Origin of the sequence: Kitasatospora purpeofusca, from assembly GCF_042691725.1 — a bacterium.
GTDB classification, from domain to species: domain Bacteria; phylum Actinomycetota; class Actinomycetes; order Streptomycetales; family Streptomycetaceae; genus Kitasatospora; species Kitasatospora purpeofusca_B.
The window spans coordinates 7,015,933-7,128,534 of sequence record NZ_CP170483.1; the positions used below are offsets into that span (position 1 = coordinate 7,015,933).

100 protein-coding genes, 6 pseudogenes and 2 CRISPR repeat arrays (2 of these 108 cut by a window edge) are annotated in these 112,602 nt (G+C 75.0%); of the genes and pseudogenes, 44 read left to right on the top strand and 62 right to left on the bottom strand.

The features are described 5' to 3' along the window. The 3 genes in view from ACFCLZ_RS30210 to ACFCLZ_RS30220 are tightly spaced (each overlapping or abutting the next) and all read left to right on the top strand, a layout consistent with a single transcriptional unit that may run on beyond the window. Window positions 1–227, top strand: the 3' portion of a protein-coding gene (locus ACFCLZ_RS30210) for an SDR family oxidoreductase (protein WP_380281061.1). 643 nt of this gene lie to the left of the window's left edge; only the last 227 of its 870 coding nucleotides appear in the window; its start codon lies off the left edge, out of view; its stop codon occupies window positions 225–227. Continuing rightward, window positions 224–802: a VOC family protein gene (locus tag ACFCLZ_RS30215; RefSeq protein ID WP_380281062.1), complete on the top strand. Its 579-nt coding sequence runs from the start codon at window positions 224–226 to the stop codon at window positions 800–802. Before ACFCLZ_RS30210 ends, ACFCLZ_RS30215 begins: the two co-directional genes overlap by 4 nt. Then, window positions 799–1,923 carry an NAD(P)-dependent alcohol dehydrogenase gene (locus ACFCLZ_RS30220; RefSeq protein ID WP_380281063.1) on the top strand — a complete coding sequence of 375 codons (1,125 nt, stop codon included), beginning with the start codon at window positions 799–801 and terminating at the stop codon, window positions 1,921–1,923. Before ACFCLZ_RS30215 ends, ACFCLZ_RS30220 begins: the two co-directional genes overlap by 4 nt. Window positions 1,924–2,156: 233 nt before the next feature. On the opposite strand, the gene ACFCLZ_RS30225 is transcribed toward ACFCLZ_RS30220, so the two are convergent. After that, window positions 2,157–4,340, bottom strand: a complete 2,184-nt coding sequence (locus tag ACFCLZ_RS30225; protein WP_380281064.1) for a sensor histidine kinase — start codon at window positions 4,338–4,340, stop codon at window positions 2,157–2,159. Window positions 4,341–4,624: 284 nt separating this feature from the next. Here ACFCLZ_RS30225 and ACFCLZ_RS30230 point away from each other — a divergent pair, with 284 nt between their 5' ends. The 3 genes from ACFCLZ_RS30230 (at window position 4,625) to ACFCLZ_RS30240 (ending at window position 9,207) form a co-directional block, all read left to right on the top strand. After that, entirely contained in the window at window positions 4,625–5,266 is a 642-nt protein-coding gene (locus ACFCLZ_RS30230) for a response regulator (RefSeq protein ID WP_380286326.1), read from the top strand. 114 nt (window positions 5,267–5,380) lie between these two features. After that, window positions 5,381–7,615 carry an ATP-binding protein gene (locus ACFCLZ_RS30235; RefSeq protein WP_380281065.1) on the top strand — a complete coding sequence of 745 codons (2,235 nt, stop codon included), beginning with the start codon at window positions 5,381–5,383 and terminating at the stop codon, window positions 7,613–7,615. Window positions 7,616–7,890: 275 nt separating this feature from the next. After that, complete coding sequence (locus ACFCLZ_RS30240; protein ID WP_380286327.1) at window positions 7,891–9,207, top strand: M28 family metallopeptidase; 1,317 nt, start codon at window positions 7,891–7,893, stop codon at window positions 9,205–9,207. Window positions 9,208–9,268: 61 nt separating this feature from the next. Here the strand turns inward: ACFCLZ_RS30240 and ACFCLZ_RS30245 are convergent, their stop codons facing one another. Further along, the gene (locus ACFCLZ_RS30245) at window positions 9,269–10,969 is read right to left on the bottom strand and encodes an acyl-CoA dehydrogenase family protein (RefSeq protein WP_380281066.1); all 1,701 of its coding nucleotides are present in this window, start codon (window positions 10,967–10,969) and stop codon (window positions 9,269–9,271) included. Between the two features lie 61 nt (window positions 10,970–11,030). Continuing rightward, complete coding sequence (locus ACFCLZ_RS30250; RefSeq protein WP_380281067.1) at window positions 11,031–11,609, bottom strand: PadR family transcriptional regulator; 579 nt, start codon at window positions 11,607–11,609, stop codon at window positions 11,031–11,033. Between the two features lie 235 nt (window positions 11,610–11,844). Here ACFCLZ_RS30250 and ACFCLZ_RS30255 point away from each other — a divergent pair, with 235 nt between their 5' ends. After that, a complete protein-coding gene (locus ACFCLZ_RS30255) occupies window positions 11,845–12,315 on the top strand; it encodes an SPW repeat protein (protein WP_380281068.1) in 471 nt (156 codons plus the stop codon). Window positions 12,316–12,419: 104 nt separating this feature from the next. On the opposite strand, the gene ACFCLZ_RS30260 is transcribed toward ACFCLZ_RS30255, so the two are convergent. After that, on the bottom strand, window positions 12,420–13,808 hold the full coding sequence (locus tag ACFCLZ_RS30260) for a class II fumarate hydratase (protein WP_380286328.1): 1,389 nt from the start codon (window positions 13,806–13,808) through the stop codon (window positions 12,420–12,422). A 184-nt stretch (window positions 13,809–13,992) separates the two neighbouring features. Next, window positions 13,993–14,721 (bottom strand): carbon-nitrogen hydrolase family protein, encoded by a 729-nt coding sequence (locus ACFCLZ_RS30265; protein ID WP_380281069.1) that lies wholly within the window; start codon window positions 14,719–14,721, stop codon window positions 13,993–13,995. Between the two features lie 363 nt (window positions 14,722–15,084). Between ACFCLZ_RS30265 and ACFCLZ_RS30270 the strand changes: the two genes are divergently transcribed. Continuing rightward, window positions 15,085–16,839, top strand: a complete 1,755-nt coding sequence (locus tag ACFCLZ_RS30270; protein ID WP_380286329.1) for a cholesterol oxidase substrate-binding domain-containing protein — start codon at window positions 15,085–15,087, stop codon at window positions 16,837–16,839. On the opposite strand, the gene ACFCLZ_RS30275 is transcribed toward ACFCLZ_RS30270, so the two are convergent. Then, window positions 16,836–17,483 carry a hypothetical protein gene (locus ACFCLZ_RS30275; RefSeq protein ID WP_380281070.1) on the bottom strand — a complete coding sequence of 216 codons (648 nt, stop codon included), beginning with the start codon at window positions 17,481–17,483 and terminating at the stop codon, window positions 16,836–16,838. The genes ACFCLZ_RS30270 and ACFCLZ_RS30275 overlap by 4 nt on opposite strands. 75 nt (window positions 17,484–17,558) lie before the next feature. After that, the gene (locus ACFCLZ_RS30280) at window positions 17,559–18,137 is read right to left on the bottom strand and encodes a helix-turn-helix domain-containing protein (protein WP_380281071.1); all 579 of its coding nucleotides are present in this window, start codon (window positions 18,135–18,137) and stop codon (window positions 17,559–17,561) included. 69 nt (window positions 18,138–18,206) lie between these two features. Between ACFCLZ_RS30280 and ACFCLZ_RS30285 the strand changes: the two genes are divergently transcribed. Both ACFCLZ_RS30285 and ACFCLZ_RS30290 read left to right on the top strand, forming a co-directional pair. Next, a complete protein-coding gene (locus ACFCLZ_RS30285) occupies window positions 18,207–18,968 on the top strand; it encodes an AzlC family ABC transporter permease (protein WP_380281072.1) in 762 nt (253 codons plus the stop codon). Further along, window positions 18,959–19,267, top strand: a complete 309-nt coding sequence (locus ACFCLZ_RS30290) for an AzlD domain-containing protein (protein ID WP_380281073.1) — start codon at window positions 18,959–18,961, stop codon at window positions 19,265–19,267. Before ACFCLZ_RS30285 ends, ACFCLZ_RS30290 begins: the two co-directional genes overlap by 10 nt. A gap of 41 nt (window positions 19,268–19,308) precedes the next feature. On the opposite strand, the gene ACFCLZ_RS30295 is transcribed toward ACFCLZ_RS30290, so the two are convergent. Continuing rightward, a complete protein-coding gene (locus tag ACFCLZ_RS30295) occupies window positions 19,309–19,653 on the bottom strand; it encodes a hypothetical protein (protein WP_380281074.1) in 345 nt (114 codons plus the stop codon). Window positions 19,654–19,710: 57 nt separating this feature from the next. Beyond that, window positions 19,711–20,328 (bottom strand): GNAT family N-acetyltransferase, encoded by a 618-nt coding sequence (locus ACFCLZ_RS30300; protein WP_380281075.1) that lies wholly within the window; start codon window positions 20,326–20,328, stop codon window positions 19,711–19,713. Between the two features lie 133 nt (window positions 20,329–20,461). On the opposite strand from ACFCLZ_RS30300, the gene ACFCLZ_RS30305 reads away from it, so the two are divergent. From ACFCLZ_RS30305 to ACFCLZ_RS30315, 3 genes are all read left to right on the top strand, one after another. Next, a complete protein-coding gene (locus tag ACFCLZ_RS30305) occupies window positions 20,462–21,652 on the top strand; it encodes an acyl-CoA dehydrogenase family protein (RefSeq protein WP_380281076.1) in 1,191 nt (396 codons plus the stop codon). 71 nt (window positions 21,653–21,723) lie between these two features. Then, window positions 21,724–22,137 carry an ADP-ribosylation/crystallin J1 gene (locus ACFCLZ_RS30310; RefSeq protein WP_380281077.1) on the top strand — a complete coding sequence of 138 codons (414 nt, stop codon included), beginning with the start codon at window positions 21,724–21,726 and terminating at the stop codon, window positions 22,135–22,137. Between the two features lie 145 nt (window positions 22,138–22,282). Then, the gene (locus tag ACFCLZ_RS30315; protein WP_380281078.1) at window positions 22,283–23,620 is read left to right on the top strand and encodes an alpha/beta hydrolase family protein; all 1,338 of its coding nucleotides are present in this window, start codon (window positions 22,283–22,285) and stop codon (window positions 23,618–23,620) included. 70 nt (window positions 23,621–23,690) lie between these two features. Here ACFCLZ_RS30315 and ACFCLZ_RS30320 read toward each other — a convergent pair whose 3' ends face one another. Both ACFCLZ_RS30320 and ACFCLZ_RS30325 read right to left on the bottom strand, forming a co-directional pair. Further along, the gene (locus ACFCLZ_RS30320) at window positions 23,691–24,185 is read right to left on the bottom strand and encodes a hypothetical protein (protein ID WP_380281079.1); all 495 of its coding nucleotides are present in this window, start codon (window positions 24,183–24,185) and stop codon (window positions 23,691–23,693) included. Continuing rightward, complete coding sequence (locus ACFCLZ_RS30325) at window positions 24,182–24,616, bottom strand: MarR family winged helix-turn-helix transcriptional regulator (protein ID WP_380281080.1); 435 nt, start codon at window positions 24,614–24,616, stop codon at window positions 24,182–24,184. The genes ACFCLZ_RS30320 and ACFCLZ_RS30325 overlap by 4 nt, the downstream gene beginning before the upstream one ends. Before the next feature lie 192 nt (window positions 24,617–24,808). Here ACFCLZ_RS30325 and ACFCLZ_RS30330 point away from each other — a divergent pair, with 192 nt between their 5' ends. The 3 genes from ACFCLZ_RS30330 (at window position 24,809) to ACFCLZ_RS30340 (ending at window position 28,000) form a co-directional block, all read left to right on the top strand. After that, on the top strand, window positions 24,809–25,687 hold the full coding sequence (locus ACFCLZ_RS30330) for an alkaline phosphatase family protein (RefSeq protein WP_380281081.1): 879 nt from the start codon (window positions 24,809–24,811) through the stop codon (window positions 25,685–25,687). A gap of 319 nt (window positions 25,688–26,006) precedes the next feature. Continuing rightward, a complete protein-coding gene (locus ACFCLZ_RS30335) occupies window positions 26,007–26,486 on the top strand; it encodes a hypothetical protein (protein WP_380281082.1) in 480 nt (159 codons plus the stop codon). Between the two features lie 131 nt (window positions 26,487–26,617). Continuing rightward, window positions 26,618–28,000, top strand: a complete 1,383-nt coding sequence (locus ACFCLZ_RS30340; protein WP_380281083.1) for a multidrug effflux MFS transporter — start codon at window positions 26,618–26,620, stop codon at window positions 27,998–28,000. 177 nt (window positions 28,001–28,177) lie between these two features. Here the strand turns inward: ACFCLZ_RS30340 and ACFCLZ_RS30345 are convergent, their stop codons facing one another. The 10 genes from ACFCLZ_RS30345 to ACFCLZ_RS30390 all read right to left on the bottom strand — a co-directional run bounded on the left by ACFCLZ_RS30345 (window position 28,178) and on the right by ACFCLZ_RS30390 (window position 40,317). Then, window positions 28,178–30,301 carry a glycosyl hydrolase family 18 protein gene (locus tag ACFCLZ_RS30345; protein WP_380281084.1) on the bottom strand — a complete coding sequence of 708 codons (2,124 nt, stop codon included), beginning with the start codon at window positions 30,299–30,301 and terminating at the stop codon, window positions 28,178–28,180. A gap of 981 nt (window positions 30,302–31,282) precedes the next feature. After that, entirely contained in the window at window positions 31,283–31,930 is a 648-nt protein-coding gene (locus ACFCLZ_RS30350; protein WP_380281085.1) for a hypothetical protein, read from the bottom strand. A gap of 83 nt (window positions 31,931–32,013) precedes the next feature. Continuing rightward, window positions 32,014–32,997, bottom strand: coding sequence for an ABC transporter substrate-binding protein (locus ACFCLZ_RS30355; protein ID WP_380281086.1), 984 nt, complete (start codon window positions 32,995–32,997; stop codon window positions 32,014–32,016). 89 nt (window positions 32,998–33,086) lie between these two features. Beyond that, window positions 33,087–33,779, bottom strand: coding sequence for an ABC transporter permease (locus ACFCLZ_RS30360; RefSeq protein WP_380281087.1), 693 nt, complete (start codon window positions 33,777–33,779; stop codon window positions 33,087–33,089). Continuing rightward, a complete protein-coding gene (locus ACFCLZ_RS30365; protein WP_380281088.1) occupies window positions 33,776–34,444 on the bottom strand; it encodes an ABC transporter permease in 669 nt (222 codons plus the stop codon). The genes ACFCLZ_RS30360 and ACFCLZ_RS30365 overlap by 4 nt, the downstream gene beginning before the upstream one ends. Next, window positions 34,434–35,630: an ABC transporter ATP-binding protein gene (locus ACFCLZ_RS30370; RefSeq protein WP_380281089.1), complete on the bottom strand. Its 1,197-nt coding sequence runs from the start codon at window positions 35,628–35,630 to the stop codon at window positions 34,434–34,436. Before ACFCLZ_RS30370 ends, ACFCLZ_RS30365 begins: the two co-directional genes overlap by 11 nt. Before the next feature lie 280 nt (window positions 35,631–35,910). Further along, complete coding sequence (locus tag ACFCLZ_RS30375) at window positions 35,911–36,297, bottom strand: rhodanese-like domain-containing protein (protein WP_380281090.1); 387 nt, start codon at window positions 36,295–36,297, stop codon at window positions 35,911–35,913. Continuing rightward, window positions 36,291–36,827 (bottom strand): cysteine dioxygenase, encoded by a 537-nt coding sequence (locus ACFCLZ_RS30380; RefSeq protein ID WP_380281091.1) that lies wholly within the window; start codon window positions 36,825–36,827, stop codon window positions 36,291–36,293. The genes ACFCLZ_RS30375 and ACFCLZ_RS30380 overlap by 7 nt, the downstream gene beginning before the upstream one ends. 197 nt (window positions 36,828–37,024) lie before the next feature. Next, window positions 37,025–37,105, bottom strand: a complete 81-nt coding sequence (locus tag ACFCLZ_RS30385) for a putative leader peptide (protein WP_350561156.1) — start codon at window positions 37,103–37,105, stop codon at window positions 37,025–37,027. A gap of 47 nt (window positions 37,106–37,152) precedes the next feature. Then, a complete protein-coding gene (locus ACFCLZ_RS30390; RefSeq protein ID WP_380281092.1) occupies window positions 37,153–40,317 on the bottom strand; it encodes a hypothetical protein in 3,165 nt (1,054 codons plus the stop codon). Between the two features lie 434 nt (window positions 40,318–40,751). On the opposite strand from ACFCLZ_RS30390, the gene ACFCLZ_RS30395 reads away from it, so the two are divergent. From ACFCLZ_RS30395 to ACFCLZ_RS30405, 3 genes are all read left to right on the top strand, one after another. Beyond that, the gene (locus tag ACFCLZ_RS30395) at window positions 40,752–41,594 is read left to right on the top strand and encodes a nitrilase-related carbon-nitrogen hydrolase (protein WP_380281093.1); all 843 of its coding nucleotides are present in this window, start codon (window positions 40,752–40,754) and stop codon (window positions 41,592–41,594) included. Window positions 41,595–41,620: 26 nt separating this feature from the next. Beyond that, window positions 41,621–43,084, top strand: a complete 1,464-nt coding sequence (gene hydA, locus ACFCLZ_RS30400; protein ID WP_380281094.1) for a dihydropyrimidinase — start codon at window positions 41,621–41,623, stop codon at window positions 43,082–43,084. Between the two features lie 70 nt (window positions 43,085–43,154). Further along, window positions 43,155–44,183: a TIGR03842 family LLM class F420-dependent oxidoreductase gene (locus tag ACFCLZ_RS30405; protein WP_380281095.1), complete on the top strand. Its 1,029-nt coding sequence runs from the start codon at window positions 43,155–43,157 to the stop codon at window positions 44,181–44,183. A gap of 20 nt (window positions 44,184–44,203) precedes the next feature. Here ACFCLZ_RS30405 and cas2e read toward each other — a convergent pair whose 3' ends face one another. The 11 genes and pseudogenes from cas2e to ACFCLZ_RS30460 form a co-directional block, all read right to left on the bottom strand. After that, the gene (cas2e, locus tag ACFCLZ_RS30410) at window positions 44,204–44,572 is read right to left on the bottom strand and encodes a type I-E CRISPR-associated endoribonuclease Cas2e (RefSeq protein ID WP_380281096.1); all 369 of its coding nucleotides are present in this window, start codon (window positions 44,570–44,572) and stop codon (window positions 44,204–44,206) included. Further along, complete coding sequence (cas1e, locus tag ACFCLZ_RS30415; protein WP_380281097.1) at window positions 44,569–45,549, bottom strand: type I-E CRISPR-associated endonuclease Cas1e; 981 nt, start codon at window positions 45,547–45,549, stop codon at window positions 44,569–44,571. The genes cas2e and cas1e overlap by 4 nt, the downstream gene beginning before the upstream one ends. A gap of 5 nt (window positions 45,550–45,554) precedes the next feature. Then, window positions 45,555–46,277: a type I-E CRISPR-associated protein Cas6/Cse3/CasE gene (cas6e, locus tag ACFCLZ_RS30420; RefSeq protein ID WP_380281098.1), complete on the bottom strand. Its 723-nt coding sequence runs from the start codon at window positions 46,275–46,277 to the stop codon at window positions 45,555–45,557. A gap of 1 nt (window position 46,278) precedes the next feature. Then, on the bottom strand, window positions 46,279–46,983 hold the full coding sequence (gene cas5e / locus ACFCLZ_RS30425) for a type I-E CRISPR-associated protein Cas5/CasD (protein WP_380281099.1): 705 nt from the start codon (window positions 46,981–46,983) through the stop codon (window positions 46,279–46,281). Then, entirely contained in the window at window positions 46,980–48,188 is a 1,209-nt protein-coding gene (gene cas7e / locus ACFCLZ_RS30430; RefSeq protein WP_380286330.1) for a type I-E CRISPR-associated protein Cas7/Cse4/CasC, read from the bottom strand. Before cas7e ends, cas5e begins: the two co-directional genes overlap by 4 nt. Then, window positions 48,182–48,862, bottom strand: coding sequence for a type I-E CRISPR-associated protein Cse2/CasB (gene casB / locus ACFCLZ_RS30435; RefSeq protein ID WP_380281100.1), 681 nt, complete (start codon window positions 48,860–48,862; stop codon window positions 48,182–48,184). Before casB ends, cas7e begins: the two co-directional genes overlap by 7 nt. After that, window positions 48,859–53,448 carry a type I-E CRISPR-associated protein Cse1/CasA gene (gene casA / locus ACFCLZ_RS30440; RefSeq protein WP_380281101.1) on the bottom strand — a complete coding sequence of 1,530 codons (4,590 nt, stop codon included), beginning with the start codon at window positions 53,446–53,448 and terminating at the stop codon, window positions 48,859–48,861. Before casA ends, casB begins: the two co-directional genes overlap by 4 nt. A 145-nt stretch (window positions 53,449–53,593) precedes the next feature. Continuing rightward, a complete protein-coding gene (locus ACFCLZ_RS30445) occupies window positions 53,594–53,821 on the bottom strand; it encodes a hypothetical protein (RefSeq protein WP_380281102.1) in 228 nt (75 codons plus the stop codon). 368 nt (window positions 53,822–54,189) lie between these two features. Next, window positions 54,190–55,560: direct repeats of the CRISPR family, unit length 29 nt; unit sequence GGGACCATCCCCGCATGCGCGGGGAGCAG. A 353-nt stretch (window positions 55,561–55,913) separates the two neighbouring features. Continuing rightward, entirely contained in the window at window positions 55,914–56,834 is a 921-nt protein-coding gene (bla, locus tag ACFCLZ_RS30450; protein ID WP_380281103.1) for a class A beta-lactamase, read from the bottom strand. Window positions 56,835–57,063: 229 nt separating this feature from the next. After that, window positions 57,064–57,825: direct repeats of the CRISPR family, unit length 29 nt; unit sequence GGGACCATCCCCGCACGCGCGGGGAGCAG. Window positions 57,826–58,038: 213 nt separating this feature from the next. Then, window positions 58,039–58,485, bottom strand: a complete 447-nt coding sequence (locus ACFCLZ_RS30455) for a hypothetical protein (RefSeq protein ID WP_380281104.1) — start codon at window positions 58,483–58,485, stop codon at window positions 58,039–58,041. Between the two features lie 77 nt (window positions 58,486–58,562). Further along, window positions 58,563–58,868 (bottom strand): annotated as a pseudogene (locus ACFCLZ_RS30460) (glycosyltransferase); the annotation flags it as partial. Here ACFCLZ_RS30460 and ACFCLZ_RS30465 point away from each other — a divergent pair. Further along, a complete protein-coding gene (locus tag ACFCLZ_RS30465; RefSeq protein ID WP_380281105.1) occupies window positions 58,853–59,119 on the top strand; it encodes a GlsB/YeaQ/YmgE family stress response membrane protein in 267 nt (88 codons plus the stop codon). The pseudogene ACFCLZ_RS30460 and the gene ACFCLZ_RS30465 overlap by 16 nt on opposite strands. A 49-nt stretch (window positions 59,120–59,168) precedes the next feature. Here ACFCLZ_RS30465 and ACFCLZ_RS30470 read toward each other — a convergent pair. From ACFCLZ_RS30470 to ACFCLZ_RS30490, 5 genes and pseudogenes are all read right to left on the bottom strand, one after another. Further along, window positions 59,169–59,270, bottom strand: a pseudogene (locus tag ACFCLZ_RS30470) (hydrolase); the annotation flags it as partial. Between the two features lie 18 nt (window positions 59,271–59,288). Next, complete coding sequence (locus tag ACFCLZ_RS30475) at window positions 59,289–59,879, bottom strand: TetR family transcriptional regulator (RefSeq protein ID WP_380281106.1); 591 nt, start codon at window positions 59,877–59,879, stop codon at window positions 59,289–59,291. Between the two features lie 143 nt (window positions 59,880–60,022). After that, complete coding sequence (locus ACFCLZ_RS30480) at window positions 60,023–61,045, bottom strand: aldo/keto reductase (protein WP_380281107.1); 1,023 nt, start codon at window positions 61,043–61,045, stop codon at window positions 60,023–60,025. A 112-nt stretch (window positions 61,046–61,157) separates the two neighbouring features. Further along, on the bottom strand, window positions 61,158–61,460 hold the full coding sequence (locus ACFCLZ_RS30485; RefSeq protein ID WP_380281108.1) for a GNAT family N-acetyltransferase: 303 nt from the start codon (window positions 61,458–61,460) through the stop codon (window positions 61,158–61,160). A gap of 51 nt (window positions 61,461–61,511) precedes the next feature. Beyond that, window positions 61,512–62,435, bottom strand: a complete 924-nt coding sequence (locus ACFCLZ_RS30490) for a hypothetical protein (protein ID WP_380281109.1) — start codon at window positions 62,433–62,435, stop codon at window positions 61,512–61,514. 161 nt (window positions 62,436–62,596) lie between these two features. Here ACFCLZ_RS30490 and ACFCLZ_RS30495 point away from each other — a divergent pair, with 161 nt between their 5' ends. The 3 genes from ACFCLZ_RS30495 to ACFCLZ_RS30505 all read left to right on the top strand — a co-directional run bounded on the left by ACFCLZ_RS30495 (window position 62,597) and on the right by ACFCLZ_RS30505 (window position 67,263). Then, window positions 62,597–64,240, top strand: coding sequence for a sensor histidine kinase (locus ACFCLZ_RS30495; RefSeq protein ID WP_380281110.1), 1,644 nt, complete (start codon window positions 62,597–62,599; stop codon window positions 64,238–64,240). Window positions 64,241–64,246: 6 nt separating this feature from the next. Further along, complete coding sequence (locus ACFCLZ_RS30500; RefSeq protein ID WP_380281111.1) at window positions 64,247–64,906, top strand: response regulator; 660 nt, start codon at window positions 64,247–64,249, stop codon at window positions 64,904–64,906. 758 nt (window positions 64,907–65,664) lie between these two features. Continuing rightward, window positions 65,665–67,263, top strand: a complete 1,599-nt coding sequence (locus tag ACFCLZ_RS30505; protein WP_380281112.1) for a M20/M25/M40 family metallo-hydrolase — start codon at window positions 65,665–65,667, stop codon at window positions 67,261–67,263. A gap of 200 nt (window positions 67,264–67,463) precedes the next feature. Here ACFCLZ_RS30505 and ACFCLZ_RS30510 read toward each other — a convergent pair whose 3' ends face one another. Continuing rightward, the gene (locus tag ACFCLZ_RS30510) at window positions 67,464–68,060 is read right to left on the bottom strand and encodes a winged helix-turn-helix domain-containing protein (protein WP_380281113.1); all 597 of its coding nucleotides are present in this window, start codon (window positions 68,058–68,060) and stop codon (window positions 67,464–67,466) included. A gap of 297 nt (window positions 68,061–68,357) precedes the next feature. On the opposite strand from ACFCLZ_RS30510, the gene def reads away from it, so the two are divergent. Both def and ACFCLZ_RS30520 read left to right on the top strand, forming a co-directional pair. After that, window positions 68,358–68,984, top strand: coding sequence for a peptide deformylase (def, locus tag ACFCLZ_RS30515; RefSeq protein WP_380286331.1), 627 nt, complete (start codon window positions 68,358–68,360; stop codon window positions 68,982–68,984). Window positions 68,985–69,143: 159 nt separating this feature from the next. Continuing rightward, window positions 69,144–71,138 carry a LamG-like jellyroll fold domain-containing protein gene (locus tag ACFCLZ_RS30520; RefSeq protein ID WP_380281114.1) on the top strand — a complete coding sequence of 665 codons (1,995 nt, stop codon included), beginning with the start codon at window positions 69,144–69,146 and terminating at the stop codon, window positions 71,136–71,138. Here ACFCLZ_RS30520 and ACFCLZ_RS30525 read toward each other — a convergent pair. Further along, window positions 71,125–72,135 carry an aminoglycoside phosphotransferase family protein gene (locus ACFCLZ_RS30525; protein WP_380281115.1) on the bottom strand — a complete coding sequence of 337 codons (1,011 nt, stop codon included), beginning with the start codon at window positions 72,133–72,135 and terminating at the stop codon, window positions 71,125–71,127. The genes ACFCLZ_RS30520 and ACFCLZ_RS30525 overlap by 14 nt on opposite strands. Window positions 72,136–72,327: 192 nt before the next feature. Between ACFCLZ_RS30525 and paaA the strand changes: the two genes are divergently transcribed. The 5 genes from paaA to paaE are packed head-to-tail and all read left to right on the top strand — an operon-like array spanning window position 72,328 to window position 76,422. Further along, the gene (gene paaA, locus ACFCLZ_RS30530) at window positions 72,328–73,419 is read left to right on the top strand and encodes a 1,2-phenylacetyl-CoA epoxidase subunit PaaA (protein WP_380281116.1); all 1,092 of its coding nucleotides are present in this window, start codon (window positions 72,328–72,330) and stop codon (window positions 73,417–73,419) included. Further along, window positions 73,416–73,709 (top strand): 1,2-phenylacetyl-CoA epoxidase subunit PaaB, encoded by a 294-nt coding sequence (paaB, locus tag ACFCLZ_RS30535; protein WP_344330439.1) that lies wholly within the window; start codon window positions 73,416–73,418, stop codon window positions 73,707–73,709. The genes paaA and paaB overlap by 4 nt, the downstream gene beginning before the upstream one ends. A gap of 17 nt (window positions 73,710–73,726) precedes the next feature. Continuing rightward, window positions 73,727–74,608, top strand: a complete 882-nt coding sequence (gene paaC, locus ACFCLZ_RS30540) for a 1,2-phenylacetyl-CoA epoxidase subunit PaaC (protein WP_380281117.1) — start codon at window positions 73,727–73,729, stop codon at window positions 74,606–74,608. 5 nt (window positions 74,609–74,613) lie between these two features. After that, complete coding sequence (gene paaD / locus ACFCLZ_RS30545) at window positions 74,614–75,213, top strand: 1,2-phenylacetyl-CoA epoxidase subunit PaaD (RefSeq protein WP_380281118.1); 600 nt, start codon at window positions 74,614–74,616, stop codon at window positions 75,211–75,213. Then, window positions 75,214–76,422: a 1,2-phenylacetyl-CoA epoxidase subunit PaaE gene (gene paaE, locus ACFCLZ_RS30550; RefSeq protein ID WP_380281119.1), complete on the top strand. Its 1,209-nt coding sequence runs from the start codon at window positions 75,214–75,216 to the stop codon at window positions 76,420–76,422. 70 nt (window positions 76,423–76,492) lie between these two features. Here paaE and ACFCLZ_RS30555 read toward each other — a convergent pair whose 3' ends face one another. After that, the gene (locus ACFCLZ_RS30555) at window positions 76,493–77,578 is read right to left on the bottom strand and encodes an NAD(P)-binding domain-containing protein (RefSeq protein ID WP_380286332.1); all 1,086 of its coding nucleotides are present in this window, start codon (window positions 77,576–77,578) and stop codon (window positions 76,493–76,495) included. Between the two features lie 148 nt (window positions 77,579–77,726). Continuing rightward, window positions 77,727–78,101, bottom strand: coding sequence for a YbjQ family protein (locus ACFCLZ_RS30560; RefSeq protein WP_045938048.1), 375 nt, complete (start codon window positions 78,099–78,101; stop codon window positions 77,727–77,729). Between the two features lie 147 nt (window positions 78,102–78,248). Between ACFCLZ_RS30560 and ACFCLZ_RS30565 the strand changes: the two genes are divergently transcribed. Both ACFCLZ_RS30565 and ACFCLZ_RS30570 read left to right on the top strand, forming a co-directional pair. Then, on the top strand, window positions 78,249–79,181 hold the full coding sequence (locus ACFCLZ_RS30565; protein ID WP_380281120.1) for a hypothetical protein: 933 nt from the start codon (window positions 78,249–78,251) through the stop codon (window positions 79,179–79,181). A gap of 58 nt (window positions 79,182–79,239) precedes the next feature. Next, window positions 79,240–79,968, top strand: coding sequence for an aminoacyl-tRNA hydrolase (locus ACFCLZ_RS30570; RefSeq protein ID WP_380281121.1), 729 nt, complete (start codon window positions 79,240–79,242; stop codon window positions 79,966–79,968). A gap of 65 nt (window positions 79,969–80,033) precedes the next feature. Here ACFCLZ_RS30570 and ACFCLZ_RS30575 read toward each other — a convergent pair whose 3' ends face one another. The 4 genes from ACFCLZ_RS30575 to modA form a co-directional block, all read right to left on the bottom strand. Beyond that, window positions 80,034–80,495 (bottom strand): SRPBCC domain-containing protein, encoded by a 462-nt coding sequence (locus ACFCLZ_RS30575; protein WP_380281122.1) that lies wholly within the window; start codon window positions 80,493–80,495, stop codon window positions 80,034–80,036. Window positions 80,496–80,626: 131 nt separating this feature from the next. Then, entirely contained in the window at window positions 80,627–81,730 is a 1,104-nt protein-coding gene (locus tag ACFCLZ_RS30580; protein WP_380281123.1) for an ABC transporter ATP-binding protein, read from the bottom strand. Window positions 81,731–81,785: 55 nt separating this feature from the next. Next, window positions 81,786–82,658 carry an ABC transporter permease gene (locus tag ACFCLZ_RS30585; protein ID WP_380286333.1) on the bottom strand — a complete coding sequence of 291 codons (873 nt, stop codon included), beginning with the start codon at window positions 82,656–82,658 and terminating at the stop codon, window positions 81,786–81,788. Then, window positions 82,658–83,497 (bottom strand): molybdate ABC transporter substrate-binding protein, encoded by an 840-nt coding sequence (modA, locus tag ACFCLZ_RS30590; protein WP_380281124.1) that lies wholly within the window; start codon window positions 83,495–83,497, stop codon window positions 82,658–82,660. Before modA ends, ACFCLZ_RS30585 begins: the two co-directional genes overlap by 1 nt. A 346-nt stretch (window positions 83,498–83,843) precedes the next feature. Between modA and ACFCLZ_RS30595 the strand changes: the two are divergent. The 4 genes and pseudogenes from ACFCLZ_RS30595 to ACFCLZ_RS30610 all read left to right on the top strand — a co-directional run. Further along, window positions 83,844–83,987: pseudogene (locus ACFCLZ_RS30595) on the top strand (RNA ligase (ATP)); the annotation flags it as partial. A gap of 123 nt (window positions 83,988–84,110) precedes the next feature. Beyond that, window positions 84,111–85,586, top strand: a complete 1,476-nt coding sequence (locus ACFCLZ_RS30600; RefSeq protein ID WP_380281125.1) for a cytochrome P450 — start codon at window positions 84,111–84,113, stop codon at window positions 85,584–85,586. A gap of 292 nt (window positions 85,587–85,878) precedes the next feature. Next, window positions 85,879–86,448, top strand: coding sequence for an RNA polymerase sigma factor (locus tag ACFCLZ_RS30605; protein ID WP_380281126.1), 570 nt, complete (start codon window positions 85,879–85,881; stop codon window positions 86,446–86,448). Window positions 86,449–86,648: 200 nt separating this feature from the next. After that, on the top strand, window positions 86,649–87,521 hold the full coding sequence (locus tag ACFCLZ_RS30610) for a hypothetical protein (RefSeq protein WP_380281127.1): 873 nt from the start codon (window positions 86,649–86,651) through the stop codon (window positions 87,519–87,521). Between the two features lie 144 nt (window positions 87,522–87,665). Here ACFCLZ_RS30610 and ACFCLZ_RS30615 read toward each other — a convergent pair whose 3' ends face one another. Beyond that, window positions 87,666–89,150 carry a cation:dicarboxylate symporter family transporter gene (locus ACFCLZ_RS30615; protein ID WP_380281128.1) on the bottom strand — a complete coding sequence of 495 codons (1,485 nt, stop codon included), beginning with the start codon at window positions 89,148–89,150 and terminating at the stop codon, window positions 87,666–87,668. Window positions 89,151–89,402: 252 nt separating this feature from the next. On the opposite strand from ACFCLZ_RS30615, the gene ACFCLZ_RS30620 reads away from it, so the two are divergent. From ACFCLZ_RS30620 to ACFCLZ_RS30630, 3 genes are all read left to right on the top strand, one after another. After that, window positions 89,403–91,163 (top strand): ATP-binding protein, encoded by a 1,761-nt coding sequence (locus tag ACFCLZ_RS30620; protein ID WP_380281129.1) that lies wholly within the window; start codon window positions 89,403–89,405, stop codon window positions 91,161–91,163. Continuing rightward, entirely contained in the window at window positions 91,160–91,906 is a 747-nt protein-coding gene (locus tag ACFCLZ_RS30625; protein ID WP_380281130.1) for a response regulator, read from the top strand. Before ACFCLZ_RS30620 ends, ACFCLZ_RS30625 begins: the two co-directional genes overlap by 4 nt. Window positions 91,907–92,098: 192 nt before the next feature. Further along, window positions 92,099–92,365, top strand: coding sequence for a zinc-binding dehydrogenase (locus ACFCLZ_RS30630; protein WP_380281131.1), 267 nt, complete (start codon window positions 92,099–92,101; stop codon window positions 92,363–92,365). Window positions 92,366–92,381: 16 nt separating this feature from the next. On the opposite strand, the gene ACFCLZ_RS30635 is transcribed toward ACFCLZ_RS30630, so the two are convergent. Together ACFCLZ_RS30635 and ACFCLZ_RS30640 are read right to left on the bottom strand one after the other, a co-directional pair. After that, window positions 92,382–92,747 (bottom strand): PH domain-containing protein, encoded by a 366-nt coding sequence (locus tag ACFCLZ_RS30635; protein WP_380281132.1) that lies wholly within the window; start codon window positions 92,745–92,747, stop codon window positions 92,382–92,384. A gap of 85 nt (window positions 92,748–92,832) precedes the next feature. Next, a pseudogene (locus ACFCLZ_RS30640) lies at window positions 92,833–92,940 on the bottom strand (SAM-dependent methyltransferase); the annotation flags it as partial. A gap of 224 nt (window positions 92,941–93,164) precedes the next feature. Here ACFCLZ_RS30640 and ACFCLZ_RS30645 point away from each other — a divergent pair. After that, entirely contained in the window at window positions 93,165–94,541 is a 1,377-nt protein-coding gene (locus tag ACFCLZ_RS30645; protein ID WP_380281133.1) for a diaminobutyrate--2-oxoglutarate transaminase, read from the top strand. A 47-nt stretch (window positions 94,542–94,588) separates the two neighbouring features. After that, a complete protein-coding gene (locus ACFCLZ_RS30650; RefSeq protein WP_380281134.1) occupies window positions 94,589–96,091 on the top strand; it encodes a pyridoxal phosphate-dependent decarboxylase family protein in 1,503 nt (500 codons plus the stop codon). Window position 96,092: 1 nt separating this feature from the next. Here ACFCLZ_RS30650 and ACFCLZ_RS30655 read toward each other — a convergent pair whose 3' ends face one another. The 7 genes from ACFCLZ_RS30655 to ACFCLZ_RS30685 all read right to left on the bottom strand — a co-directional run bounded on the left by ACFCLZ_RS30655 (window position 96,093) and on the right by ACFCLZ_RS30685 (window position 104,588). Further along, window positions 96,093–96,776 (bottom strand): signal protein, encoded by a 684-nt coding sequence (locus ACFCLZ_RS30655; RefSeq protein WP_380281135.1) that lies wholly within the window; start codon window positions 96,774–96,776, stop codon window positions 96,093–96,095. Between the two features lie 45 nt (window positions 96,777–96,821). Beyond that, the gene (locus ACFCLZ_RS30660) at window positions 96,822–97,619 is read right to left on the bottom strand and encodes an inositol monophosphatase family protein (protein WP_380286334.1); all 798 of its coding nucleotides are present in this window, start codon (window positions 97,617–97,619) and stop codon (window positions 96,822–96,824) included. Between the two features lie 159 nt (window positions 97,620–97,778). After that, window positions 97,779–99,020, bottom strand: coding sequence for a type III PLP-dependent enzyme (locus tag ACFCLZ_RS30665; protein ID WP_380281136.1), 1,242 nt, complete (start codon window positions 99,018–99,020; stop codon window positions 97,779–97,781). Further along, complete coding sequence (locus tag ACFCLZ_RS30670) at window positions 99,017–100,792, bottom strand: IucA/IucC family protein (protein WP_380286335.1); 1,776 nt, start codon at window positions 100,790–100,792, stop codon at window positions 99,017–99,019. The genes ACFCLZ_RS30665 and ACFCLZ_RS30670 overlap by 4 nt, the downstream gene beginning before the upstream one ends. Before the next feature lie 299 nt (window positions 100,793–101,091). After that, on the bottom strand, window positions 101,092–102,852 hold the full coding sequence (locus ACFCLZ_RS30675) for an IucA/IucC family protein (RefSeq protein ID WP_380286336.1): 1,761 nt from the start codon (window positions 102,850–102,852) through the stop codon (window positions 101,092–101,094). After that, a complete protein-coding gene (locus ACFCLZ_RS30680; protein WP_380281137.1) occupies window positions 102,834–104,081 on the bottom strand; it encodes an acetyl-CoA carboxylase biotin carboxylase subunit family protein in 1,248 nt (415 codons plus the stop codon). The genes ACFCLZ_RS30675 and ACFCLZ_RS30680 overlap by 19 nt, the downstream gene beginning before the upstream one ends. Before the next feature lie 204 nt (window positions 104,082–104,285). Beyond that, window positions 104,286–104,588 carry a hypothetical protein gene (locus ACFCLZ_RS30685; RefSeq protein WP_380281138.1) on the bottom strand — a complete coding sequence of 101 codons (303 nt, stop codon included), beginning with the start codon at window positions 104,586–104,588 and terminating at the stop codon, window positions 104,286–104,288. A 154-nt stretch (window positions 104,589–104,742) separates the two neighbouring features. Between ACFCLZ_RS30685 and ACFCLZ_RS30690 the strand changes: the two genes are divergently transcribed. After that, the gene (locus ACFCLZ_RS30690) at window positions 104,743–105,597 is read left to right on the top strand and encodes a (2Fe-2S)-binding protein (protein WP_380286337.1); all 855 of its coding nucleotides are present in this window, start codon (window positions 104,743–104,745) and stop codon (window positions 105,595–105,597) included. Between the two features lie 63 nt (window positions 105,598–105,660). After that, window positions 105,661–106,062, top strand: coding sequence for a VOC family protein (locus ACFCLZ_RS30695; RefSeq protein ID WP_380281139.1), 402 nt, complete (start codon window positions 105,661–105,663; stop codon window positions 106,060–106,062). Window positions 106,063–106,186: 124 nt separating this feature from the next. On the opposite strand, the gene ACFCLZ_RS30700 is transcribed toward ACFCLZ_RS30695, so the two are convergent. The 5 genes and pseudogenes from ACFCLZ_RS30700 to ACFCLZ_RS30720 all read right to left on the bottom strand — a co-directional run. Beyond that, window positions 106,187–106,894, bottom strand: coding sequence for a bleomycin resistance protein (locus ACFCLZ_RS30700; RefSeq protein WP_380281140.1), 708 nt, complete (start codon window positions 106,892–106,894; stop codon window positions 106,187–106,189). 46 nt (window positions 106,895–106,940) lie between these two features. Next, window positions 106,941–107,555, bottom strand: a complete 615-nt coding sequence (locus ACFCLZ_RS30705) for a maleylpyruvate isomerase family mycothiol-dependent enzyme (protein WP_380281141.1) — start codon at window positions 107,553–107,555, stop codon at window positions 106,941–106,943. Between the two features lie 207 nt (window positions 107,556–107,762). Further along, window positions 107,763–108,287 carry a GNAT family N-acetyltransferase gene (locus ACFCLZ_RS30710; protein WP_380281142.1) on the bottom strand — a complete coding sequence of 175 codons (525 nt, stop codon included), beginning with the start codon at window positions 108,285–108,287 and terminating at the stop codon, window positions 107,763–107,765. Next, complete coding sequence (locus ACFCLZ_RS30715; protein WP_380281143.1) at window positions 108,284–108,754, bottom strand: NUDIX domain-containing protein; 471 nt, start codon at window positions 108,752–108,754, stop codon at window positions 108,284–108,286. Before ACFCLZ_RS30715 ends, ACFCLZ_RS30710 begins: the two co-directional genes overlap by 4 nt. Beyond that, window positions 108,741–108,893, bottom strand: a pseudogene (locus ACFCLZ_RS30720) (XRE family transcriptional regulator); the annotation flags it as partial. The pseudogene ACFCLZ_RS30720 and the gene ACFCLZ_RS30715, both read right to left, overlap by 14 nt. 141 nt (window positions 108,894–109,034) lie before the next feature. On the opposite strand from ACFCLZ_RS30720, the gene ACFCLZ_RS30725 reads away from it, so the two are divergent. Beyond that, entirely contained in the window at window positions 109,035–111,020 is a 1,986-nt protein-coding gene (locus tag ACFCLZ_RS30725) for an SMI1/KNR4 family protein (RefSeq protein ID WP_380281144.1), read from the top strand. Between the two features lie 74 nt (window positions 111,021–111,094). On the opposite strand, the pseudogene ACFCLZ_RS30730 reads toward ACFCLZ_RS30725, so the two are convergent. Together ACFCLZ_RS30730 and ACFCLZ_RS30735 are read right to left on the bottom strand one after the other, a co-directional pair. Beyond that, a pseudogene (locus ACFCLZ_RS30730) lies at window positions 111,095–111,589 on the bottom strand (GNAT family N-acetyltransferase); the annotation flags it as partial. A gap of 26 nt (window positions 111,590–111,615) precedes the next feature. Beyond that, a protein-coding gene (locus tag ACFCLZ_RS30735) for an ABC transporter substrate-binding protein (RefSeq protein ID WP_380281145.1) crosses the window boundary here: on the bottom strand, window positions 111,616–112,602 show its 3' portion. It continues 3 nt past the right edge of the window; the window shows 987 of its 990 coding nt (coding positions 4–990); its start codon lies off the right edge, out of view — the gene reads right to left on this strand; its stop codon occupies window positions 111,616–111,618.

Here is a 112,602-nt window from a genome sequence, read left to right on the forward strand (position 1 = left end):
ACCTCAGCGGCCACGCCCGCCCCGCCATCCCGGTGGGCCGGCCCGGGCGGGCGGCCGAGGTCGCCGCGGCCATCGTCCACCTGACCGGCCCGGACGCCGCCTACACCACCGGGGTATCGCTCACCGTGGACGGCGGCCTGAGCCTGATGAGCGCGGTCGCCAACCAGCGCGACGCCGCCCACGAACAGCCCTTCCCCGCCGAGGCCCCCGCAAGGAGAGCCCGATGACCGGCATCCCCGGCGCGCGCGCCGTGCACCACGTCGCCTACACCGTCCCCGACCTCGACCAGGCGGTCGCGTTCTTCACCGACGTGCTCGGCGCGCGCCTGCTCTACCGCCTCGGGCCGGTCGCCGCACCACCCGGCGACGGCGACTGGATGGCCCGCCAACTCGGCGTCCACCGCTCGGCGGTGGCGCACATCGCGATGCTGCGCCTCGGCCCGGTCGGCAACCTGGAGCTGTTCCAGTACACCGCCCCGGACCAGCGCCGCGAGCAGCCCGCCAACAGCGACTGGGGCGGACACCACCTCGCGATCGCGGTCGACGACGTGGACCGCGCCGTCGCCTACCTGCGCGGGCAGCCGGGCGTCGAGGTGCTGGGCGAACCGCAGACCGTCGCCGACGGCGGGCCGATCGACGGCGACCGCTGGGTGTACTTCCGCACGCCCTGGGGCCTCCAGCTGGAGGTGCTCGCGATGCCGCCCGGCATGCCCTACGAACGGTCCACCCCCGACCGGCTGTTCACGCCCCCGGACCCGTGGGACACCGCCGACGCGCGGCCGGACGGGACGGGTGCGCCGTGATCGAGACCACTGCCGCCGTGGTGCGGGAGACCGGCGGCCCGTTCCGCCCGGAGACCGTCCGGCTGGACGGGCCGCGCGCGGACGAGGTGCTGGTGCGGATCCGCGCCGTCGGGATCTGCCACACCGACCTGAGCGTGCGGGCCGGCCGCACGCCCGCGCCGCTGCCCGCCGTCCTCGGCCACGAGGGCGCGGGCACCGTCGCGGCGGTCGGCGAGGCCGTCACCCGGGTGCGGCCCGGCGACCGCGTCGTGCTGACCTTCGACTCCTGCGGGGCCTGCCCGCCCTGCCGGGCCGGCCTGCCGGTGCGCTGCGACCACTGGGCCGCGCTCAACCTGTTCGGCGGCTTCCGGCTGGACGGCAGCGCCACCGTGCACGGGACGGGCCGCCATCGCGGGAGCGTGCTGCACGGCCACTTCTTCGGACAGTCCTCCTTCGCGGGGTACGCGCTGGCCGACGAGCGCAACACCGTGCCCGTCACCGGCCCGCCGGTGCCGTTCGAGGTGCTGGCGCCGCTCGGCTGCGGCGTGCAGACCGGCGCGGGCGCGGTGTTCAACGTGCTGCGGCCCGAACCCGGCGACACGCTGGCGGTGTTCGGCGCGGGCGCGGTGGGGCTGGCCGCCGTCCTGGCGGCCCGGTCGACGCCGGCGGTGCGGATCGTCGCCGTCGACCTGCGCCCGGACCGGCTCGCCCTGGCCCGGCGGCTCGGGGCCACCGACGTCGTGGACGCGGCCGCCAGGGACCCGGTGGCGGCGGTCCGCGACCTCACCGGCGGGCGCGGCGCGCAGCACACGCTGGAGACCAGCGGCAGCGTCCGCGCGCTGCGGCAGGCGGTGGAGGCGCTGGCCGTCGCCGGGACCTGCGGGGTGGTGGGCGCACCGCCGGCCGGCAGCGAGGTGGGCCTGGACGTCCCCGGGCTGCTCGCCCGGGCGCCCCGGATCGTCGGGGTGAACCAGGGGGCGAGCGTGCCGGAGCGGTTCCTGCCGGTGCTGGTGGACCTGTTCCGGGCGGGACGGCTGCCGGTGGACCGGCTGGTGCGGACCTTCCCGTTCGCGGCGGTCGAGGAGGCGGCCGAGGCGGCGGCGTCGGGGGAGGTGGTGAAGCCGGTGCTGATGCTGCCCTGAGCGGCCTGAGCGGCCCTGGGCTGCACCGACGGGAGTGGTGGGCAGAGCGGTTGATCGGCTGGACCGCTCGGAGCCCCTCGTCCCTCACCCGCCCGCCCCCGGAGCCGGAACCACCGGCGCCGGGGGCGGGCGGCCGTGTGGGACGGATGACAGCTGACAGAATCTGTCATCTGTCATCTGAAATCTGTCAGCTGTCAGTTGTCAGCCTTCGGTCCTCGGCTCTTCGTCCCGTCCTACTCCTGCGAGGGATGCCGGGGAAGGACCGCCAGCACCCGCGTCCCGCTCTCCTGCGGGAGCCGGTCGATGGTGCAGCGCCCGCCGATCTCGGCCGCCCGGTCCGCCATCGACCGCAGGCCGACCCCAACCACCGGATCCGCGTCCGCCGCATTCGCCACTCCCGCTCCCGCTCCCGCGTTCGGATCCGCGGTGAGAGCGGGGGCGGGCCGGAGGAGGCGGAGGCCGACCCCGTCGTCCTGGACGGTCAGCGTCAGGTTCGCCTCGTCCACCCGGAGCGCCACCTGGGCGTGCCGGGCGCGGGCATGCCGCAGCACGTTGTTCAGCGCCTCGGCGGTGATCCGGTACGCGGCGACCTCGACGGCGGCCGGCAGCTCCGGAAGCGGGTCCGGTTGCAGCGCGGCGCTGACGACGAGCCCGTCGCTGCTGAACGAGGCCGCCAGGTGCTGGACGGCGCGGGTGAGGCCGAACTCGCCGAGCGGTGCGGGGCCGAGGCGGTCGGTGATCCGCCGTACCGCCTTGATCGTCCGCGCCAGGTCCCCCGAGACGCCCTGCAGCGTCCGCGCGATCGCCTCGGTCCTCGCCGCCGCCCCGGCGGCCCCGGCCGCTGAGGCCGCGTTGTCGACCCGCAGCCGCAGCCCGGCCAGCGCCGGACCGAGCCCGTCGTGGATGTCCCGCCGGAGCCACCGCCGTTCCTCCTCGCGCGCCGCGACGATCTGCTCCCGGCTGGCCTGAAGGTCCTCCTGCAGCCGCAGCGAGGCGACGGCGGGCGCGGTCTGGTCGGCGAGCGAGCGCAGGATGTCGGCATCGCTGGGATCCAGCCGCTCCTCGCCCGCCCGCAGCCCGACCGTCAACTCCCCGATCACCGCCCCGTTGTGGACCAGCCCGAAGCCCTGCACCCGCCCGCCCAGCCGTCCCACCGCGGCCAGCGACCGGCGCCCGGCCCGGGTGGTGACGGCCAGCGCCGCACCCGGCAGCCGCAGTTCCTTGGCGACGGCGGTGCACAGCGCCGACGGCAGCCGCTCCGGCTCGACCGCCTGCTGGAACTGCCCGGCCAGCGTCCGCAGCGCCTGGTAGGGCGGGGCGCGGTCGCCGTAGTAGAGCCGGTCCACCATGCCCACGGCCCACCGGGCGGCCCACGGCAGGCCCGCGCCCAGCGCGAAGACCAGCGCGATCAGCACCAGCGCGGCGGCGCCCCGGCCGGGCACCAGCCACCCCGACAGCATCGCCGCGCACACCACGAACACCACGGTCAGCCCGGTGGCGAGCAGCAGCCCGGTCAGCACGGACCGGGCCGCCCGGTCCAGCCGCCACCCCCCGTCGCGCACCACCAGGAACCCCACGGCCACGGCCCACACCGCCCCGGCCGCCGCGAACAGCGAGTAACTGAGCCAGTACTCGTACTGGAACCGGCGCGTGTAGTAGTCCTGCATGCCCGCCCAGAGCAGGTAGGCGCCCAGCATGCCGGCGAGGTGCGCGCGCCGCCGGGGCGCGGTGCGCCGCAGCAGCCGCACCAGCAGCACGGCGGAGGCGATGCCGATCAGCAGGTAGTCGACCGGGGCGTAGAGGCTGTCCAAGTGGTCGGAGACGGAGCCGAAGAAGTTCGCGACCGCGCTGTCGGCGAGCGGGTTGGGGTGTCCGAAGACGGTCGCGTGGTCCAGGAAGGACATCCCGTCCGGGAGCACCCACAGCGTGACGGCGCCGATGTACCACCACCACCGGCGGGTGGTGAGCCGGCCGGCCGGCAGCCAGAGCGGCAGCACGTAGAACAGGGTCTGGCTGACGGTGTCGCACACCCCGCGCACCACCGCCGCCGCGCCCACGATCCGGGGGTCGGAGACCTCCACCCAGACGGGTGCGGCCGCCGCGCTCGGCAGCATCGACGTCAGCGCGTAGGCGAGCATCACCCAACCGAGCGGATTTCCCGGCCGGTGGGCGTGCAGCAGCATCCCCGCGCCCGCCGTCGGCAGCGCGTAGAGCAGGATCGCCAACTGGTCCCGGGGCGCCTCGATGCCCGGGGCGCCGAGGTGGACCAGGACGTAGCAGATCCACAGGGTGGCGACCGCCAGGCAGAGCACGGTGACCGCCGCGGCGGCGGTGAGCCGGCGCTGCGCGGCGGTGCGGCGCGGCGGGGAGCCGGCAGGCGTGCGCGGCCGGGGGCGGAAGGGGATCACCGTGGTCATGGCACCGCCTAGGGACGGGTGGGAGGGGCGCACCGACGACCGGTCGCCGGGCCGGGCGCGCTGTCTTCAGTCTCGGTCTCCCGCAGTCCCGGGCGCATGGGGCAGCGGTCTTGCTCGGCCCAGGCCGCCCGGTGCACGGAGCGTCACGTCCCCCGGCCGCGAGGCCTGTCACGGAAAGTCACACCTGTATCGCTGGTAGTGTCGGCCAGGTGGATGAAGAACAGCCCGCCGAAGACCCGCGGGGACCGGAGGGCCGCCGGGACGAGGAGTCGGCCGCCGGTCCCGTGCGGGTCCTGATCGTCGACGACCACCCGCTGTTCCGGGAGGGCCTGAAGGCCGCCCTCGAAAGCGCCGAGGGCATCGTCGTCGTCGCCGAGGCCGAGCGCGTCGGGGACGTGCCGGAGGCGGTCGCCCGCAGCCGCCCGAACGTCGTCGTGATGGACCTCTCGCTGCCGGACGGCTCCGGGCTGGAGGCCACCCGCCGGCTCTCCGCCGACCAGCCCGCCCCGCCGGTGCTGATGCTCACCATGGCGGACGACGACGGCAGCCTGCTCGCCGCCCTCCAGGCCGGGGCCCGCGGCTACCTGGTGAAGGGCGCGGGCCGCGAGGAGGTGCTGCACGCGGTGCGCACCGTCGCGGCCGGCGGCGCGGTGTTCGGCGCGGACGTCGCCGAGCGGATCACCACCCTGCTCGCCGGGGCCCGGGTGCGGGATGCCGGCCAGCTCTTCCCGGCGCTCACCGCCCGCGAGGCGGAGGTCCTCGACCTGGTGGCGCGCGGACTGGACAACCGCCGGATCGCCCGGGAGCTGGTGGTCGCGGAGAAGACGGTCCGCAACCACGTCACCCACATCTTCGAGAAGCTGCACGTCGCGACCCGCGCGGAGGCCGTCGCCCGGGCCCGGGACATGGGACTCGGCGACGGCTGACCCGCACCCGCGGACACCCCGCCGCCACCCCGATCCGGGCCGGGGCCGGAACCGGACCGCCGTCCCGCGCCGCCGGGACGGCAGGACCCGCAGGATGCGGGTGAGGAGGCCCTCATGAGCGAACCGGCCGCGACCCCGGCCACCACCACCCCGGCCCGGGCCACCGCCGGGCCGGCCGTCCGGCCCGTCCGCGCGCACGGCCCGGCGGGCCCACCCGCGCCGTCGGTGTCCCCGCCGGCCCCGGCCACGCCCCGGCGCACCGTCCTCGGCCCGGCGGCCTGGGCCTGCGTCGCGACCCTGCTGAGCGGGCTCGGCTGGGTCCTGCTCGCCGTCACCCACCCGGACGCCCCCTGGGCGGCGCCGTACTACCTCCACGACGGCGAGACCGTCCTCCTCGGCTTCGCCTTCGCGCTCTCCGGGCTGCTCATCCTCGCCCACCGCGCCGCACCCGCCCTCGACGGGACCGTCCCGGGCCCCGCCGCCGGACCGCCGGCCGGCCGCAGCCTCGGCCGCTGCCTGCTCGCCGCCGGGCTCCTCGGCTGCCTCTCCCGCTTCGCCCTCCTCGCCGGCGCGGTCGCCGACGCCGGCCCGGCGGTGCAGGCCCTCGGCACGGCCCTGCTGCTCGTCTCCGTCGCCCTGTTCATCTTCGTCTCCCTCGCGCTGCCGCTCTGGCTGCCCGAGGGCCGGCTGCCCGGCGGACCGGGCCGCGCGTACATCGCGGCCATCGCCCTCTGGAGCACCGCGCACGCGTGCACCGTCCGCCTGCGCAGCCCGCTCCCGTACCACGGCGACATCCTGGTGCCGCCCGGGAGCGGCCTGCCGCTGGACGAGTGGCGCGCCACCCTGGTCGCCTGGGCCCTGGTCGTCACCAGCCTCGCCGTCGCCGCCGTCCGCTGGCGGCGCTCCGCCCGCCCGCACCGCAGCGTCACCGCCGTCCTGGTGCCCTACCTGGTCTGGCTGGTCACCACCAACATCGCGTTGCGGCTCGGCAGTGCGGAGAGCGTCGCGGCGGTCGCCTACTTCGCCGGCTCCGCCCTGTGGATGCTCGGCGCGGTCGGCTACGCCTTCACCCGCGACCGCTCCCGCTACCTCGACCGGGCGACCCGCCGGATGCTCAGCGTCCTCGCCCTCACCGCCCTGCTGATCGCCGGCTACCTCGGCATCGCGCTGCTGCTGCGCCGCGCCCTGCCGCAGGCCAGCAGCACGCCCGCGCAACTGCTCGCCGCCGGGGCGCTGGCCATCGGCGGACTGCTCGGACCCACCACCCGGTGGGTGGTGCGGGCCGTCGACCGCTTCTACTACGGCGACCGGGCCCGCCCCTACCAGGTGGTGCGGGCACTCGCCGAGCGGCTGAGCCGCGCCGTCAGCCCCGCCGACGCGCCGCCCCTGCTCTGCGACACCGTGGTCAACGCCCTCGGCCTGCCCGGCGCGCGGGTCGTCCTGCACACCCGCACCGGACCGCACGAACTCGCCGCCGTCGGCACCCTCGGGCCCGCCAGCCAGGTGTTCCCGCTCAGCTACGAGGGCGCGGTGATCGGCGACCTGTACGCGCCGCCGCGCACCGGGCAGCCCGAGCTGGACGCGCAGGACCACGAGGTGCTGCGCTTCCTCGCCGACCAGGCCGCGCCCGCGATCGCCTCGCTGCGCATGTACGAGGAACTGCAGCGCGGACGGCGGCAGATCGTGCTCGCCCGCGAGGAGGAGCGCCGGCGCCTGCGGCACGACCTGCACGACGGCCTCGGGCCCACCCTCTCGGGCCTGCGGCTCGGGGTCGACACCGCGCGTGCCGTCGTGCCCGAGGACTCCCCGGCGGCCCGCTCGCTGGTCGCGGTGTCGGCCGGGATCGGGCAGGCGATCGACGAACTGCGCCGGATCACCGAGGGGCTGGCGCCGGCCGCGCTGGCGGGGGAGGGGCTCGCGGTGGCGCTGCGGCGGCTGGTCGCGGAGCTGGACGGGCCGCGGGTGCGGATCTCGCTGGTACTGGACCCGGACCCGCCGCCCGCGCTGCCGGCCGCCGTCGAGGTGGCGGCGCTGCGGATCAGCGGCGAGGCGCTGCACAACGTGCTGCGCCACTCGGGGGCGGGCCGGGCCCGGCTGACGCTGCGGGTGCGGCCGGAGGCGGTGGTGGTGGAGATCTGGGACGACGGCTGCGGCTTCCCGGCCGATCCGACGGAGAGCCGGGACGGGAGCGCGGCGGTGCGGGGTGCCGGTTCGGGGGTGGGGCTGCGCTCGATGGCCGAGCGGGCCGAGGAGCTGGGCGGCCGGTTCGCGACGGGCAACCACGACGGCGGCGCCGTCGTCCGGGCCGTACTGCCCCGCAGCCCCGAGCTGCCCCCGGTCGACGGCTGACGGCTGACAGCTGACGACTGACAGATAACAGCTGACAGATAACAGCTGACAGATAACAGCTGACAGATTTCAGATTCTGTCAGCTGTCACTCGCCCGCCGCCCCTTGACGGACACCCGGCTTCGCCCAATCATCATGGTCGCGTCAACTTTTCGGCGCGGCCGGCGCCCGCACCCCCTCAACACCCCTGTGCCGCCCGTGAAGTGACGCGCTTCCGTTCTGCCCCACCGGATACCGGAGCCCCCCTTGACCGAGCGCGCCCCGCGGCGATCCCGCCTGCGCCGATCCGCCCTGTCCGCCGCTGCCGCCGTCACCCTCGCGGCCGCCTTCCTCGCCCCCGCCGCCTCGGCGGCCCCCGCCCGCCCTGCCGCCTCCGCCGCACCGGCGGCCGTCGCCGCCCCCGACATCCCGGTCGCCAACGTCAAGGCGCACCTGGCCCAACTCCAGTCCATAGCCACCGCCAACGGCGGCAACCGGGCCCACGGCCGCACCGGCTACAAGGCCTCGATCGACTACGTGAAGAGCAAGCTGGACGCGGCCGGCTACACCACCACCCTGCAGACGTTCAGCTACAACGGCTCGACCGGCTACAACCTCATCGCCGACTGGCCCGGCGGCGACACCTCGCACGTCGTCATGGCCGGCGCCCACCTCGACTCCGTCACCGGCGGACCGGGCATCAACGACAACGGCTCCGGCTCGGCCGGCGTCCTGGAGACCGCGCTCGCCGTCTCGCGGGCCGGCCTCCAGCCCACCAAGCACCTGCGGTTCGGCTGGTGGGGCGCCGAGGAGTACGGCATGGTCGGCTCCAAGAACTACGTCAACGGCCTTGCCGCCACCGAGCGTTCGAAGATCGAGACCTACCTCAACTTCGACATGATCGGCTCGCCCAACCCCGGCTACTTCACCTACCGCTACGACAGCGCGCTCGACGCCCTGTTCCGCGACTACTTCGCCGGCCTCGGCATCGGCACCGAGCAGGACTTCGAGGGCGACGGCCGCTCCGACCACGCCCCGTTCCAGAACGCCGGCATCCGGGTCGGCGGGCTGTTCAGCGGCGCCGACTACACCAAGACCAGCGCCCAGGCGGCGAAGTGGGGCGGAACGGCGGGCCAGCCGTTCGACCGCTGCTACCACGCCTCCTGCGACACCAGCGCCAACATCAACGACACCGCGCTGGACCGGATGAGCGACGCCATCGCCTACGCCGTCTGGACCCTCGCCGCCGGCGGCACCACCCCGCCCACCGGCACGGTCTTCGAGAACACCGCCGACGTCCAGATCCCCGACTACGGCTCGGCCGTGACCTCCGACGTCACCGTCACCGGCCGCGCCGGAAACGCCCCGGCGGCGCTCCAGGTCGGCGTGGACATCAAGCACACCTATCGCGGTGACCTCGTCATCGACCTGGTCGCGCCGAACGGCACCGCCTTCCGCCTGAAGTCCTCCAGCAGCGACTCCGGGGCGAACGTGCAGACCACGTACACCGTGAACGCCTCCGCCGTGCCGGCCAACGGCACCTGGAAGCTCAAGGTCCAGGACGTCGGCCCCCAGGACACCGGCTACATCGACAGCTGGAAGCTCACCTTCTGACGCCCGGCCGGTGACGTGCCCCGGGGGTGCCGGTCCGCCGGCCGGCACCCCCGGAGGCCGCCTACGGGGCCATCTCGTACGCGCCCGAGAGCGCCTCGACCATGTCCCACACCTTCGCCGCCCGCGCCGCGTCCGCGACCGGGCGGCGCACGTGCGCCAGCGCCCACGCCGCCTGCGCCTCGCTGGCGGACGCCTTGCCGTGCAGCTCGGTGGCGTGCGCGGAGAAGTCCCGCACCAGCGCGTCGAAGACCTGGTCCAGCAGGTCCGCGTCCAGCCCGGTGAGCGCCGCCTGCTCCAGTACCAGCTGGCCGTAGACGATCAGCGCGAACAGCTGGCCGATCTCCAGCAGGAAGTCCAGGTCCGCCTGCTGCTCGGCGGTCGGCGCGTGAGTGAGCAGCAACTCGCAGAAGCCGTCGGCCTGTTCGCGGAACCGGGCGACGTTCGGCAGGTGCCCGTGCGCGTCGTAGGCGGCCCGCCAGTCGTGGAAGCGGATCGCGCCGAGGCCGCGGGCCGGGCCCTGGCGGAACAGGAACGCGTCGTCGGCGGCGTCCTGCCGGGTCGGCACCGGGGCGTACTCGGCCGGGTCGAACAGGTAGTTGGCCATGAACTTGAGGATCAGCGCCAGGTTGACGTGGACGGTGCCCTCCAGCTTCGGCAGGCCGCGGATGTCCTTGGCGGCCTTGTCGAAGTAGGTGTCCGCCTCGAAGCCCTTGGCCGCGATGACGTCCCACATCAGGTCGATGACCTTCTCGCCCTCGGTGGTGACCTTCATCTTGGTCATCGGGTTGAAGAGCAGGTAGCGGCGGTCCTCGGGGGAGGCGGTGCGGAAGTAGTCCACCGAGCGGGCGGAGAACAGCTTCATCGCCACCAGCCGCGCGTAGGCGTCGGTCAACTCCCGGCGCACGTGCGGGAAGTCGGTGACCCGCCTGCCGTACAGCACCCGGTTGTGGGCGTGCGTCACGGCCTCGTACATCGCGTGCTCGCAGATGCCGACGGAGGCCGTGCACAGGTTGAACTTGCCGACGTTGACGGTGTTCAGGGCGGCGTCGAAGGCGGCCTTGCCGGTGTGCAGCACGTCCTCGGCGCGGACCGGGTAGTCCTCCAGCCGGAACTCGCTGACGTACATCTGGGCGTTCACCACATTCTTCACCAGGTGGTACGCCTCGTGGCGGCTGTCGGCGGCGAAGAAGACGTAGCCCTCGGGGCCCTCGACGTCCGAGCGGCGGCCGAACACCGAGACCAGGCCGGCGACGTTGCCGTTGCCGATGTAGTACTTGGAGCCGGTGGCGGTGAAGCCGCCCTCGCCGTCCGGGGTGAGGATCATGTCGGTCGAGTAGATGTCGGCGCCGTGGCCGCGCTCGGAGAGGGCGAAAGCCATCACATGACCCTCCGTCAGAAGGCGGGCCGCGCGCGCCCGGACGGCCTCGTTCTCGCTCTGCCACACCGGGCCCAGGCCCAGGACGGTGACCTGCCAGGTGTACCAGTAGCCGAGGCCGTAGAAGCCGAGGATCTCGTTCAGCTCGGCGATCCGGGAGGTGTCCCAGCGCTTGGCCGGGTCGGCTGCGGAGGGCGTCAGGAACTCGGCGAACAGGCCTTCCCCGGCGGCGAATTCGAGGAAGTCGGCGTACCAGGCGCGGTCGATGTAGGTGTCGATCAGCGCCTTCTTGCCGCGCGATTCGAACCAGTCCACGGTCGCGCGCAGCAGCCGGCGGGTCGGCTCGTCGTACTGCGCGGGGTCGTAGGTGCGCGGGTTGAAGAGCATCGCGGGCTCCCGGGGGTCGAGGGTGAGGGTGGGGAGGAGGGAGGGGAAGGGAAGCGGGAGGTCAGTGGTCGGCGCCGGGGGCGGTCCGGCCGTCGGCCAGCTCGCGCAGGGTGGCCAGCACCTCGTCGAGCCAGGCGAGCGTCATCCGCTCGTACTCGATGCCGCCGCGCAGCACCACGTGCTGGAGCCGCTCCCGGGCGTCGAGCGCGTCCGGGGCCGCGGCGCCCGGGAAGTCGCGCCGCTCGCCGTGCAGGTAGCGGGCGAGCAGGGCGGCGTGGCCCTCCCGGTGGCGCTCGACCTCGGGGATCAGCGCGGCCGGGTCGTCGAAGGCCGCCGCCCGGATCCGGACGGCCAGCTCGTGGCGGACGGTCTCCGGTTCGACGGGCTCGCGCAGCCAGGCGGCGAGCGCCTCGCGTCCGGGCGGCGCCGCCGAGTACACCTTCTTGTCCGGCCGGCCGTCCTGGGCGACCTCCTCGGCGCGGACCCAGCCGTCCGCCTCCATCCGCCGCAGCACCCGGTAGATCTGCTGGTGGGTGGCGGTCCAGAAGCGGCCGATGGACCGGTCGAAGCGCCGGGCCAGTTCGTAGCCGGAGCCGGGCCGTTCCAGCAGCGAGACGAGGATCGCGTGCTCCAGTGCCATGACCGGCATCCTGCTATGCAACGAGTTGCATAGGCAAGGGAGGCGGGCGGCGGTGAGACGGAGGTCACCCGCGCCGTGGCAACGGGGGCGCCGGTGCGGGCGCCGGTGCGGGCGTGGGCGCCGGCGCGGCCGCGGAAGAGTAGCCGTCCGGAAGAAAAGGTGCAAAACGGTCGAACAGCGCCAGAATGGTACTGGGCTAGAGCCCTCCATGTTCGCAACCTAGGAGGTGGTATCGGTGTCGACCCAAGCGCCGATGGGCATGGAGCACCATCCGGACATCGTCGAACTCCGGGAGCACTACGAGCGGGTCACCCTGACCCCGCGGGCCCAGGCCGTCGAGGCCATGGCCGTTCTGGCCGGTCTGTTCCTGGCGGCCTCGCCGTGGATCGTCGGCTTCACCGCGTTCAACACGCTGACCGTCACCTGCCTGATCGTCGGCATCGCCTACTGCGTGCTGATGGCCGGCTACGGCTCGGCGTACGAGCGCACCCACGCACGGGCCTGGGCGGCCACCCTGCTCGGCGTGTGGACGATCATCTCCCCGTGGGCCGTCTCGGGTGGGGCCGCCCGGGGCAAGAACATCGTCACCTGCCTGATCGCGGGCGCCGTCATGTTCCTGCTGGGACTGGCCGCCATCTCGATGGCCACGATGACGTCGAACGGAGCAGCGATGCGGCGCGGCCGGGCCGGTCGGGCCAAGGGCTGACGGTCACCGGAAGGCCGACACCCGGGGCGCGGAGGGCGGCAGCGCCGCTCCGCGCCCCGGGCGCGCGCCAGTGACCGCACACCGGACCGCACACCGGCCGGTGACTACGGCCGGGTCATCCGCAGCACGTCCAGCGCCTCGTCCAGCTGCTCCACGGTGAGCCGCCCCTGCTCGACGTACCCGCGATCCAGCACCACCTGACGGATGGTCCTGCGCTCGGCGAGCGCCTGCTTGGCGACCTTGGCCGCCTCCTCGTAGCCGAGGTAGCGGTTCAGCGGCGTCACCACCGACGGCGAGGACTCCGCGTACTCCCGGGCCCGCTCGGCGTTGGCCGTGATGCCGTCCACCGCGCGGTCGGCCAGCAGCCGGGCGCTGTTGGCGAGCAGCCGGACCGACTCCAGGACGTTGCGGGCGATCACCGGCAGCATCACATTGAGCTCGAAGTTGCCGCTCGCCCCGGCCACCGTGACGGTGGCGTCGTTGCCGATCACCTGGGCCGCGACCATCAGCACCACCTCGGGCAGGACCGGGTTCACCTTGCCCGGCATGATCGAGGAGCCGGGCTGGAGGTCCGGCAGGTTCAGCTCGCCGAGGCCGGTGCGCGGGCCCGAGCCCATCCACCGCAGGTCGTTCGCGATCTTGGTGAAGCCGACGGCGACGGTCCGCAGCTGGCCGCTCAGCTCGACCAGGCCGTCCCGCGCGCCCTGCGCCTCGAAGTGGTCGCGGGCCTCGGTCAGCGGCAGCCCGGTGGCGCGCGCGACCTCCTCGATCACCGCCGCCGCGAACCCGGGCGGGGTGTTGATGCCGGTGCCGACGGCGGTGCCGCCGAGGGGCAGTTCGGCGACCCGGGGGAGGGTGGCCAGCAGCCGCTCGCGCCCGTGCCGGACCTGCGCCGCGTAGCCGCCGAACTCCTGGCCGAGGGTGACCGGCGTGGCGTCCATCAGGTGCGTGCGGCCCGCCTTGACGACGTCCGCGAACTCCGTCGCCTTGCGCTCCAGCGCCTCCGCCAGGTGCTCCAGCGCCGGGACCAGATCGTGGCTGACGGCGGCGGTGGCGGCGATGTGGATCGAGGACGGGAAGACGTCGTTGGACGACTGGCTGGCGTTGACGTGGTCGTTGGGGTGGACCGGCCGGCCGAGGCGCTCGCCGGCCAGGGTGGCGATCACCTCGTTGGCGTTCATGTTGGACGAGGTGCCCGAGCCGGTCTGGAAGACGTCCACCGGGAACTCGGCGTCCCAGCGGCCCGCCGCCACCTCCTCGGCGGCGGAGGCGATCGCGCCGGCGGTCTCCTCGTCGAGCACGCCGAGCCGGGCGTTGACCCGCGCGGCGGCGGCCTTGATCCGGGCCAGCGCGGCGATGTGCGCCCGCTCCAGGCGCTGGCCGGACACCGGGAAGTTCTCCACCGCCCGCTGCGTCTGCGCCTGCCACTTCGCCCCGGCGGGCACCCGGACCTCGCCCATCGAGTCGTGCTCGATCCGGTGGTCGCCGGACATCTGCTCGTCACCCATCGTGCGCTGCACCTCCTGAACGGTCCCGGCCGGGGCGGGGCCCCTTCGGGCCCGGGACCCCGTCCGGGCCGGGAATGGCTTTCGCACACCACAGCCGTGCGCGGGCCCCGGGTATTTCCGGGCCGGGGGAGCGGCCCCCCGCGCGCGGGTACCGGCGCGGCGCCCGCGCCTACCCCAGCACCGCGGTCACGACCTCGCCCGGTACCGTGCCCGCCTTGACGACCTCGGTGCCGTCCGGCGCCCAGACGCCCGAGCCGCCCGAGGTCGCGGCGAACTCGCCGCTCGGCCCGGCGGCGGTGGACAGCACCACCCAGAGGCCGTTGTCCGCCGCGCGCGCCGGGTACCGGGCCTCCTTGGTGGCCAGCGCCTCGGCGCCCGCCCCGTAGAGCGTCGAGGCGACGTAGGCGTCGGCGCCGAGCGCGACCAGCCGCTTCGCGTGCTCCGGGTCGGCGGCGTCCGCGCAGATCGCCAGGCCCAGCCGCCGGCCGTCCAGTTCCAGGACGGCGGGCCGGTCGGCGGGGGTGAAGCGCTCGGCCTCCCTGCCGTAGAGGTTCGTCTTGCGGCAGACCACCGAGGCGCCGGCGCCGGTGACGGCGAGCGTGGCGATGTACTCGCGGCCGTCCGCCCCGGCGACCGGCGCGCCGACCAGGGCCGTGGCGCCGGTCTCGGCGCAGGCCCCGACGAGCGGCGCGAGGCGCTCGTCGGACGGGTCGACGGCGGGCGCGGACAGGTCGTAGCCGGTGAGCGAGAACTCCGGGAACACCACCAGGCGCACCGCCCCGGCCGCCCGGACCGCGGCGGCGTGCCGTTCGACGTTGACCGCGACGGTCCCGGGCCGCCCCGACGGGTGGCAGGCGGGCTGGGCGACGGCGACGGCCAGGGGCGCGGGCGCGGACACGGTGGGGCCTCCGAGGGTGACGAGGGCCGGCGATGCGGCCCGGTGATCACGATCAACCTATGAGCGCACCGGGAAATCCGGCAAGGTTCATTCCTTCGAGTGAAGATCGCGGGCGCCGCCGCAGGACCCGGCCGACCGCTTCGTACATTCACCCGGATCGGGGGAGACCACGGACACCAGGGGGCGGGGCATGAGTACGGAACACCACCACCGGCACGAGCACGACGGCCACGGCCACGGCAACGGCCACGGCCACGGCCACGAGAACGACGCCCAAAACCACGACCGCGACCGCGACGAGGCGCACCGGGGCCTCAGCCGGCGCCGCCTGCTCGGCGCCTCCGCCGCCCTCGGCGCAGGCGCCTGGCTGCTGCGCGGCACCGTCGGCCCGGACAGCGCCCGGGCCGACGCCCCGCCCCGCCAGGGCTCCCGGCCGGTACCGAGCTGTTCCGGCGCGTCTACCGGAACTGGTCCGGCGAGGTCCGCACCGACCAGCTGTGGACCTGCGCCCCGCGCACCCCCGAGGAGGTCCCCGCGCTCGCCGACTGGGCCCGCGCCCACGGCTGGCGCCTGCGCGCCCAGGGCCACCGGCACACCTGGGCGCCGCTCACCGTCGCCGACGGCACCCCGGAGGCGGCCCGCGTGCTGCTGCTCGACACCACCCGCCACCTCACCGCGATCACCGCCGACTCGCCCACCACCGTCCGCGCCCAGAGCGGCGCGACCATGGAGGCGCTGCTCGCCCACCTCGCCGAGCGCGGCCTCGGCCTCACCGCCGTCCCCGCCCCCGGCGAGCTCACCGTCGGCGGCGTGCTCGCGATCGGCGGCCACGGCACCGCCGTCCCCGCGGCCGGCGAGGTCCGCCCCGACGGACACGGCTACGGCTCCGTCAGCAACCAGGTCACCCGGCTGACCGCCGTGGTCCTCGACCCGGCCACCGACCGCTACACGCTGCGGACCTTCGACCGCGCCGAGGCCGACAGCGCCGCCTTCCTGGTCCACCTCGGCCGGGCGTTCGTCACCGAGGTGGTGCTCCGGGCCGGCGCCGACCGGCCGCTGCGCTGCGTCAGCCGGCTGGACATCCCGGCCGCCGAACTCTTCGCCCGCCCCGACGCGTCGCCGCCCTCGACCCCCTCGCGCCCGCGCACCCTCGCCGACTTCGTCGAACGCGACGGCCGCGTCGAGGCGATCTGGTTCGCCTACACCGAGCGGCCCTGGCTGAAGACCTGGAGCGTCGCCCCGAACCGCCCCTTCGCCTCCCGCGCCGTCGACGAGCCCTACAACTACCCCTTCTCCGACTCCGTCCCCGAGCCGGTCGCCCGGCTGGCCGGCGACCTCGTCGCCGGCACCTGGGCATCGGCCCCGCTCTTCGGCCAACTCCAGTACCTCGTCGCCAAGATCGGCCTCACCGGGGACCTCACCGACGTCCTCCTGTCCGGCGGGCTGCTCCGCGAACTGCTCACCGGCGAGGTCCTCACCCACCTGCTCGCCGGCGGCCTGCGCTCCGACCTCTGGGGCCCCTCGCGCACCCTGCTCCAGTACGTGCGCCCCACCACCCTGCGGGTCACCGCGAACGGCTACGCGATCCTCGCCCGGCGCGCCGACCTGCAGTGGGTGGTGGCCGAATTCGCCGACCGCTACCGGGCGTTGCTCGACACCTACCGCGACCGCGGCGAGTTCCCGGTGAACGGCGCGGTGGAGATCCGGGTCACCGGCGTGGACGACCCGGCCTGGTCCGGAGTGCCCGGCGCCCGGCCGCCGCTGCTCTCCGCGCTGCGCCCGCGCCCCGACCGCCCCGACTGGGACACCGCCGTCTGGCTCGACGTGCTCGGCTTCCCCGGCACGCCCGGGCTGCACCGCTTCGGCCGCGACCTCGAACAGGCCCTGCTGCGCTCCTTCGACGGCACCCGGGCGGGCCTGCGGGTCGAGTGGTCCAAGGGCTGGGCCTACACCGAGGACGCCGCCTGGGCCGACGCGGACGTGCTGGACCGGGTGATCCCGGCCGGCCTCCGCGACGGCGGCGGGCCCGGCTGGGACGAGGCCGTCACCACCCTGGACCGCCACGACCCGCACCGGGTCTTCGGCAACCCGTTCCTGGACCGGCTCCTGAAGCTCTAGCTGTGCGGTGTCGGGAAGCGCGGGCCCGTCGGGCCGCCCGGCTGGGCGGCGCCGTGGCCCGGTCGTGGCCCGGTCGTGGCCCGGTCGGCGGGTGCGCTCCGCCCGGGCGGCCACCGGCGGCCCGCCGCGCCCGGCGCCGCGAAGAACGCGCCGGGCAGCAGCCGGCCCGTGTGTCCGAGGCGCAGGACCGCCGTCGTGAGGACCACCGGGGCCGGCGCCTGCCCGGCGTCGAAGCCGACGCCGAGGCCCCGGTACGGCCCCTGGGCGTGGTCGGGTGCGAGGCCGGAGCCGAGCGCGTAGCCGCCCGGGGACTCCCGCACCTCCCCGAGGCTGTGCACGGCGACGGCGAGCACGGCGAGCCCCGGCGCGACCCAGACCGGACCATCGGCGGTCGGGGCCATCGGCGGGCAGCTGACCGGGAAGAACAGTCCCGCGAGGCGGAACGCCCGGCCGCCCTGGCGCGCGGTCTCCGCCCGGGAGCCGATCCTGCTCCGGAGCAGGACGCACACCCCGCTGTTCGCCGCGTACACCGCCGCCACCGTCCAGCGGGGCGCGTCGGTGTGGGCGGAGAGCCGGATCGCCGGCGGCAGGGAGACGGTCCGGTACGGCGGGCCGATCGCGCTGTGGAGAGCGACGAAGGACACGTACGGCCGTCGGGGGCCCTCCGGGTCGTCGGCCGGCCCGGGGGCGCCGCGGGCGTGGAGCCGTCGTGCCGGGGGTCAGACGTGCTCCATCACGATCACCGCGAGGGTGCCCGACGCCAGGGCCCGGAACACGTGCGGGGCGTCGCCGGGGTAGCTGACGTAGTCGCCCGGGCCCAGTTCGACGGGCGCCTGCGTCGGCCCGGCCAGTGCCCGGCCGGCGCCCAGCAGCACGTGCTCGACGGTGCCCGGCATGTGCGGGTCGGAGGCCCGGGTCTCGCCCGGCTCGGCGTCGATCCGGTAGATGTCGCGCCGGGCGCCGGGCGGGCAGGAGGCGAGCAGGGTCGCCGCGTAGTCGGCCCGCTCGGAGTGGGTGACCGGGCCCTCGCCGGCCCGCACCACCCGGACCACCGGGCGCGGCGGGTCGACCAGTCGGCTGAACGGCACGTCCAGGGCGACGCCGAGCGCCCAGAGCGTCTCGACGCTCGGGTTGCCGGCGCCCGACTCCAGTTGCGAGAGCGTCGATTTGGCGATCCCCGCCCGGCGGGCCAGCTCGGCCATCGACAGCCCGGCGCGTTCGCGCTCGCGCCGGATCGAGGCCGCGATCAGCTCGATCAGCTCGCTCCCGGCGGGACCGCCGCCGCTGTTTCCACTCATCCGCGTTCGCTCCACACGTCCAGGCGTTCGGCTTGACGAACGACCCCCGTGGCGTTCACTCTACTGGACATGCGTTCGCTCCTCCGAACCCTCGAATGTGCCACCCTCCGCGACATCGCCCTGGTCTGCTGCGCGGACGCCCTGGTCGGCGCCTCGTTCGGGGCGATCTCCGTCTCCGGCGGCCTCCCGCTCTGGGTGCCCGTCGCCATGTCCGTGCTGGTCTTCGCCGGGGGCTCGCAGTTCGCCGCCGTCGGCATCGTGCTCTCCGGCGGCGGCGCGCTCGCCGCCGTCGTCACCGGCCTGGTCCTCAACGCCCGCCTGCTGCCCTTCGGCTTCACCGTCGCCGACGCGCTCGACGGCCCTCGATGGCGCCGGCTGCTCGGCGCCCAACTGCTGACCGACGAGTCCGCCGCGTTCACCCTGCTGGAGTCCGACCCGCGACGGCGCCGGGCGGCGTACTGGGTCTGCGGCCTCGCGCTGTTCGCCGTCTGGAACGTCGCCGTCGTGGTCGGAGCGGCGGCCGGCGGGCTGATCGGCGACACGGACGCCCTGGGCCTGGACGCCGCGTTCCCCGCCGTGCTGCTCGCCCTCGTCCTGCCCGCGCTCGGCGACCGCCGCACCCGCACCGCCGCCCTGGCCGGCGCCGCCGTCGCCGTGGCCGCCACACCGTACGTCCCGGCGGGCCTGCCGGTCCTGCTCGCCCTGGCCGGACTGCTGTTCGCCGGCCGCCCGGCGGCGACGGCGGCGTCCGAAGTCGTCTGCGAACCGGCGTCCGGCCCCGTGCCGCAGGAGACCGTGCCGCTCACCGAGGAGGTCCGCCGATGCCCCTGACCGCCATCCTGCTGCTGGCCGCCGGCACCTACGCGTTCCGGCTCGCCGGGCCGCTGCTCGGTGACCGGCTCACCGTCTCCGAGCGCCTGCGCCACCTGCTGGCCGTCGCCGCCGCCGTGCTGCTGGTCGCCCTGGTGGCCACCGGCGCGCTGACCCAGGGCCACGGCTTCGCCGGGTGGGCCCGGCCGGCCGGCGTCCTGGTCGCCGGAGCGCTCGCGCTGCGCCGCGCGCCGTTCCCGCTGGTGGTGGTCGCGGCCGCCGCGACCACGGCGGTCCTGCGCCTGTGCGGCGTCTCCTGACCGCGCGCCGGGCGCCCCCCGGCCGGGACCGGCACCGTCCGTCAGACCGCGTCGCCCGCGTCGCTCGCGCCGTCCCTGGCCGCCGCGAGCCGCTCCTGCTGCACCTCGGGCCGCTCGCTGTCCCACAGCAGCTCCCACACCTTGAAGACGCAGTGGTAGTCCCGCATGCTCCCCTGGGTGATCAGCAGATAGCCGTCGCCGTCCCGGTACAGGCGGCGCCGCCTACCGTTGAACGGGTGCTGCGGGGTGTACGTCGGGACGATCCGCCGCAGCTCGTCGAGCGCCTCCTCCCGGCTGCCCTCGACCTCGGCGAGCACCTTGGGGCCCCAGATCCGGTTCTCCCCGAGGCCCTCGGTCTCCTGCACGACCACGGCCCAACGTCCCACGGTCCGCCCTCCCTCACGCTCACGTCTCGTCCCGCGCCCCGCCCGGGTGCGGAGGCGTCATCGTAGCGACGCGGCCGCCGGGGCCGTCGGCGCCTTGTAGAAGATGGTGGTCGCGTGCGACACCCCCGCCGGATCGGTCGCGAAGTCCGGTACCGCGCCGACCCTGGTCCAGCCCGCCGCCGCGTACATCCGCTCGGCGGGGCTGCCCGTCTCGGTGTCCAGCACCAGGGTCCGCAGCCCGCGCTCGGCGGCCGTCGCCTCCAGGGCCGCGAGCAGCCGGCCGGCCAGCCCCCGCCCCCGGTCCGCCCGGTGGACCATCAGCTTGGCGACGTCCGCCCGGTGCCGGCCGTTGGCCGTCGTCGCCGGACGCAGCTGCACCGTCCCGGCGATCCGGCCGCGCGCCGCGCCGTCGGTGCCGTCCGCGCTCTCCGTATCCTTCGCGTCCTTCGCGCTCTGCGCGTCCTGCGCGCCGTCCGCCTCGGCGACCCACAGCAGCAGCCGCCCGTCCTCGACGTCCGGGGCCAGCGCCCGCCACCAGCCGGCCGCGGCGGCGCGCTCGAGCGGGGCGAGGAAGCCGAGCGAGGCGCCGCCGTCGACGGCGTCCGCCAGCAACGCGCCCAGCTGCTCCGCCGACCCGCGCAGCTCCTCCGCCGTCACCAGCCGGATTGTGTACATGCTCACTCCCTCGTCCGCGGCGGTCCCGGCAGCGGCCCGGTGCGCGATACTCGCCGGTACCCGGGGCCGCGACGGGACCGGCGAGTTCCGTCACCCCGCCGCCCGCACCCCGCCGAGCGTACAAGGAGCCCCCATGGCGAAGCCGCCCAGGATCGACCCCGCCGACCTGCTGGCCGTCGGCGACCTGCTCACCGACGAGGAGCGCCTCGTCCGCGACACCGTGCGCAGGTTCGCCGACGACCGGATCCGCCCGCACATCGGCGACTGGTTCGAGCGCGGCGTCTTCCCGGCCCGTGAACTCGCCCCCGAACTCGGCGCCCTCGGCGTGCTCGGCATGCACCTCGACGGCTACGGCTGCGCCGGCTCCGGCGCCGTCGCCTACGGCGTCGCCTGCATGGAGCTCGAGGCCGCCGACTCCGGCCTGCGCAGCTTCGTCTCCGTCCAGGGCTCGCTGGCCATGCGCTCCATCCACGCCTTCGGCTCCGAGGAGCAGAAGCGGCGCTGGCTGCCCGGCCTCGCCGCCGGCGAGCTGATCGGCTGCTTCGCCCTCACCGAACCGGACTTCGGCTCAGACCCCGCCAACATGCGCACCCGGGCCCGCCGCAAGGGCGCCGGCGAGGGAGCGGACTGGGTGCTCTCCGGCTCCAAGATGTGGATCACCAACGGCGGCATCTCCGATGTCGCGGTCGTCTGGGCGCAGACCGAGGACGGTGTGCGCGGCTTCCTGGTCGAACCCGGCATGCCCGGCTTCACCGCCACCGACGTGCCCGGCAAGCTGTCCCTGCGCGCCTCGGTGACCAGCGCGCTCGCCTTCGACGACGTCGTGCTGCCCGCCGACGCCGTCCTGCCCGGCGTCACCGGCCTGCGCGGACCGCTGTCCTCCCTCAACGAGGCCCGCTTCGGCATCCTCTGGGGCACCGTCGGCGCCGCCCGCGACTGCTACACCGCCGCCCTCGACTACGCCAAGGGCCGCGTCCAGTTCGAGCGCCCGATCGCCGCCTTCCAGCTCACCCAGCAGAAGCTCGTCGAGATGATGCTGGAGGTCGAGAAGGCCTACCTGGTCGCGCTGCGGATCGGCCGTCTCAAGGACGAGGGCGCGGCCCGCCCGGCGCACATCAGCTTCGGCAAGCTCAACAACGTCCGCACCGCCCTGGAGATCGCCCGCAGCGCCCGCACCGTGCTCGGCGCCAACGGCATCACCACCGCCTACCCGGTCCTGCGGCACGCCAACAACCTGGAGTCGGTGCTCACCTACGAGGGCACCAGCGAGATCCACACCCTCGTCCTCGGCGAGGCCATCACCGGTGAGTCCGCCTACCGCTGACGCCCCGCCGGGCCCGCCCCGGCGCGAAAACCGGTATCGCCTCCGGGCCGTTCATGGCTAGTGTCCGGCCCATGAACGGCCCGACGACCCCGCCCGCCCCGACGTCCACCGGCGCCCCCACCGGCGCCCCCGCCGCCGTCACCACCACCCTCTGGCGCCCGACCGGCCCGCAGGAACTGGCCCTGGTCGAGGCCGCCGACTGGCGCGCCTGGCCGCCGCGCCTGCCCGACCAGCCGATCTTCTACCCGGTGCTGAACGAGGACTACGCGATCCGGATCGCCCGCGACTGGAACGTCCCCGCCTCCGGCGCCGGCTACGTCACCCGCTTCGAGGTCGACACCGCCTTCCTCGCCCGCTACCCCGTGCGCCAGGCGGGCGGGCGCACCATCCTCGAACTCTGGGTCCCCGCCGAGGACCTGCCCGCGTTCAACCGGCACCTGGTCGGCCGCATCGAGGTGGTCCACGAGTTCCGGCCCGCGCCGTGACCGCGGACCGGCCACCGCCGTCCTGACCGGCCCCGACGCACCGTCATCAGCCCGGGGATGTAAGCCCGTGGGCACATACGAGCTGACGGAAGATCAGCCGGTGTGCTGATGCTGCCCACATGCTCCGCGTGACAGCGTCCCGTGCATGGACACCATGCCGATGGACAGCACGCCGATGGACAGCACGCCGATGGACAGCACGCCGATGGACAGCACGCCGGTCGCACGCCGTACCGGACCGACCCGCCGCCGCATGCTGGGCGCCACCCTCGCCCTGGGCGCCGTCGCGCCGCTGGGCCTCGCCCGCACCGCCTCGGCCGCCCCCTCTCCCGGGCCCTCCGGAACCGCCCCCTCCGGAACCGCCCCCGCCGGCACCGCCCCTTCCGGCACCGGTTCCCCCGCGCGGCTCACCTTGCCCGCTCCCACCGGCCGCTTCCCGGTGGGCATGGTGCCGCTGCACCTGCGCGACGAGTCCCGGCTCGACCCGAACGCCAGGCCCGGACGGTTCCGCGAGCTGATGGCCACCGTCTGGTACCCGGCCCGGGCCGCGGCCGCCGACGCGTACCCGCCCGCCCCCTGGATGACCGAGGGCGCGCTGAAGGCCTTCCTCGACGACGCCGGCTTCCCGCTCCCTCCCGCGCTCGTCCCGCTCACCGCCGGCCACGAGGGCGCGCCCGTCCACCGGACCGGCCGGCCGCTGCCCGTCGTCCTCTACTCGCACGGCGCGGGTGGCCACCGGGGCGACCACACCATCGTGGTCCAGGAGCTGGCCAGCCACGGCTTCGCCGTCGTCACTGTCGACCACACCCACGACGGCATCACCGAGTTCCCGGACGGGACCGTCGTCACCCGGGACGGCGTCGCCCCGGGGCTGTATCCGAGGGACTACGCCGCCGACGTGCTCTTCCTGCTCGAACGCGTCGTCGACCTCGCCAACGGACGCAACCCCGACGTCGACGGCCGCGCCCTGCCGGCCGGCCTGCTCGGCGGCCTGGACGCGCGGAACATCGGCGCCTTCGGCTGGTCCAAGGGCGGCACCGCCGTCGCCCTCGCCATGGTCGCCGACCAGCGCATCCGCGCCGGTCTCACCCTGGACGGCCGGATGGAGTCGAACCCCGCCGTCACCACCGACATCGACCGGCCGTTCATGATGATGACCGCCGACTACACCCGGGCCGCCAGCCCGTACGTCGAGACCTTCTGGCGCCACCTGCGCGGCTGGCGGCTCGACGTCCAGGCCACCGGCGCCCTGCACCCCTCGTACGGCGACACCATGACGCTGATCCCCCAGGCGGGCCGGCTGCTCGGCATGACCGAGCAGCAGATCCAGTCCCAGGTCGGCACCATCGACCCCGGACGCTGCGTCCTCGTCCAGCAGGCCTACCCGCGTGCCTTCTTCGACCTCCACCTGCGCAACCGGCACCACGGCAACCTGCTCGACGGACCGTCGAAGGCCTTCCCGGAGGTCGTGTACCACCCGTAGGCCCGGTACGGCGGCGGGCGGCCGCCACGGGGGTGCGGCCGCCCACTGCCCGCCAGTACGGCGACGGTGCTCAAGTACCGTCGCAGTACCGGCGGTCGGCGCTCCGGGGGAGCGGGGTGAGGTCGGGTTCGACCCACTCGGCGCGGGCCCGGGGGGACGCGAGGGTCTCGGGGCGGTAGTGCCGGTCGAGCAGCCGCTTGTCGAACAGTTCGGCGTGCCGGTCGGCGAAGTCCGCGAAGTCCGCGCGGTCCCCGGGCTCCCGGCCGGGGGCGTGGTGGGCGACCAGCTCGACCCAGGCGCGGGTGAGGGTGACGTGGTACTTCCCGGGCGCGCCGGCGGCGGTGGCGGTGCGCCGGATGCCGTCGCCGACGAGGGCGAGCGCCGCCGGCATGCCGACCTGTTGGACCGCCAGCCAGGTCAGGTGGACGTGCTCACGGTGGCCGAAACCGCCGCCGTCCGCCCGCACCCGGGCCATCAGCCGCTCGAAGAGGGCCGCGTCGTCGTGCGTTCCGAGGGTGTCGTGCGTTCCGAGGGTGTCGTGGGTCATGAGGGTGTCGTGGGTCATGAGGGTGCCTCCGTGAGGGCTCGCAGGACGTGGTGGAAGCCGGCCAGGGACTCCGCGGACAGCCCTTCGAGCGCCCGGGCCTCCAGCGCGCCCAGGGTCTGCCGGACGGTCTCGGCGACCGCTCGGCCGGAGGGGGTCAGCTCGACCACCACGACCCGCCGGTCGGCCGGCCGGGTGCCGCGGGTGATGTGGCCGCGGCGCTCCAGGCGGTCGAGCACGCTGGTGAGGGTGGTCGGGCGGGTGCCGGCGGCGGTGCCGAGCTCGGAGACGGTCCGGCTCCGGCCGTCGGCCAGGATCGCCAGCGCGTTGGTCTCGGAAGGTGTCAGATCGAGGCCGGCCAGTTCCGCCGCGAGCACCTGCAGGGTGACGTGCGTGGCACGCTGCAGGGCGAGGATCGCGGAGCCTGGGCTCTGCTCAAGGGATGAAGTCACGTAATCGGACTATACGAAATCGTAGGACCTGAGGCAAAACCGCCCCCGAAGTCGCCGGACACGCTCCGTCCATCCCTCCTTCCACTCCAGGACACCCGGCGGTCCGGCGGGGCGTGAAGCATGGCGCGGTCGCCGACGCCCGCCCCGCTGCGGGCGCGGTCGGCGCCCGCACCGCGAAAGGAACCGCCCCTCATGTCCACACCGCCGCTGCCGCGCCCCCGGGTCCTCGTCGTCGGGATCGACGGCGTCCGGTACGACCTGCTGGAGCAGGTGCCGATGCCGAGGCTCGCGGAGCTCGCCGCGGCCGGATTCCTGGCGCCCGTGACGGTGGCGGACTCCACCCCCACCATGTCCGGCCCGTGCTGGGCCACCATCGTCACCGGCGTCGAGCCCGCCAAGCACGGCGTGTGGGGCAACCACCTGGGCGGCAACCGGCTCGACGTCTTCCCCGACTTCACCACCCGGCTGGCCCGCGGCGACCAGCGCCGCACCTTCGTCGCCGCCGGCTGGGACCCGCTGGTCATCGGGGAGTCCGGCGGACCGCTGTTCCGCGCCCCCGGCCGGCTCTGCTACGTCGCCCCCGCCGAGGACACCCCCGAGGCGTGGGAGGCCGTCGACGAGGAGGTCACCCGGGAGGCCGTCGACGTGCTGCGCGACGCCGACCCCGAGGCGTCCTTCGTCTACCTCGGCGCCGTCGACGAGACCGCCCACTTCCTCGGCTGCGGCGAGGAGTACCGCGCCGCGATGCGGGCCGCCGACGAGCGCCTCGGCCGCCTGCTGGACGCGCTGCGCGCCCGGCGCGGGTACGCCGGGGAGGCCTGGACGGTCATCGTCGTCACGGACCACGGCCACGTCGACGCCGGCGGCCACGGCGGGCGCACGTCCGAGGAGCGCACCGCCTGGGTCGCCTGCGCCGGCCCCGGCATCCCCGCCGCCCCGCCCGTCGGCGAGATCCGCCACCCCGACGTCGCCGCCCAGGTGTACGCCGCGCTCGGCCGCCCCATCGACCCGCACTGGACCCTGGACGGCCGGCCCTTCCCGCTCGCCGTCCCCGCCGCGGCGGCGTTCTGACCCGGCGGCGCCCGGGCCCGGCAGTATCCGGCGACCGGGTGGCCGCCGCACCCGCCGGCACCCGGGCGGGTGCGGCCGGGCTGCGCCCCCGGCCGGTCCGGGCCAGGCTCGACCAGGGAGAACCCCGAGACCGGCCGGGCGCGCGTACGCCTCAAGGTGGAGGAGCTACCCCCCAAGGACGGCGCGAGGTCACGACCTGCCGGTGACGATCCGGCACCCCGGCGCGCACCAGGATGGAGACGGACCGGGACGCCGGTCCCGGAGCCGGGGAAGCGGGCGCCGGACGCACAGCACCACACACGGGAGAGGACAGTCGGGCATGAACGGCATCGCGGGCAGGATCGCACTCACAGTGGCCGGCACCGGCATGGCCGTCGCCGTCGCGGCCGTGGCGGTCGGGCCGAGGGTCGCCGAGTGGTACGACGGCCGGCACCAGGAGCAGTCCACCTACGCCAGCGGCAGCGCGGCCAAGGCCGACCACCGCGCCGTGCCGGCCTGGCTGCCCGACAACGCCTCCTCCATCCGCTACCTGATGTCCACCACCGGCGACGACCGCCTGCTGACCGCCACCCTCCCGGAGGGACGGCTGCCCGCCGGCTGCCGGACGGCCGCCCCCGGCAAGGGCGGCCACCCGGCGCCGGTCTCGCTCAAGGCGGGCTGGTTCCCGGAGGGGATCACCGCCAAGGCGGCCGGCTCCTGCGGCCATTACCACGTCGCCCTGACCGGCAACCAGCTCTACGCCTGGCAGGACGGCGCCGCCGTCCAGGCCGCCCTGCGGGCCGAACGGCTCGCGCGCTGAGACGGCGTCACCGGAGGCCGGCCGCCCCGCCCCGGACGGACCCGGCGGCCGCCCCCCGACTGTCGGCGGCCCGGGGAGCTGCGGTAGGACGGAGCGAGCACGAACGCCGTGCCCGTTCCGAGAGGAGCCCCATGCCTGGTCCGACCGCCGGCTCTGCCGGTGACACGTCGACCGCCGCCTCCGCCTCCCCCGCCCCCGCCGACTCCCTCACCGGCACCGCCGAGCCCGCCGCCGAGCCCGCCGCCGAGCCCGGCACCGACCCCGCCCTCGCCGACCCCGGCACCGCCAAGGCCCGGGCGGACGGCGGCGCGAACGGCCGCGCCACCATCCTCGTCCTCGGCGGACTGGTCGCCCTCGGCCCGCTCACCACCGACCTCTACCTGCCCGGCCTGCCCGCGATCGCCGACGACCTCGCCGTCGAACCGGCCGCCGTCCAGCTCACCCTCACCTTCTCGATGTTCGGCGTCGCCGCCGGCCAGCTGATCTTCGGACCGCTCAGCGACCGCTTCGGCCGCCGCCCGCCGCTGCTCGCCGGACTCGTCGTCTACACCCTCGCCAGCCTCGTCTGCGTGATCGCGCCCAACCTGTCCGTGCTGATCGCCGCCCGCTTCGTCCAGGGCGCCGCCGGCGCCGCCGGACTCGTCATCGGCCGCGCCGTCGCCCGCGACCGCTTCGAGGGCGTCGCGATGATCCGCTTCCTCGCCTCGATCACCCTGATATCCGGCCTCGCCCCGATCCTCGCCCCGCTGTTCGGCGCCCAGCTGCTGCGCGTCACCTCCTGGCGCGGCACCTTCGGCGCCCTGGTCGGCCTCGGCCTGCTGCTCACCCTGGTGGCCTTCGGCGCCCTGCGCGAGACCCTCCCGGCCGGCAGCCGGCGCGGCGGCGGCCTGGCCGCCACGCTGCGCACGATGGGCGGGCTCCTGCGCGACGTGCCGTTCCTCGGCCTGCTCCTGACCAGCACCTTCGCCTTCGGCGCGCTGTTCGGCTACATCAGCGGCTCCTCGGTGGTGCTGCAGCACGTCTACCACGTGTCGCCGCAGACCTACAGCCTGCTGTTCGGGCTCAACTCGGTGGCCATCGTCGGCTCCACCCAGGTGAACGCGCGGCTCCTCGCACCCCGCTTCGCCGCCGCCACGCTGATGCGCACGGGCCTGGCGGCGATGATCGCCGCCGGAACGTTCCTGGTCCTGGCCACCGCCGTCTGGGACCTCGGGCTGGTCGCCGTCTGCGCCTCGCTGTTCGTGATGATGGCCGGCCTCGGCATCGTCCTGCCGAACTCGGCCGCCCGGGCGCTGAGCCTGGTCGCACCGCAGGCCGCCGGCTCCGCCTCCGCCCTCCTCGGCACCGCCAACTTCCTCTGCGGCGCCGTCGTCGCCCCGCTCAGCAGCCTGGGCGGGAGCCCCTCGGCGGTGCTGCTCGCGGTCGTCGTGCTCGGCTGCTCGCTGCTCGCCGCGCTGTCCTTCCTGCTGCTCCTGCGGCCCGGGCGGCGCGCCCCGGAACCGGCCGTCGCGTAGCCGGCCGCCCGGCGCGCAGTCGGCGCCGGCCGCCGAAACGGCCCCCGCCGGGGTGCCGCGACACGAGGGTCGCGGCACCCCGGCGGGGAGTGGTGCGGGGGCTGACAGCTGACAGTTGACGTTATCTGTCATCTGTTGTCTGTCAGCTGAAATCTGTCAGTTGTCAGTTGTCAGCCGTCAGGCGATCGAGAAGTCGTCGCCGAAGACGCTGCCCTGCCCGTACCAGCCGTGCAGGTACACCGTCACCGTGCCGGAGGCACCGGTGGTGAACGGGACGCTGAGCTTGGTCCAGCCGGAGCCGCTGGTCCACGCGGAGCCGGTGGCGCCGCCGCTCACGCCGATGTAGGAGTAGTTGCCCTGCACCCAACCGGTCAGCGTGTACGCCTTGTTGGGCGCCAGGGTGACGGTCTGGGAGCACTCGCCGGTCTGCGATGCGGTGGCCGCGGCCTGCAGCGCGTACGAGCCCGAGTGCGCCGGGGTGCTCACCACGGAGCCGCCGGCCTGGCAGGTCCACGGACCCAGGCTGCCGGTCTCCAGACCGCCGTTGGCCAGGCCGCCGGGCGGGGTGACCCCGGTGACGGTCAGCGTGTAGGTGGTGGTGTGGCTGCCGGAGGCGGCGGTGCCGGTGACGGTGAGCGGGTAGGTGCCGGGGGTGGTGGTGGCCGCGGTGGCGACGGTCAGCGTCGCGGGCGAACCGGCGGTGACGCTGCCGGGGTTGACCGTGGCGGTGACGCCGGCCGGGGCGCCGCCGACGCTGAGGGCGACGCTCTGCGCGGAGCCGGCGACCACACCGGTGTTGACGGTGGCACTGGCGGAGGAGCCCGCCGCCACGGAGCCGGCGGCCGGGCTGACGGCGACCGAGAAGTCGTTGCCCGGCTGGGTGCTCGTCACCTTCAGCGTGTAGGTGGCGGTGTGGACGCTGCCGGTGGCGGCGGCGGTGCCGGTGACGGTGAGCGGGTAGGTGCCGGCGGCGGCGTTGGCCGCGGTGGTGACGGTGAGCGTCGCGGGCGAACCGGCGAGGACGGTGCCGGGGTTGACCGTCGCGGTGACGCCGGCGGGCGCGCCGCTGACGGACAGGCCGAGGCTCAGCGCGGTGCCGGAGGGCGTACCGCCGGCCGGGACGACCTCGGCGGTGGTGATGGTGGCGGTGGTGGACGAACCGGCCGCCACCGTACCCGCGTTGGGGTTCACGCCGAGCGAGAAGTCGCTCTCGGGCGGGAAGTTGCTGGTGAACGGCGCGAAGATCCTGCTGAAGTCCCAGTTGTTCTGCGGGAGCCCGGAGCAGTCGTCGCGCCCGCCGACGCCGGGGCACTTGCCGGTGTCGCGCTGCAGCGCCCAGAACGACAGCGTGTTGATGCCCCTGGAGATGGCCCAGTTGTAGACCGCGGTCGCGTTGGCGAGCGTGAAGGTCTCCGCCGCGCCGAAGTCGTCGATGCCGGGCATCTCGATGATGCCGATGGAGCCCCAGAGCTGCGCGGGGGTCTTGGTCGGGTACAGCTTGGCCAGCTGGTTGTACAGGCCGGTCGTCGCGGTCTGGGTGTCGACGGCCATGTCGTGCGTGGCGTTGTCGTAGTAGTCGAACGTCATCAGGTTGACGACGTCGATCCGCGCGTTGTTGGTGACGGCGTTGCGCAGCAGCGCGATGCCGTTGGAGGCGGGGCCGCTGGTGGTGGTCGGCAGCGTGTAGGAGAACTGGATCTGCCGGCCGTTGGCGGCGGCCCAGTCCTGCGTCAGCTTGATCGCCTTGTTGCGGCGGTCGACGCCCGCGGAGTTGTCCAGCGAGTCGGCCTCGATGTCGAGGTCGATCCGGCTGATGTCGTACGTGGTGATGAGCTTCTGGTAGGCGGCGGCGATCTGGTTGACGTCGGTGCAGCTGTCGGCCAGTTCGGTGCCGGTGGTGTCGGCGGTGTAGCCGCCGAACGACGGGATCACGTCGCCGCCGTTGGCCCTGATGGTGGCGAAGTCGGCGCCGAAGGAGGACTGCGCGATCGGCAGCGAGGTGTCGCCGTTCCAGTACGGCGTGCAGGAACCCTTGGTGGCGGTCTGCAGGAACGCCATCGTCAGGTGCTTGGCACCGGACTGGGCGGCCAGCGCGGCGGGGCTCTCGCCGGTCCACGACTCGAAGTAGGGGGCGAACACCCGGCTGGGCAGGGGCTTCGCGGCGGTCGTGGCGCTCACCTGGGCGGGGGCCGGGCCGGCGGGCGCGGCGTCGGCCACCGCCGCGCCGGCGACCAGGCCGGCCGAGGCGACGAGCGCGGCACAGGCCGTCAGGGCGGACCGGAATGTTCTGCGTAGACGCATGGGTTCTCCAACAGGCGTGGTGGGGCAGGACGTTGGTGAAGCGTGCGGAAAGGCGCTGCGGAACTGGCGGGACCTTGCGGGGGCGTACGGGACCCTCGTAGGGGGAGAGGACCGTGCGGCGGGACGGGTGGCGCGGGGGTGTGCGGATTCCCGCAGGCACGCGGCACGGACGGCCGGCGTGCGCGGACGCGCGTACGCCGTGGCGGGGCCTGGGGGCGGAGCAGGGCAGGGCAGGGCAGGGCAGTGCCTCGGCCGCCGGTGGTCACACCCCCACAGTGCATCCCGGTCGGATCGACATGCCTATGGTTGGACTAGACCACTCGTCTGTCAAGAGTCCTTACAGTTCGTCAGCGAAGCATATTGGGCCGAGGTTGGCCGGAGGACGGTCAACCGCCGGTAATCCGGTTGTGGCCCGGTCGGTCGCTCCGACATCATCGGGGCATGCGAGACCTCGACTGGAAGCTCGACAGAGAGGGCGATTGTCGCCCGCACGGGTGAGCCCCCGGCTCCCGGGTCCCGGCCCGCCGCCACCGGTGGCCGACGGCCGGACCAAGTCCGTTCGCTCCCGCCCCCGTTCGCGGGTCCTGCCGCCCTGCCGTTCCATCGCTCTCCCGCGCTTTTGCTCGCCCGCTCTCCCGGGCGCGCCACGCGGAAGCCCTTCACCTGGACGCGACCGTGCGCCGGGCGTCCGCCCGGCCACCGGGCATCTGCCGTGCGCCGGGTGTCCGCCCGTACACCGCTGCGCCCGTGCGTCCGCACACCCGCTCGCCGCGTGACGTGCGCCCGATGGCCGCGCGTCTTACCTGTGTCGACCCCTCGAAAGGAGGAACCGTGGACTTCATCTCGTCCGACGACAAGGACACCGCCTGGAGCCTCGTCTGAGCCGGGGATGTGTGCCGTGGCCGCGCGGTGGTCGTCGCGCGCGGCCACGGTGGCCCGGAGCTCAGGACACCGGGCCGTTCGGGGGCCTGCCGGAGCGGTTCAGGCCGGCGGGCAGAGGGTGGTGCGCAGCGCGTCCAGGATTTTCTCCGCCTTCTCCGGTCCGAAACCCTGGGGGTGGGTGGGATCCGTGAAGCGCTGGTTGGCCAGATCGATCAACTTCGCCCGGTCCTTCGGGAACTGGTACATCGTCTGGCACTGGCTGCGGGCCCGGTCGACGGCCCGGTCGGGCTGTCCGCCGACGATCGCCGGGTCGATCGCCTCCAGTGCGGCGACGAGCCGCGCGGTGAGGTCCGCGGCCGGCTCGGCCGGCAGGCCGGCGTCGGTGGGCGGCGCGGGCTTCGGCGCGGCCGGGGGATCGGCCGGGGAGCCGGCGCCCGGCGCGGAGTCCGTGGCCCCCGGGGCGGGCGGGTTCCCGGTCGCGGTCCCGGTCGGCGGCGCGCCGGCGGAGGCGCCGGCCGTGCCGCCCGGGCCGGAGGCCTCGGGGGCGCCCGGCGCGGGGGCGGAGGCGGTCGCCGAGGGGGACGCGGCGGCCGTCGCCGCGCCGGTACCGGACGCCGTGGGCGCGCCGGCGGCGGAGGGGGTGGTGCCGGCGGCGGTGCTGCCGGAGCCCGAGCCGGAGCTGGAGCACGCGGCGAGGCTCACCGCGGCGCAGGCCGTGAGGGTGGCGGCGAGGAGACGAGTGCGCATGCCGTCACACTGTCATGTTCGCGCCGTTCAAGGGAAGATCTGCCGGGCCCGGGATCGGCTCCCGGACCCGGCGTCCCGCGCGGTCAGGACAGGCCGTTGCTCTTCAGCCAGTCCTTGGCCACCGCCGACGGGTCCTCCTTGTCGACCGCGACCTTCTTCATCAGCGCCAGCAGCCCCTCGGTGTCCAGCTTCGCCGACACCGCGTTGAGCGCGCCGGTCGCCGTCGCGTCCACCTTGGCCTTGTTGACCAGCGGCGTCACGTTCTGGGCGGCGAACAGGCTCTTCGGGTCGGTGAGCGGGACGAGCTTGAGCTGCGCGATCTTCGGGTCGGTCGAGAAGACGTTGCCGACCTGCACCGAGCCGTCCTTGATCGCGTTGGCCGTGGTGTCGCCGGTCGACTTCCACTCCTTGAACGTCAGGCCGTAGACGTCCTTGAGCGGCTGCTCCTGGCGCGACTTGAACTCCGGCGGGCCGCCGATGGTCAACTCGCCCGCCTTGGCGGCCAGGTCGGCGATCGACTTCAGCCCGAACTTGTCGGCGGTCTCCTGGCTGACGCTCAGGGTGTCCTTGTCCTCGGCGGGCGAGGAGTCCAGGACCGCGAGCGCGGCGGGAAGCGTCTTGGCCAGCTCGGCGTTGACGGCGGCGGTGCTCGGATCCGCCGACTTGCCGCCCAGGTAGGCGAGCAGCGAGCCGTTGTACTCCGGCAGCACGGACAGGCTGCCGCTCTGCAACTGCCCGTAGAGCACCTCGCGGCTGCCGATGTTGAACTTCTCCTCGACCTTCACGCCCTTGGCCTTGAGCGCCTGCGAGTAGATCGAGCCGAGCAGCACGTTCTCGGGGAAGTTGGCCGAGCCGACCACGACCGTCCCGCCGGCCGGGGCGCCCGTGGCGGCGCTCCCGGAGGCGCTGCCGGGCGCCGGGGCGGCCGAGTCCTTGCCACCCAGCGGGTCGCCGCCGGAGGAGGAGCAGGCCGTCGCGGTCAGGGCGAGCGCGGCGAGCGCGGCCAGGACGCCGGCCCGGCGGCCGGCCGTCGCGACTCTCGGCGGCGCGGATACGGATGTCGACATGGAGATAGGTGTCCTTTCGCGGTGGACGTCACGGTCGGTCGAAGGAAGCGGGACGGCCGCGGCGGCAGCGCGCCGCCGGGCCGGAGCGGTCACGACGGCTGCCGGGCCGTGGCCAGCTGCTGCGCGCGCAGCCCGGGCGGGAGCGCGTAGCGGGCGAGCAGGGCGAAGAACGCCTGCGCCCCGACGGCGAGCAGGACGACCAGCAGCGCGCCGCCGACCGTCATCGCGTAGTCGCGGGTGGCCAGGCCGTCGACCACGTACCGGCCGAGACCGCCGAGCCCGACGTACGCGGCCACCGTCGCCGTCGCGACGACCTGCACGGTCGCGGTCCGGAAGCCGGCCAGCAGGGTCGGCAGCGCCGACGGCACGCAGACCTGCCACAGCACCTGCGGATGCGTCAGCCCGACGCCGCGCGCCGCGTCCCGCACGTCCGGGTCGGTGCCGCGCACGCCCTCGACGGCGGCGACCAGCAGCGGCGGCGCGGCCAGCGCGACCAGCGGCATCAGGACGGCGGTGTCGCCGACCCCGGCGAGCAGCACCGCCAGCGTCACCAGCCCGAGTGTGGGCAGCGCGCGGGCGGCGCCGGCCAGCGCGGTCACCGCGGTGACGCCGCGCCCGGTGTAGCCGATCAGCAGCCCGAGCGGGACGGCCAGCAGCGCGGCGAAGAGCAGGGCCTCGCCGGAGAACAGCAGGTGCTCGGCGATCCGGTTCGCGATCGAGTTCGGGCCGCTGCGGCGGTCCGGGTCGGAGAAGAAGTCCCCCAGCCAGGTGAGCCAGTTCACCGGCCCGCTCCCTTCTCCCGCACGGCCCAGGGCGCCAGCAGCCGGCGGGCGCCGACCAGCAGCAGGTCCACGGCCAGGGCGAGCGCGGCGATCAGCACGATTCCGGCCACGATCGGGGTCGGGAAGGTGCGCTGGAACCCGTCGACGAACAGGTAGCCGAGCCCGCCGCGCCCGACCAGCGCGCCCACCGAGGCCAGCGAGATGCTGGAGACGGCCGCCACCCGCAGACCGGCCACCAGGTAGGGGACGGCGGCGGGCAGTTCGACGGCGGCCAGCCGGTGCCACGGCCCGTACCCCATCGCGGTGGCGGCCTGCCGCACCGGGTCGGGCACGGCGCGCAGCCCGTCCACCGTGGTGGGCAGCAGCACGGCGAGCGCGTAGAAGGTGAGCGGGATCATCACGGTGGCCTGGGTGGCCAGCCCCGTGTAGGGGATGAGCACGACGAAGACGGCCAGCGAGGGCAGGGCGTAGACGATGTTGAAGACGGCGGCGAGCGGCTGGTAGAGGCGCGGGTGGCGGGCGCAGGCCAGCCCGAGCGGGACCGCCAGCAGCAGGCCGATCAGGACCGGGAGCAGCGCGATCACGGCGTGGTCGGCGAGCAGGTCGCCGAGGTAGCCGAGGTGGTCGCCGATCCAGTACCAGCGGACGATCGGTTCACCGTCCACCGGCGGCTCCGTCCTTCTCGGCTGCGGCTGCGGCTGCGGCCTCCGAGGCCTCCGAGGCCTCGGAGACACCGGCGAACCCGTCGAACCCGGCGGCGTCGGGGCCACCGGTGGCCCCGGCCGGGGAGGGGCGGGCCGCGAGCGCGGTCAGCACGGCCTCGCGGTCGGCCGTCCCGGTCGCCCTGCCGTCGGCGTCCAGGGCGACGGCGACCCCGGCGGGGGAGAGCACGGCGGCATCCAGTGCCGCGCGGAGCGTGTCGGCCTCGGGGCGGAACCCGGGCGCCGGCTGGAGGGCGGCCCCCGCCGCGTCCCGGTCGATCCACCCGATCGGACGGCGCTCGTCGTCCAGCACGAGCTCCCACCCGCCGAAGCGCGCCGTGCCGTTCGCCCGGCCGCCCCCCGGTGCGACCGGTATCGGCCGGACGGCCACGGTCGCGGCGGGCCGCAGCCCGAGCCCGCGCAGGCCCCGGTCGCGGCCGAGGAAGGCGGCGACGTCCGCGTCGGCGGGCGCCGTCAGCAGCGTGTGCGGGTCCGCGAGCTGGGCGATCCGGCCCCGCTCGCGCAGCACCACGACCTGGTCGCCGAGCCGGACGGCCTCCTCGATGTCGTGGGTCACGAACAGCACCGTCTTGTGCAACTCGGACTGGAGGCGCAGCAGCTCCTCCTGGAGCCCGGCCCGCACCACCGGGTCGACGGCGCTGAACGGCTCGTCCATCAGCAGCACCGGCGGATCGGCCGCCAGCGCCCGCGCCACGCCGACGCGCTGCTGCTGGCCGCCGGAGAGCTGGAACGGGTACCGCCGGGCGGTCTCCGGGGCGAGCCCGACCAGGTCGAGGAGCTCGGCTGCCCGCGCGCGGGCCTTCTTCCGGTCCCAGCCGAGCAGATAGGGGACGGTCGCGACGTTGTCGATCACCCGGCGGTGCGGGAACAGCCCGGCCTGCTGGATCACGTACCCGATGCCGCGCCGCAGCTTCGCCGGATCCAGCGCCGCGACGTCGGTGCCGTCCAGCAGGACCCGGCCCGAGGTCGGCTCGATCATGCGGTTGACCATCCGTAGCAGGGTGGTCTTGCCACAGCCGGACGGTCCGACCAGCACGGTCGTGCGACCGGTGGGGACGTCGAGGTCGAGGCCCTCGACGGCGACCGTGCCGTCGGGGTGGCGCTTGCCCGCGCCGTCGAATCTGATCACGGGGGTTGTCCTCGTCTCGGCGGCCCCCGGCGGCGGCGCCGATGGTGTCGTCTGGCGGTCTGGCGGTCTGGCGGTCTGGCGGTCTGGCGGTCTGGCGGTCTGGCGGTCTCGGTCGGTGTGCCTGTCGGTCGCGCGACTGCCCGCCCTGGCGGCGGTGGAAACTCTGATCAGCCTATGACCTGACGGCCCCTGTGTCCCTGATTTCCCGGCCGTGGCCGGATCCGCCGGGCGTCACGCCCCCGCGGATCCGGCCGCCCGGCGGCCCTCGGTCGCGGCCCGCTCACCCGCCCTGACGGGTCGGCAGCCCGGCCGCCGCCCAGCCGACGAAGCCACCGTCCAGGTCGGTCGCACGGTGCAGGCCCAGCTCGCGCAGCGACGCCGCCGCCAGGCTCGACGCGTACCCCTCCGAGCAGACCAGGATCACCTCCAGGTCGTACCCGGTGGCCTCCGGGATCCGGTGACCGCCCGTCGGATCCAGCCGCCACTCCAGGACGTTGCGCTCGATGATCAGCGCGCCGGGGATCTCCCCCTCGGCCGCGCGCTGCGCCGCCGGGCGGATGTCGACCAGCAGCGCGCCGTCGCGCTGCGCGCGGTGCGCCTCCTCGGCGCCGGGCCGGTGGACGCCCTCGCGGGAGCGGGCGAGCAGGTCGTCGATCGTGGTCACCATTGGTCGGGTCCTTCCTCGGAGGTGCGGACCAGGCCGCCGGCCCGCAGTTCGTAGTGCGCCATGGAGTGGAGCGGCGGCGAGTAGGCGTGCAGCGTCACGGCCGGGCCGGACGCGGTGTTGCGGACGTCGTGCACGTACTCGGGGCCGAACGCGCGGGCGGTGCCGGACTGGATCCGCCGGATCAGCAGGCCCTGCTCGGGGCCGCCCAGCGACAGCTCCTCCAACTCGCCCAGCGCGACGGTGAACGCGCCGCGCGAGCCGCCGTGGTCGTGGAAGCCGGTGGACTGGCCCGGCAGCCAGCTGATCAGCCAGACCTCGTGGTCCTCGTCGGCGGCCAGCCGCCGGTACCAGCGCTCCTCGGTGGAGAGCCGTACGTGGTGGATCCACTGCTCGGGCTGTTCGGCCAGTTCGCGGACGATCGTCCGCAGCGCGCTCGGGGTGAGGGGCGCGCTGGTGTCCCCGGCATGGGCGGCGGCGGGTGCGGCGGCCGGGGCGGGAGCGGGTGCGTCGGGGGCCAGGTCCAGGCTCATGTGAGTGTCCTCGGAGAAGGCGGGAGGGGGATCGGAAGCGTGGTGGCGCACGCGCCGGACCGCGCCGGACCGTACCGGTCGGACGCCGGCGGGCGGCACGCTCACGCAGGGCGAAGGCGCGTCAGGAAGACGGGTGTGGCTGTACGGCGCGAACCCTGGGGGACGTCACAGGGCGGGGCCGGCGGGGAAGGAGAAGATCAACAACAGGCACAGATGGAACTCGCCTGGCGCCGGAGGTCGACGTGCAGGCGGCAGACCAGAGTGGTGCCGGTGTCCATGGGCCGGATCCTTCCCGACGGACGCGGTACGCGTCAAGCGAGCACCGTCACACCTGCCCGTTGCGCCCCTGGTCGGGCGTGGTGGCGCCGCGCTCCGCGCCGGGCGCCCGGCCCGGCCCCGGCACGCTCCCCGGCCGGCCCGGCCCCCGGCCGTTGGCCTTGCGGTCCGGTGGCGGCGCCGTTGCCGTCGCTGTTGCCGCCTCCGCCTCCGTTCCCGCCCCCGTCCCCGCCTCCGCCCCCGCCAGCGCCGCCGCGACCGCCGGTGCGGCCTGCTCGCCCAGGTACCGGCCGAGCGTCTGGTAGGCGTCGAACTGCCGGTGGTCGAACCACTGGTCGCCCGCGCCGTCGTTCGGGAACGCCGGGTCGGCCGCCGCGTACGCGTGCAGCTCGTACGGCATGCCCGGGGTGAGCACGGCCTGGGCGACGATCAGCGTGCCGTGCCGGGCCGCCGCGCCCGGTGGGCCGCCGCTCTCCCCGAGCTCCAGCGGCCACGGGTACGCGATGTCCCCGACCACCACCGCCCGGGCGGAGAGCCGGTCGGCCAGCCGCGCCGCCAGCCCGCGCAACGGCGGCTGGCCGCTCCCGCCGAGCGCCCCGCCGCCCCCGGCACTGCCCGGGACCAGCAGCTCCGGTTCGCGCAGCGTGATCGTGATGCCCAACTCCTCCTTCGCCAGGGTGATCGCCGCCGCCAGCGCGCCCGCGAAGGCGGAGTCGCCGCTCGCGTCGATGCACACCGCCGTGCGCACGCCGTGCCGCAGCAGTTCGACCAGACCGAGGTTCTCGTAGTGCCCGCCGTCGGTGGTGAGCAGGAACCGCGCGTCCATCGGGTACCGCCCGCAGGCCTCCCGCAGCTGGTAGGAGAGCCGCCGGACGGCGGGCTGCGGGGCGTACCGCCAGTCCCGGTCGGCGGCCCACAGCGGGGCGAGCGCCGCCGGGTTGGGCAGCCAGGTGCCCAACCGCGCGTTGGTCACCGCGAACAGCCCCTGGTAGGCGCGCGAGCGGCGGCCCATCGCGGAGGAGAACGCCGCGCCCGAGACGGCCATCGCCGACTGCACGGTGAGGTCGCGGGCGATGTGCCGCCGGGTGCGCCGCTCCAGCAGGTCGGTGCGCGCGTACCCGACGTCCGGCCCGCCCACGTAGTCGTGGGAGAAGGTGAACGACACCGCCCGCCGACCGGGCGGCGTGCGCGCGCTGCCGGAGAGGTTCGCCGCCGCCGCGAAGATCACCTGGGGGAAGTCCGGCTGCCGGGCGCCGTAGTGGCTGAGCCGGGTCTGCTCGCGGAAGAAGTGGTACGGCCGGGCCAGCACCTCCCCGGTCCGGCCCGGATCGTCGTCTCCACCCGCGCCCCCGCCCGCGCCTTCGCCCGCGCCCCCACCCCCGCCCGCGCCCCCGGTCGCGCCCTCGACCGACCGCCGGACGGCGAAGGCCGAGGCGAGCCGGCGCCGGTAGAAGGGGTGCAGGCCCATCCAGGTCTGGTCGAGGTTGAGCCCCACCGTGAGCAGGACCAGCGGCAGCATCAGCTGGACCGCGTCCGGCCAGGCGTGCCCGGTGGCCACCGCCCAGCCGAAGGTGAGCAGGGTGCCCGAGGTGAGCGCGGTCAGCGCCGACCAGAGCACCAGGTACTCGGTGATCCGCCCGGTGAGGCCGCCGGGCCGCCGCACCCCGGCGCCCCGCCGCACCCCGCGCAGCACACCGCCGAGCACCGCCGCGCCCTGCTCGATCGCGTGCCGGCCGTGCCAGAGGATGCCCAGCAGCAGCGCCAGGTAGCTGAGCAGCACGGTCAGGCTGATGCCGGCCCCGGTCTGCCGGACGCCGACCGCGAGCGCGCGCTGCAGCGCGACCGCGCCCCACGCCAGGCCGGGGACGGCCAGCACGCCGACGCCGGTCAGCCCGGCCAGCGCGAGCGCGCCGTGCGAGAAGCGGCGCAGCGCGCGGGGCAGCAGGGTGTTCCAGCCGAGCCAGGAGAAGGCGAGCAGCCACAGCAGCCACCCGGTGGCGGCGGTCGCCAGCAGCCCGACGACGGCGAGCACGGCGGGGGAGCGCATCGACGGCGGGCCGTCGAGGTCGGCGAGCGGCACGAGGTGGTAGAAGCGGCTCAGCCCCAGGCCCAGCACCAGGACGGCGGCGAGCAGCAGGGAGAGCGCCGCGACCAGGCCGCGCAGCAGGGTGCCGAGCGCGACCAGCCACTCGCCCGCGCCGTCCGCGAGGTACTTGGAGTGGCGCCGCAGGTGGTCCTCCTCGGGCGAGCCCGGTTCGAGCACGGTGTCGGCGTTCAGCCCGGAGCGGGCCCGGACCGGGCCGCCGGGTGCGGAGTCGCTCAGTGCCAGCTGCATCGCGCCGACGGTGTACCCGCCGCCGGAGACGGCGACCAGGTAGCGGGCCTGCTTCAGCCAGGGGCGCAGTGCCTGGAGCGCGCCGAGGGTGACACAGGCCGCGCGGATGCCGCCGCCGGAGACGCAGAAGCCGAGCCGGGCGTGCTCGCGACCGGGCGGCACCCGGGCGGCGTTGCGCCAACGGGTGTGCCCGGTGAGCGGTCCGTGGACCCGGGGGCCGGGCGGCCACCGACCGCCCCGCGCGGTCACCACCGGCCACGGCGGGATCAGCGCCGGCCCCGTCCCGGCCTCCCCGGCCGCCTCTTCCTGCTCCTCCGGCGCCCGGGGCAGCAGCGTGCGCACCGCCCGGTGCGCGGTGGCGGCGCAGACGACGACCGCCACCGCGCCCGCCGGCGGCAGCAGCAGCCATTTGACGGTGGCGAACGCGGCCGCCGCGGCGAACGGCGCGTCCCCGCCCGTCGGCCCGGGGCCGGTGCAGCCCAGGCCGGCGCCCAGCAGGATGTCCTCGGCCAGGTCGCAGCCGCCGGCCAGCACCCCGGCCAGGCCGGCGACCAGCGCGGTCAGCCGCCAGTGGGCCCGGGTGAACACGTACGCCCCGAGCATCCCGGCCGCCGCCAGCGTCACCGCGAGGCCGCCGATCAGCCACAGGTCGGCGTCCAGCGAGGCGCGGAAGGCCGGCGCCCGCCCGGCGAGCACGGCCTCGGCGGCGGCCCGCGAGCCGGCCAGCTGGAGCCGGACGTCCAGCGCGCCCTGGCCGGCGGGCGTCCGGCGGACGAACAGCAGCCATCCGAGCACCGCCGGCACCGGCACCCCGAGAGCGAGCAGCACCCCGCCCCAGGCGGGGACCCGCGCCGCCCCCCGCGTCCTGTCGGCCGTCACCACCCGTCCACCACCCCCCTTCCGGTCGTTCCGCGGCACCGCCGCCCGTCGGCGGGCTCCTCCGGCGGCGGACCGGAGGAGCGTCACCGGCTTCCTGCCCCGCACCACGCGGTTCCGCTCCTGGATTCACCCGAATGAGTAAGGAGTGCGCTCCCGGGGTAGATGAGCTTTTCATCCCACCTATGGGACCCCGCGTGTCCGCCCACCACGATCGCGTCGGCCGTATGGCGTTCGACGTATTGTCAGGCGACCGAGACCGGGCCTACGGTCGAGGCACCCGCCCTCTACGCACGTAGACCGAAGGTGCAACGCGCAGATCGCCCGCAGAAACCCGCGCAGAACGCACGAAGACATCCACCGCAGGCAGCACCGCCCGCCAACCCTCGAACCGCGGGCCCGCCCCCGGGACGGGCCGCGGAGTTGCGGAGGTACCCATGTCGCAGATCGTCCGTGCCGCCCTCGTCCAGACCCGCTGGACCGGCGACCAGGAGAGCATGATCGCCCTCCACGAGCGGTACGCCCGCGAGGCCGCCGCCCGGGGCGCGAAGATCCTCGGCTTCCAGGAGGTCTTCAACTCCCCATATTTCTGCCAGGTCCAGGAGCCCGAGCACTACCGCTGGGCCGAGCCCGTCCCCGACGGCCCCACCGTGCGCCGGATGCGGGACCTCGCCCGCGAACTCGGCCTGGTCCTCGTCGTCCCCGTCTACGAGGAGGATCAGCCCGGCGTCTACTACAACACCGCCGCCGTGATCGACGCCGACGGCGGCTACCTCGGCAAGTACCGCAAGCACCACATCCCGCAGGTCAAGGGCTTCTGGGAGAAGTACTACTTCAAGCCCGGCAACCTCGGCTGGCCGGTCTTCGACACCGCCGTCGGCAAGGTCGGCGTCTACATCTGTTACGACCGGCACTTCCCCGAGGGCTGGCGCGCCCTGGGCCTGGGCGGCGCGCAGATCGTCTACAACCCCTCCGCGACCAGCCGCAGCCTCTCCGCCTACCTCTGGCAGCTCGAACAGCCGGCCGCCGCCGTCGCCAACGCCTACTACGTGGCCGCCATCAACCGGGTCGGCATCGAGGAGTACGGCGACAACGACTTCTACGGCACCTCGTACTTCGTCGACCCGCGCGGACAGTTCGTCGGCGACGTCGCCTCCGACAAGGAGGAGGAACTCGTCGTCCGCGACCTCGACCTCGGCCTCATCGAACAGGTCCGCCAACAGTGGGCGTTCTACCGCGACCGGCGCCCCGAGGCGTACGGCCCGCTGACCGAGGCGTGACGGAGGCGACCCCCATGACGGACCCCATGACCGATCCCTTGACCGACCCCGTGACCGATCCCGTGACCAGCACCGCACCCCGCCGCACCGCCGTCCGAGGCGGCCTCGTGATCACCGCCACCGAGGAGCTGCGCGCCGACGTCCTCATCGAGGGCGAGCGGATCGCCGCCCTCGCCGCCACCGGCAGCGAGGCCGCCGAATCCTGGACCGCCGACACCGTCATCGACGCGGCCGGCCACTACGTGATCCCGGGCGGCGTCGACGTCCACACCCACATGGAGCTCCCGTTCGGCGGCACCCACGCCTCCGACACCTTCGAGACCGGCACCCGCGCCGCCGCCTGGGGCGGCACCACCACCATCGTCGACTTCGCCGTCCAGCCCGTCGGCGGCAGCCTGCGCGAGGGCCTGGACGCCTGGCACGCCAAGGCCGAGGGCAACTGCGCGATCGACTACGCCTTCCACACCATCGTCTCCGACGTCACCGACGCCGTCCTCAAGGAGATGGACGCCCTCGTCGACTCCGGCGAGTGCACCTCCTTCAAGCTGTTCATGGCCTACCCCGGCGTCTTCTACAGCGACGACGGGCGCATCCTGCGCGCCATGCAGCGCGGCGCCGCCAACGGCGGGCTGATCATGATGCACGCCGAGAACGGCATCGCCATCGACGTCCTCGTCGAACAGGCCCTCGCCGCCGGCCGCACCGCACCCCGCTACCACGGCGAGGTCCGCCGCGAACTGCTGGAGGCCGAGGCCACCCACCGCGCCATCAAGCTCGCCCAGGTCGCCGGCAGCCCGCTCTACGTCGTCCACGTCTCCGCAGCCTCCGCGCTCGCCGAACTCGCCCGCGCCCGCGACGATGGCCTGCCCGTCTTCGGCGAGACCTGCCCGCAGTACCTCTTCCTCTCCACCGACAACCTCGCCGAGGAGGGCGACGACGGCTTCGAGGGCGCCAAGTACGTGTGCAGCACCCCGCTGCGGCCCCGCGAGCACCAGGCGGCCCTCTGGCGCGGGCTGCGCACCAACGACCTCCAGGTGGTCTCCACCGACCACTGCCCGTTCTGCTACACCGGCCAGAAGGAACTCGGCCGCGGCGACTTCTCCCGGATCCCCAACGGCCTGCCCGGCGTGGAGAACCGGATGGACCTCCTCCACCAGGCCGTGGTCGACGGACGCCTCAGCCGCCGCCGCTGGGTCGAACTCGCCTGCACCACCCCGGCCCGGATGTTCGGCCTGCACCCGCGCAAGGGCACCCTCGCCCCCGGCGCCGACGCCGACCTGGTCGTCTACGACCCCACCGCCGTGCAGACCGTCTCCGCCGCCACCCACCACATGAACGTCGACTACTCGGCGTACGAGGGGCGCACCCTCACCGGCCGCGCCCGCACCGTCCTCTCCCGGGGCACCGTCGTCCTCGACCACGGCACCTGGCTCGGCCGGGCCGGCCACGGCACCTTCCTGCGCCGCGACACCTGCCAGTACCTGGGCTGAGCCCGCCCCCTCCTCCTCTCGTCCCCTCCTCCCCTCCCGTTCCTCTCCCGTTCCCCTCCCGGAGCCTCCATTGGACATCGGCCTCGTCCTGCAGACCGACCCGCCCGCCCGCCTGCTCGTCGACCGCATGATCCGCGCCGAGCGGGCCGGCTTCACCCACGGCTGGACCTTCGACTCCTGCGTCCTGTGGCAGGAGCCCTTCGTCATCTACAGCCGCATCCTCGCCGAGACCGGCACCCTCACCGTCGGCCCCATGGTCACCAACCCCTCCACCCGCACCTGGGAGGTCACCGCCTCCCTGTTCGCCACCCTCAACGACATGTACGGCAACCGCACCGTCTGCGGCATCGGCCGCGGCGACTCCGCCATGCGCGTCGCCGGCCGCAAGCCCGCCACCCTGGAACGGCTCTCCCGGGCCATGCACGCCATCAAGGAACTCGCCGAGGGCCGCACCACCGAGGTCGACGGCACCGAGATGCACCTGCCCTGGGTCGGCGAGGGCGCCGCGCTGCCCGTCTGGATGGGCGCCTACGGCCCCAGGGCCCTCGCCCTGACCGGCCGCCAGGCCGACGGCTTCATCCTCCAGCTCGCCGACCCCTTCCTCACCGAGTACATGGTCAAGGCCGTCCGCCGCGCCGCCGCCGAAGCCGGCCGCGACCCCGACGCGCTCACCATCTGCGTCGCCGCCCCCGCCTACGTCACCGCCGACGACTCCCCGGCCGCCCTCGCCCACGCCCGCGAACAGTGCCGCTGGTTCGGCGGCATGGTCGGCAACCACGTCGCCGACCTCGTCCGCCACTACGGCGAGCACTCCGACCTCGTCCCCGAGGCCCTCACCGCCTACATCAAGGACCGCCAGGGCTACGACTACAGCCACCACGGCCGCGCCGGGAACCCCGACACCGCCTTCGTCCCCGACGAGATCGTCGACCGCTTCTGCCTCCTCGGCCCCACCGCCACCCACCTCGCCCGCCTCGACCACCTGCGCACCCTCGGCGTCGACCAGTTCGCCATCTACGCCATGCACGACGCCGTCGAACCCACCATCGACGCCTACGGCGCCGCCGTCATCCCCCACCTGCGCACGGTGGGTACCTGACACCCGGAGCGGGCCCTGTGCTAACGGCCCCCGAACCGCCGCCGTTTGGAGGCCTTGCTCCACCCGCTCGCGGCGCCGTCCGGTGCCGGCCCGCTCCGGGGCGCCGGAACCGGACGGTCCGCGGGCCGGTGGATCAGCGTGAGTCCCTCGTGGTCCACCGGCCGCCACCGGTGCTCGTGCGTCGCGAACCCGAAGCCCTGCTCCGTGTCCGTGCTGTAGGCGAGCACGGCCCGTCCCCGGCCCCGGTACTGTCGCACCTCCTCCCACAGCACCTCCCGGATCCGCGCCGAGGGATCGCCGACGAACACGCCCGGTGAGATCTCGGTGAGCCACCTGGTCAGCAGGCCCCGCAGCCCGGCCGGGCAGTCCGCGAGCACCAGGGTGATCACCGGACCACCTCGCCGCCGTAGTTCCGGCCACCCGCGACCGTGCCGCCCCGGTCGCTCTGCAGCCGGACGACATCGTCGCCTTCGCCTTCGCCCTCGCCACCGCCGTCGTGCCCGGCCACGTCCGGCTGCCGGTACGGGGCGAACAGGCCCTGGATGTCCGCGACCGCCCGCTCCAGCAGCCCGCCCGCCCGGATCCGCTCGCGCAGCGCCCGCCGGGTCCGCCCCGCCACGTCCTGCGCACCCTCCGCGGCCGCTTCGAACGCCGCCGGGATCCCGAACTCCACCTTGTAGAGGTCCGCCACGTCCATCACGAACGACCGCTCGTGCCCCGAGTGCACGAACCCCAGGGCGGGCGAGCACCCCAGTGCCACGACCACCGAGTGCGCGACCCCGTACAGGCACTGCGCGGCCGCCGTCACCGCCTGGTTGGGCGCGTCGCCGGCCGTGAAGTCACCCGGATCGTACGTCCGGCGCACCCAGCGCACCCCCGTCCGGGCGGCCTCGGCGCGGTAGACCGCCTTCACCCGGTCACCCTCCCCGCCCAGCAGCTCCCGCCGGCTCATCCCCGCCGGATCCGCCTCCGGGAACCGCAACCGGTACATCTCCCGGGCCACGTCCAGCCGGTGGCGCCGGTTCGCCCAGGCCGTGGCCTGCGCCTCCATCAGCCCGGCCGAACGGGTCAGCGCCCGGCCGCCCGCGTAGTACCGCACGCCGTGCTCGCCCACCCAGGCGACGCCCGCGCCGCACTCGCCGAGCACGCTCATCGCCTGGTGCGTCACCCGCGTACCCGGCCCGAGCAGCAGCACCCCGATCGTCGCGGACGGGATGTACCGGACGCCGGACTCGTCGGTGGCGGTGATCGCGTTGTCCTCGCGATGGATCGCGCAGCGCTCCAGGTAGAGGAACGAGACCCGGTCACCGACCCGGGTCAGCTCACGCGGGGAGGAGAGCGGCCTGCTCGCCGGAGTCGCGGCCAAGCCCGTCACCCCTGCACCGGCGCGAGCGTCATCAGCCCGCACCCGTACGCCTTCGCCTTGCCCAGCCCCGCCGTGAGGGTGCGGCGCAGCGCCTGCGGATCGGTCACCCGCAGGCGGCCGTCGTAGGTCGCGGTCACCAGGGTGACCTTGTGGCGGCCGGCGTGCGCCCGGTCGTTCTTGCCGAACGACACGCCTCGCTGCCGGTGCACGACCAGCTCGTGCTCGTCCCCCTCCGGCAGCAGCCGGCGCTCCGGTGCCTTCTCGACGACGGTGAAGCCGGACCGCTCCTGCTGCTTCAACAGCCATGCCGTCTGGTGGCGTTGGGTGAGGTGCGCGGTCCGCTTGGTCGGTTCGTCCGGGGTGCGGCGGATGCTGTGCACCGGATTCGCCGTCAGCCGGAACGCCCACGTCGAACCGGCGGCGATACCGGCCAGGAAGGCGCCGTAGTCGAAGGTCTGCCAGCCGCCGGTGGTCGGCCAGCCGGCCTCCTCGACCAGGTGGGTGAGGTCCGGGCGCTGCGGGCTCACCAGGTGGAGGAGCACCTCGGCGCGGGAGTTGTGGTCGATCCGCCACAGCACGCGGGGCGCCGCGCCCTCCGTCGTCGACGGGCCGGACGGCACGGGTTCGGCGAACGACGCCATCACCGCGCCGTGCAGCAACTGCGGCGAGGAGAGCAGCCGGCGGGCCCCGGCGCGGGCGGTGTTGACGCGAAAACGGGTGAGGAACATGTCAGACCGGTTCCAGAGGACTCAGATGGGCCGTGGGATCGTGATCGGGGACGAGCGTCGGCGCGTTGACGACGAAGGAGACCACCCCGCGCAGCGCGTACCGGCGGTGCCGGGGATCGAAGCTCAGCGGCAGATCGCGCAGCAGGTCCGCCCGCGGCTGCTCCGCCGGTTCGGCGTCGGCCTGGACGCTCAGCGCCACCGACGCCGCGTGGTGCCGCGCCCGGTACCAGCGCGCCGCCTGCCAGGGCTCGCGCTCCAGCGCCGACCGCAGCCCCGCCTCCCACCGGACACCCAGGTCGACCGGCCCGCTCGGCGGGCAGGACCGGCGGCCCAGGTACGGCAGGTGCACCGGCGCGCGCAGCGCCGCCGCCAGCTCGTCGACCGTCGCGTCCGGCCCCTCCACCGCGGCCACGAACACCGCGTCCGCGAGGTAGAAGCGCTCGGACAGCGGCATGGCCTTGTCCGTGTCCCCGTGGCGGGCCGTCTGGAGGTCACGGATCCGGGTGCCCGGCTGGTCGGTGCGCACCCCGAACCGCAGCGCCGCCAGATCGGAGAGGTCCTCGCCCCGGTCCCGCCCCAGCGCCCCCGCGAGCATCCCCAGCACCCCGCTCTTCGTCGGCGCCGGCTCGGTGGTCCGGCGCGCGAACCGCGCCGAGGAACCCCAGGACTGCAGGGGACCGGCCAGCCGCAGCAGCAGCACGCTCACCCGGCCGACCCCGCAAGCCTCTTCGCCACCGCCGCGCCGACCGCCGCGACCAGCTCGCCGAGCCCCACCTCGGCGCCGAGCCCGGCGAGGGCGGACGTCCGCCCGCCGACCCGCAGCACCCAGCTGTCCTCGGTCACGGCACCGAACGCCTTCTCCACCTCCGGCACGTAGGCGGCCAACTGCGCGCAGGCGCCCGCCACATGGCCGCCGGTGAGGCCGTCGCCGCCGGCCTGCACGGCCTCCTCGAACGCCCCGGCGAAGCTGATCGGCCGGGCGGAGCGCACCTTGACGATCACCGCGTCCGGGAGGGTCTGGTTGGCGAAGGTGTTCATCTTGCCGGTCGGGATCGACGTCACGAACGCCTCGACGAACGCCTCCACCGCACGCCGGACCGGCTCCGCCGCCGGCTCGTCCGCGCGCAGCCCGTCCCCGAGGTTCTCCCGCAGCCGGTCCACGTCCACGGCCGCGTAGCGGTACAGCGTCGCGGAGTTGAAGTCGACCGTGCCGATCATTCCCGCGCCGGGCTCGTCGTCGGCCCGCTGGTCGTCCACCGCCGTGTAGTAGTCCGACTCGTTCTCCACCGCGTGCACACTGATCGCGTGGGCCACCTGCGCGGCGGCGTCCACGTTGATGTCCGAGGCGTCCGCGACCATCCGGCCGAACAGCGCGATGTCCACCGAGTGGCGGGTGTTGGCGGCCTCGCGGGCCCGTGCCCGGTTCTCCTTGTCCTTGAAGAACTCCTTCAGCCCGCCGGACTCCTTCAGCCCCTCGGCGGCGAGCGCGGCGAGGGCGTCGAGCTGGCGGCCGCTGAGGAACATCAGGTACTGCGACTCGGGCGCGGGGTCGTCGCCCTCGGCGGCCTTCGCCTTCCGCTTCGGCGGCTCCACCTTCGCCCCGGTCGCCGCGGTGATCGTGTCGGCCGCCGCCTGCCACGCCTCCGGCTCCTTGAGCTCCACGCCCAGCGCGGTGATGCGCGCCGCCAGCAGCTCCGCCACCTTCTTGGTGCGCACCCCCAGCTCCGCCGGGTCCAGCAGGCCCTCGAACGCCCGGCGGGTCGCCCGCTTCCACGCCTGGCTGGACACCCGCGCCCGCCGCACCCCGCCGTACATCGCCGACTTGGGCGAACCGGTGTCGTCCCGGTTGAGGTTGCTCGGCGGCACGGTCTGCAGGATGTGGACGTCGAGGATGGTGCGGCTGCTCACGATTGGTCCTTGTCGGTGTCGGCGTCGGGGAAGTCGGTGCTGGCGGCCGCGTCGGTGGCGGACGCTCCGGTGGTGTCCTTCGAAGGGCGGTGGGCGTGGAAGCTGCGCCCCCAGGAGCGGTTCACCTCGCCCCGGCGGTTGGGCAGTTGCCACAGGTACAGCTGGTCGGCGAGCAGCCCGTAGTCGAGCGGGACGGCCGAACGGCGCAGCAGCAGCACGATCTCCCGCAGCCGCTGCGCGAGGATGTCGAACGTCGGTGCCGCACCCGCCCGCACGAACCGCTTGCGCAGCGGCTCGTCGATGTCGTCGCTCGGCATCAACTGGCGTACGGCGCTTCCGAGTTGCGGTCCACCGGGGCGGTGCATCCCGGTGTCCCGGTGCGACTGCTGGTGCAGCGACCACAGGGTCACCGCCGTGTGCATCGCGTTCTCGACGAGGGCGTCCGACGGCCCGCTCCGGCCGTCCGGGTAGAGCCGCTCCAGGCCGGTCAGGCCCCAGAGCTCGGGCAGCTCGTCGATCCGCCGGCCCGCGCCGCGCCGGATCTGCGCGATCCGGGCGACGGAACCGGACTCGTCGGCGCGGTAGCCGCGCTGCAACTGGCTCACGTGGTCGTGCGTCGCCCCGCCCGCCCGGCCGAGGCCGTCACGGCGGGGGGAGGAGACGGGGGCGGTGGTCATCGGTCGTCGTTCTCCAGGGAGTCGTCGTGGTTCCCGTCGGCGTCCCCCGGCGGCTTCGGGCCGGAGAGGGCCTCGGCCAGCGCGGAGCGGAACCACAGGAAGGCCAGGGTGTCGTTGAGCCAGATCCGGCCGCCGCTGCGGCGGGCCACCACCCGGCCCTCCCGCGCGGCCTGCGGAGCGGTGTCCACCAGCTCCGCTCCCAGCGCGCCGAGGATGCGCCGGGCGTCGAGCTGCCACTCCAGCCGGGCCTGCTCGGGGTCGGGCCGCTGACCCAACTTCCGCAGCCAGAGCCGGAAGGGGCCGTCGAGCTCGGCGTAGCCGCGCTCGGCCGCCACGGCCTTGAGGCCGTCGGCCTCCGCCCCGGCGGCCCGGGCGAGATCGGCCGCAAGACCGACGAGCGCCTGCACGCCTCTCTCCGCGCCCTCCACCGCGCGCACGGCGTTCGACCCGTACTTCGAATCGCCGTCGTGCAGCAGGACCACCGCCAGCGTGACGCCGTCGTCCAGGACTTCGTCGATCACCGACTGCTGGGTCCCGTAGACCACGCCCACGGTCCGCGCGCGGATCAACCGTCCGCCGTCCAGCACCCCGTCGCCGTACAGCCTGGCCACCCACTCCAGCACCAACGGGGTCTGGGTCTCCGGCGGGCCGCCCTTCTTCCCCTCCACGGGAGTCACCCGCGACTCCAGGAGGGCGGGCAGGCCCCGCCAGGCCGAGCGGGCCGGGTCGTGCTGGCGCGGAAGGTACACCGGCGTCCGGCCCAGCTTCTTCTCCTGGGGGCGGCTGCGCCGCCAGCCGGTGAGCGGCTCGGTGGAGCGGTGGTCGTGGGCCGCGAGCGGGTCCCCGTACGAGAGCACCACCCCGGTCACCGCGCTCCCGTCGTGGTGAAGGCGGACGCGACGCGACTGCCAGGTGTACAGGTCGCGCGGGCCGCAGGGGCGCCGCGAGGGATCGGCGCTCTCCCGGTCCTGCCCGGTGCCGTACGGACCGCGCCGCCAGGCCGGCCGGTCCTCGGAGCGGAAGCGGGCCCCCGCGGTGTCCGCGGCCACCAGGTTGAGCAGGAGGGTCTCCCGCAGGTCGTCCCCCTCGGCGAGGACGCCGCCGAGACCGCCGGCCCACCCCGTGCCCAGCGGGTACACCTTCCCGCTCCTGCCGCGACTGTCGCCCGCCGCCGCAGACTTGATCCCCGAGGTGTCGAAGGCGTGTGCGTGCACCAGCCAGCGCGCCGCCTCGGAGAAGGCGAGCCGGTCGACGGCCGGCATCCGCATGGAGAAGAACGGATCGCCGTTCGGCACGTCGGCCACCAACCGGTTCAGCGAGGCGACTTCGTCCTTCTCGGTACGCAGATCCGCGACCTGGTAGAACGGGGTCCTCGGGTGCAGCAGGTCGAAGTGCTCGCGGTGCTGGTCGAGGTAGCGGCCGACGGCGCCAAAGGAGTCGGGGTCCTCCCAGAGCTCCTCCCAGCCCTCCAGCTCCGCCGGTCCGTTGACCGCGTCGTGCAGGATCGCCAGCAGCAGCCGCATCAGTGCGAACTCCTGCGTCGGCACGTCCCCGACCAGCCGGCGCAGCGTCGCCGCTTCGGCGAACACCTCGCGCAGCGACAGCTCGGCGGCCGTTCCGTCCAGCCGCTGCACCGGAAGCCAGGGGCGGGACACCAGGTCGAACGAGGGCACGCTCTTCACCAACCTCACATCACGGGCTCCGGCCGGGTGCACCGCCAGACCGTCGCTCGGGTTGTACTCCAGCTCGAATCCCGCCAGTTCGGCCCGGCCGTCCTCGTCGAGCAGCAGCACCAGCTCGCCGTCGAGCTGCGGACACTCCTTGACCTGCCAGGCGGGGATGAACAGTTGCTCCAGTTCCCTGATCGCCCTGTCGATCACCCAGGGCTTGGAGAAGTGGTAGGGGAGGCGCAGGCCGCTGGCGGCGAGGGCCTGGGCGGCTTTCCAGGTGGGCACGGTCTCGGTCGGCAGCGGCAGGCCGCCGCGGCCCCGGTCCAGCCACGGGAGGGTGGTGAGCGTGCCGTCCGCGCAGCGCATCGCGACCATCACCTCCAGGCTCTCGTCCCCGTCGCGCACCTGGGCCTGACCGGGCCGATGGTCGTCCACGTCACCGACCCCCGCGTCCAGCCAGCCCACCAGCGACCGACCCGGGCGGCGCACCTCGTCCAGCCGGAACACCTCGGCGCGCGCCGCCTGCTGGGCGTCGGCGAGGCGTTGCGCCTCCGCCGCCTCGGCCATGGCCTCGCTCCAGGAGGGCGGGCCGAGCGGCGCATCGCCGTAGGCGCGCTGGACGAGCGCGTTGATGTCGTCCGGGAGCGTGAGGGGCGCGTGCGTCGTGAGGTGCGGCCACAGCGCGGCGGCCGAGCGCAGCAGGTGGTGCGCGCCGTAGACGGAGGCTGATCCCCTGACGGGGAGGGGCTGAGGTTGCGCTGCCCAATCCGCGCCGGTGACCAGGCAGCGCGCCGTCCGCAGCTTGGGAGGCCGAGCGTTCTGCCCCTCGCCGCGCCGGTGGCGGTGCAGGCGGCCCATGCGTTGGAGCATGAGGTCGACCGGGCAGAGGTCGGTGACGAGGAGGTCGAAGTCGACATCGAGCGACTGCTCGGCCACCTGGCTGGCGACGACGATGTGCGGTCCGCGCGGCCGCTCTCCGTCGGGGCCGAACCGCGCCAGCAGACCGTCGTCCTTCCGGGCCCGGTCGAGGTCGACGAAGCGCGCGTGCGCGACGGTCACGGCGTCGTCCCCGAACCGCTCGCGGAGTCGTTCGGCGGCCGCAAGGACCCTGTCCACGGTGTTGCGGATCACCAAGGCGCAGCCGCCGTCGCCGAGTTCCGTCGCCAACCGGTCGGTGAGGGAGGTGAGGTCGTCATCGAGCGGTTCGAGGTGGACGGTGGTCCGCCGGGCGGCGTCGGCGGCGGGTCGGCGGGTCGAGGGAAGGCGGCCCGGCGCGACGGCGGTGAGCAGCGGATAGCCGCCCTCTGCCGGCTCCGGCCCGTCGTCGCCCGCCCCGCAGTACGCCCGGACCAGGGCGCGCCGGGTGGTGGCCGGCAGGGTGGCCGACAGCATCACCACCGGCACCCGGTACGCGCCGAGCCAGGCGAGCACCCGCTCCAGGTAGGTGTTCATGTAGGCGTCGTTGGCGTGCACCTCGTCGATCACGACGACCTTGCCGGCGAGCGCGAGATGGCGCAGCGCGAGGTGCCGGTTCTTGAGGCCCGCGAACAGCACCTGGTCGATCGTGCCGACCGCGAAGGACGCGAGCATGCCCTTCTTGCGCCCGCGCAGCCACTGGTGGGCGATCAGTCCGGCGTTCTTCCGCCGCGCGCGATGGCCGGAGGCCTCGGGGCCGTCCACGTCCACCGCCGCGATCCGGCGCCGGTCGGCGGCCATCATGCCGGCGTACTCGTCGTTGAGCGCCGCCTTCGCGTGGGCGAGGAAGACGGCCCGCTCGCCCTCGGCGGGCAGGTGGTTCAGCCATGCGGTCAGGCGCGGGAACATCGCGTTGGCGGTCGCACGGGTCGGCAGCGCGACGTAGCACCCGCCCGCGCCGGTCCGGGCGGCGAAGATCTCGGCGACGGCCAGGGCCGCCTCGGTCTTCCCTTCGCCCATCGGCGCCTCGATCACCAGCAGCCCGGGCTCGGGCAGTTCGCGCGCCAGCCGGACAGCCTCCTCCTGGACGGGCCGCGGCGCGCTGCCGGGCGGCAGGTCGAACCGCGTGCTCAACAACTCGGCCGCCTCCAGGAGGGATTCCTCCGCCTCCCAGGCGGGCGGCAGCCGCAGTCCGCCCCACGCCGAGTCGATGCGCTCCTCCTCCGAGCGCGGCCGGTCCTCGGGGAAGTACGGGAAGAGGTCCGGATTGCTGGCGATCCAGTCGGCCATGATGACGACGCCGGTCAGGAGCACCTGCACCGGCTGCGGCAGCTTGACGTCCCTGACGGTGTCCAGCAACTCGGTGGCCCCGAGCACCTCCGTACACGCGTCCAGCAGCTCGAACTGCACGCCGTGCCACAGAGGTTCGCTCTCTCCCGGCGTGCGGAGCAGATCCTCGCGCAGTTCGAGGGCGTGCAGCTGGCCGTGGCCCGGTGGGACCCCGTGGTGCCCGCCGGCCACCACCGCCCATTGCCCGGCGGCACGGCGGGCCCACCCGTGCCGCTCCACCAGCCATTTCTGGAGCAGCAGTTGACCGGCGAGACCGTGCGGCGCGATGCGCCGGTCGTCGCCGTACTGCCTCCGGTCGTGCATAGCGAGCCCGGCTTCCCGCATCCGATCGGCGAGTCCCTCGACCCGATCGATCCCGTCGACCTGGCAGGCGAACGCGGGCGTCGCCTTGCCAATGTCATGCGTGGTCGCCAGCCACACCGCAAGCTCCCGCGCCCGCCGGTCGTTGCCCCCGAGTGCCCCGGCGATCAACTCCCGCACATTCCTCGGAAGCCACTGGTCCCACAACCGCCCCGCGACAGCCCCACTGTCCGCCATGTGCCGCCACAACGGCAGCCACGCACCGGTGTCCCTGTCGGACTTGGCCCAGACGGCACGAGCGGCATCGGACAACCGCGCAGACAGCCCCGGACCGGAAGACGCTCCAGTCACGCCGTCATTCAACACGGACGATGCTCCTACGGGCTCGGAAGATCGGAAGTGAACGATCCTGTGCGGAGATGACCGGCCGCGCCGTGCGGCCGCTTCCCTCCGCCGGGGTGCGCACCGCCGCTTCGCGGCGCGCACCCCGGCTGTGTCAGCGTCGACGCCGTCGACGCCTGCTGCGAGACGGGACCTCGCGGGCGGCGGCCGCGGCGACGATGGCGACGGCGACGGCGACGACCACCACGGCCACGACGACGCGGATGCCGACGTCGACGGTGGCGCCGGACCCCACCCCCGCCGACACGCACGCCGCGAGCAGGGCCGCGACGGTCGTGACCAGCTGTTGATCTTGAGGGCGTTCGGTTGTGCGAGTTACCATCAAGGAACTCCTTCGATGGAGGGTAGGCCGGGTCCACCAATGTTCTTCCCGGAGCATCGGACCCGGCCGTCCTCGTATGGGCTGAATGTCGGCACAGGGGCATGAGGTGCCCGCCGACGCGGACTGATGCGATGTCGGAGATTGCGGCTCGAAGCTTAGCTGTTGCCTTTCAAGATCGTCTCCAACTCCCCCTGTTCTCCTTGGTGTTGGAGGTACTTCCAACCCGACTACGCTGTTTGCTTAGGAGTCATCCGGCGATGGGGGCGGAGCGTGATCGGCAAGGATGTTATGCGAGGGATGTTGTCCGCCCTGATCGGCGGCCACGGGAAGCGGGTAGTGGTTCTTCGTGCGCCTCTGTTCCGCCAGGAATGTGAGACCCCGTAGAAGCGGGGAGCATGTCTCGGGAGCAGTCAGCCACCCGACGACGCTGGGGCCACCCCCGCACACGCGGGGAGCGCCTGTCGGCCCTCCGCGTCGGCCAGGACCGGAGGGCGCCGTCCCCGCGCATGCGGGGAGCAGTCAACGTAGCGCCTTGTACCTGCTGAAGAGAAGGGACCATCCCCGCACGTGCGGGGAGCAGGGCACCCACCTGCACGCCGGGGCCTCCGACCGGGGACCATCCCCGCATGCGCGGGGAGCAGGCCATCTCGGCCGGTGTCCGGCCCCTCGGGTAGGGACCATCCCCGCATGCGCGGGGAGCAGGCACCTGCGGCGACGTCTCTTCTGTTCGGGTTGGGACCATCCCCGCATGCGCGGGGAGCAGGCCACGTCCCAGCCACCGGGCCCGGCGCACAGGGGACCATCCCCGCATGCGCGGGGAGCAGATCACCAGCGTCACAGCCGGCACCGACGCCGGGGGACCATCCCCGCATGCGCGGGGAGCAGAGGCCGAACCGCACGGCGTAGAGGTCGCCGAGGGGACCATCCCCGCATGCGCGGGGAGCAGCCGATCCGCAGGTGGGGCCAGCGCTTCGAGGAGGGACCATCCCCGCATGCGCGGGGAGCAGGCGCCGAGTGCGCCGATCGTGGTCAAGACGATGGGACCATCCCCGCATGCGCGGGGAGCAGGTCGCCTCCGGCGACCAGGAGGCCGCCGCCACGGGACCATCCCCGCATGCGCGGGGAGCAGTGGCGGGCGGTCCGCATGGGCGGCCTGGCCCTGGGACCATCCCCGCATGCGCGGGGAGCAGTCCTGGAGCTGGTCGGCGGCCGCGGCGAACTCGGGACCATCCCCGCATGCGCGGGGAGCAGCTGTGCCGCGTGTACGGTACCCGGCCGGATCGGGGACCATCCCCGCATGCGCGGGGAGCAGGTCCCGACGACGCCGAGGCCGGCCACCCCGACGGGACCATCCCCGCATGCGCGGGGAGCAGGTCACCGGACGCCGGAAAGGAGCCCACAATGAGGGACCATCCCCGCATGCGCGGGGAGCAGCTCAACACGGTGCAGTTCATCGACAAGCAGTCGGGACCATCCCCGCATGCGCGGGGAGCAGAAAGGCCGGCGATCCGGCGGCGACCGGCCATCGGAACCATCCCCGCATGCGCGGGGAGCAGGCAGCTGGGCGGCGACGGAGCCGGACGGCCCCGGGACCATCCCCGCATGCGCGGGGAGCAGCTCGTCCCGGACGCCGTGATCCCGGCCCCGACGGGACCATCCCCGCATGCGCGGGGAGCAGCCCTTCTCGGTGGTGATGTCGAGGGCGGTGCCGGGACCATCCCCGCATGCGCGGGGAGCAGAGTGCGTGAGCTGCGGCTTTGTCACGGGGGTTGGCCGTTTCGTGCAACTTCCTTTGAATCGGGCATTCTTTGCATTCTGGTGGATTGGTGTCTTTGCGCCAGGCTAGCTGAGCAGGCGGTTCCGCATGGCGGACTTCAACTGAGCCACATTTAGTGATGCAAGGGCGGTTGAGCATCGTGTGTTTGATGAACGACGGCGAAGAGCAGATTCCAACGCGAGGCCGCCGACCAGTGGTGGAGTATGGACGTGCTCGTGCAGGTCAACGTGGCAGCACGCGTCTGTTCGTCGGGCGCGCGGAAGGATCAGGCGCGGGGCGGGTGCGCTGGGCTTCGGTGTTGAGTGTGGCTTGAGATTAGGTCAGTGCGGTCGCGATCAGGGAGGCCGTCTCCGCAAGCAGCGGCTCGTCGGCCGGGGCGGCGGGGTCGTGCTTGGTGGACAGGACCGCGATCGTGATCGGGCCCCGGCCGGGCGGCCAGGTGATGCCGACGTCGTTGGTGGTGCCGTAGCCGCCGGTTCCGGTCTTCTCTGCGACGGTCCAGTCCCTCGGTAGGCCGGCGCGCAGGCGGTTGGCGCCTGTGGTGTTGTTCAGGAGCCAGCCGGTCAGCCTGTCGCGGTCGGGCGCGTCGAGGACGTTTCCGGTGGTGAGGCGGGCGTAGGTGCGGCCGATGGCACGCGGGGTGGTGGTGTCGGTGGTCCGGCCGGGTTCCGCGGAGTTGAGTGCGGGCTCCCAGCGGTCGAGGCGGGTCACGCGGTCGCCGATGGAGCGGCAGAAGCGGGTGACCGCCGGAGGGCCGCCGAGTTCGCGCAGCAGGAGGTTGGCGGCGGCGTTGTCGCTGTGCGTGATGGCTGCCGCGCACAACTCCTCGCCGGTCATGCCGCCTTCGAGGTTCGCGGGCAGGCCAGTGATCGGCGCGTAGCCCGCTTCCGCGACATCGTTCCGCGTGTAGCGGATGCGCTTGGCGAGGAATGTACAGTGGTGATCGAGGTCCCTAAGCACCGCCGCCACGGCGATCGTCTTGAACGTCGAGCAAATCGGGAACAGTTTGTCCGCGCGGTACGCCACCGTCTTGCCGGTGGCCGTGTCATGAGCGAAGACCCCCAACCGCCCAGAGCGTGCTTGCTCAAGCGCCCGCAGGCGGCCGATAAGCTCTTCCTTGGCCCCGCCTGCGCCTGTGCTGTGCGCGAAGGCTCGCCCACTGGCCGGGAGCGCGACCGTCAGGGCAGCTGCGGCAACCTCGCTCAGAATTCGTCGTCGACCTGGTCGCAGCTCCATTGGTGTCTCCTGTTGTCTGTGACTGCCGGCGTGATCTCGGTCTGCGCGGAGCACCCCGTCTGGCTCGAACCGTAGTGTGCAGGGTGGGAGCAATGGTGTATCTCGGGAAACCGCCCAGCCTGTCGGCCGATTGTCGTGAAGTCAGCCACCCGACCGGAGCGAGCACATCCCTGCGTGCAGACGCACTATCCGCGGGGATCAGTCCGAAACGGGGGGCGGTCAGGCGGTCGATGGAACAACCCCACGCGCGCGGAGCAGGCGAAGCACATCAACGGCCAGCTCTACAAGTCGGGATCATCCCCGCACGCGCGGGGAGCAGGGCCCGCCCGGTAGGCGGCGCCCTTCGGACGAGGGACCATCCCCGCACGCGCGGGGAGCAGGGTCTACGCCTGGCGGATCCTGCGGGTCGCCGCGGGACCATCCCCGCACGCGCGGGGAGCAGTTGAGCAGCGGCCGGAACTCGGCCGGCAGCCGGGGACCATCCCCGCACGCGCGGGGAGCAGGCCGGGACGAAGCCCTCCTGGAGGAGGTAGGCGGGACCATCCCCGCACGCGCGGGGAGCAGCCCTGCTGGAAGTCGCCGAGGCCCGCGAGCTTGGGACCATCCCCGCACGCGCGGGGAGCAGGTGGAGCGCGGACTCGACGGCCGCGGCGGGCAGGGACCATCCCCGCACGCGCGGGGAGCAGCCTGGCTCGAGGTGCTCGACGACCTGGCGCTCGGGACCATCCCCGCACGCGCGGGGAGCAGTGGGCGCGGCGCCAGGCCACCGCCCTGGTGCCGGGACCATCCCCGCACGCGCGGGGAGCAGTGGCCGGAGCCGTAGAGGTTCAGCGCCGAGCTGGGACCATCCCCGCACGCGCGGGGGGCAGCTCTACCTCAGGGAGGCCCGGCGTTCCACCGCGGGACCATCCCCGCACGCGCGGGGAGCAGGTCCGGCCGGAGCCGTACACGGTGCAGGGCTGGGGACCATCCCCGCACGCGCGGGGAGCAGAGTTCGTGAGCTGGGCTCTTGTCACGCGGCTGGTGCGGTATTTGCAACTTCCTTCGAGTCGGGCATTGCTCGCACTTCCGGTGTCGGCGTCATTTGTGAGGACAGGCTATCCGGCGAGGCGGGCGATGGCGGTGAGGACCTGGGTGGGGCCGTCCTCTGCTCGGAGGGTGGTGGTGATGGGTTGGGTGTTGGTGCGCTGGTGGGGGCCAGGGTCTAGGGGATGACGGCGGCGAGGACGGTGGTGGTGAGGCGTTCGGGGTCGACGGGCGGCGGTCCGGCGGAGAGGAAGGCCAGGAGGCGGTGCGGGGGTTGCCAGGCGGGGGCGGTCGCCGGCCACCAGTAGCCGGTGACCTGGTGGGGCGGGTGCCAGTCGGCGGGGCGCGGGGCGACCAGTGGCGAGAAGCCGTGCAGCACGGTGCGGTTTGGGCGGGCGTGCGCCACGGAGCGCCGGGGAAGGCCGAGTTGGCGGCGCAGGTCGTGCACCGCCGGAGTGAGGAGGCGGTCGATGGCGGCCTGGACGGTGTGTCCGGCGAGTAGGTTGCCGACTCCGCCGAGGGGGTGGGTGCCGGTGACGGCCTGGGCGAACGCGCGGGTGGGGGTGGGTGGTTGGAGGTTGAGGGCGATGTTCGGGATGCCCGCGGCCTCGGCGACGATGCCCACGCCGAGGGCGGGCAGGAACGAACGGGCGAGGCGGGACAGTCGGAGGAGGTCGGGCGGGCCGTTCCCGCGGCGCGCACGGTGTCGGCGAAGGCGGCGTGCGTGGCGAGCGCCACCTGATGGCCGGCCGTGCGCAGGCGGGCGCCGAGTCCGGTGAAGGGGGCGACGTCGCCCCGCGATCCGGCGGTGGCGATCAGAATGCGCGTGGCCGCAGTGTCGCGGGGTGGCCGGGGCCGGAGAGGGGCGCCACGCCTGCGGTTCCGGCGGCCGGGGCGGTGGGGCGGGAACCGCCGGCCGGTGGTGCGGCGTCCTTGCCGGTAGTACGGCGTGCACAGGGCCGCCGTACGGCTCGAAGGGCGGGAGGACACGGATGAGCTTCGTCGCATGGATCGTGCTGGGCCTGGTGGCCGGGGCCCTGGCCAAACTGCTGCTGCCGGGCCGCGACCCCGGTGGCCTGGTGGTGACCACCCTCATCGGCGTCGCAGGCTCCTTCGTCGGAGGCTGGATCTCGTCGAGGTTCCTGCACCGCGAGGTGACGGCCCAGTTCTTCGACCTGGCGACCTGGGCGTCCGCGATCGGCGGCGCCCTTGTGCTGCTGATCCTCTACCGGCTCGTGTTCGGCAACTCGCGGAACTGAGGGCGGGAGAAGGACGGAGCCGGGCCGGCCGCGCGGGATGCGCGGTCGGCCCGGCGGCGGACCACAGGGCGAACGGCACGGTGTCCGGCGCCGAGATCCGCGAGCCCGAGCCGAGGACGTGCGCCGCGTGGCGGACGGAGGTGCCGAAGGGGAGGCGGGTGGGTGGCCGTCAGGCGTCGGCGGCCAGGCCGCGCAGGACGAGCTTCCAGAGGGCCTCGAACCGGTCCTCGGCCGTCGGGTCGGACCAGCCGGACGCGTGGGCGGGGTCGTGGAAGTGGGCGGTCGCCTCGAACACCGCGCGGGCGGTCGCGTTGACGGGGGTGTGCCGGAACTCGCCCTTCTCGATGCCGTCCTGGAGGATCTGGGCGATCTGGTCGACCAGCGCCGCCAGATGGGCGTCGACGACCTGGCTCGCCTCGCCGACCAGTGTCATGTAGGTCGCGAAGAGCTGCGGGTCGTCCAGGGCCTTCCTGCGCTTGGCGGCGAACAGCGTGGTCAGCCACCGGTGCAGCCGCTCGGCGGCCGGGCCGGGCTCGATGGCGATGAAGCGCAGGTCGTCGTGGGCCTGGGCGAGCCAGCGCTGGGTGACGGCCTCGCGCACCGCCGCCTTGCTCGGGAAGAAGCGGTAGACGCTGCCGTGGCTGACACCGAGGGTGCGGGCGACGTCGACGACGGTGGCCTTGGCCGGGCCGAACCGCCTGAGGGCGTCCTCCGTCGCGCTCAGGATCTGTTCGGCGGTGAGTGCGCTGTCCGTGGCCACGGGGAGGTTCGTCCTTACGGGTGAGGCGTCCGCCCGCCGGGTGCGGCGGACGGGCGGCCGGCCGGTTGGCGGCCGTCGGCGGTCGGTGCGGGTGCGGACGGCCCCGCCCCCCGGCGGGCGCCCGCCGCGGGCGGGACCGCGGCTCAGCGCTCGCTGTCGAGATGGGCCATCTGGGCGGCAGCGTACCGTTCCCCGGCCGCGGACCCGGCGGGGACCGCCGCCTCGATGGCCGCGAGGTCGGCCTCGGTGAGGGTGACGTCCAGCGCGCCGAGCGCCTCGGCGAGCCGGTCGCGGCGGCGGGCGCCGACCAGCGGGACGACGTCCTCGCCGCGCGAGCCGACCCAGGCTATCGCGATCTGGGCGACGGTGGCGTGCCGTTCGGTGGCGACCGCGCGCAGGGCCTCGACGAGCCGGAGGTTGTGGGCGAGGTTGTCGCCCTGGAAGCGGGGGCTGTGGCCGCGGAAGTCGGTGCCGGACAGCTCGCGGTCGCCCTGCCAGTGGCCGCTGAGCAGGCCGCGCGAGAGCACGCCGTAGGCGGTGACGCCGATGCCCAGCGCGCGGGCGGTGGGCAGGATCTCGGCCTCGGCGGAGCGGGAGAGCAGCGAGTACTCGATCTGGAGGTCGCTGATCGGGTGGACGGCGGCGGCACGGCGCAGGGTGTCGGCGCCCACCTCGGAGAGGCCGATGTGGCGGACGTGGCCGGCCTGCACCAGCTCGGCGATCGCGCCGACGGTCTCCTCGACCGGCACGGTCGGGTCCAGTCGGGCCGGGCGGTAGATGTCGACGTGGTCGGTGCGCAGGCGGCGCAGGGTGTAGGCGAGCGCGGTCTTCACGGTGGCCGGGCGGGCGTCGTAGCCGAGCCACTGGCCGTCCGGGCCGCGCTGGGCGCCGAACTTCACGCTGAGCAGGACGTCGTCGCGGTCGCGGCCGCGCAGGGCGTCGTGGATCAGCAGCTCGTTGTGGCCCATGCCGTAGAAGTCGCCGGTGTCGAGCAGGGTGATGCCCGCGTCGAGGGCGGCGTGGATGGTGGCGACGCTCTCGGCCTCGTCGGCGGGGCCGTAGAGGTCGGACATGCCCATGCAGCCGAGGCCGAGGGCGGAGGCGGTCGGCCCGGCGGCGCCGAGCGCGCGCCGGGGGATGCGGGGGAGGGGCGAGGCGGTGGGCATGGGTCCAGGGTGCGCCCGGCGCTGACAGATTTCAAAATCTGTCATCTGTTATCTGTCATCTGAAATCTGTCAGCTGTCATTTGTCAGCCGCCCGGGGCGCCCCCGCCGTCCGTCAGTCGGTCACCCGGCTGCGGTTCTCGTACGCCAGGTCGACGTACTCCGGGTGCCGCAGCATCCACGCCTTGATGAACGGGCACGTCGCCAGCACCGCCAGCCCCCGGGCCCGCGCATCGTCCAGTGCCGCCCGCGCCAGCGTCCCCCCGATGCCCTGCCCCTCGTACGCCGGCTCGACCACCGTGTGCGGATACACCACCAGCCCGTTGCTGCGCAGGTACTCCGCGAACCCCGCCAGGTCGTCTCCCACCCATGCCTCGAACCGGCCGACACCCTCGGCGTCACGGACCGTGACCGTCATCGCGGACTCCTCGCTGCTCGCCACGGAGCCGCGGCCGGCGGCCCCGGTCCATCATCGAGCGGCCGCCGCCGCACCGCCCGCCGAACGGCCGCCTTCGCCTGCCGCGGCTTCCTGGTGACCGCCCGGCGCCCGCAGCAGGTGTGCCCGGGCCGGCGGAACGTTCCGCCACGCCGTCCGGCTCCCGAGCCCGTACTCCTTCTCGAACCGCCGCAGCAGCCGCACCACCGCCCGGTGCCGCGCACCACGGCGCGGTCCGGACGTCAGCAGCCGCGCCGCCGACGTCCCGAGATAGGCGAAGTACGTCAGCTCGCCGCCGGGCAGCAGCAGCCGCAGATAGAGGTCGAGGATGTGCTGGACCGCCACCGGCTCGAAGTTGGTGAACGGCAGGCCCGACACGATCACGTCGTACCGCCCGGGGGCCGACCCGGCCTCCCCGGGCCCGGGCCCGTCGCCTCCGGCCCCGTCGCCTCCGGCCCGGTCGTTGCCGCCGTCGAGGTGCCCGCCCGACTCCGCCGCGCGGGCCTCCGGAAGGTCCTGCACCCGGCACTCCGAGACCCGCAGGCCCAGCTCCGGCCCGCGCCGCGCCAACTCCGGATCCGCCAGCAGCCGCTGGACGAACCGGGGGTTGGACTCCACCACGTGCAGCCGGTCGCCCGGCCGCAGCACCCGCACCAGCCGACGCGTCACCGCCCCCGTCCCGGCCCCCACCTCCAGCACCGAGATCGGCCGGTCCGGGCGGCTCGTCGCCGGGACCACCAGGGCGTTCACCAGATCCCCCCCACTCGGTGCCACCGCGCCCGTCAGCCGGAAGGTGCGCAGCGCCTCGGAGAGGAAGAACCAGCCCTCGCCGACACCCGGCCGGGGCTCGACCGGAACGGGCAGGGCGGTCGGGTCGGAGGAGCCGGGAGATTCGGGAGATCCGGGACCGAGGGCCGGATCGGGGGCAGGGTCGGGACGGAGCTGATCGGTCGTCATGGCACCGACGTTAGGGACGCCCCGGCCTCCCCGAATCGGCCGACCGACCGCCCGCACCCCCGACGAAAGTCGAGGGTGCCACTGGTCGATCGTCAGGGGTCACGGCCCGCCGCCACGTCATAGCATCGAGGCCCTGAACCGCGAAAGGGAGGGAGGACCGGATGACCGCCGATCACCTGACACGCACGCCCCGGCCGACCCGTCTGCGCCTTCCGTCCCGCCCATCCCGCCCGTCCCGCCTGTCCCGGCCGCCGCAGGCACCGCTCCCCGGCGAGCCCGGGCACCCCGGGCTGCTCGGCTGGTACGCCCCCGGCCGGAACCGGCTGATCGACACGCTCCTGCTCGCGACCGTCCTCGTGCTCGTCACCGAGGAGACGGTCTCCCAGTGGCTCACCCAGGACCTGCCGCTGCGCCCGCTGCGGATCGCCGGCGCGGTCCTCGCCTCGCTCTCCCCGCTCCTCGCCCGCCGCCACCCGGTCGCCGCCGCGGTGCTGCCCGCGCTGTTCGGCGGGCTGCTCAACCGTGCCTTCCCCGGCCTGTTCAACGTCTTCCACCTGGCCGCGATCGGCCGCACCGGACCGGCCCTCGTCGCCGGGGCCGTCACCTCGGCGCTCAGCGTGGTCCGCGCCGACTCCGTCCTCGACTGGGCCGGCATGACCGGGTCCCAACTCCTCGTCGAGGCCGCCGCCGTCACCCTCGGCCTGTGGCTGCACGGCCGCCGCGTGCTGATCGACACCCTGCAGGCCAAGGTCGACGCGCTGCGCCGCGAACGCGAACTCCGCGCCGAGCAGGCCCGCGCCGCCGAACGCGCCCGGATCTCCCGCGAGATGCACGACGTCCTCGCCCACCGGCTCAGCCTCCTCGTGCTGCACGCCGGCGTGCTGCGCGACCAGGCCCGCGCCGGCACCGTGGCCGACGACCCCGAGCGCCTCGCCCACCGCCTCGAACTGCTCCGGGCGACGGCCGCCCGGTCGCTCGACGACCTGCGGGACGTCCTCGGCGCCCTCCGGGCCGACCCGCCGGACGAAGCCGAACCACCGGTGCCGCCGGTGACACCCGGCCCACCCGACCCGGCCGCCCAGCCTCCACCGCCGTCCGACGGCACCGCCGCCGGTGCGGCGACCGCCGGCGCGGGCCCTGCGACGGTCCCGCCGGACGCCGCGCGGACCGCCGTCGGCGACGGCGCGCCGCCCTTCCGGCATCGCCCCGACCCCAGACCCGTCGCCGCGCCGGCCCTGCGCGACCTCGCCGAACTCGTCGACGAGGCCACCGGCGCGGGCCAGAGCGTCGAACTCGCCCTGGCCGGAGACCCGGAGAGCATCCCCACCACCCACCGGCTGGCCGTCCACCGCGTCGTCCAGGAGGCGCTGACCAACGCCCGCAAGTACGCGCACACCGCGCCGGTCACCGTCCGCGTCCAGTACGGGGCGCCCGCGACGACCGTCGAGGTGCGCAACGGCGCGGGCGATCCGGCACCCTCCGGAGTTTGCACGGGCGGCGGCTACGGCCTGGTCGGGCTCGGCGAACGGGTCGGCGCGCTCGGCGGGCACTTCGACGCGGGCCCCGACGGCAGCGGCGGATTCCGCCTGGCCGCCCGCCTCCCCGCCCCGCACCGGCCACCGGTCCTCCCACCCGCGCGGCCGGCCGACCGGACGACTCACCGGACGATTCACCGGACAACCGACCGGACGACACCCCGCCCCGGCCGGGCCGACCCGTCCCCGTCCCCGTCCCCGGCCTCCGTCCTGGGCCCGATCCCTGAGCCCGACCCCCGGGCCGGTGCCGGTCCCGAACCCACCGAGTGAGGCGATGTGATCCACACGATGGTCGTCGACGACGACGCGCTGGTCCGGCTCGGGCTCGTCGACCTGCTCGCCCAGGACCCCGAGCTCACCGTCGTCGCCGAGGCCGCCGACGGCCTGGAGGCGGTCGAACTCGCCGGACGGCACCGCATCGACGTCGCCCTCATGGACATCCGGATGCCCCGGCTCGACGGCATCGCCGCGACCCGTCGGCTGCGCGAGCTGCCCGACGGCCCTCGCGTCATCGCGCTCACCACCTTCGACCTCGACGAGTACGTCTACCGGGCCCTCGCCGCCGGCGCCGACGGCTTCCTGCTGAAGGACACCCCGCCCGCCGAGATCGCCCGCGCCGTCCACGTGGTCGCCGGCGGACAGGGCATGCTCCACCCGGCCGCCGCCCGACGGCTCATCGACCGCTACCACCGCACCGGCGAGCCGCGCGCGGTCGCCGCCCGGGGCCGGCTGGCCGCGCTCACCCCGCGCGAGACCGACGTGCTGCGCGAACTCGCCGTCGGCCGTTCCAACGCCGAGATCGCGCTCGCCCTCGGGATGCGCGAGAGCACGGTCAAGGCACACGTCAGCCGGATCCTCACCGGACTGGGAGTCGGCAACCGGGTCCAGGCGGCGTTGCTCGCGCGGGACGCGGGGGTGGTCGACGACGCGGTCTGACCGACCGTCGCCCGCCATGACGGGCTCCCGTCATCACCGTTGCCCTCGCGGCCGTCTCCCGCCGCGGCCGTCTCCCGTCGCGACCGCATGCCTCCACGACGGCCTCCCTCCACGACGGCCTCCCGCCACGACGGCCTCCCGCCGCGACCGCCGGAGGTCCGCTCCGTCCCGACTGCTCGGCATTCGCCCCCGTTCAGGGCGAATCGTCCCGTCCCGACCAGGTCCGATCAGCGCCACGCGGTACTCGCCACCGGTCCGCCATCACCCATCTGGCTTGGAAAACGCGCGCCTTGGCGTCCCGCGCTGCCGAACCACCGCCCCGGGTCCATGGTGGAGGTGGGCGCGATCCGGCGACCGCGCCCGCGCGCCGGGCCGGATTCGCACGCCGTGCGCCGACCGCCTCCCGCGGCCGCGCGCCGGGACGGATCCCGCCTTCGGCACGCTGGGAGCAGGGCCACCTCGCAGGAAACCGAACGGTTCTTCTAGGCTCACATCTCGGCTTCCCTGCGGTGGTACGCCGTTCTGTGCCCGCCGCAAGGGAAGCCGCCGTCCACGGAGGCCCCGGGACGATCGGGGCCACCGGATCGAGCGAGGAGGACGCACATGCCACACACGCCGCCCAGCCGTTCCAGCGCACTTGGACCGGAGGGCCCCTTCTTCCGCTGTCCCGCCGTCGCGGCCGGGCCCGCCCGCGCGGAGACCTGGCTCGGCCGACCCGACCGGCCGCTGTATACCGGCGGCGGCCGGGGAGGCGAGCGTTGAGTCCTCAAGCCGTCCGCCCGTCCACCGCGACGGCGGACCCCACGACCGCCGTCGCTCCCACCGCCATTGCCGCCGCCACCACCCAGGGCGCCACCGGCACGATCACCGGAACCGGCACCACTCCCGCCGCCCCCGTCCCGGCCGTCCCGGCCGTCGCCCCCGTCGCCACCGTCGCCACCGCGACCGCCTCCGCCGCCGTCTCCACTCCCGCCGCTGCCACCGCCTCCGCCGTCACCACGGCCGGCCCGACCAGGACCGCCGACGCCGCACCCGGCGCGGCCGTGCCCGGCACGACCAGAACCGGCACCGCCCGAACCGCCCTCGCCCCGGCCACCCCCGCCCCCGCCGCCGCACCACCCGTCGCAGCGGCCCCCCACACTCCGGCCGTCCCCGACAGCGAGGGCCAACCCGGCCCCACCGCCGCGCTTCCCGGTCTGCCCCAGGCCCTCACCACCCGCGCCCGCACCCTCGCCGGAGCCGTCCGGAGACGCTGCGCGGACCTGGCCAGGATCGAATCCCCCAGCGGAGACGCACCCCGACTCGATGCCCTCGCCGAGGAGTTGGCCGCGGGCTTCCGCGCCACCGGGGCCACCGTCCAGCGCGAGCCCGGTCCGGCCGGCGACCACCTGGTCCTCCAGTGGGACGGCCGGGACGAGAGCCTGCCGCACCTGCTCGTGGTCGGCCACCACGACACCGTCTGGCCCGCCGGCATCCTCAACGACTGGCCGGTCACCGAACGGGACGGCACCCTCAGCGGACCCGGCGTGGTCGACATGAAGGGCGGACTCGCGATCCTCGAAGGCGCCTTCGCGCTCCTCGCCGACCTCGGCCAACGCCCGCACCGCACCGTCCGTCTGGTCGTGGTCTCCGACGAGGAGGTCGGCAGCCCGGACGGCCGCCGCCTCGTCGAACGCCAACTGCGCGGCGCCGGCGCCGTGCTGGGCCTGGAACCCCCGCACCCGGACGGTCGGCTCAAGACCGCCCGCCGCGGCTCCACCCGCGTCCGGCTCACCGTCACCGGACGCGAGGCGCATGCGGGCAACGACGCCGCCGAGGGGGTGTCGGCGGTCGACGAACTCGTCGACCAGCTGGTCGCCGTCCGCGGACTGGTCAGCCTGCCCGGCACCGAACTCAACGCGGGCCGGATCAGCGGCGGTAGCCGCGCCAACGTGGTCGCGGGCCGGGCCGAGGCCGAACTGGGCCTGCGCTTCTCCACCACCGAGGCGCAACGCCGCACCCTCGACAACCTCGCCCGGCTGACCGCGCTCAGGCCCGGCGCCCGGGTGCGGACCGAGGTGCTGTCCAGCCGTCCGGCCTGGCCGGAGCGTTCCGCCAACCCGCTGCTGCGCCACGTCCGGTCCCTCGCGGCGGTGCTCGGACAGCCGTTGGACGGCGGTCCGGCGGGCGGCGCGGGCGACACCAACCTGCCGGGCTCGCGCGGGCTGCCCACGCTCGACGGCTTCGGCGCCGTCGGCGGGGGTGCGCACGCCCGGCACGAGCACATCCGCATCGACCAGCTGGCGCCGCGGATCGCCCTGCTGGCGGCGCTCCTGGCCGTCCCGCTCCCGCGGCTGCGCGACCGCTCGGAGGGGTGAGCGCGAGGCCGCGGGAGACGGCCCGCCGCGGCCGCCGACGGTCGGCGGCCGACGGCCGATGACCGATGACCGACGGCCGATGACCGAGGCCGACGGCCGATGACCGATGATCGACGGCCGATGACCGAGGGACTGACGGTCGGCGGGTAGTCGGCCCGGACGGCGGTCGGCAGGTTCTGGGATCTGCCGACCGCCGTCCGTCAGTGCCCTTGCGCTTCCCCCGGGCCGTCCGCGAGCAGCGGGAAGAGCCGGGTGACCGCCGCCACGGGGCGGGTTCCCGTGCGCGGCTCGCGCTGCCGGTAGGGCGCGAGCAGGGCGCGGACGGCGGCGCCGAGGTCGGCTAGTTCGTCGGCGGTGAGGTGCAGGACGTCGCTGGAGGTCTGGTCCCGCTGCCACTCGGCGGGCGCGGCGGACCGGTTGGCGAGCCAGTGCCGGTAGCTGCCGTCCTCCAGGTCGCTCGCCAGTTCGGGGGTCAGGTCGCGCGCGGCCCGGCCGGCCGGCTCCTCGGCCGAACCGGGCGGCATGAGCGAGCCTTCCCAGCGCAGCCGCCACGGCCGCGAGCGGCCGTCCCCGGTCGGCGCCTCCTCGATCAGCCCGTAGCGGGCCAGCTGGCGCAGGTGGAAGGAACACGTCCCCGAGCTCTGGCGGAGCATCTGCGCGGCCTGGTTCGAGGTGATGCTGCCCCACTCGGCGATCAGGTCGAGCAGCCCGGCGCGGACCGCGTGGTGCGCCAGCGGCCGGGTCGGCGCCTCGGCCGGGAGGGTGGTCGGTTCGGCAGGACTGTTGTGGGTGGTCACTTTGCAAAGATGAGGCTTTGCAAAGTGCTTTGGCAAGTCCAGAGCGCATCGACACACCGAGAGAAGGGCGTTGAACTCGTAGAACGTGGTTCTCGACGGTACCGCGCGGCACCGATGGCGAGCCTCGTACGACACTTTGCAAAGTGCATACTTTGCAAAGTGTGGGAGAGTGGGCCGGTGCCGGCGGCACCGGATGGGGTGCCGTGAGGCGGATGACACGGAGGGGAGACGGTCGTGGCGCGACGGGAGTCGGGGGAGCCGGTGGAGCGGGCGGTGCGGGTCCGGGGGCAGGTGCGGGTGCAGGGCGAGGTCGTGAGCGGGTACCCGGAGGTGCCGCCGGAGACGTTGCGGGGCGAGGTGCGGCGGATCACCGTCGTCGGGGAGGACGTGCTGCACCGGCGGTGCCGGGACGTGACGGAGGGCGAGTTCGGCACGCCCGAGCTGGCCCGGCTGATCGACGACATGTTCGCCGCCATGTGGGTCGCCGAGGGCGTCGGGCTGGCGGCCAACCAGATCGGCGTCGACCTCCGGGCCTTCGTCTGGGACTGCTTCGACGAGGACGGCGTCCGCCACGTGGGCCACATCCTCAATCCGGTGCTCGACGAACTGCCGGCCGGGGCGCGCCGGCTCGTCGACACCGCGGAGGGCTGCCTCTCCGTCCCCGGTCCGTACCTGGAGCTGGCCCGTCCGGACACGGCGGTCGTCCGCGGCCGGGACCTCGACGGCCGGCCGCTGGTCATCGAGGGCAGCGGCTACTTCGCGCGCTGCCTCCAGCACGAGAGCGACCACCTCGGCGGCGTCCTCTACATCGACCGCCTCTCCGCCCGGGGCCGGCGCACCGCGCTGCGCCGCATGGAGGAGCGCGAGGCGGAGGTGTTCGCCAAGCGGGCGGCGCGCGCCGAGGAGCTGTCCGCCCGGCGCTGAACCCGCGCCCGCGCCCGCCCCGCGCCCGCGTTCGCGCCCGCCCCGCCGACCTGCCGTCCGCCGGGTTCGGCCGCTGTTCAGCGGCGCGTGGCTCCGTCGATGATCGCCGACCAGACCCGGTACGTACCGTCAGGGCCCTGACCACTTCCGGGAGCGAACATGCACGACATCCACGAGTCCGGGCACGAGCGCGAGTGCGAGTGCCCGCGGACCGCCGACCTCGACGGGGACGGGCCGGCCGCGGCCGGCCGTCGCCGGTTCCTGCGCGGGGCGGGCCTGCTGGGCGCCGGGGTCGGGACGGCGGGGCTCGGCCTGCTCGGCGCGGCGCCCGCGCAGGCGGCCGGGTCCGAGCCGTCCGGCAGGGCCGTCGCGGAACCGGGGAAGGCGGGGAAGGCCAAGGGGAAGGGCCGCTGGCAGCCGGACCCGGACGCCCGGCGGTTCACGGTCGTCGTCATGCCGGACACCCAGTACCTGTTCGACCAGGACCGGATCCACCCGGCGCCGGTGGAGGCCTCGATCCGCTACGTGCTCGACGGCGGCGTCAACCGCGAGGACGGGACGGACGACAACATCGTCTTCCTGGCCCACCTCGGCGACGTCACCGAGAACGGGCTGGCCGTCGAATACGCCGCCGTCACCAAGGTCTTCGGTCCGCTGGACGACGCCGGCGCGGCCTACGGCGTGCTCGCCGGCAACCACGACGTCCGCTCCTCGACCGACGACCGGCGCGGCAGCACCCCGTACCTGGAGACCTTCGGCAAGGCGCGGGCCGCCCGCACCTCCGGCTACCACAGCTCCAGCCCGGACGGCTACAACACCTGTCACATCATCACGGCGGGTGGCCGCCCGTGGATGCTGCTCTCGCTGGACTGGCGACTCTCGGACGCGGGCTTCGACTGGGCCAACGCGGTGATCGCCGCGAACCCGAAGGTCCCGGTGATCCTGACCACCCACGAGCTGGCGTACGCCGACGACAGCGGCCGGGCCGAGCTGTCCGGCTACGGCAGGAAGCTCTGGGAGCGGCTGATCAGCGGCAACGACCAGATCTTCCTCACCGTCAACGGGCACTACTGGCCGCCCGGCCGCACCGTCCTGCAGAACAAGGCCGGCCACGACGTGCACGTCCACATCACCAACTACCAGGACCGCTACTACGGCGGCGCCGCGATGATCCGGGCGTACCGCTTCGACCTCGACCGGAACACCGTCGACGTGTCGACCTTCTCGCCGTGGATCCAGGAGATCGCGGCCGAGGAGCGCAACACGCTGGCGGCGCAGCAGGTCGAGCTGACCTCGGACGTGGACCGCTTCTCGCTCGCGATCGACTTCGACCGGCGCTTCGCCGGCTTCGCGCCGATCCCGCGGCGCCCGGCGCGCCGGGCGGCCGAACTGCTGGTCCGGGACACCGCGGCGTACTGGCGCTTCGACGGCGGCGGCGACGGCACGGCGGTCTCTGCGCAGCAGGTCGTCAAGGACCTGACGGGGCAGGGCAACGACCTGCTCCGGCGCAGCGCCCCGGGCACCCCCGACGACGCGCTCACCTGGTCCGCCGAGCACCACCCGGACCAGCCGGCCCACGGCAGCCTGTTGTTCAAGGGCACCGGCTCGCCGGTGCGCGGCGCCTACCTGGAGACCGCGCCCACCGCGCCGCTGAACCGGGAGACCTTCGAGCGCGGGTTCACCGTCGAGGCCTTCTGCAAGCTGCCCGCCGACTGGGACTCCGGGCAGAGCCGCTGGTCGGCCCTGCTCAGCCGGTGGGGGACGGCGGGCGAGGCGGGCCGGAGCGGCCCGGGCACGGACGCGGACGAGCCCGTCGTGACGCTCAGCCTCTCCGAGGCGCCCGCGCTGCAGTGGTGCGTCTACCCGCTCGACCAGACCGGGGCCTCGACCTGCTGGGGCCACCAGCTGCCGCTGGACCGGTGGTGGCACGTCGCGGTGGTCAACGACGGGAAGCTCAGCCGGATGTACGTCGACGGCTGCGAGGTGGCCCGCAACCCGGCGACCCCGGCCGTGGGGCTGGCCACGCTGGGGCGCCCGTGGATGCTGGGCGGCTACGCGTACGCGGGGGTGCTGGACAAGGTGTTCCACGGGTACATCGGCGACGTCCGGATCGTTAGGCGGGCCCTGCGGGTGCGGGAGTTCATGACGGCGTGACGGCCCCGCCACGCGACGCCGCCGGGCCCCGGACCGAGGGCCCGGCGGCGTCGGTGTCGGTGTCGGTATCAGCGGAAGAGGAGGCGGAGGCCTCGGCGAGGATCGCCCGCAGGCGGGCCAGGCACTCGGCGACGAAGGCCGGAAAGGTGTGCCAGTAGTAGGAGATCCCGCCGGCACCGACCGCGATCGCCCAGGCACGGGCGCGGACCCAGGTGGGTTCGTCGAGGTCCAGCGCGTCCCGGTAGGCCCGTCGCGCCGCGGGCGGCAGGTCCCAGACGGTCGCGTGCTCGGCGTGCGGGTGGCCGACCGACAGGCAGCCGAAGTCGATGACCGCGTGCAGCGCGCCGTCCCGGACCAGGAGGTTGGTGGGTTTGAGGTCGCCGTGGAGCCACACGTGCGGCCCGGACGGATCCGGCAGCGCGAGACCGGCCCGCCAGAGCCGTTCCAGCGCGTCGACGTCGAGCTCCCCGCTCCCGCCGGCCCCCGCGAGCGCGCGGCAGTCGGCGAGGCACCGGCCGATCCACTCCTCGCCGTCCCGCAGCGAGCCGCCCCGGTACCAGCTGAGGTCGCCCGCGCGGGTGGCGCCCATCAGGTCGAGGCCGTGCAGCTCCCGCACGAACGCCGCGAGGTCGCTGCCGAAGGCGGCCCAGTCCCGGACGCTCGACGGCCCGGCCTCCGCGCCGTCGATCCAGCGGTGGACCGACCAGGCGAGCGGGAACGCGGCGGCGGGCGTCCCGCGGTGGACGGGCACGGGGACGGCGCGGCCGAGCAGCGGGGCCAGCCGCGGAAGCCACTCCTGCTCCTTCCGCACGGACCGGGCGCCGTCCGGGGTGCGCGGCAGCCGGACGAGCAGCTCGTCGCCGAGCCGGTACATGGTGTTGTCCGTGCCAGCGCCCGCCGGGGCCAGGGGGAGGCCGGCCCACTGCGGCCGCTGCGCCTTCAGCAGGGAGCGGACGAGGTGCTCGTCCGCCGGGATCTCGTCCGTGTGCAGCGTCATGCCGGGAGTCTGTCCCGCCGGCCGGGCGCGGGCCACCGGTTTTCCGCCCCGCGCGACCGGTGCCCGCGCCGGACCCGCACCGGACCCGCACCGGCCGTCCGCGACCGTCCGCGACCGCCCGCCATCGGCGGTGCTCCCTTGTCAGCCGCCCCCGCGCCGCGCACAATGGGTACCGACCGAACGGTTGGTCGGTTGCCGTCGGCGGACGGCGCCGACCGCACCGGGCGAGGACACAGCCGGCGAAAGGGGACCGTGGTGACAGCAGAGGTGGCCGAGCGGCCCGGGGCGTCGCCCGAGGAGGCGTTCGAGGCCGTCATCGCCGCGGAGCAGCGCATCGAGCCCCGCGACTGGATGCCCGACGCCTACCGGGCCACCCTCGTCCGCCAGATCGCCCAGCACGCGCACTCCGAGATCATCGGCATGCAGCCCGAGGGCAACTGGCTCACCCGCGCCCCCTCCCTGCGGCGCAAGGCGATCCTGCTCGCCAAGGCCCAGGACGAGGCCGGCCACGGCCTGTACCTGTACGCCGCCGCCGAGACCCTCGGGGTGGACCGCGCCGAGCTCACCGGGAAGCTGATCTCCGGCCGCCAGAAGTACTCGTCGATCTTCAACTACCCGACGCTCACCTTCGCCGACGTCGGCGTGATCGGCTGGCTGGTCGACGGCGCCGCGATCTGCAACCAGGTCCCGCTCTGCCGGTGCAGCTACGGCCCGTACGCCCGCGCCATGGTCCGGATCTGCAAGGAGGAGTCGTTCCACCAGCGCCAGGGCTACGAGCTGCTGATGACGCTGATGCGCGGCACCGAGGCCCAGCGCCGGATGGTCCAGGACGCGGTGGACCGCTGGTGGTGGCCGTCGCTGATGATGTTCGGCCCCTCGGACGCCGCCTCGCCGAACACCGCCCGGTCGATGGCCTGGCGGATCAAGCGGCACACCAACGACGAGCTGCGGCAGCGCTTCGTCGACATGACGGTCCCGCAGGCCGAGCACCTCGGCGTCACCCTCCCCGACCCGGAGCTGCGCCGGAACGAGGAGCGCGGCGGCTGGGACTTCGGCGAGCCGGACTGGTCGGAGCTGAACCGGGTGATCCACGGCGAGGGCCCGTGCAACGCCCAGCGGATGGAGCGGCGGCGGGCCGCGCACGAGGACGGCGCGTGGGTGCGCGAGGCGGCCACGGCGTACGCGGCGAAGCGCCGCGCCGAGAGCGGCACGGGCGCCGCGTGTGCCGAGAGCGGCACGCGTACGGACGCCGGACAGCACGCGGAACAGGAGAACGGAAAGTGACCGAGTCCAAGGCCGGCTGGCCGCTCTACGAGGTGTTCGTGCGCCCCCGGCGCGGCCTGAACCACGTGCACGTCGGCTCGCTGCACGCGTCCGACGACCGGATGGCCCTGCTCGCCGCCCGCGACCTCTACACCCGCCGCAACGAGGGCGTCAGCCTCTGGGTGGTCCGCTCCGACGCGATCACCGCCTCCACCCCGGACGAGCGCGACCCCTTCTTCGCGCCCAGCGGCGACAAGGTCTACCGCCACCCGACCTTCTACGACATCCCCGAGGATGTCCCGCACATCTGACCGGGAGCAGCCGAACCATGACCGACGACCACGTGTACCTGAGCCTCGCCGAGGCGTCCCCCGAGCCCGAGGGCGAGGGCCGCTGGGCGTACGGGACGGGCTTCGCCGACCCGCTGCTCGGCGTGGACACCGCCGTGCCGCCCGGTCTGGACGGCGCCGACCTCGCGGCCTACTGCCTGATGCTGGGCGACGACGCGCTCGTCCTCGCCCAGCGGCTGATCGAGTGGTGCACCCGCGCGCCGGAGCTGGAGGAGGAGGTCGCGCTCGCCAACCTGGGCCTCGACCTGCTCGGCCAGGCCCGCCAGCTGCTCACCCGGGCCGGGCAGGCGGACGGCTCCGGGCGCACCGAGGACGACCTGGCGTACTGGCGCGAGGACCACGAGTTCCGCAATGTGCGCCTGGTCGAGGCCCCGAACGGGGACTTCGCGTACTCGATCGCCCGCCTGCTGCTGTTCGCCACGGCCCGCGGCGCGCTCTACGAGGGGCTGGCCGGCCATGCCGATCCGGTGCTGGCGGCGGTCGCGGCGCGCGGGGTGAAGGAGTTGGCGTACCACCGCGAGTACGCCACGGCGTGGACGCTGCGGCTGGGCGACGGCACGCCGTACTCGGCGGCGCGGATGCAGGCCGGGCTGGACGCGGTGTGGCCGCTGGTGGAGGAGTTGTTCACCGCGCACCCCGTGGAGCTGCGGGTCGGGGTGGACCCGGCGGTGCTGCGCGAGCCGGTGCTGCGCTCGGTGGCGGCGGTGTGCGCGGAGGCCGGGCTGACGGTGCCGGACGTGCCGGGGCTGGCGGCCGTCGGTGGCCGGGCCGGGCGCGACGGGGTGCACACCGAGGCGCTGGGCCCGCTGCTGGCCGAGCTGCAGGTGCTGGCCCGCGCGCACCCGGGCGCGACGTGGTGACGGCCGTGGCCGGGACACGCGCGTCGGGAGGGGCGGCCTGGGCGGTGGCGGCGGCCGTGCCGGACCCGGAGCTGCCGATGCTGACCCTGGCCGACCTGGGCGTGCTGGCCGGGGTCGAGGAGGACGGCGCCACGGTGACCGCGTGGCTCACCCCGACGTACTCGGGCTGCCCCGCCGTCGCCGAGATGGCCGCCGATGTGGACCGGCGGCTGCGCGCGGCCGGGTTCGCGGACGTCCGGGTGCGGCTGCGGCTGGACCCGCCCTGGTCGACCGACCTGATCACCGCCGAGGGGCGGCGCAAGCTGGCCGAGGCCGGTATCGCCCCGCCCAGGCCCGGGGTGCTCCCGGGCGGCGGTACCGCCGGCGGGAGCACCCCGGTGGCCCTCGGGCGGACCCGGCTCGCCTCGGACGGGAAGGCCACAGGGACCGCCGCCGGGGTAGCTGCCGGGGCCGCCGCCGGGACCGCCGCCGTGGTGCCCGTCGCCTGCCCGCTCTGCGGCGGCACCGACACCGAGGAGCTGTCCCGCTTCGGCTCGACCGCCTGCAAGGCGCTGTGGCGCTGCCGGGAGTGCCGCGAGCCCTTCGAACGCGTCAAGGAGATCTGAATGGCCGCCGCCTCGTCCGCCTCGTCCGCCGCTTCCCCCGCCGTCCCGCCGGCCCCGGCCCCGACGCCGGCGCCGGCCACCGCCACCGCCCCCGCCACCGCACCGAGCCCGCCCGCCGTGCGCCCCGCCCGTCGGCCGGTCTTCCACGCGCTCCGGATCGCCGGGCTGGAGCGGCTCTGCGAGGACGCCGTCGCGGTGACCTTCGCCGTGCCGGACGGGCTCGCGGAGGCGTTCGCGTTCCGGCCGGGGCAGACGCTGACCCTGCGCCGGGTGGTGGACGGTGTCGACGAGCGCCGCTCGTACTCGATCTGCGCCCCCGTCGGCGGTCCGCTGCGCATCGCCGTGCGCGAGGTGCCGGGCGGGCTGTTCTCCCGCTGGCTGGTGCGCGACGCCCGGCCGGGGGAGGAGGTGGAGGTGCTGACGCCGTCCGGCCTGTTCACCCCGGACCTCGCCGAGCCCGCCGACCACGTGCTGCTGGCGGCCGGCTCCGGCATCACGCCGATGGTGTCGATCGCGGCCTCCGTACTGGCCGCCGACCGCACCTCCACGGTGACCCTGCTCTACGGCAACCGGCGCAGCGACACCGTGATGTTCGCCGACGAGCTGGCCGACCTGAAGGACCGCTACCTGGGCCGCTTCCAGCTGGTCCACGTGCTCTCCCGGGAGACCCGGGACGCCGAACTGCTCAGCGGCCGGCTGGACCCGGAGCGGGTCGCGGTGCTGCTGGCGGCGCTGGTGGACGCGGCGGCGGTCGGCCACTGGTGGCTCTGCGGGCCGTTCGGCATGGTCGCCGGGGCCAAGGAACTGCTGGCCTCGCTGGGCGTCCCGGCGGAGCGGGTGCACCAGGAGCTGTTCCACGCCGAGGACGAGCCGGTCGCCGAGCGCCCGGAGGACGCCCCGGGCGGTGCGGCGGACGGCGTCGACGGCGCCGCGCGCAGCGAGGTCACCGTCGTCCTGGACGGGCGGGGCAGCACGCTCGCCCTGCCGCGCGACCGGTCGATCCTGGACGGCGCCCAGCGCTCCCGCCCGGACCTGCCGTTCGCCTGCAAGGGCGGGGTGTGCGGCACCTGCCGCGCCCTGGTGACGGAGGGGGAGGTGACGATGCGCCGCAACTTCGCCCTGGAGGAGAAGGAGCTGGCGGCCGGCTACGTCCTCACCTGCCAGGCCCGCCCGGTCACGGACAAGGTGACCGTCGACTACGACCGCTGACCGGCGTGGCCGGTCGGGGCCGCCGGTTCGGGCCGCCGGTCCGGACTTCGGAGCCGGGCCGCCGCCGCGGCTACGCCGGTGCCCCGACGCCGTCCGGAGCCGGGGCGCCGAGCAGCCGGACGAGGTCGTTGACCGCCGCCCGGCCGGCCCGGTTGGCGCCGACGGTGCTGGCGGACGGGCCGTAGCCGACCAGGTGGACCCGCGCGTCGGCGGTGGCGCGGGTGCCGGTGAGGGCGATGCCGCCGCCGGGGGCACGCAGGCCGAGCGGCGCGAGGTGCCCGACCTCGGGGCGGAACCCGGTGGCCCAGACGATCGCGTCGACGGCCAGCTCCTCGTCGCCCCAGGCGACCCCGTGCTCGGTGAGGCGGTCGAACATCGGGCGGCGGTGCAGCGCGCCCAGCTCCTCGGCCCGGCGGTAGGCGACCGAGGGGCCGAGCCCGGTGACGCTCACCACGCTGCGCACCGGCAGCCCCTGGCGGACCCGCTCCTCGACCTTGGCGACCACCGCGCGCCCGTACTCGGGGGTGAACGGGCGGTCGTGGTGGACGGGCGGGGTGCGGGTGACCCAGACGGTCTCGCCGACCGCCGCGACCTCCGACAGCACCTGCACCGCCGAGGCCCCGCCGCCGACCACCAGCACCCGCTTGCCGGCGAACTCCTGCGGGCCCCGGTAGGCGGCGTAGTGCAGCTGGCGCCCGGCGAAGCGGCCGGGGTAGTGGGGGAGGAAGGGCCTGGTCCAGGTGCCGGTGGCGTTGATCAGCGCCCGGGTGGACCAGGTGCCGGAGTCGGTCTCGACCAGCAGCCGGGCGTCCGGCCGGGCGGACTCGGAGCGCACCGCCAGCACCGTGACGGGGCGTACGACGGGGAGCGCGTGCTTCGCCTCGTACGCCGCGAAGTACCCCGGGACGACCTCGCGCGCGGGCGCGTTCGGGTCGGGCTCGGGGAGTTCGAAGTCGGGCAGGTCGTGGAAGCCGTGCACGGTGGCCATCCGCAGGGACGGCGAGCGGTGGGCCCAGGCGCCGCCGGGGGCGCGGTCGGCGTCGAGGACGGCGAACCCGCCGTCGGTGTCCGCGCGGTGCGGCGCGAAGCCGCGGCGGCGCAGGTGGTAGGCGGCGGACAGGCCCGCCTGGCCCGCGCCGATCACCAGGACGTCCACCCGGCGTCCCGCGTCGCCCGGCGCGGTGGTGCCGCGGGTCGCCGCGCCGTCGGTCGTTGCACCGTAAACAGTCACGCCGGTGAAACATTCGCCGGGCGGGCGGTGTTCCCGCGGACGTCTGCGGGAACACCGCCCGCCCGGCCCGCTGTCAGGCCGTGGCCGGGGAGATCACCACCGCCGTGCCGTAGGCGCAGACCTCCGTGCCGACGTCCGCCGCCTCCGTGACGTCGAACCGGAACATCAGCACCGCGTTCCCGCCGCGCGCCTTGGTCTGCTCGACCAGCCGCTCCATCGCCTCGTTCCGGCTCTCCACCAGGGTCTTCGTCAGGCCGCGCAGCTCACCGCCGACCAGCGACTTCAGCGAGGCGCCGATCTGGCTGCCGATGTGCCGGCTGCGCACGGTCAGGCCGAAGACCTCGCCGATCACGTGGTCGACCCGGTAGCCGGGGATGTCATTGGTGGTCACTACCAGCACCTGGGCGTCGGGGCGCTGCCCGCCGCCGTACTCGTCGATGTTTGCCATGGGGCCCATCCTGCCGGGAATTCGGACGCCGTCGAACAGTGGCACGCGGGGCGTGCGCGGGAACGCGCGGGGCGGTAACGGCGAGAACGCGTAGGGTAGCCGGAACAGACCGGTGATCGGAGGGCCGAAAAGCCGTACCGTAGCCCCATGGGCGAGCGAAGCGATCATCCACAGGGGCCGGGCGCGGCGGAGGACTCCGGCGCGCAGGAGATCGAGGCGACGGTGGTGCTGGGCCTGCGGATCACGAACTGGCCGGCGCTGCGCGCCGCGGCCGTCGCGGCCGTCGAGGAACTGGACTTCGAGGGCATCGATCCGGCCGGGCAGCGCCGCGAGCTGCTGCGCGAGGTGGCCGAGGACGCCAACGCGGCGCTCGGCGCGCTGCTCCACCCGGACCGGCTGGTGGCGGCGATCCCGGGGGTCGAGGCGGTCGGCGGGACGCTGGAGATCAGCGTCAGCGAGGACTTCGCGCCCGACTTCGCCGAGCTGTTCCCGCTGGACGGCGACGAGGAGGAGGGCGGCGGCGCGGCCGGCGACTGGACGCTCACCCCGCGCACCGCCTGCCTGCTGCACGCCCAGCTGCTCGGGCTGGCCGACGCCGCCTACGACGACCTCGACGAGCACGAGGACGAGCCGGTCACCGACGGCGAGGAGGCCGACTGGACGGTGTTCGGGCGGCTGCCGCAGCGCACCTGGCGGCTGCACCGGGGCTGGCGCCGCGCCATGGCCCGCACCTTCGACGACCTCGCCGACGACCTCGCGCTCGGCGAGTGGCCGCTGCCGCGCTGCCTGGCGGAGGAGATCGCGCTGCGGATGGCGCTGGTCGACGCCCGGGCGCTGCTCGGCGCGCAGCCCGAGTCGGTCGCCGACATGATGGGCGACCTGCCGGCGGACCTGTACGACTACGACTGGGACGGCTGCCACGACGAACTGTTCGGCGTCTACGGGCCGGACGACGGCGATCCGGAGCTGACCGCGGAGCAGCGTGCCGAGCTGCTGCTGACGGCCACCCACCCGGAGGGCTGGTTCCTGCCCTACGAGGACGCGGAGGAGCGGGACGCGCAGCGCGGCTACCGCCGCTGAGCGGCCGAGGCCGGTACCGCGGTGATCACGGCGGTGCGGGGGCTGGCATGCTGGACGGGTGACTTCTCCGTTCGACGCCCCCGCTCCCGACCCGACGCCCGAGGACCGCGACGCCCGGCCGCAGTACGTGCTGCCGCTGGTGGTGCGGCTGGAGCGGGCGACACCGCCCGGGCGGACCGACGCGCTGGAGACCTCGGCGCGCGCGGTGCTGACCCTGCTCGCCGACCCGCGGGTCGCCGAGGCGGAGGGGGAGTGGGCGGAGCGGGTCGCGGCCTGGGAGGACGCGCGCATCCGCAAGGTGGTCCGGCGGGCGCGCGGCGGCGAGTGGCGCCGGGCAGGCGAGCTGCCCGGGATCACGGTGGCCGGCCGGGAGGCGGAGGTGCGGGTGTTCCCGCCGGTCCCGCTGGACGGCTGGCCGAAGGAGCTCGCCAAGCTCCAGGTGTCGGGCACCGATCTGGAGGAGGGCGGTCCCCTCGACGCCCCGGCGCCGGGCGTGCCGGTGCTCTGGCTGAATCCGGAACTGGAGATGAGCGCGGGCAAGACCATGGCGCAGACCGGCCACGCCGCCCAGCTCGCCTGGTGGCGGCTGGACGAGGCGCACCGCAAGGACTGGGCGGAGAGCGGCTTCGCGCTCGCCGTCCGCACGGCGACGCCGCAGGCGTGGGCGGACCTGGTGGCGAGCGGACTGCCGCTGGTGCAGGACGCGGGCTTCACCGAGATCGCCCCGGGAAGCTGCACGGTGGTGGCGGACCATCCGGCCCTGCGGGGGCTGACGGGTGACAGCTGACAGCTGACAGATTTCAAAATCTGTTATCTGTTATCTGTTATCTGTCAGCTGTCATTTGTCAGCCGTCACCGGCGGAGCGCGATGCGCTCGGTGTGGCAGGCGAGGTCGGTGAGCTTGCGGGTCCAGCCCGTGCCGTTCTGCCGGGAACGGGTTCGGGCCGTCTCATGGGGAAGGGTGAGGGAGGCGAAGCCGCTCTCCACCATGCGCAGCCGTGTGTGGTCGCCCGGTTCGGTGGCCAGGGTGAAGGTGACCAGGGTGGAGTTGCCCCCGGTCGGCTCCTCGCCCGCGGCGCCCTGCGACCAGCGGAAGGCGAAGACGCTCGGCGGGTCCACCCGCTCGATCAGTGCCGGCAGCGCCCCGTGGACGCCGTGGTCCAGGAGCATCCGGCCTCCGGGGCGCAGGTCGATGTGCGCGGGAGCGCCCGTGCCGAACCAGATGCCCAGGAACTCCGCCTGGGTGAGCACCTCCCAGACCCGCTCGCGCGGTGCCGCGATGGTGATCTCCCGCTCGATGCTGTCGGCGACCATGTCGTGAACCTCCTCGATCCGTTGCAAGAGGGTTGCACGTTCCGCCCGCCATGTGCAACTCGCGGGTTGCACATGGAAGGCGGCCGGGAACGGCGTGAGGAGGCGTCGGATCGCCGGCGGCGCAGTGAGCCTCAGGCCGGGTAGGCGTGCGTCTGGGCGGCCTTGACGGCGGCCCAGACCGTCGAGCCGGGCGCGAGCCGGAGCTCCGCGGCCGCCGCCGGCGTCAGGTCGGCGGCCATCGGGACGGCGCCCGCCAGGTCGGCCCGCACCTGGTCGCCGTGCAGGTCCAGGCCCGCCACCGTCAGCTCCCAGACGTTGCGCGCGCTGCCCTGCGGCCGCGTCCGGTGCAGGGTCACGGCGGACGGCGCGAAGGCGACGAAGGCCGGCCCGGACAGCTCCTCGTCCGTCGTCAGCACGGCGCCCTGCGGCAGGGTCACCCGGTGCCCGTCCGCCGTGCCCCGGTACAGGTTGAGCCCGACCATTCGCGCGATGTAGTCGGTGCGCGGGCGGCGCGCGATCTCCGCCGGGGCGCCGGACTGCACCTCGCGCCCGTCCTCGATCACCACCAGCCGGTCGGCCAGCACCATCGCGTCCAGCGGATCGTGCGTCACCAGCACCGCGACCGCCTCGAACTCGGTGAGGTGGCGGCGCAGTTGCGCCCGGACGTCGAGCCTGGTCCGCGCGTCCAGGGCGGCCAGCGGCTCGTCCAGGAGCAGCAGCCGGGGCCGGACGGCCAGCGCCCTGGCCAGCGCCACCCGCTGCGCCTGGCCGCCGGAGAGCCGGCCCGGCCGGGCGCCCGCGTGCTCGGCCAGGCCCATCCGCTCCAGCCAGCCGGCCGCCTCGGCGCGCGCCTCGCGCTTGGAGCGGCCCCGGCAGCGCGGGCCGAACGCCACGTTGTCCAGCGCGCTCAGGTGGGGGAAGAGCAGGTAGTCCTGGAAGACCACGCCGACCGGGCGCTCCTCGGCGGGGGTGTGCAGCCGCCGGGCCGGGTCCTCCAGGACGCGGCCGTCCAGCCGCAGGTGGCCGTCGCCGAGCGGCAGCAGGCCGGCCAGCGCGCGCAGGGCGGTGGACTTGCCGGCGCCGTTGGGGCCGAGCAGCGCGACCACCTCGCCGGGGGCTGCGGTGAGCGCGAGGTCCAGGGTGAACGCGGCGCGCTCGACCCGCAGTCGGGCGTCCAGGCCGGAGGCGGCGGGAGCGGCGGCGGGCCCGGTGGGCGGTGCACTGGGGGGAGTCATCGGCAGGGGCTTCCGGAGACGGGGCCCGGGCGGGCCGGCGGGAGGACGGCGCGCGTCACGGTGTGGACATCCAGCGCTCGCGCAGCCCGGCCAGGACCGCGATCGACACCAGCAGCAGCACCAGCGACAGCGCGATCGCCGCCTGCGGGTCCGACTCCATCGCGAGGTAGACGGCGAGCGGCATGGTCTGGGTGCGGCCGGGGAAGTTGCCCGCGAAGGTGATCGTCGCGCCGAACTCGCCGAGCGCCCGCGCCCACGCCAGCACCGCGCCGGCCCCGATCCCCGGGGCGATCAGCGGCAGCGTGACCCGGCGGAAGGCGGTCAAGCGCGAGGCGCCCAGCGTCGCGGCGGCCTCCTCGTAGCGCGGGTCGGCGGCGCGCAGCGCGCCCTCGACGCTGATCACCAGGAACGGCATCGCGACGAACGCCTCCGCGATCACCACACCCGTGGTGGTGAACGGCAGGGTCAGGCCGAACGCCGAGTCCAGCCAGGAGCCGACGATGCCGCGCCGGCCCAGCACCAGCAGCAGCGCCACGCCGCCGACCACCGGCGGCAGCACCAGCGGCAGCGTCACCAGGGCCCGGACCAGCCGCCGGCCCGGCAGCTCGGTCCGGGCCAGCAGCCAGGCCAGCGGCACCCCCAGCACCAGCGACACGCCGGTGGCCGCCGTCGCGCAGACGAGCGACAGGCGCAGCGCCTCCCACACCTGCGGGCTGGTGAGCTGGTCCGACAGCGCGCTCCACGGGGCCCGGACCAGCAGCCCGACCAGCGGGAGGACGAGGAACGCCAGCCCGAGCAGCGCCGGGAGCAGCAGGGTGACCGGCACCCGGTGCGCCCGGCGCCGGCCGCGGCGGCGCGGCGGGCCGTCGGGGCCCTTCGGCGCGCCGCCGCCGGCGGGGTGGCCGGGGCGGCGGCCGGTGCGGCGGATCACGGGGCCTGGAAGCCCGCCGCGGTCAGCACCTGCTGCGCCTCGGGCGACTGGATGTAGGCGACGAAGGCGGCGGCGCCGTCCTTGTTCGGCGCCTTGGCCAGCGCGGCGATCGGGTAGTCGTTGACGGCCTGGGCGGCCTCGGGGAAGTCCACGCCGTCGATCTTCCCGGCATCGGCCCGCACATCGGTGCGGTACACGAGGGAGGCGTCGACCTCGCCCAGTTCGACCTTGGTCAGCGCGCCCTTGACGTCCTGCTCCAGGGTGACCGGGGTGAGGGTGACGTTCGCGGCCTTGAGGGCGGTCAGCGCGGCGGCGCCGCAGGGCACCTCCTTGGCGCAGAGCGCGACCTTCACCCCGGGGGCGGCCAGGTCGGCGAGGCCGGCGAGGTGCTTGGGGTTGCCCTTGGGGACGGCGATGGCGAGCGTGTTGCGCACGAAGGTCTTCGGCTCGCCCGCGGCGCCGCCCGCGTCGGCGACGGTCTTCATGGTGGCCGGGCTGGCGGCGGCGAAGACGTCGGCGGGGGCACCGGCGTTGATGCTGGTGGCGAGGGCGGAGCTGCCGCCGAAGTTGAAGGCGACCTTGGCGCCGGGGTTGGCGGCCTCGAACTTCTTGCCGAGGTCGGTGAAGGTCTCCTTGAGCGAGGCCGCCGCGAACACGGTGATCGAACCTGAGGCCTTCGGGGCGCCGGCGGAGGCGCCCGCCGCGGCCGGGGCGGTGGCCGAGCCCGTGGCCGAGCCGTTCTTGGCGTCGGAGCCGCCGTCGCTGCCGCAGGCGGTGGCGCCGAGCGCGAGGACGAGGGCCGCGGCGCCGGCGGCGGTGAGTCTGCGGATGGTCATTCCTTGGCTTCCCCTCCTGGTCGCGCCGGAAGGGCGCGGGCCATGGCCGCAGCTGCGGCCTTTATGCCGATCATAGTGCCGCATATGCGGGCCGATCCTCGCCTGTCCCCTCGCACCAGCGAGGGGCCGCCCCGGCGGCGTCCCGGCCGTCGGAAGGCGCGAGGACACCGCGCGTCCGCCGAGAACCCTTCGCGCGCGGACGTGCCGGGACGGGAGGGTGGCCCCCTCGGTCCGCGCGCACGCCGGCCGACAAGCATGGGGGAGGAGTACGCCGGTGTCCACGCCGCGGGTCACCGCCGAGCGGCTGACCGTCCTGGAGCACCCGAACGCCCTCGAACTCGCGGACTCCGGGCGCGAACTGCACATACGCGAGGGCGTGGTGGTCCGGCCGGTGGCCGAGCGCCACAGCCCGGTGGTGGGCGGGCGCGCCATCGCCAAGGCGGTCGGGGACGCCCACCTCATCCGCAAGGGCGGTACGGAGTACGAGTAGGGGGGCGTGAACGATTCGGCGGGCGCCGTCCGGCGCCCGCCGGGCCTCCCCGTGCGCTCCTTCTGCTCTGATTACCACTCAGTTACGTTGGGTCGGTACGAGGAGCACGACCGAGGAGGGGACATGACACAGACCGCCGCTGCCGCCACGGCTGCCGCCGCCGCCACGAAGCGGATACCGGGACCGCTGGGACTTCCCCTGGTGGGTTCGCTGTTCGACCTGACGCGGCGCCCGCTGCGGACGTACCTCGACGCCCGCCGCGACTACGGCGACGTCGTCCGTTTCGCGGCCGGCCCGCCCGGGCTGCGCGCGGAGTTCTACGCCGTGTTCTCCCCGGAGGGCGCGCACCAGGTGCTCGGCAGCCAGGCCGCCAACTTCCGCAAGGACAACAGCTTCTACGACGAACTGCGGACCAGCCTCGGCAACGGCCTGCTCACCAGCCAGGACGGCGACTACCAGCGCCAGCGCCGGCTGATCCAGCCGCTGTTCACCCGCCGCCGGGTGGACGGCTACGCGCGGGCCGTCGGGCTGGAGTGCCGGGTGCTCGCCGACCGCTGGCGGGCGGTGCCCGGCGGCGTGGTCGACGTGGCCGAGGAGATGTCGCGCTTCGCGCTGCGCACGGTGTCCCGGATCCTGTTCGGGGCGGACGTGGAGGCGGCAGTGGAGGTGGTGCACCGCAGCTTCCCGGTGATAGGCGAATTCGTCCTCGAACGCGGGTTCGCTCCGGTCCGGCTGCCCCGCTCCTGGCCGACCCCGTCCAACCGGCGCGGCGCCGAGGCGCGCGGCGACCTGTACGCGGTGTGCGACCGGATCATCGCCGAGCGGGCCCGGCGGGCGGAACGGTCCGGCACGGCGGGCGTCGGCGCCGTGGACGGGCTGGAGGGGCTGGACGGGCCGGGCGGGCCGGGCGGGCTTGACGGGCCGGACGGTTCGGACGACCTGCTGGAGCTGCTGACCCGGGCCCGCGGCGAGGACGGCGAGCGGCTCGACCCGGACGAACTGCGCGACCAGGTGCTGATCTTCCTGCTCGCCGGCCACGAGACCACCGCGACCTCGCTGGCCTTCGCGCTGTTCCTGCTGGCCAAGCACCCCGAGCAGCGCCGCCTGGCCCGGGCGGAGGCGGACGCGGTGCTCGCCGGGCGCGAGCCCGGGGCCGCCGACCTGGAGGCGCTGCCGTACCTGACCCGGGTGCTGAAGGAGGCCATGCGGCTCTACCCGGCCGCCTCGCAGATGGGGCGCCGCTCGGTGGAGGAGTCGGTGGTCGACGGGCACGTCATCCCGGCCGGTGCCCAGGTGATCCTGGCGCCCTGGGTGACCCACCGGCACCCCGGCCACTGGGAGGAGCCCGACCGCTTCGACCCGGACCGCTTCCTGCCCGAGCGCGAGAAGGAGCGGCACCGGTACGCCTGGTACCCGTTCGGGGGCGGGCCGCGGGCCTGCATCGGGCAGCACTTCTCGATGCTGGAGTCGGTGCTGGCGCTGGGCTCGCTGCTGCGGGAGTTCGACCTGGAGGCGATCGACCGCGGGGTGCGGCTCAGCCAGGGCATCACGCTCCAGGTGAAGAGCCCGATGCGGGTCCGGCTGACGCCGCGCGAATGATTGGATCGGCGGGCGGGGAATTCCGGAAGGGTGGCGCGGAATGCCGCACCGCCCTTCCCGAATTCCCCCGTTCCCGGCTCTTCGGGGGCGATGACGCATTACCGGGAGCCGCAGCGGGCAGGAGGACGGCGAACCATGACGCGAGGCGCGTCGTGGGTGTTCCGGTCGGTGGTGGCCAACCGGGCTTCGGGGTGCCGAATTCCGAGGGGGCGGCATGGGGAGCGCGCCGGGTTGTCGGGGCGAAGGGGGGCCGGACGGCCGTTCCGGCGCCGAATCGGCGGAATTCGACCGGGTGTTCACGGAAATGCTGCCCAGGCTGCACCGGGCTGCCGTCCGCCTGGTCGGAAATCCGTTCGGTGCGGGGGATGTCGTCCACGAGGCGTATGTGCGCATCGCCCGGCGGCCCGCCCGCTTTCTCGGCCATCCGCGGCCTTATGCCTACGCGTTCACCGTGATGGTCAACGTCGTGCGCGACGAGTGGCGCCGTGACCGTCGCCGGCTGGTGCCGTTCGAGGCGCTGGAGGACGCCGAGGTGCTCGGCGCGGAGGCCGGCGGGCAGGCCGAGCTGCAGGCGCACTGGGAGGTCGTCCGGCTGCTGGGCTGTCTGACGGCCAAGCAGGCCCGCGCCGTCCTGCTGGTCGACCTCGACGGGTACGGCCTGGAGGAGGCCGCGGCCCTGCTCGGCGTGCACCGCTCCACCCTGGCCCTCACCCGGCGGCGGGCGCTGGACCGGCTGCGGACCGTCCTCGAACGGGAGCGCGAGACGGCCGACGGGGCCGGGCCCGGGCCGGGTTCGGGGCCGGTTCCGGCGCGCCGGACTGACGGTCTGTCAGGTCGGACCCGGGTCCCGCCCGTACGCTGAAAATCGTGATCACGCATGAGGAGCACCGGCTCCGCTCGCTGGCGGATGAGGGCCGTTGGATCGAACTGTTGGGCGCCTACCGCCAGGCCCGCGCCGCCGCCGTCGCGTTCGACCCGGGGGAGGGCGGTCCTGCGCGAGGCCCTGCGCGAGGTTGGGTGGGCGGCCCTGCGGGAGGCCCTGCGGGAGGCCCTGCGGGCGGCTTGGCGGGCGGTGCCGTGCAGGGCCGGGCCGCCACCGCGACCGCCCCGCTCGGCCACCTGATCGCGTACGCCGCGCCGCCCGAGGTGGCCGCCCGGCTGTTCGACCCGGACGGCGGCCCCGGCACCGCCGCCGCCGTCACCGACCACGACGCGGGCCCGCTCTGGGAGGTGCTGGCGACCCGGCACTCCTGGCGGCGGCTCGCCCCGCTGCTCGGCCCGCCCCCGGTGCGGCGGCTGGTCGCGCAGACCCGGGTGCTGCTCGGCGAGGACCTCTCCCGGGACGCCGAGCCGGACCGGGAGGGCGTCCCGCTGCTGCTGGAGCCGTGGGAGGCGGCGGGCCGGGGCGAGGGCGCGCCGGTGCGGGAGTACCTGCGCGACGGCGGGGCGCGCAGCGCGCTGCTGACGCTGCCGGCCGACCGGGAGGGCCTGGCCCCGGTGGAGCTGCCCGAACCCGGCGCCCGGCTGCCCGGGCAGCCGGCCACCCGGGCGCTCGCCGAGCTGGCCGGGTGGGCGCGGGCCGTCTGCGTGCGGGGAACGGCGCCGCAGGCCGCCGCGCAGCTCGCGCCCGGGCGGGCGGTCACCGGCGGGTACCTGCCGTTCGCGCTCGCCTGGCCGGCGCTGGTGCAGGCGGGCGTCGCGGACCGGGCGCACGGCGCGGCGCACGGGCGGCTGGCGCTGTGGCGGGTGCTGGCGGCGATGAGCGGGGCCGGGGCGGCGGGGTGTGCGGACCGGGGGGAGGTGGGCGCGCTGGTCGCGCGGATGCGCTGCTTCACCTGGGAGGACCCGGCGGACCGGCTGCGGCACCTGCACCTCGCGCTGGAGGACCCGGCGACCGGCCTGAGCTGGGCGGTCAGCGGGTCCGAGGAGGTCTGAGGAGGTCTGAGGAGGTCTGAGGGCAGGGGGAGCGGGGAACGCGGAACCCCCGGTCCGGCGCCGTTTCCGGGGGGTTGGGCGGGGCGCCGGACCGGGGGAGTCAGGGGGTGGAGCGGCCGGGGTGGCCGGGGTGGCCGGGGTCGCTCAGGCGGCCACCGGTACCGGGCCCGGGGCGGCGGGCGCGGAATCGGAATCGGGCGCATCCGGGGACGCGGACCCGGTGGCCGGGGCGCGGTGGGTGTCGGTGTCCAGCAGCGTCCGCTCGTCGAACGGCACCGCGCCCGCCAGCACCTGCCGGGCCCGCTCGCGGTCCAGCTCCCCGGTCCACTGCCCGATCAGCACCGTCGCGACGGCGTTGCCCGCGAAGTTGGTCATCGCCCGGGCCTCGGAGATGAACCGGTCGATGCCGACGATCAGCCCGACCCCGTCCACCAGCGCCGGCTTGTGCGACTGCAGTCCGCCGGCCAGGGTGGCCAGTCCGGCGCCGGTGACCCCGGCCGCGCCCTTGCTGGCGATCACCATGAAGGCCAGCAGCGACAGCTGCTCGCCCACCGACATCGGCTTGTCCAGCGCCTCGGAGATGAAGATCGAGGCCATCGTCAGGTAGATCGCGGTCCCGTCGAGGTTGAAGCTGTAGCCGGTCGGGACGGTGATGCCGACCACCGGGCGGCTGACGCCCAGGTGCTCCATCTTGGCGATCAGCCGGGGCAGCGCGCTCTCCGAGGAGGAGGTCGAGAGGATCAGCAGGAACTCGCGGCCCAGGTAGCGCAGCAGGCTGAAGATGTTGACGCCCGTGACCAGGCGCAGCAGCGTGCCGAGCACCACGACCACGAACAGCGCGCAGGTCAGGTAGAAGCCGACCATGATGACGGCGAGGCTCTTCAGCGCGGCGGTGCCGGTGGCGCCGACGACCGCCGCCATCGCCCCGAACGCGCCGACCGGCGCCACCCACATGATCATCGCCATCACCCGGAAGACCAGCCGCTGCACGTGCTCGACGCCGCGCAGCACGGGCGCGCCGGCCGGGCCCATCGCCTGCAGGGCGAAGCCGACCAGCAGCGCGACCAGCAGGGTCTGCAGCACCTTGCCCTCGGTGAGGGCGGAGAGCAGGGAGGTCGGGATCATGCCGAGCAGGAAGTCGGCGGTGGACTGCGCGCCGCCGGCGGCGGCCTGGGCGTGGCCGGACTTGGCGAGCGCGGCCGTCAGGTGGAGGCCGCCGCCGGGCTCCAGCAGGTTGCCGACCAGCAGGCCGATCGCGAGGGCGACGGTCGACATGGCGAGGAAGTAGCCGAGCGCCAGGCCGCCGACCCGGCCGACCTTGGCGGCCTTGGTCACCGAGCCGATGCCGAGCACGATGGTGCAGAAGATGACCGGGCTGATCATCATCTTGATGAGGTTGACGAAGCCCGTGCCGATCGGCTTCAGCTCCACCGCGAAGCCCGGCGCGGCCAGGCCCACCACCACGCCCGCGACGACCGCCGCGATCACGGCGAGGTAGAGGTAGTGGGTGCGGTCCTTCGGGGCCTTCGCCGCGCCGCCCGCGCCGGGGGCCGCTCCCGCGCCGGGGGTCGCTCCGGCGTCCGGCGCTGCTCCGGCTCTCGGCCCTGCTCCTGGTCCGGTGATCGACATCTGCGGCTCCTTCGCCACTGCTGGGCCCGGCGCGCGAGCGCCCGCGTGCCCGGCGTGCTGCTGCGCCGGTGCGTGCGTGGGGGTGCTCGTGAGGGTGCGCGACCGTGCGGTCCTGGCGGCCCCGGGTGGTGGGCCGCTCCGACTATGCGGGCGGGCGTGACGCGGGTCACGTTTGCGTTCATAGAGTTCACGCGGACGCCGGGACACCGCGGGCGCACCGGGCCGCCGCGGCCGTGGTGCACACTGACAGGCATGTCCGCGCGAACCCTCCCCCCGCCGCGCCGGCTGGTGCGCAGCCTGGCCGGACAGCTCTTCGTCGTCCAGGTGGTCATCGTCGCCGCGGTGGTGGCCGGCGGGGCGGTGCTCGCGTACCTGTTCACCGCCGACCGCACCGAGGACGCCGCCCGCCGCCAGGTCACCGCCGTCGCCCGCTCCGTCGCCGACTCCCCGGCCGTCCTCGCCGCCGTCACCGCGCCCGACCCGACGGCCGTGCTCCAGCCGTACGCCGAGCGGGTGCGGGTCGACACCGGGGTCTCCTTCGTCACCGTGATGGACACCGAAGGCGTCCGCTGGACCCACCCGCTGCCCGAGCAGATCGGGCGCACCTTCCTCGGCCACATCGACTGGGCGCTCGACGGGCGGACCCGCAGCGAGACGTACACCGGCACGCTCGGCCCGTCGGTGCGGGTGGTCACCCCGGTGCTGGACGAGCGGAACCGGGTGGTCGCCCTGGTCAGCGCGGGCATCACCGTGCAGTCCATCTCCGCCCGGCTGCGCGGCCCGCTGCTGGCCCTGGCCGGCGTCGCGGCGGGCGCGCTGGTCGTCGGCGGGATCGGCACCTACCTCGCCAACTCCCGGCTGCGGCGCCACACCCACGGCATGGGGCCGGCCGAGCTCAGCCACCTCTACGAGTACCACCAGGCCACCCTGCACGCCGTGCGGGAGGGGCTGGTGCTGCTCGACCGCGACCGCCGGGTGGTGCTCTGCAACGACGCCGCGCGTGAACTCCTCGGCCTCGCCGGGCCGGTGGAGGGGCGGCCGGTCGCGGAGCTGGGCCTGCCGGTGGCGCTGGTGGCCGCCGTCTCGGGGGCGGAGCCGGTCCGCGACGAGGTGCACCTGACGGCCGAGCGGGTGGTCGTGCTCAACACCTCGACCATCGGCACCGGGCTCGGCCGGGTCCTCACCCTTCGCGACCACACCGAACTACAGGCGCTGAGCGGCGAGTTGGACTCGGTGCGCGACTTCACCGAGGCACTCGGCGCGCAGGCGCACGAGGCGGCGAACCGGCTGCACGCCGTCGTCTCGCTGATCGAACTCGGCCGCCACCGCGAGGCGGTGGAGTTCGCCACCGCCGAACTCGCCCTGGCCCAGCGGCTCACCGACCGGGTGGTGGCCGCCGTCGGCGAACCCGTGCTGGCCGCCCTGCTGCTCGGCAAGGCCGCCCAGGCGGCCGAACGGGGCGTGGAGCTGACGCTCACCCCCGACAGCTCCATCGACGACGGGGTGCTGCCGCCCCACCTGAGCGCGCGCGACCTCATCACCGTCCTCGGCAACCTGATCGACAACGCCGTGGACGCCGCCATCGCGGGCGTGGCCGAGAGCCCCGAGCCGCCGGAGGTCACCGTCACCGCCCGGATCGACGGCGAGCAGCTGCTGCTGCGGGTCGCCGACACCGGCGCGGGCATCGCCCCGGGCGCGGTGGACGACGTGTTCCGGCGGGGCTGGAGCACCAAGCAGGGCGGGGACGGGCGCGGGGGCGGGGACGGAGACGTGCGCGGAGACGGGGACGAGGGCGGGGACGGTCGTGGCGGGGGCCACGGGCGCGGACTCGGGCTCGCGCTCGTCGCGCAGGCCGCCCGGCGCAACGGCGGCACCGTCGAGGTCGGCCGGGAGCGCGGCGCCGTCCTCACCGTCCGCCTGCCGCTCGACCGGGCGGCACGCGGCGGCGCGGCGGCGTGCGAGGGCGCGGGGGAGCGCGGGCGCGGACCCGGGCGCCTGGCGGTGGCCCCGTGAGCGGTACGCCGCGCCCACCGGAGCGCCCCGGGATCTCCGTGCTGGTCGTCGAGGACGACCCGGTGGCCGCCGCGGCCCACACCCTCTACGTCGAACGCGAACCGGGCTTCCGGGCCGTCGGCACCGTGCACGGCTGCGCACAGGCGCTGCGCTTCCTGGAGCGCGCCCGCGCCGCCGGGAGCCCCGTCGACCTGCTGCTGCTCGACCTCTACCTGCCCGACGGCCACGGCCTCCAGCTCTGCGGCACCCTGCGCGCCGCCGGGCACACCACCGACGTCATCGCCGTCACCTCCGCCCGCGACCTCGCGATGGTCCGCCAGGCCGTCTCCGCGGGCGTCGTCCAGTACCTGCTGAAGCCCTTCGCCGCCGCCGCGCTGCACGACCGCCTGGAGCGCTACGCCCGCTACCGGGACACCCTCGCCCGCACCGGTCCGGCCACCGGACAGGACGAGGTCGACCAGGCGTTCGCGCTGCTCCGCGCACCCGAACGCACCGCCCTGCCCAAGGGGTTGAGCGCACCGACGCTGGACACCGTCGCCGGTGTGCTGCGCGCGGCCCGTACCGGCCTGTCCGCCGCCGCCGCGGGTACGGCGGCCGGGGTCTCGCGGATCACCGCCCGCCGCTACCTGGAGCACCTGGTGGACACCGGGCTCGCCGTCCGCGAACCCCGGTACGGCACCGTCGGCCGCCCGGAGCTGTGCTACCGCTGGACCGGTGGCGACAGCGGGCGGCGTACCGGCTGAACGGGCGTACGGGCGAACTACCGTGCAGGCCCGGCCTGATCGCCCGGGCGCGCGGCGTCGAGGTCGACGCCCTGGTCTCCCGCGACGGGCAGGCCGCCTTCGCCCGCGAGCACGGCGCGGGCCTGGTCACCACCGACCCCCGCGACCTGCGACGGCGGCTACGACGCGGTCCTCGACACCTTCGGGGCGTTCGTGACGCAGGCGGTGGCCGACGGCGGCCGCTACGCGTCGGTCGCCACCCAGGCGGGCCCCGTGCCCGACCTGTCCGCCCGGGGCGTGCGCACCACCGTCCACCAGGTGCGCGAGGACGGCGCGGCGCTCGCCGGGCCGGCCGCGCTGGTCGACCGCGGCGCGCTGCGCCTGCGGGTGCACGCCGCGTTCGGCCCGGACGGGGTCCGGGCGGCGCACGAGCGCTTCCGGCGGGGCGGGCTGAGCGGCAAGCTCGCTCTGGTGTTCTGACCCGGGCTCCGGGGCGTCAGCGGGTGACGAACTCGGTGAGCAGGGCCTGTACCTCGTAGATGTCCACGCCCTTGGTGAAGTTCTTGGAGATCGGCAGCGCCGCGCCCGACACCCAGATCTTCAGCTCGGCGTCCAGGTCGAGGTTCCCGGCGGTCTCCACGGCGAAGTGGGAGATGGACCGGTAGGGGATCGAGTGGTACTCGGTCTTCTTGCCGGTGATGCCCTGCTTGTCGACGAGGATCAGCCGGCGGTCGGTGAACAGGAAGGAGTCGCGCAGCAGTTGGTACGCGGCCTGGAGCTGCTCGCCCTCGCTGAACAGCTGGGCGAACTCCTTCCGGGCCTCGTCGTTGTCCACCCGGTGGGCGTTGCCGAAGAGCGCCATGCCGGCTCCTCTCGTCGGGCACCCGGTTCGGGTGCGGAGGGTGCCGAGTCTGGCACGCCGGTGCTCACGGCCGGGTGGTGCCCCCGCGCGGCTCGTCCGGTGTCCGCTCGGCGAGGGCGGCGCGGCCGACGGGGTGGAACAGCGTCAGCCGGGCGCCGGGGCGCGCCACCCGGGCCAGTTCGCCGAGGGCGGGGAGGGCGGCATGGGGTGAGGGTGGGGCGGGGCGGGACCGCTCGGGCCGTGACCTCCGGGTGGTCCGCTCGTTGGGGAAACGGGTCCGTTGTCACCCGCGCGGGTGGTTCCGGCGGCCCCGGGACGGATCCGGGCGAACCGGAGAAGTAAGGTTAGGCTCACCTAATTTCTTGGGAGTCCGCCTTGACGCTCGCCGCTGAGCCCGCCACCGGTCCGACCGTCCCCGTGCCAACCCCTTCCCCGGCCGCCGGGTCCGCCGCCACCCAGGCCGCTGCCGTGCTGCGGCGCCAGCGCGTCCGCGAGTCCGCCGCCCGCACCTACGCGCGCTCGTTCCCGATCGTCCCGGTACGCGCCAACGGCATGACCGTCGAGGGCGCCGACGGCCGCCGCTACCTCGACTGCCTCTCCGGCGCCGGCACCCTCGCGCTCGGCCACAACCACCCCGTCGTCCTGGAGGCGATCCGCCGCACCCTCGACAGCGGCGCCCCGCTCCACCTGCTCGACCTCGCCACCGCCGAGAAGGACGACTTCACCACCGCCCTGTTCGAGAGCCTCCCGCCCGCCTTCGCCGACGGCGCGCGCGTGCACTTCTGCGGCCCCGCCGGGACGGACGCCGTCGAGGCCGCGCTGAAGCTGATGCAGACCGCCACCGGTCGATCCGGCGCCCTCGCCTTCACCGGCGCCTACCACGGGATGACCGCCGGCGCCCTCGCGCTCACCGGCAACGTCGCCGTCAAGGAGCCGCTGCCCGGCGGCGGCGAGGTGGTCCGGCTGCCCTACCCCTACGGCTACCGCTGCCCGTTCGGGGTCGGCGGGCAGGCGGGCGCCGAGCTGTCCGCCACCTACGTCGAGCGGCTGCTCGACGACCCGTCCGGCGGTGTCGTCCCGCCCGCCGCGATGGTCCTGGAGGCCGTCCAGGGCGAGGGCGGCGTCGTCCCGGCCCCCGACGACTGGCTGCGTGCGATGCGCCGGATCACCGCCGAGCGCCGCATCCCGCTCATCGTCGACGAGGTGCAGACCGGCGTGGGCCGCACCGGCGCGATGTGGGCGGTCGAGCACAGCGGGATCGTGCCGGACGCCATGGTGCTCTCCAAGGCGATCGGCGGCAGTCTGCCGCTCGCCGTCGTCGTCTACCGCGAGGAGTACGACGGCTGGCGCCCCGGCGCGCACACCGGCACCTTCCGCGGCAACACGCTCGCCATGGCGGCCGGCGCCGCCACCCTGCGGTACGTCGCCGCGAACGGGCTCGCCGAACGGGCGGCGGCGGTCGGCGCGCGGATGACCGAACGGCTGCGGGCGCTGGCCGGGGAGCTGCCGGTGATCGGCGACGTGCGCGGACGCGGGCTGATGATCGGTGTGGAGCTCGTCGACCCGGCGGCGGAGCCGGACGCCTGCGGGGCCCGCCCGGCCGCACCCGAGCTCGCCGTTCGGGTGCGGGAGGCGTGCCTGGAGCGCGGGCTGATCGTCGAACTCGGCGGGCGGCACGACGCCGTGCTGCGACTGCTGCCCCCGCTCACCGTCACGGACGAGCAGGCGGCCGCGGTGCTGGACCGGCTCGCCGACGCCGTCGCGGCGGCCTCGGGGCCGGCGGTGTCCGCGTGAGCGCGGGCGGGCCGGGCGCGGGTGGGCCGGAGGAGGGCGGGCCTGAGGTGGGTGGGCCGCTCGACGCGCTGTCCGGCGGTGTCGGCGGGCCCGCCGCGCTCGGCCCGCTGCTCGCCACCGTCCTCGACGCGCTGGAGACCGGCGCCACCCGGCGGGGCGGCCCGCTGCCCACCGGCCGCCCCGCCGACCTCGCCGCCCGGACCGCCGAGGTGCTGACCGTCGCGAGCGGCCCCGACGCCCTCGCCCGCCTCACCGAACTCCTCGCCCACGGCGCCGCCGACCCTGCCGACCCCTACTGCGCCGCCCACCTGCACTGCCCGCCGCTCGCCGTCGCCGCCGCCGCCGACCTCGCCGTCAGCGCGCTCAACCCCTCCCAGGACTCCTGGGACCAGGCCCCCGCCGCGACCGCGCTCGAAACGGCGCTGCTCGCCGAACTCGCCGCCCTGGTCGGCTACGACCCCGCCCATGGCGCCGGTGTGCTCACTTCCGGCGGCACCGAGTCCAACCTCATGGGCCTCATGCTCGCCCGCGACCAGAAGCTCGACGGCATCGTCGAACTCGACGGCCTGCTCGGCCTGCCCGCCGGCGCCCGGCCCCGGATCTTCGCCTCCCGGGCCGCGCACTTCTCCGTCCAGCGGGCGGCCGCCCTGCTCGGCCTCGGCGAACGGGCCGTCGTCCCCGTCGACGTCGACCGCGACCTGCGGATGGACCCGGCCGCGCTCGAACGCGCCCTGGCGGAGGCCAGCTGGGCCGGAGCCACCCCGGTCGCCGTCGTCGCCACCGCCGGCACCACCGACACCGGCGCCGTCGACCCGCTGCCCGCCGCCGCCGACCTCGCCGCCCGCTACGGAGCCTGGCTGCACGTCGACGCCGCGTACGGCGGCGGCGCGCTGCTCTCCGACCGGCTCGCCCCGCTGCTGGCGGGCATCGAACGGGCCGACTCCGTCTCGCTGGACTGGCACAAGCTGGGCTGGCAGCCCGCCGCCGCCGGGGTCTTCCTGGTCCGCCGCGCCGAGACGTACGTCTCGCTCGCCCGCCGGGCCGTCTATCTCAACCCGGCCGACGACGAGGAGGCCGGCTACCCGAGCCTGCTGGGACTCTCGCTGCGCACCACCAGGCGGCCGGACGCCTTCAAACTGGCCGTCACCCTGCGCACCCTCGGCCGCGCCGGACTCGGCCGGCTCGTCGACGCCTGCCACGACCTCGCCCGCGCCGCCGCCGAAGCCGTCCGGGCGGAGCCGGAGCTCGAACTGTACGCCGAACCCGTGCTGACCGCGCTGCTGTTCCGCTACCGGCCGACGGAGGCCGTCTCCGCCGACCCGGCCTTGCTCGACCCGGCCTTGCTCGACCGGGTCAACGGTGAACTGCGCCGTGACCTGCTGCGCAGCGGCCGGGCCGTGGTCGGCCGCACCGAACTGCCCGGCGCGGGCCCGGGGCGGGTCCGGCTCAAGCTGACCCTGCTCAACCCGCACACCACCGCGGAGGAGGTCACCGGGTTGCTCGCCGAGGTCGTCCGGGCGGGCCGGGAGGCGTGGAGCGCGGCACGGTAGCTCAGGCGGCCCCGGTGGGGGTGGGGGCGGCGACCCGCAGGTGGTAGTCCACCCCGGTGGAGAAGACGGGCGCGCCGGACTCGCCCCGGATCGTCAGCTCGTGGTTGCCGGGCGTCAGCGGGTCGAGCCGCACCCACAGACCGCAGGACCAGGTGTTGCCGGCCTTCTCGGCGGCCTCGCCGAAGGCGTTGCCTCGGGCGCCGAAGAACCCGATCGGGGTCGCGCCGAGCGGCTCGGCGGTCAGCGGGGCACCGTCCAGCGTGGCGGAGCCCTTGGCCGTGTCCATGAAGGCGTGGCAATCGGCGGCCTCGCCGAACAACGTCACCAGCGGGAACAGCACCGGGATGCCGACGGGCACCGTGCACGTCCGCCGGACGACCTCCCCGCCGGTCGTCCCGGCCAGGTACCAGATGTCCTCGCGCTGGCGTTCGGCGCACCGCCGGCCGTCCGTGTCGAGCACCGGGCTGCGGTCCGCCTTGCTCGACACCGCCCAACCCCACCAGCCGTCCTGCACCTCCGGCGAGGTCAGCGTGTGCACCGCCAGCGGCGGTTTCGGCGTCTGTGCCGGATCGTCGGCCGGCGCGGGCGGGGCGGAGGCCGCGGAGCCGGAGCCGGGCGCGGAGGTGCAGGCCGAGGCCAGCAGGAGCGCGCCGAGGAGGAGAGCGGCCAGTCGCCGTGAAGTCATGATCGCGAAGTGTAGGGGCCCGCCCGTCTCCCGCGCTCGCGGGTCCTACGGCGTGAGCAGGATCTCGCGGCAGCGCTCCCAGGTGGCTGGGTCGGCGGCGACGAGCAGACCGTCCTCGCCGCCGGGGGGCTCGGGGGCGTACGGGGTGCCGTCGAGCCGGGCGGAGCGGCCGCCGGCCTCGGTGAGGAGGAGGGAACCGGGCGCGTGGTCCCAGGGGAGGGTGCGCCAGTAGAGGATGAAGTCCATGGCGCCCTCCACGATGTCCGGGTACTCGATTCCGGCGGCGTGGCGGCCCGGGCCCATCCCGCCGAAGACGGCGCCGTTGGCCTCGATCCGGCGGCGGCGCGAGGGGTCGAGGAAGCGGCTCTTCACCGAGCCGTGCCACGTGGCCGGGTCGGGGGCGGCGGGCGTGCGGGTGAGGCGGTGGCCGTCGCGCCAGGCGCCGGAGCCGAGTTCGGCGGTGTAGGTGGTGGCGGTGACGGGGTGCCGGATCCAGGAGGCGACCGTCCGGCCGTCGCGCACCAGGGAGACCATGACGGCGTACTCGGGCCGGCCGGCGATGAAGTTGGCGGTGCCGTCGACGGGGTCGACGAGCCAGACGGCGGGTTCCGTGCGCAGCGCCCGGGCGAGGGCCGGGTCGGCGGCCACGGCCTCCTCGCCCACCACCGGGACGGGCAGCAGCTCGCGCAGACGCCGGGCGATGATCACCTCGGCCTCCCGGTCGGCGACGGTGACCACCTCGCCGGGGGCCTTCTCCATCACCTCACCGGCCGCCAGCGCCCGGAACCGGGGCTCCACCGCCTCGGCCGAGGCCTCGGCGATGATCTCCGCCACCTTCTCCATCAGCACGTGCCCGCTCCCTTCGCCGGCTACCACTTTCGCACGTCAGTGCGGTCGGCGTGCGGCGGGGCCCGGGGGGCTGACAACTGACAGCTGACAGATTTCAGCTGACAGATAACAGATGACAGATTTCAATATCTGTCAGCTGTCATCTGTCAGTCGTCACCCGCTCTCCGTCCCCTCCAGGTAGTGGAAACCGGGGCGCGGGTGCATCAGGAAGTCGTGGTGCGAGATGTTGAAGGCGTACGCCCCGGCCATGCCGAAGAGCACCCGGTCGCCCGCGCGCAGCCCGGCCGCCGCCGGGGCGGCGTGGGCGAGCACGTCCTTCGGCGTGCAGAGCTGGCCCGTCAGGGTGGCCCGGCCGCCGGTCACCGCCGGGCGCGCCCAGGGATGCGGCCAGTCGGCGACCGGCAGGGTGGTGAACGGCTGGCTGTGGCCCCGGGTGGTCGGGGTGCGCAGGTGGTGGGTGCCGCCGCGGACGACCGCGAAGTCCTCGCCGTGGCTGCGCTTCACGTCCAGCACCTCGGTGGCGTACCAGCCGCAGTACCCGGTGAGCGCCCGGCCCGGCTCGATCCGCAGGGTGAGGCCGGGCCGGCGCTCCAGCAGCTTCGCGAGGCCCTCGCCGAACGCCGTCCAGTCGAACCGGGCCGCCGGGTCGGCGTAGTCGACCGCCATGCCGCCGCCCACGTTGACCTCGTCCAGGGCGAACGCGTGCCGTTCGGCCAGCCGGACGGACCAGCCGACGATCTGCCCGGCGAGCGCCAGCTGCTCGGCGGCCGCCAGTCCGCTCGCCAGGTGGGCGTGCACACCGCGCAGCCGCAGCCGCCCGCGCACCGCGCGCAGCGGGCCGACCGGTTCGGTGAGCAGACGGGCGGCGGCCTCGGCGCGGTCCGGGTCGAGGCCGAACGGCGTCGGCCGCCCGCCCATCGCCAGCGCCACCGAGTCCAACGTACCCGCCCTGACCGGCAGGTTGACGCGCAGCAGCACGTCCACCACCGCCTCCGGCCGGTCGGCCAGTACGGCGGCGAGCCGGTGCAGCTCCTGCTCGCTCTCGACGTGCCAGCGGTGCACGCCCGCGTCGACGGCGGCGGCGATCTCGGCGGGCGTCTTGCCCGGCCCGCCGAAGGCCAGCGGCGCGTCCGGGACCGCCGCCCGCACATGCGCCAACTCGCCGCCGCTGGACACCTCGTAGCCGTCCACGGCGTCGCGCAGCGCGGTCAGCAGCGGCGTCTCCGGGTTGGCCTTGGCGGCGTAGTACAGCTCGACGCGCTCCGGCAGGGCGGCCCGGACGGCGGCGGCGTGCGCCCGCAGCGCCGGCAGGTCGTAGACGTAGGCGGGCAGCTGCTCCGGCGTCAGGCCGGCGACGTGGCGGCGGACGGCCTCGGTGGTTCCGGCGGTGGTCATCGGGTCCTTCCGGCGGGAACGGCGGGAACGGCGGGAACAGCGGGAGCCGCGCAAGCGGTGGGAACCACGGCCCCCGGCAGGCCGGCGCCGCCGGGAGCGGCGTCGGTGGCCGAGGCCAGCACGGAGCGCGCCAGCGGCGAGGCCAGCCGGACGTACCCGGCCGTGCGGTCGGCCCGGCGCTCCCAGCGGGTGAGCAGATTGGCCTTGCCGGGCAGCGGCACGCCCGCCAGCAGCGCCCGCAGCCGGGGCGGGCAGCCGTGCGCGGCGGCGTACTCCACCAGGACGCGGCGCACCGCCTCCCAGAGCGCGCCCTCCGCCGCCGGGTGCAGGTCGGCGAGGGCGGCGAGCAGTTCGGCGACGTGGTTGACCAGCAGGCAGTAGACCACCCGGTCCCAGCCCCGCTCGGCGTCGTACGCCATCGGCCCCGCCACCTCGGGCGCCAGCCCGGCGAGCAGCGCGGCGTGCCGCTCCGGCAGGAGCTTGGTGCCCTCCAGGTCGCGGAAGAGCACCTGGGCCGGGTGGCCGTCCGCGTCCACGCCGATCAGCACGTTCTGCAGGTGCGGCTCCAGTACCACGCCGTGTTCGAAGTAGGCGGTCAGCATCGGCGGGAGCAGCAGCCGCAGGTAGGCCGTCCACCAGTCGAGCGCCCGCGCCTGGTCCGCCGGGTCGGACAGCAGCCGGGAGATGTGCGCCGAACTGGTCGGGTACTCGTCGGCGACGGCGGCGGCCAGCAGGGGGGTGACGCCGGGGCGCAGCGCGCCGCCGAGGCCCTCGCGGACGATCAGGCCGAACCCCTCGTACAGCGACCGGTCCGGCCGGCCGTCGGCCCCGGGCAGGGCGAGGGTGCGGAAGGCCGGCTCGCGCAGCACGGCCGCGTCCGGGAACCGCTCGGCGAGGTCGGCCAGCGCCGGGGCGAGCAGCCGGGTGAGGGCGACCGCGCCGGTCAGCTCGTAGGCGGCGTTCTTGCGCAGGCAGTTGGTGATCCGCACGTTCAGGCTGAACTTGAGGAACGCGCCTGCGCCGGCCAGCGTCCGGACCGAGGCGGTGGCCGCGAAGGGGTCGCCGCCGGGGCCGAGGTCGAGGACGTCCCCGCGCTCCAACGCGCCGCGCAGCAGCGGGTGGTCGCCGATCAGCCGGTACTGCCAGGGGTGGGCGGGCAGCAGCCGGTAGCCGTCCGGGACGGGGGCGAGTCCGTCGAGCAGCGCGGTCGCGGCCGGGTCGGCGGAGGATTCGGCGATCAGCTCCCGGCGCACCGCGAGGTGGTGCAGCGGGAACGCGGCGCGGGCCTCGGGGGCGTAGTCGCGCCAGTCGCCGCGTTCGGCGGACCGGGACTTGGGCGCGGGGTGGAAGCGGTGTCCGAACAGCAGGGCCTGCTCGGACTCCAGGTAGCGGTCCGGTCCGGGCTGCGGGCGGCCGGCCAGGGCGACGGCGACGGCGGTGTGGCTGGAGGCGAGCTGGCCGAGGAACTCCTCGTTGACGGTGCCGGTGCGCAGTTCGAGTTCGCCCTGGACGTGCCGGGCCAGCTCGTGCCAGTCCAACTCCCGCCAGCCGTCGGCGTGTTCCTCCTCGACCGGGCCGGTGAACCGGTGGGCGCCGAGCAGCGAGGTGCGGCGCAGGGAGACCCGGAGCAGGACGCCGCGCCGGGGCAGGCGCAGCAGTAGCCGGCCGTCGGTGACGGCGGTCTGGTGCTCGGGCGCGGAGACCTCGCGCAGCAGGCAGTTGACCAGGGTGTGGGCCACCGCGTGGTCGGCGGTGGGCAGTTGGTGCGTCATGAGTGACTCCAACGCTGGCGGACGGGGGGAGGGTAAGGCGGTGGCCGCGTCGGCGGCCACGGCGCCGCCCTCGGAGAGGGGTTCGAGGGTGCCGAACATCCGCCCGGGCGCCCGGTTCCGGCCGGCCTCGGCGGCCGGCACGGCGAGGCGGAGCAGGACCGCGGTCGGGTACGGCGGCAGGCCGAGGGCGGCGAAGGCGGCGGCGAAGTGGCAGGCGGCGACGGCGTGCACCTGGCGGCGGCCGGGCCCGACCGGCCGGGCGGAATCCGGTCCGGGCCGCCGGGGCAGCGCGTCGACCGTCACCGGCCGGCCGCCGCTCCGGGCGGGGAACCAGACTGCGGCAGTAGGTAGTTCGGGCCGTCGGTGTAGTGCTTGTTGATGTCGGCGGCGCCCGATCGCCGCTTGCTGAGCAGGGTGCCGGCGGTGACCATCGCCTTCACCGGCAGCCGTTCGGCGTCGAGCAGGGCGGCGCGCAGCGGCTCGGCGGCCGGCCCGGTCCGGTCGACGGCCTCCGTGAGCCGCTTGCGCAGCAGGGCGAGCAACTCGCCGAGCCCGGCCCGGCCGTGGGCGGCGAGGCCGAACGCCAGGGCGCCGGTGCACAGATGGCCGGTGACGGTGGTGAACAGGTCGGTCAGCGGCCGGTCGTCGTCGGCGAGGATCCGGGTGTCGTCGAACTCCCCGGGGGCGGGGGCGTGTTCGCCGAGTGCGGCGGCGAGGCGGCCGGAGTGGACGCGCGGGCCGTCGTCGTCCTTGTAGAGCAGGCGCGGGCCGCCGTCCTCGTCGAGCACGAGCGAGGTGTTCTGCTGGTGGGACTCCAGGGCGACGCCGTGTCCGAACAGGGTGGTCTGCCAGTCGAGCAGCAGTTCCAGCAGGGCGTCGTAGAGGGCGACCGGGTCCCCGGCCGAGAAACGGTCGGCGAGGTGGTCGACGACCAGGCGTCCGGACGGTGCCGGGGCGAGCAGGGCGGCGAGCGGGACGGCCACCGACCGCTCCAGCCCGGCCGGGTAGCGGCGCAGCAGCACGGCCAGCAGTTCGTGCCCGGCGTGCGCCCAGGTCTGCTCGTCGGCGTGCAGGATCCGTCCGGCGAGGCGCGGTTCGCGCGCCAGCACCGCCTCCACCAGCCGCTGTCCGGCGGAGCCGTCGCGCAGCGTGCCGGGCTTGATGGTGCGGCGGTTGAGCCGGCCGAGGGTGGCGGTGGCGAGCGGCAGCTTCAGGTGGTGGACGGGGTCCTCGGCGACGGCGACGGTGCGCATCGAGAGGGTGGGGACGACGGTGAGGTACGGGCGTTCGGCGAGGACGGCGCGGTCGTCCAGCCCGGCGGCGCGCAGCGCTTCGTCGAGGGCCGGGCCGACGGTGAGCGGGTGGACCGGCAGCGTCTCCCACGCCCGGTCGCCGCCGGGCAGGTGGAGGCCGAGCCGGCTCGGGGTGGGCCACCAGCGCGGCAGCGGCCGGTCGCCGTGCCGGGTGAGCGCGCCGGCCGGCAGGGCGAGCCAGCGCAGTTCGAAAGCCGGGTGGAACTCCGGTGCGTAGGAGCGCAGTTGGTGCTCGTCCAGGCCGGAGCGGCCGCGCGCGGTGGGGTAGACCGGGTGGTCCAGGTAGGCGGCCAGGGTGTCGTGGGCGAGGGCGGCGGCGGGTCCGGTCCAGTGGGCCGGGTCGGCGCCGTACAGGTCGGTGAGCGCGGTGTGGACCTCGTCGCGGACCCGCTCGTGCAGTTCCATCGTGGCGAGGGTCTGGCGGCACTCCTCGGCGAACGCCGTCCAGCCGGGCCGGTCCTCGGGGTCGGCCAGGCCGGCGAGTGCGGTGAGCACGGCGTCCAGGCCGTCGACGGGGCGGCCGTCCAGTTCGACGAGCGGGAGCCGGGCGGCGTACTCGCTCTGGAAGCCCTCGGGCACGACGGGGAGCGCGAGCGCGCGGCCGGCAGCCACGGCCCAGGGGCCGTCGGCCCGTTGCTCGACCGTGCCGCGGGTGCGCAGCCCGAGCACGTCCTCGCGCAGCAGGGCGGACAGCACGCGCAGGGCGAGCGCCCGGGCGGGCGGGGTGCTCACGGGGTGATCTCCCAGCGGTTGGCCGCCACGAACCCGGCCACGGCGGCGTCGGCGGCGGCCTGGTCGGGGCCGACCGCCCAGATCACGCTCAGGTAGTCCCGGTTGGTGCGGTAGTGCTCGTGCCGTTCGCCGATCGCGCGCTGCGGCCGGTGGACGAGCCGCACACCGTCGGCGCGCTCGTCGGCCCGCTCGTCGTGCGGTCCGGGCGCGGCGGTGAGGGTCCCGGCCCGGTCGGCGCGGACCGCCTCGTTGCGGGCGCGCAGCGGGGTGGCGGCGCAGCGTTCGCCGAGGTCGGCGGGGAGTTCACGGCCGAGGTGGGCGTCGAGGACCAGCTCGAACAGCGGGAGGTCGAGGACGGCGGCGAGCATGAGGTCGCACTGGTCGCCGATGGCGCGGTAGTTGACCTCGACGATCCGGGCCCGGCCGTCCGGCTGGACGACGAACTCGGTGTGGCAGGCGCCGAGCCCGACGCCGATCGCGTCCAGCTGGGCGAGCACCTGCGCGACCACGGCCAGCGGGTGCGCGGGGACGAACACCAGCGCTTCCTCGATGAAGTCCGGCGGTGGGGAGAGCCGGGTGCGGAACCCGCCGAGGACGTGCCGGCGGTGTCCGTCGCCGAGCGTCTCCAGCGTGCACAGCCGCCCGTCCAGGAACTCCTCGACGACCAGCGCGGCGCCGGGGCGGTGGTCCTGGACCTCCTCGGCGCGTCGCACCAGTTCCTCGATGCCGGCGACCAGCGAGACGTCCTCGCTGGCGACGCCCTCGCGCGGCTTGATCACCGCGGGGAAGGGGACGTCCGCCGCCCGCAGCAGGGACGCCAGCTCGGACGGGTCCTGCCCCGGGGCGAGTTCGGCGGAGCGCACGGTGTCGAGGCCGGCGGCGGCCAGGTGGCGGCGCAGCTCGCCCTTGTTCTTGGCCCGCAGGGTCGCCCGCCAGTCCTTGGCCGGCAGGCCGAAGTACGCGGCGGCGAGCGCGGTCTGGGTCTGGAGGTGGTCGCTGTTGCTGAAGACGGCGAAGTCGGGGTCCTGCGGGGCGCGTTGCGAGAGCAGCCCGACCACCTCGCGGAAGTCGCGCACCTCACAGGCCACCACCTCGGGCGCGGACGGCAGTTCGGCGTAGGCGCGGCGGTGGGCCCCGGCCTGGTCGGTGAGCACGGTGACGTCGAGTCCGAGCCGGGCGGCGGCCGGGAGGAAGCCCTCGGTCACCGATGCGGTGGGGTTGAGGGCGAGCAGGTAGAGGCGCATGGCGGGGCGGGTCCTCTCCGTGGGGCGGTGGGGCGGTGGAGCCCCGGGCGGGGCGGCGGGGTCTACGCGGTGGGGCCTGCGCGGGGGCGTCGGCGGCCGCAGCCCCGGCGGTGTCGCCGAGCACGGCGTCGGCGGCCCGGACACCGATGCCCGACGTCCGGGTCTCGTCCGGCACGTTGAGCACCTTGCCGTTCCTGACGGCGTTCAGGCCCTGCCATGCGCCTCTGCCGGGTCGGCGTCGGCCTGGTCGATCCGCTCGGCGCCGACGTCCGGAATCGACTTGTCGACGTCCTGCGAGGCCGGGCGGCCCGGGTCGGCGCCCGTCGGCGCGGCGCCGCCGTTCTCGGCCTTGACGGCCTCGGGCGGGTTGCGGGTGCCACCCTGGGCGAGCGCCCCGGCGAAGCCGAGCGCGAGGCCGGGCCCGGCGGCCGGCACCGGCGGGAGCCGGGCCGGGGAGCGGCGGGTCGGGGCCGGGGCCGCGGGGGCCGGCGGATCGGTGGTCAGCACGGGGCGAGATATTAGGTTAGGTAAGCCTAATTCCGTCAAGTTTCGGCCGGGTTGGTCCGCATCGGGGGCCGGAGGACGGCCGGCCGGGGTGGTGTGAACCGGTCGCCGACGGCCTGTAAGGTGAGCCTCACCTAACACGATCTCGGGAGTGCCGATGATCTTCTCGGGGGCACCCCTGCCCGCCGCCCCGCCCGCCGCGGCGCGTCCCGCCAACCCGCTGGACGCCGACTACCGGCTGCTGCTGGACCTCTGCCCGGTGCTCCGGGTGCGGCTGCTGGCGGCGGAGGAGCCCGCCCCCGACCGGACGCAGGGCTGGTACTCCGCCACCGAACTGGCGGGCGATCCGGAGGCGTTGGCGCGGGCGCTGGCCGGTGAGGCCGCCCGGATCGCCCCCGTCGCCGCCGAGCACGGCACCGCCCCGCGCCCGCACGTGGCCGCCTCCCGGCTGCTCCACCACTACCTCTGGTCGCTCTGCGTGCTGATTGCCGGGCCCTGGCGGCTGGCCCGGCGCGTCCCCTCGATCGACGGCGCGGACATATGGCTGCACGCCCCCACCGGTGACCTCGCGCTGCGCCCGCGCGCCTACGTCACGCTCCCCGGCGAGGACGAGCTGCGGGCCGAACTGCGCGCCGCCGTCGTCGCCCACGCCGAACCGCTGCTCGCCGCCTTCGCCGCCCCCGCCCGGCGCGGCACCCGCGCACTGTGGGGCATGGTCACCGACGACCTCGCCTCGGCGATCTGGTACCTCGGCAAGCGGCTCGACGCGTGCGCTCCGGGCCCCGGCACCGTCCAGGAGGACGCCGCCGTCGCCGCCGCCGGAGCCGTCCTGCCCGGGGGCACCGACCCGCTCCCCGGCGCCGCCGGCTTCCGGCTGCTGCGCGGCGCGGACGGCCGGGGCCACCACACCCGGACCCGCCTCGGCTGCTGCCTCTACTACGCCGTCGAGCCCGCCCGGGCCTGCGTCACCTGCCCGCGCACCGGCGACGAGGAGCGGCTGCGCCGACTCTGACGGAACCTCCGAGCGCCGACTCCGACGGAACGTCCGGCGCCCGCGCGGGTAGGCTCGGCGCTCGTGATCGACTCCACCACCCACATCCGGGTCGCGCGCCCCTCCCGGGACCTCGCCGCGGCCGAGCGCTTCTACGTCGGCGGCCTCGGCCTCGCCGTCCTGTGGCGCAGCGCCGAACGCGTCCCCGGCGAGCACGACCTCCTGATGGTCGGCCCGTCCGGCGGCGGCTGGCACTTCGAGCTGACCCGCGACCCCGAGCGCCCGATCGAGCCGGCGCCCACCGTCGACGACCTCTTCGTCGTCTACCTCGGCGCCCCCGTCGACGACGCGCTGGTGCGGCGCCTGGAGGACGCCGGCGGCACCCGGGTGCCCGCCCACAACCCGTACTGGGACGAGTACGGCGTCACGGTGGCCGACCCGGACGGCTACCGCCTGGTGCTCTGCACCCGCACCTGGAGCTCCTGACCGCGCGCGGGGCGCTCGAGCGGCGCGCCGGTCATGCCGGTCACGCCGTTCTCGTCGGCCGCGCCGCGCGCCCCGTTCGCGCTGCTCAAGGACCCTCGGGCGGCCGAGAGCGCCTGACGTCCGGTCAGAGCAGGACGTCGGCCAGTCGCTTGAGGTCGTCGAGGACCGACTCCCGCTCGTCCTCGGTCAGTTCGGCGGCGACCCGCTCGGCCCGCCGGGTGAACGCCTCCGCGCTCGCGCCGTCCGCGAGGCGGTGCGCCAGGTCGGCGCGCAGCGCCAGGATGCGGAACAGCAGCACCGGCGCGGGCGGTCCGTCCGGCAGGGCCAGCGCGCGGTCCAGCACCCGGGCGGCCGCGGCCGGGTCCTCGTGCGAGTCGGCGAACAGTGCCGCGTGGTGCAGCGCCTTCGCGAACGGCTCCTCGGGGGAGGGCCGGTGCCGCTGGTCGGCGCGGATCGGCTGGCCGATCCGCAGGCAGTTGCCGCCGGGGTCGGTCACCAGGAACTGCCGTACGCCGTGCGAGGTGTCGCCGACCGGGCCGATCCGGGGCAGGCCGCGGGTCGGCACCCGCCCGTAGGCGGAGCGCAGGCCCTCCTGGAACGCGGCGTGCAGGGCGTCCACGTCGTCCGTGCGGACCAGGCAGGTGCTGTAGGAGGCGCCCGGATCGTACTTCTTCATGCCGAAGAAGTGCAGTTGGACGGCGCCGCGCTGAACCACGGCGTACGGGTTGGGACTCGTCTGATGGAGAGTCACCTCGAAGCCGAGCGCGGTGTAGAACTCGAGCACGGGCGGGAGGGTCTGACAGGGGAGGATCGGGACCGTCGATTCGACCATGCCCGCTGACTTTACCCCTGGTTGACCGCGAATCGGACGCTTTCGGTCAGATGTCGACCTCCGGAACGCTGCGCCCGTAAGCGAGGAGCAGCAACTCCTCGGCCGGTCGGGCGACCGTCCGACTACCGCTTCCGTACGACCAGTCGAGGTCGGTGGCGCGCAGTCGGACGTCGTCCAGGCGGGCCCCGAAGAACCGCAGGGTGCGCGGGGTGACGTCCGCCAGCAGTGGACGCAGCCGTTCGGCGGGCACCCGGCGGCCGAGGCCGAGCGCGACGGTGATGTCCAGACCGTGCACGACGTCGTGCCCCAGCGCGGCGGCGAGGCCGCCGACCGGCGGCGTCCACGGGTGGTCCGCGTTGTCCCGCATGGCGGCGGCGAGTTGGGCCTCGGTGAGTGCGCCGGCGTCGCGGCGCGCGAAGCGGTCGGTCATCCGGTCCAGGCTGCCGCGCGAGCGGACCAGCTCGACGGCGATCCGCGGGATCCGGTGGCGAAAGCCCATGCTCAGGTGCGCCGCCACCTCGCGCACCCGCCAACCCGCGCAGAGGGAGGGAGAGTTCCACTGTTCGGCGGACAAGCCGTCCAGGAGGTCGGCGAGTTCGCGCCGCTCGGCGGCGATCGCGGAGCGCAGGTCGGTGGCATGGTGCGGGTGGGCGTTCTGCATGGGCACCAGGCTGCGGGACGGGGCGGCCGGAAGTCCAAGAGCTGGTTCTTCCGGTCCCCAGAACCAACGGTTATGGGGCTTCGGTAGTTGCGCCACCCGGTGGTGGTGGTCGGGGAGGGCGGATTCACCCGGGCGGCCGAGCGCCCGCATCTCGCGCGACCCGGGATCGGCGCGCGGATCCGCCGGTCGGAACGCGAACCGGGCCGCTCACGCCGTCAGCCGCTTGACCATCACCCGCTCCGCCGCCCCGTCCTCCTCCTCGCCCCCGCCCGCGTCGACGAACCCGTGCCGCCGGTACAGCGCGACGGCGGCCGCGTTGCCCGGCAGCACGGCGAGCCGCAAGGACGCGCTGCCCCGGCGCCGCGCCCACGCCTCGACGGCGGCGAGCAGCCCGTCCCCGACCCCGCGACCCCGCGCCCGCGGCCCGACCCACACCGACCGCAGCTCGCTCACCGAGCCCCCGCCCCCGTCCCGGCCCCGGCCGTCCCGCCCGGGCAGCCCGCCCGCCAGCCCGACCGGCCGCCCGTCCGCCGCCACCGCGACCACGTGCACGGCGTCCGGCCGCGCGAACCGGGCCCGCCACTCCTCCTCGCCACCCGCCGACCAGTTGGCCCGCCGCACCCTGAACGCGTACGGCGCATCGGCGAGCGCGGCCAACCGCGCGTCGCGCCACAGCGGCCAGTCGGCGGGATCGGCGGGCGTCAGGACGCGGAGCACGAACCCCGCGCTCACCGGACCACCGGCCCGCCGCCGCTCCGCCAGTCCGTGAGCCGCTTCCGCACACTCGCCACCATCGCAAGCCGGTCGGTCTCCTCCGGTCGGAACCAGCCGACCTCGTAGGACTCGTCGGACGTCCGCAGCACACCCCCGATCGGCCGCCCGAGCAGACAGACCGAGAACTCCTGCCGCACCTCGCCGTCGTCGTACGCCATGACATGACGCGGATCGGTGTACGTGCCGACGATCCCGGTGACGACGACCTCGATCCCGGTCTCCTCCCACGTCTCCCGCACCGCGCACGCGCCGATCGACTCCCCCAACTCCATCGTGCCCCCGGGCAGCGCCCACATCCCGTTGTCCACCCGCCGCTGCAACAGCACCCGCCCCGTCACCTCGTCGACGACGACCACCGAAGCCGCCGGCACCAGACTGTTGGCCGCCGGAGCCCCGGGGTCGTCCTCGTAGTCACGCCTCGCCATGCCCGCCCTCCTCCCATCGAGTTCCACGCCCCCGCGCCCACAACTCCTCGACGTGCGCGGCGAACCGGTCGAACACGCCCCCGCCCGCACCACGGCGCAGGTGCATGAGGGGAGCATCATGCCCGACACTCCGCGCGAGTGCGCCACCGCCCGAACAGGTGTCGTTCCCGGAGTAGGAAGTCGGTGACGCCGACTTCCTGCTCCGAGCCGCATAGGCCCGCTGATGGCGGACGTGACGGTCCGGCGGGGATTGTCGGTGGTGCGTGCAAGGATCGCCGCCATGACAGAGCAGGCGTTCGACTGGCGGTCCTTCCTCGTCCGGTGGAGTGAGGAGTGGGCCGGGGCGTGTACCGATCCGGCGGAGCTCCGGGAGGGGGACGAGGAGGCGTGGCGGGGGCGGTGGCTGGGGTTCGACGGGGCGCCGGCCGAGCGGATCGCGGCGGCGGAGGCCGAGCTGGGGTGCGTGCTGCCGCCGTCGTACCGGGAGTTCCTCGCGGTCAGTGACGGGTGGCGGCACGCGGGCGGCTTCGTGTACCGGCTGGCCGGGGCCGACGGCGCGCGGTGGCACCGGGACGCCGACGGGACCAGCGAGTACTTCGAGGACGACGAGTCCGCGGACATGTGGCACCGGGCTCTTCAGCTCGACGTCGAGTCGGACCTGACGCTCGTGCTGCTCGACCCGGGCGACGTCGACGCCGACGGGGAGTGGGCGGTGTACTGCTACGCCTCGTGGCGGGCCGCGCCGCCCGAGCGGTACCCGTCGTTCCGGGCGTTCATGGTGGCCATGCACCAGGAGTTCCACCAGCTGGCCGCCCACCGCTACGACGCGGCGTTCGTCAACGCCACCACCCTCGAACAGGACGCCCGCGTCGAGGCGGCCCGGCTGGACGCCCTGGCCGGGGCGCACGAACGGGCAAAGGAGGCGCTGACCGGGGCCGTCGCCTTCGGACGGCCCCGCGCCGCCGGCATGCTCGACCAGCTGCGCCGCTTCGAGCGGGAGCGGCCCGAGCCGACGTTCGGGGAACTGTCGCGCGATCGCGCCTACCTCGGTGAGGTGGTGCCGGTGCTCGCCGCCCACCACGTGCAGAACGGGCACGACTCCGCGGTGTGGGGCTACAAGCTGCGGGTGGACACCGGCGACCTGCGGGCCGCGGCCGACGAGGTGCTCCGGCAGGTGCGCGAGCGCGAGTACCGCTACACCGCGCCCGGTCCGTTCGGCGAGGCCGTCGAACGGGCGCGGGAGCAGGCGCGCTGGGGCGCCGCGGACGCCGCCTGGCGGACGCTGCGCGCCGCGCTGCCGCAGTGGACGCCGGTCGGACCGGACCACCTCGCACCCGTCGGGCTGCTCGCGGACCCGTTGCTCGGACCGCTGCTCACGGCGGAGCGCGGCCGGGAACTGCTGGCCACACCGCGTGGCCTGGCCGACGGGGCGGTGGGGGAGCCGAGGGACGAGGAGCCGCAGGCCGCGGGGGACGGCCTCGCCTGGCTCGCCCTGGAGCCGCGTTCCGGCCGGCCCCAGCCCTACCGCTTCGTACTGGTGGAGGGGGTGGCCCCGGACGGGCTGCCGGCCGTCCTCGCCGGGGAGGGGGCGGTGCTGGCCCCGCCCGCGACCCGTTGGGAGGCCGAGACGGACCGGCTCCGGGACCGGACGGTCTTCTCCTCGGACGATCCGCAGTCCGCGCTGGTCGGCCACGCGGGCGGTGACGGCGGGTCCGGCTGGAGCTTCGCGTTCGAGGCGCGGACGTCGTCGGGGCGGGTCGGGCCGCGCCTCGCCACCCCGGCCGTGACCGCGTCCGGACGGACGGGCGGGCGGGCCCTCGCCGTGTTCGTCGTGCCGGAGGAGGGCTTCCTCCACCTGTCCGTGGCCGAGGGCGGGGAGGAACGGTACGGGTTCACCGTGCGCGGACCGGAGACCGGCCGCAGCGGAGCGGCGCAGGTCCCGCCCGCCTTGGACCCGGACCGCCACTTCGGTCCGCACGCCCACGGCCGCCAGGGCGAGCACGGCCTGCTGACCGCGCTCGCCGCCGAGTTCGGGGTGGCGCTGCCCCGGTTCGCGCTCACCGAGGGGCGGCTGCACGTCTTCGCCGACCCGTCGTGGACGCCGGCCAGGCTGCCGGGCGAGGTCTACGCGACGGGGCGGATGGTGCTGCTCACGGAGTCCTCCCCGACACCGGAGGCAAGGGAGGCGCTTTCGGCGCGGCTGCCGCCAGGACTCACAGAGGGCGCACCGGGCGGCCCGACGAAGCGGCCGCCGGGGGTGTCGTGAGCGCCGTCGGTTCCGAGGTGGCGGCGCCGTTCCTCCCACTCCTCGCGGAGCATGCCGAACAGCAGGCGGTCGTAGCGGACGCCGCCCAGCAGCACGGCGGCCCGGCGGCGGCCCTCCTCGCGGAAGCCGAGCCGGGTGAACGCGCGGGCGGCGCGGGCGTTGCCGCTCCAGGTGTCCAGCTCCATCCGGTGCAGCGGGAAGGAGCCGAACAGGTGGTCCACCAGCAGGCCGAGGGCCTCGGAGCCGTAGCCGCGGTCCCAGAACTCCCGCTCGCCGATGGCGATCCCGACCTCGACGACGCCCTCGTACGGGTCGAGGCCCCGGTAGTCGACCAGGCCGATCGGACGGCCGCCGGCCGTCTCCTCGACGGTCAGCATGCCGGCCTCGCGCGGATCGAGCCGCAGGATCCGGTCGAACCGCTCCGCCAGGGCCTCGGCGGTGGTCGGGCCGAAGCGCGGATCCCCGGCCGCCGCCTGCCGGACCAGCTCGGGATCGTTGCGCCACCGGAGCTGGTGCTCCGCGTCCTCGGCGCGCATGGCGCGCAGCCGTACTGCCTTACCTTCTATCATGACCGGATGGTAGGGCCTGGCCGCCGTCAGCCGGCGAGGTGGTGGTGGATCTCGTCGAGGATCAGGCCGGCGCCGGTGTAGCCGATGCCGAGCATCCAGAGGTTGTCGTCGACCTGGTGGACCTTGCCCGTGCGGACGGCGTCGAGGCTCTTCCACAGCGTGCCGCCGAGGATCTTCGCCTGGTCGGACTTGGCCGCGTCGCCGTACACCGAGTAGAAGATGACGTCGGCGGCGGCCTGGTCGACCTGCTCGGGGCTGATCTCGATCGAGAAGCCGGGCTTGTCCTGGTTGGCGGGGCGGCCGACGCCGAGGTCGGTGAGGATGGAGCCGATGAACGTGTCGTTGAGGTACAGGCGGGTGGGCGCACCGGCGAGGAAGCGCGCCATCTCGACCTTGAGAGCGGCTGCCTTCTCCGCTCCGCCGAGCGCGGTGACGAGTTCGGCGAGCTTCGCCCGGTACGCCTGTTCGGCGGCGGCCGCCTCGGTCTGACGGCCGAGGGCCTCGGCGTGCAGCCGGACGTTCTCCTTCCAGGCGGGGCCGGTGGTCTTGCTCAGCACGGTCGGCGCGATCTTGGAGAGCTCGTCGTAGCGCTTGTCGTCGCGGACCTGGTTGCTGAGGATGACGTCCGGGTGGAGAGCGGCGATGGCCTCCAGGTCGGGTGAGCCGATGGTGCCGACGGTCTTGATCCCGGCCAGGCGTTCGGCGGGGAGGTAGGCGGAGAGCGGTGCGCCGGCGCCGGCGGTGGTGGCGCCGACCGGGGTGATGCCCAGGGTGACGGCGGAGTCCAGGGCGTCGGTGTCCAGGACGACGACCCGCCCGGCCCGTGCGGGGACGGTGCTCTCACCGCGCGCGTGCCGGACGACGCGGCCTGCCGGGGCACTCGATCCGTCCGCCGTCGCCGGGCCGCCGGACCCGCAGGCCGTGAGCGCGAGTCCGGAGGCGAGTCCGGCGGTCAGCGCCAGCAGTCGACGGCGGGTCACGGTCGGGGGGAGGGCGCGGGCGGGGGCGTCGGG

Coding starts and splice junctions, on each gene's coding strand:
- ACFCLZ_RS30340 (WP_380281083.1), top strand. CDS start 26,618: ATGCCTGGTCCGACCGCCGGCTCTGCCGGTGACACGTCGACCGCCGCC.
- ACFCLZ_RS30665 (WP_380281136.1), bottom strand. CDS start 99,020: ATGACCACCGCCGGAACCACCGAGGCCGTCCGCCGCCACGTCGCCGGC.
- ACFCLZ_RS30375 (WP_380281090.1), bottom strand. CDS start 36,297: ATGGTGACCACGATCGACGACCTGCTCGCCCGCTCCCGCGAGGGCGTC.
- ACFCLZ_RS30600 (WP_380281125.1), top strand. CDS start 84,111: ATGACACAGACCGCCGCTGCCGCCACGGCTGCCGCCGCCGCCACGAAG.
- ACFCLZ_RS30670 (WP_380286335.1), bottom strand. CDS start 100,792: ATGACGCACCAACTGCCCACCGCCGACCACGCGGTGGCCCACACCCTG.
- hydA (WP_380281094.1), top strand. CDS start 41,621: ATGACCGATCCCTTGACCGACCCCGTGACCGATCCCGTGACCAGCACC.
- ACFCLZ_RS30300 (WP_380281075.1), bottom strand. CDS start 20,328: ATGTACACAATCCGGCTGGTGACGGCGGAGGAGCTGCGCGGGTCGGCG.
- ACFCLZ_RS30680 (WP_380281137.1), bottom strand. CDS start 104,081: ATGCGCCTCTACCTGCTCGCCCTCAACCCCACCGCATCGGTGACCGAG.
- ACFCLZ_RS30655 (WP_380281135.1), bottom strand. CDS start 96,776: ATGACTTCACGGCGACTGGCCGCTCTCCTCCTCGGCGCGCTCCTGCTG.
- ACFCLZ_RS30445 (WP_380281102.1), bottom strand. CDS start 53,821: ATGGTAACTCGCACAACCGAACGCCCTCAAGATCAACAGCTGGTCACG.
- ACFCLZ_RS30335 (WP_380281082.1), top strand. CDS start 26,007: ATGAACGGCATCGCGGGCAGGATCGCACTCACAGTGGCCGGCACCGGC.
- ACFCLZ_RS30490 (WP_380281109.1), bottom strand. CDS start 62,435: ATGACGACCGATCAGCTCCGTCCCGACCCTGCCCCCGATCCGGCCCTC.
- ACFCLZ_RS30280 (WP_380281071.1), bottom strand. CDS start 18,137: ATGAGTGGAAACAGCGGCGGCGGTCCCGCCGGGAGCGAGCTGATCGAG.
- ACFCLZ_RS30310 (WP_380281077.1), top strand. CDS start 21,724: ATGAACGGCCCGACGACCCCGCCCGCCCCGACGTCCACCGGCGCCCCC.
- ACFCLZ_RS30480 (WP_380281107.1), bottom strand. CDS start 61,045: ATGCCCACCGCCTCGCCCCTCCCCCGCATCCCCCGGCGCGCGCTCGGC.
- ACFCLZ_RS30395 (WP_380281093.1), top strand. CDS start 40,752: ATGTCGCAGATCGTCCGTGCCGCCCTCGTCCAGACCCGCTGGACCGGC.
- ACFCLZ_RS30320 (WP_380281079.1), bottom strand. CDS start 24,185: ATGACCCACGACACCCTCATGACCCACGACACCCTCGGAACGCACGAC.
- ACFCLZ_RS30350 (WP_380281085.1), bottom strand. CDS start 31,930: ATGCGCACTCGTCTCCTCGCCGCCACCCTCACGGCCTGCGCCGCGGTG.
- ACFCLZ_RS30620 (WP_380281129.1), top strand. CDS start 89,403: ATGTCCGCGCGAACCCTCCCCCCGCCGCGCCGGCTGGTGCGCAGCCTG.
- modA (WP_380281124.1), bottom strand. CDS start 83,497: ATGACCATCCGCAGACTCACCGCCGCCGGCGCCGCGGCCCTCGTCCTC.
- ACFCLZ_RS30565 (WP_380281120.1), top strand. CDS start 78,249: ATGGGCGAGCGAAGCGATCATCCACAGGGGCCGGGCGCGGCGGAGGAC.
- ACFCLZ_RS30315 (WP_380281078.1), top strand. CDS start 22,283: ATGGACACCATGCCGATGGACAGCACGCCGATGGACAGCACGCCGATG.
- ACFCLZ_RS30700 (WP_380281140.1), bottom strand. CDS start 106,894: ATGGTCGAATCGACGGTCCCGATCCTCCCCTGTCAGACCCTCCCGCCC.
- ACFCLZ_RS30245 (WP_380281066.1), bottom strand. CDS start 10,969: ATGCTCTTCAACCCGCGCACCTACGACCCCGCGCAGTACGACGAGCCG.
- bla (WP_380281103.1), bottom strand. CDS start 56,834: ATGGAGCTGCGACCAGGTCGACGACGAATTCTGAGCGAGGTTGCCGCA.
- ACFCLZ_RS30305 (WP_380281076.1), top strand. CDS start 20,462: ATGGCGAAGCCGCCCAGGATCGACCCCGCCGACCTGCTGGCCGTCGGC.
- ACFCLZ_RS30345 (WP_380281084.1), bottom strand. CDS start 30,301: ATGCGTCTACGCAGAACATTCCGGTCCGCCCTGACGGCCTGTGCCGCG.
- ACFCLZ_RS30520 (WP_380281114.1), top strand. CDS start 69,144: ATGCACGACATCCACGAGTCCGGGCACGAGCGCGAGTGCGAGTGCCCG.
- ACFCLZ_RS30465 (WP_380281105.1), top strand. CDS start 58,853: ATGAGCTTCGTCGCATGGATCGTGCTGGGCCTGGTGGCCGGGGCCCTG.
- ACFCLZ_RS30215 (WP_380281062.1), top strand. CDS start 224: ATGACCGGCATCCCCGGCGCGCGCGCCGTGCACCACGTCGCCTACACC.
- ACFCLZ_RS30385 (WP_350561156.1), bottom strand. CDS start 37,105: ATGGACACCGGCACCACTCTGGTCTGCCGCCTGCACGTCGACCTCCGG.
- ACFCLZ_RS30575 (WP_380281122.1), bottom strand. CDS start 80,495: ATGGTCGCCGACAGCATCGAGCGGGAGATCACCATCGCGGCACCGCGC.
- ACFCLZ_RS30235 (WP_380281065.1), top strand. CDS start 5,381: ATGAGCGAACCGGCCGCGACCCCGGCCACCACCACCCCGGCCCGGGCC.
- ACFCLZ_RS30225 (WP_380281064.1), bottom strand. CDS start 4,340: ATGACCACGGTGATCCCCTTCCGCCCCCGGCCGCGCACGCCTGCCGGC.
- ACFCLZ_RS30495 (WP_380281110.1), top strand. CDS start 62,597: ATGACCGCCGATCACCTGACACGCACGCCCCGGCCGACCCGTCTGCGC.
- ACFCLZ_RS30380 (WP_380281091.1), bottom strand. CDS start 36,827: ATGAGCCTGGACCTGGCCCCCGACGCACCCGCTCCCGCCCCGGCCGCC.
- ACFCLZ_RS30580 (WP_380281123.1), bottom strand. CDS start 81,730: ATGACTCCCCCCAGTGCACCGCCCACCGGGCCCGCCGCCGCTCCCGCC.
- ACFCLZ_RS30635 (WP_380281132.1), bottom strand. CDS start 92,747: ATGGCGCTCTTCGGCAACGCCCACCGGGTGGACAACGACGAGGCCCGG.
- ACFCLZ_RS30690 (WP_380286337.1), top strand. CDS start 104,743: ATGATCTTCTCGGGGGCACCCCTGCCCGCCGCCCCGCCCGCCGCGGCG.
- paaE (WP_380281119.1), top strand. CDS start 75,214: ATGGCCGCCGCCTCGTCCGCCTCGTCCGCCGCTTCCCCCGCCGTCCCG.
- ACFCLZ_RS30485 (WP_380281108.1), bottom strand. CDS start 61,460: ATGACGGTCACGGTCCGTGACGCCGAGGGTGTCGGCCGGTTCGAGGCA.
- ACFCLZ_RS30250 (WP_380281067.1), bottom strand. CDS start 11,609: ATGGCACTGGAGCACGCGATCCTCGTCTCGCTGCTGGAACGGCCCGGC.
- ACFCLZ_RS30715 (WP_380281143.1), bottom strand. CDS start 108,754: ATGGCGAGGCGTGACTACGAGGACGACCCCGGGGCTCCGGCGGCCAAC.
- ACFCLZ_RS30660 (WP_380286334.1), bottom strand. CDS start 97,619: ATGGAGAAGGTGGCGGAGATCATCGCCGAGGCCTCGGCCGAGGCGGTG.
- ACFCLZ_RS30330 (WP_380281081.1), top strand. CDS start 24,809: ATGTCCACACCGCCGCTGCCGCGCCCCCGGGTCCTCGTCGTCGGGATC.
- ACFCLZ_RS30355 (WP_380281086.1), bottom strand. CDS start 32,997: ATGTCGACATCCGTATCCGCGCCGCCGAGAGTCGCGACGGCCGGCCGC.
- paaC (WP_380281117.1), top strand. CDS start 73,727: ATGACCGACGACCACGTGTACCTGAGCCTCGCCGAGGCGTCCCCCGAG.
- ACFCLZ_RS30290 (WP_380281073.1), top strand. CDS start 18,959: ATGCCCCTGACCGCCATCCTGCTGCTGGCCGCCGGCACCTACGCGTTC.
- ACFCLZ_RS30260 (WP_380286328.1), bottom strand. CDS start 13,808: ATGTCCGGCGACCACCGGATCGAGCACGACTCGATGGGCGAGGTCCGG.
- ACFCLZ_RS30525 (WP_380281115.1), bottom strand. CDS start 72,135: ATGACGCTGCACACGGACGAGATCCCGGCGGACGAGCACCTCGTCCGC.
- casB (WP_380281100.1), bottom strand. CDS start 48,862: ATGACCACCGCCCCCGTCTCCTCCCCCCGCCGTGACGGCCTCGGCCGG.
- ACFCLZ_RS30705 (WP_380281141.1), bottom strand. CDS start 107,555: ATGCAGAACGCCCACCCGCACCATGCCACCGACCTGCGCTCCGCGATC.
- ACFCLZ_RS30615 (WP_380281128.1), bottom strand. CDS start 89,150: ATGTCGATCACCGGACCAGGAGCAGGGCCGAGAGCCGGAGCAGCGCCG.
- ACFCLZ_RS30285 (WP_380281072.1), top strand. CDS start 18,207: ATGCGTTCGCTCCTCCGAACCCTCGAATGTGCCACCCTCCGCGACATC.
- ACFCLZ_RS30560 (WP_045938048.1), bottom strand. CDS start 78,101: ATGGCAAACATCGACGAGTACGGCGGCGGGCAGCGCCCCGACGCCCAG.
- cas6e (WP_380281098.1), bottom strand. CDS start 46,277: ATGTTCCTCACCCGTTTTCGCGTCAACACCGCCCGCGCCGGGGCCCGC.
- ACFCLZ_RS30725 (WP_380281144.1), top strand. CDS start 109,035: ATGACAGAGCAGGCGTTCGACTGGCGGTCCTTCCTCGTCCGGTGGAGT.